Here is a 114,238-nt window from a genome sequence, read left to right on the forward strand (position 1 = left end):
GTCCGCGGCCATCAGCACCGGGTAGGTCAGCAGGCCCACCCGCACCGAGTGCTGCCCGGCGCCGCGGTCCTTGAACTGGGTCATCCGCGCGGCCTCGCCGAAGCCGCAGGTGCACTCGAGGATCCAGTTGAGAGCGCCGAGCTCGCCGGCCAGGTCGGACTGGACGAACAGCGAGTCCGGATCGATGCCCGCCGCGAGCAGCACCGCGAACTGCTCCCGGGTGAGCGCGCGCAGCCGCTGCGGCCGGTGCGGCGTCGTCATGGCGTGCAGGTCGGAAACGAAGAACAGGTCCGCCGGTTCGCGTTCGGCCGCCCACCGGCGCACGGCGCCGAGGTAGTTGCCGAGCTGCACGTGGCCGGACGGGGTGATCCCGGACAGGCGGGTCATGGTCGCTCCTGGTGTTCTGGTGGCTGCCACCGGGATCGACCTCGTGCGCTGCGCGGCCGCCCGGTCGGGCGGCCAATGATCTGCGTGTCAGTGCACGATGCTGCCGAGCCGCCCCCAGGCGGCCCACCACGTGTTCGACATTGCGCGCACGCCGCAATGTTACCGCTTGGTGATCGGCAGCAGTCAAGTGGAAGGGCTACCGTGAAAGAATGTTTGTAGTGCTGCTGCAATACACCGCGCCAGAATCGGATATCGACGCCCAACTGGTAGATCATTACGAATGGGTCACCCGGCATTACGACGCCGGTGACTTCATCGCGGCGGGCCACCGGCACCCGCGCACCGGGGGCGTGATCATCGCCCGGGCGATGCCTCGCGGCAGGCTGGACGCGATCCTCGCGACCGACCCGTTCGCGCTGCACAAACTGGCACGGTACGAGGTCATCGAGTTCCAGGCGCTGCGCACCGTCCCGGAGCTGGCGAAGTACGCCGACCCGCTGACCTCGGCTGCGCGCAGATAGCTCCGACCGTGTCCGCGAGCCGCGGCGGGCGCCGCGGTGAGATCATGTCGCGCTCTTTTTCTTCTTTGCCTCTTTTCGAGCCTTCTTTTGCGCTTTCTTGACCTCCTGGGCCTTGGCCTCGCGCAAAAGATCGCGAAGGACCACGATCGGGCAGCTCTTGCAGGGAGGTCGCGATCGACAGCATTTTTTCTTGACCTTTATGGTTCCTTTGCCCACGGTGGTTCTCTCGGTGTGCCGACGGGGGTTGGGCACAGGGTAGGCGAACCTAACCCGGAACGCGAACCTGATGTTGCTGCCGCCGGGGTGTTGCGCTCGGCACGCCGCGGTCGGTGCGGCGTCGCGTTGCACTACGCTGGACCGAGCCGCGCGTCGACTCGCGTGCCCCGCCACCGCGGGGTGCCGCACAACAGCTCCGCAGCAGCGGCGCAGTGGAGCCGCGGCTCGGTCCGGCTGCGGGATCACCGCACCCGAGACCTCGCGGGCCGCCCCGCCCCGGGAACCCGCAGGTGCCCCGCTCGCGGTGCCCGCACGTCGACGAACGCCGCGCCCACTTCCGCGCCGAGCCAGGAGTACCCGCGTGTCCGCCACGAGCGTTGTCGCCCCGATCCGCAGCGATCTCCGAAACGTCGCCATCGTCGCGCACGTCGACCACGGCAAGACCACCCTGGTGGATGCCATGCTGCGGCAGTCCGGGGCGTTCTCCGAACGCGCCGAGGTCGTCGACCGGGTGCTGGACTCCAACGACCTGGAGCGCGAGAAGGGCATCACCATCCTCGCCAAGAACACCGCGATCCGCCGCCAGACCGACGCCGGCCCGGTGACCATCAACGTGGTGGACACCCCCGGCCACGCCGACTTCGGCGGCGAGGTCGAGCGCGCGCTGTCCATGGTCGACGGCGTGCTGCTGCTGGTGGATGCCAGCGAGGGCCCGCTGCCGCAGACCCGGTTCGTGCTGCGCAAGACCCTGGCCGCCGGTCTGCCGGTGATCCTGGTCGTCAACAAGGTCGACCGGCCCGACGCCCGCTGCGCCGAGGTCGTCGAGGAGACCCACGACCTGCTGCTGGAACTGGCCAGCGAGCTCGACGGTGAGGTCGACCTCGACATGGAGGCCGTCCTGGACCTGCCGGTCGTCTACGCCTCGGCCCGCGCCGGCCGCGCCTCGCTGGCCCAGCCGGTCGACGGCGAGCTGCCCGCCGAAGAGGACCTCACCGCGCTGTTCGACGTGCTGCTCAAGCACGTGCCCGCCCCGGCCGCCGACGTCGACGCCCCGCTGCGCGCCCTGGTGACCAACCTGGACGCGTCGTCCTTCCTCGGCCGCATCGCGCTGTGCCGCATCCACTCCGGCACCCTCCGCAAAGGCCAGACCGTCGGGTGGTGCCGGGCCGACGGCACGGTCGAGAAGGTGCGGCTGACCGAGCTGCTCATCACCGAGAATCTGGACCGGGTGCCCTGCGCCGAGGCGGCTGCCGGCGACCTCGTCGCCATCGCCGGGATCCCGGAGATCACCATCGGCGACACCCTCGCCGACCCCGACGACCCGCGCCCGCTGCCCCGTATCACCGTCGACGACCCGGCGATCTCGATGACCATCGGCGTCAACACCTCGCCGCTGACCGGCCGCAACGGCGGCACCAAGCTCACCGCGCGGCTGGTGAAGAACCGGCTCGACGCCGAGCTGGTCGGCAACGTCAGCATGAAGGTGCTGCCCACCGAGAAGCCGGACGCGTGGGAGGTGCAGGGCCGCGGCGAGCTCGCGCTGGCGGTGTTGGTCGAGACGATGCGCCGGGAGGGCTTCGAGCTCACCGTCGGCAAGCCGCAGGTGGTCACCCGCACCATCGACGGCCAGCTGTGCGAGCCGTTCGAGCGGCTGACCATCGACGCACCCGAGGAGCACCTCGGCGCGGTCACCCAGCTGCTGGCCGCGCGCAAGGGCCGGATGGAGAGCATGGACGGGCACGGCACCGGCCGGATCAGGCTGGAGTATGTGGTGCCTGCCCGCGGCCTGATCGGGTTCCGCACCGAGTTCCTCACCGAGACCCGCGGCACCGGCATCGCCAACCACGTCTTCGAGGGCTACTTCCCGTGGGTCGGCGAGCTGCGCACCCGGCACACCGGGTCGCTGGTGGCCGACCGGGCCGGGACGGCCACCACGTACGCGCTGCTGCAGCTGGCCGACCGGGGCAGCTTCTTCGTGGAGCCGGGCGACGAGGTCTACGAGGGCATGGTGGTCGGGGAGAACCCGCGCGCCGAGGACCTCGACGTCAACATCACCAAGGAGAAGAAGCTCACCAACATGCGGTCCTCGACCGCGGACGAGCTGGAGCGGCTGGCCAAGCCGCGCACCCTCGCGTTGGAGGAGGCGCTGGAGTTCTGTGCCGCCGACGAGTGCGTCGAGGTCGGCCCGGAAGCGATCCGCATTCGCAAGGTGACCCTGGACGGCACGACGCGTGCCCGCGAGCGGGCCCGCGCGAAGGCCCGCGACAACGCGCGCTGACCACAGGTCGGCCGCGGCCTGCGGGTTCGGGCCGTGGCAGGGGCGCGATCGTTTCGGCAGCGGGGGTGCCGGGCGGCGCGCACACTGGGGTCGACCCCGGTGTCGATCATTTCGCGAACGACAGGAACCATGGAGGGCTCTCGCGCGTCTTCCGCACGTGCGATGGCGCCCCGGTGGCCGGGGTGGGTCGGGGGAAGCAGACGTGAGGGGAGGTTCGGCGTGTCCCAGGGTCGACGCCGCCCACTGGCTGCGGTCTCCCTGCTGGTGACGTCCGTCAGCGTGGTGGCGGCGTGCACGAACGCGCCACCGCCGCCGCTGGTGCCGCAGCACCCGACGCCGCCCCCGACGACCAGCGCGCCGCCGACGCAGCCGATGCCGGTGGAGGTCGTCGTCGGGGTCGACGAGCTCGAGGGCGGGTTCAACCCGCACACCCTGGCGGACCTGTCGCCGACGAGCTCGGCCCTGGCGAGCCTGATGCTGCCGTCGGTGTTCCGCCCGGCCGCCGACGGCAGCCTGCAGCTGGACACCACGCTGATGGAGTCCGCGGAGGTCGTGCCGGACGCGGAGAAGTTCACCGTCCGGTACCGGATCCGGCGCGAGGCCAGCTGGTCCGACGGAGCGCCGATCGCCGCCGAGGACTTCGTCTACCTGTGGGAGCAGCTGCGCTCGCAGCCCGGTGTGGCCGATCCCGCCGGGTACCAGCTGATCGACGACGTGGCGTCGCGGCAGGGCGGCAAGACCGTCGAGGTCACCTTCGCCAAGCCGTACCCCGGGTGGCAGACCCTGTTCACCAACCTGCTGCCCGCGCACCTGCTGCGGGACGCGCCCCGCGGGTGGGCGACCGTGCTGGACGAGGGCTATCCCGCCTCCGGCGGTCCGTTCGCGATCCGGCAGGTCGACCTCGACCGCGGCGAGATCATCCTGGAGCGCAACGACCGGTACTGGGGCCCGCCGGCCAAGTCCGACCGGATCGTGCTGCGCGCGGTGGACAAGGCCCGCCAGGTGGAGGCGCTGCGCAGCGGCGACAGCCACCTGGCCGTGTTCGGCGCGGACGCGGCGACCATGCGGTCGCTGCACGAGCTGGGCGACGCCGTGCAGCTGATCACCGTGCCGCGTCCGGCGACCATGCAGGTTCTGCTGCGGCCCGACAGCAGGGCGCTGGCCGATGTCACGGTGCGCAACGCGGTCCTCGCGGCCCTCGACCGGCAGGCGTTGATCGAGGCCGGGACCGGTGGCGGCCCCGCGGAGCAGCTGCAGGCGCACGCGCAGGTCCTCGCCCCGTCCGAACGCGGCTACACGCCGACCGAACCGGCCGGCGCGCTGCCCAGGCGCCCTGACCCCGCGCAGGTCGAGCGCCTTCTGGGGGAGGCCGGATACCAGCGCAGCGGGGGTGCGTGGGTGCGTGACGGGCGGCCGTTGAACCTGGTCATCGCCGCGCCGTTCGAGCACGAGTCGTACCTCAAGATCGCCGAGGCGGCGGCCCAGCAGCTGCGCGACCAGGGCATCCAGGCCACGGTGGTGACGCCCACCGGCGACCAGCTGTTCGGCGAGATGCTGGCGACCAGCCCGCGCACCGGGGAGTCCGGCGGGGCGGGTTCGGTGGACATGGCGATCGCACCGCGTCCGGCCGGGGGTGACCCGGCGGCGATGATGGCGTCCTCGTTCGGCTGCCCGGGCGTGGCGGCCGACAGCGAGCAGCCGTTCCCGTACAACGTGGCGGGGTTCTGCGACGAGCTGCTGCAGCCGACGATCGACGCGGCGATGACCGGGCAGGTGCCGTTCGCCGACGCGGCGGCCAACGTCGAGTCCGTGGTGTGGCGCGAGGCGATCGCGCTGCCGCTGTACCAGCAGGCCCAGGTGCTCGCGGTGCGCCGGGAGGTCACGGGCGTCCAGGCGGGCTTCGGCCTGTCGGGCCCGTTCTCGACGGCGGCGGACTGGGTCGGAACGCCCGCCGACAACGACGGCTACTGATCACCGCTCGGCGCCAGGACCGGGTCGGGCAACGGTGCCCTGCACTCCTGACTCGATCGGCTGATTGGTTCCGCAGGAGCAGTCCTTTCTGGGCGGGTGGCGTAGTGGCGACATCCGTTCGCGGCCTGATCTGATCGAACGTTCGGGCTCATGTCGCTACCGTGCGCACTGTGATCCAGGCCGCAGATTAGGCTGGACCGGTGACGCTGACGGCTCCACCTCGGTTGCTGCTGGTACACGCGCACCCCGATGACGAAACCCTCTGGACCGGCGGGACAATCGCCCGCTACGCCGCCCGCGGTGTCCAGGTCGTGGTGGTGACCTGCACCCTCGGTGAGGAAGGCGAGGTCATCCCGGAGAGCCTGCGCGGGCTCGCCTCCGACCAGGCCGACCAGCTGGGCGGCTACCGGGTCGGCGAGCTGCGCTCCGCCTGCACCGCCCTGCACGTGACCGACCACCGCTTCCTCGGAGGCATCGGCCGCTGGCGCGACTCCGGAATGCGGTGGGAGCGGCCCGGCCAGGCCGGTGCGCTGCCCGAGGCCCACCCGCGCGCCTTCGCCACCGGCGACCCGCAGGAGCAGACCGACGCGCTGGAGCAGGTGCTGCGCGAGGTGAAGCCGCAGGTCGTCGTCACCTACGCGGCCGACGGCGGCTATGGCCACCCCGACCACGTGCGCGCGCACGAGGTGACGGTCGCCGCGGTGGCGCGGGTGCCCGAGGTGCAGCGGCTGTTCTACGCGGTGCCGTCCCGCGACGTGGTCGTCAAGGGGCTGGACGCGCTGGCCGCAGCCGAGGGCATGCCGTTCGACCTGCCGGCACCGCACGAGCTGCCGTCCGTTCCGGACGAGACGATCACCACGGTCGTCGACGTGGCCGAGCACCTGCCCGCCAAGATCAGCGCCCTGCGCGCGCACGGCACGCAGGTCCGGGTGTGGCTGGACCAGTGGGACAACGGCGAGGGCGTCGCGGCGTACGCGCTGTCGAACGGGGTGGCGCAGCCGATCGTGACGACCGAGCACTACGTGCTGGCCACCGGTGACCCGCGAGGCTGCGAGTCGGATCTGTTCGGCGGGCTCGGGGGGAGCGGTACCGAACCGGTGGGGGACCGTTGACCGCACGCGACGGAGTCGTGTTCGGTTTCCTGCTGCTCGACGCCGTGCTGCTGGCACTGATCGAGCTGCTGTTCCTGCCGTCCTACATCGGCGCGGTGCAGTTCCCGATCACGGCTGCGGTGGCCGCGGTGACCACACCGCTGCTGGTCGCCGAGGCGGCCAGGATCTCGCCGCGACGGCGGGTCGCCGGAGCGCCGCTGGTGGTGTGGTTCGCGACGGTGTTCGTGGTCGGCATGTTCGGGCCGGGCGGCGACGTGGTGCTGCTGGGCAACGACTGGCGAACGCTGCTGCTGATCGGCGGCGGTGCGCTGCCCGGCGCGCTGATGTTGGGCATCGTGATGGGCAGGCGCGCCCGGTCCTGACCGCGCCGCGTCGGGTCGGCAGGCTGGGTACCCGGTGGCTGTGACGTAACCCGCACGCGGGCCGTTTACGGTGGTCACTCCGCGACGTAGCGTCAGCAACGCTCCCGTGCTGTGGGACCAGTTACGTGTCCAGGGTGAGTAGGAGAGATACTGTCAGCAGCCGCGTCAGGAGATTCCTGGGCGCGTGGAGGACAACGCTTCGAGCAGGAGAGCAACCGTGACCTACGTGATCGCCGAGCCCTGCGTGGACGTGCTCGACAAGGCATGCATCGAGGAGTGCCCTGTCGACTGCATCTACGAGGGCGGGCGGATGCTCTACATCCACCCCGATGAGTGCGTCGACTGCGGTGCCTGCGAGCCGGTCTGCCCGGTGGAGGCCATCTACTACGAAGACGACGTGCCGGAGGAGTGGGCCGCCTACACCAAGGCGAACGCGGACTTCTTCGAGGAGCTCGGGTCGCCGGGTGGCGCGGCGAAGGTGGGCAAGATCAACAAGGACGTCGAGCCCATCAAGAGCCTGCCGCCGCAGGGCGAATGAGTTCCGCTGCCGGCCCGGGCGCGGTGCCGTCCGGGCCCCGCGGCCCGCAGCTGCCGGACTTCCCGTGGGACTCGCTGGCGCAGCAGACCGCCCGGGCCAAGGCGCACCCGGACGGCATCGTCGACCTGTCCGTGGGGACACCGGTCGACCCGGTGCCGGAGAACCTGCGGCGCGCGTTGTCCGCGGTGGCCGACCGGCCGGGATACCCGGCCACGCACGGCACACCGGAACTGCGCGCCGCTGCGGTGTCGGCTCTGCAGCGCCGCTTCGGGGTCACCGGGGTGGAGCCGGACGCGGTGCTGCCCACGATCGGCTCGAAGGAACTCGTGGCGTGGTTGCCCACGTTGCTCGGTGTCCGGCCCGGGGACGTGGTGGCGATCCCGGAACTGGCGTACCCGACCTACGAGGTCGGCGCCAGGATCGCCGGGGCGGAGGTCGTCCGCCTGGCGCCGGGTGAGCTGCCCCCGGCCGGGACTGCGTTGTTGTGGTTGAACTCCCCGTCGAACCCGACCGGCCGGGTGCTGGACGCCTCGCAGCTGGCCGACGCGGTGCGGGCGGCGCGGGAGCTCGGCGCGGTGGTGGCCTCCGACGAGTGCTACCTCGCGCTGGGGTGGGACACCGAGCCAGTCTCGGTGCTGCACCCCTCGGTGTGCTCGGACTTCCGCGGGGTGCTGGCGGTGCACTCGCTGTCGAAGTCCTCGAACCTGGCCGGTTACCGCGCCGGGTTTGTCACCGGTGATCCGGAGCTGGTGCGGCGCCTGCTGGAGCTGCGCAAGCACGCCGGGATGATCGTCCCGCGGCCGGTGCAGGAGGCGATCACCGCCGCGCTGGACGACGACACGCACGTGTCCGCGCAGCGCGCGCGGTACGCGGAGCGGCGCGAGGTGCTGCGGCCCGCGCTGGAGGCGGCGGGCTTCCGCATCGAGCACTCGCAGGCCGGCCTGTACCTCTGGGCCACGCGCGGCGACGACGCGTGGCAGACCGTGGACTGGCTGGCCGAGCGCGGCATCCTGGTCGCGCCGGGCACCTTCTACGGCCCGGCGGGCGAGCGCCACGTGCGGATCGCGTTGACGGCGACCGACGAGCGGATCGCCGCGGCCGCGAAGCGGCTCGGCGAGTGACGTGGCGCGGGACCGGGCGCTCCGGTCCCGCGGTCAGATCGCGTCCGCTGCGGTGCGCACCGCGTCCCACGCCTCGCGCCAGGTGGCCCGGTGTTCGGCCCGGCGCGCCCGCTCTCGTTCGACGAGGCGTCCCGCCACGAAGGCAACCGTGGTGTCGACGTCGTCGCCGAGGTCGCGCAGCAGCTCGCGCACCCGTTGTTCGGCGACGCACGCGTCCTGGTGCTCGCCGAGCACGTCCTGGAACCGGCGGGTCGCTTTGATCAGCTGTCGCGCCGGTGTGCCGAGCGTCGGCTGAGCCAGCTCGGCGGTGTAGCGCAGCCGTTTGCCGCGGATGCGCAGCGCGTGTAGCTGTTCGTCGGCGGGGTCGTCGGGCAGTCTCCGCACGGCCTTGCGGAGCTTGCGGTACTGGCCGATCACCAAATCCCGCAACGCCCGCTCGGTGTCCACATCGGACTTCTCGGTGGGGGTTTGGGTGGCCTTGACGACCGCGCGCAGCAGCGCCAGGTAGCGATCGCTGTCCAGGGCGGAGAGCATCTCGACCCGCGCCGTGCCGTACTCGGCTTTCAGCCCGGTGACCAGCCGCGCCGCGGCGGCGCGTTCGTCCCCCGGGAGGTCGGCGGTCTCCTGCCGCAGCCGCGCCAGCAGGACGTCGAGGTCACGGACCGGGCCGAGCTCCCGCCCCAACCAGCCGAGTTCCGCGCGCAGCGGCTCGGACCAGCTGCGGTCCAGGAACGGGCGGGCGGACCGCAGCAGGGCGCGCATCCGCCGCACCGAGACGCGCATCTGGTGCAGTTCCTCGGGATCCTCCCCGAGCCGGGTCCCGGGGTCGTGGGCGATCAGGGTGCGCAGGTGCGTGTCCAGCCCGGCACGGACGTGCTCGGCGACGCAGGCCCGCTGGCCGGCCACCACGGGTTCGGCGGGCAGCCCGACGGCGCGGGCGAGATGCCGGTGCGGCGCGCTGCTGGCCATTACCCATGGTAAAACCGCCGCGCCCCGCTCCCGCCTCGTCCGATCTGGTGGCCAACGATCACTCGACCGGAATGACGGATGAAGGACACCCCCGACGTGGTCGAAGGTGCCCTTCCTATCGGGGCCTTCGGGGCCTGCGTCGACAATCCGAATATGGGCCCTGACCAGCACAAACAGTGCTGGAGAGTACCGACGTGTTCGGACAGCTTCCGACCCTCGGACGGCCTGGCGGACAGTGGGCAGGACCGCCGGGGTGGTGCCGTGACGAGTTTTTCAGCTCCGCTGATGCTGCGGTGATCGCTCACGCGGGTTCGGTCATGGCGGTGATGGTCGCGGACCTGGCGCACCACTCAAGCAAGCACAACAACAAAGATCAACACAAAACGTCCGCGAACTTGCCGGAACTGGCATCTTCGACACGGCGAAAGGCCGCGATATCCTTCGCGGTACCTGGAAGAGGTGGCAGGATCAGATGGAATAGAATACGGACATTCTCGGACGAGTAGGGCAAGTATCCAGTGAGAGACTCCCTGTTTGTGGGGCCTGGTGGGTTTCTCCAGCTCGAAACGACGTGGCAAGAGACCGGCGGCTTGCGGTTGATCGCCATCATTCCGCGGATGGGTAAGAAGTGACCGATACCCTGATCGTTCCCGATGAGCAGGAATTCTTGAACGAATTCGGCGAAGCCATCCAGGACTCCGTGGTACGCAGCTAGGGGGCCTTTTAGATAGTCGCAAGAAGGCAGCGCCTCCGGTGTTCCGAAGGCGTTGCCTTGTGGGTGCGGCCTGGTGGACGCCGATCAGTTGAGTTGCAACACGAGGTCCCGGTACGGCAAAGATATGACGGGAAGTCCTGTGACCTTGAGCTGCTGTTCGGTAGCTTCCAGGAGGACGGTTGCGGTGTCGGGGTCGGTGGCGTTGATTTCGGTTTCGATAAACATGCCGACATCGGTCACGGCATCGACAGTGACGGTGATGTCCGGCGAGGTCGGGTTCCGATAGGTCGTGCGGACCTTCTCCACCCGGGCGAGGAAGACCATACCCAGGTTGGTGAGGAACTGGTGGGCGGTCTCCGCGTCAGCGGCGTCACGTAGGATCAGGTTCGTTTCCTGCTTGGCGATGATGTCGGCGGCGCTGTGGGTGGTGGCGGTCGAAGCGGGCTTGTAGGTGATCTCCGCGAACCCGTCGCTCTGCCGTACTCGCAGGCACTCCACGGTCTGCAGGAAGTCAACATCGGGGCGGCTGTAATACGTATCAACCTCGACCATCGTGCTGGTTGCGTGGTAGTTCGCCTCGGTGAGCCGGGACCGGATCACCGGCTCGTCCGTGCTGGAGATCTGGCGTTTCCGCTCAACTTCGATCATGTCGTTATCGTCCCCTGTGGTTGACGGCTTCGTACACGCGGGCCAAGCTTTCCTTTCCGCAGCATCCTTGCAGGGTTTCCAGTGCCTGGGTGAGCGTGTCCACGTCGGTGAGCGGGATGCTGCGGAACAGCACAAGCTGTTTGGCATCGGGGAGCGGATTTGCTAGCCGCTTGGACAGGAACCGGTTGTAGTAGCGGCGTTCGGCTCGCCGGACGTCACCCGGCTGCGCGGGCATCAGTACCGTGGGTGGGTCGGTGGCTGCCTGCACGGAGTTCACGGCGAACGCGCTGAGCAGCTCGTCCAGCGTCAGGTAGGCGTAGGTCTCGTGTCCTTCGCGGATCCGCCAGGTTTCCCACACCCGTGTGCAGTCGGCTTCTCCGAGCTCGGCGGCCTCCAAGAAGGAGGTGAGGGCCACGTCAGTGATGTTGTCGAAAATGTCGCCGTCGATGGTGTGGTGATCGGCGTAGGGCTCACTCATCGCGCGCAGCATCGTCTTCTGCGTCGCGGTCAACCAGTCGGTACCGCTGAGGGTGTAGTGCACCCGCTTGTGACCGGTGCGGAAGTCGATCCAGTCGTGCGCGAAATGGCCTTCCAAAATGGGGGTAAAGCCCAGCGCTCCGGGCCTCCACGCGTGATCTCGGAAGGTGATGTAATGCCGCTGCACTTCGCGGAACACGCCCAGTGGTGCCGAAATGAAGGCGCATCGGGTGGTGTCGAGATGCGCCACGTCGATGAGGCCGAATGCGGTCAAGGGCCTGGCAGATCAGAAAGCCCTTTCTTCCCCGTGAGCGTTAGCGGCGAGATCGAGATACCCGGCGTTGGTCTTCTGATCGGTAGCGAACACAGGCTGTGTAACGTGGCTCAACTTCCCTCTCTCTCAAGATCTTTGACGCGGGTGGGGTGTTCGTGATCGCAATGCGGGTGGAACCCGGTGGCCGCGCCGGTCAGGGGGCACAGGGAGGACTGCGACACAGCCACCGGAATCTAGGCGGCGTTGGCGTGGAGGCGTGCGACTACGCAGGCGCGGCAGCCGACCACGCTGATGAGTCGTGCGTGGGTGGGTGCGTCGCTGCCGACGATGCGGGAGTCACACCACGTCCAGCCGTCGCGGTGCGGGCTGCGCTCGTGCGCTACGCGGTGGTGGCCAATCCAGATGTCGGCGGGTGGCGGGACCCGGAGCTGTTACTACGGTTTGTGTGAGGACTCCGGGCCCCGCCGTTGCCGCTCCAGCACTCCAACTGCGGTCCGGCCGTTTCGGGGGACGGGAGGACGAAACGATGGGGCCTTCGCGGCACGAACAAAGCTTGGCCCCAACAAAAAACAGGTAGGGGGAGAAATCCACCCCCCTACCTGATCGGACGAGCTTAGACGGTCAACCCGAGGCGCTTGGCAAGAATCCGGGCGTCCCTCTGGGCACCTCGGCTGCCATTTCTGACCAGGTCCCCAGCGATTCCCCGGGCCATCGGGTGATGCTTCATCGACTCTCCGCAGGTGTCAGTGGCACGCTGGAGAACTTGAAGCGTCGCAATGCGATCCTTGCGCTGGTGATAGCTACGCGCCATATCAAGCCAAAGCCTGGATCGCCGGTGAACAGAAGGGAGGGCGTCGATATCAGCGTCGAGGGTATGCGCCGACTTTCGCAGGTCGGTGTAGACGTTTACGCCGGTCACCTCGGCGTTTGCCGAACCGAACAATGTGGCCACATGAGCGTAGCCCGCAGGCATCCTCCGAGCCATGGCACCGGCTTGGTCGAGCGCGAAAAGCGCGTCGCCTTCCCGGCCTAGACGCGCTGCGGTGATGGCGCCATGAAGGTGCATCGCACCCCACAGGGCACGTGTTGTTTCGGTACCTTCGTTCAGTCGAGGTTCCAACAACGCCGCCGCTTCGGTCACCAGCCGGTAGGCGTCTTCTTCTCGCCCGGTCGCTCTCCGAACATTGCCGAGCACCCACGCGCCCAATGCCATCGACTCCGGCTCTCCGGCGTGCGCTGCAGCGTTCATTGCGCGGTCTGCGACCAACCACAAGAGCGGGGTGTCGGACACCCAGGCGAGGACCTGATGCGCGAGTGCGTATGCGCTCGTCAAGGTTGCGTAAGCGCTGCGGCGCGGTTTGCCGTCCAACGTTCGGGCCGCGCGCCGGGCATCCCGAATGATTCCGGGCAGCAACGCACCTGCCGCGCTGCGTGGTGTCGGACTGTTGTGCCAGAGATTCCAGGCATAGTCCGTTGACTGCTTCAGCGCGGCAACGTTCGGAGGTGCCGAGGTACCAGCGGTAAGCGGCATCTCTTCGATGGCCTCGCGTAGTGCCTCAACTGCCGGGTGTCCGGCGCGGCGGTTGAGGTCGACAGGCACGGAGGCGGAACCGGTGATCTCGGCGAGATCCCGCACTCCAAGCGCCTCAGCGAGGCGGACCAGAGTGGGAAGCCTCGGCGTTTGAATCTTCCCTTTCTCTACCTGCTTGAGCCAATCGGGTGACCGGCCAACCAGTCCGGCGACGACTGCCCTCGACTTGCCCGTCCGTTCTCGGATGACCTGGAGCCGTTCGCCGATCGACTTACCTGCGAGTTCATCAGCCTGCATCAGCCGTTCCTCGCCGCAAACCCCGCGCCCCCCGCAACGTCCTTCCCTACGCAGAGGGATGATCTGAGCGTATCTGCGGAGATGTCTCCGGTGACAGACCCACGAGGGATCGGTCACCGAAAGTAGCCAACGACCCGGTGTGCTGGCTCAACGTTCGGCGGTATTCGCGGCGTGGTTGGCATGCGAAAGTAGTGCGGTTGCTGCCGCTTATGCCGCATCGTGAATCCGACCGCGCGGTCGGTCGTTGGCGACGCCAGGGCCATTGAAACGGCGTCTCGGCACTGTGTCACTCGTTCGACAGCATGCACGCCCTCCGCCACACCTTCGCCTCCGTCATGCTCGCCGCCGGAGGGCACCATCCGAGAGCTGGCGGAATACCAAAAATCGCTAAAACTGCTGGTCAACCCATATGCTCCCAGATGGTGCCCCTTCATCCCGTCCTGTCGTCAGTCGTTGGCGTGGAGGGCGGCGTTGAGCTCCACCTTGCCGCCGGTACGTGGCGAGACCTCGATCGCGCCGGTCGTGGAGTTGCGGCGGAACAGCAGGCCGTCCGAGCCGGACAGTTCGCGCGCCTTGGTGATCGTGCCGTCCGGCAGCACCACCTTGGTGCCCGCCGTGACGTACAGCCCGGCCTCCACCACGCAGTCGTCACCCAGCGAGATGCCCACCCCGCCGTTGGCGCCGATCAGGCACCGCTCGCCGATGGAGATGACCTCCTTGCCGCCACCGGACAGGGTGCCCATGATCGAGCCGCCGCCGCCCACGTCGGAGCCGTCGCCCACGACGACGCCCGCGGAGATCCGGCCCTCCACCATCGAGGCGCCGAGCGTGCCGGCGTTGAAGTTGACGAAGCCCTCGTGCATCACGGTGGTGCCGCTGGCCAGGTGCGCGCCCAGCCGGACCCGGTCGGCGTCGCCGATGCGCACCCCGGACGGCACGACGTAGTCGACCATGCGCGGGAACTTGTCCACGCTGTAGACGGTCACCGGGCCGCGCGCCCGCAGCCGCAGCCGGGTCGCCTCGAAGCCCTCCACCGGGCACGGGCCGTGGTTGGTCCACACGACGTTGGCCAGCAGCCCGAAGATGCCGTCGAGGTTCTGGCCGTGCGGCCGGACCAGCCGGTGCGACAGCAGGTGCAGGCGCAGGTACACGTCGTGCGCGTCGACCGGCTCGTCGGCGAGCCGACCGATCTCGGTGCGTACCGCGACGACCTCGACCCCGCGGGCCTCGTCGCGCCCGAGCAGCGCGGCCCCGGCCTCGCCCAGGGACTCGGCCGCCTGCTCGGCGGACAGGCGCGTGGTGCCGGAGGTGCCGGGCTCGCCCAACCGAACGGTGGGGAACCAGGTGTCCAGCACCGTGCCGTCGTCGGTCACGGTGGCCAGGCCCACGCCGTGGGCGCCCGTGGTCTGCGGGTCGGGAGACTGTGCACTCATACCGGGAACCGTAATCCGCGCAGGTGACAGCCGCCCGCATGGGGTCGGCCGGACAGGTGTGACGTCGGTGCTCCCGCAGCGAAGGCGTCCGGGGTTGCGCCGACCCACGCGCAACGATCCGGATGCGCACATCTCAGCGTTCCACGAGGTGGCATCCTGTGGTGACCATCAGCACGGTGTTGCGGGCCGTGCCGAACTGGTAGACCGCGCCGTACTCGTCGTTGGCCGTGATCTCGTGGTCGCCGCTGCGGTCCACGATGATCTCGGGCTCGCCGAAGCCGTACTCGCCGGTGATGTGCCGGATGATCTCCACCGCCCGCAGCCAGTGCTCGTCGGGCAGGTTGCCCGGTGACTTCCACGACTCCAGCACCCAGCTCTCGGCGTCGGCGACGTCCGGGAACTCGGTGCACCCGGACCGGCTGACCGGGGCCGACATCGACCAGGACAGGGGGCCGAACTCGTGGTCGAGCCGGTCCCGCAGCCGCTGCTGCATCTGCCGGTAGCGGGCGCTGATCTCGGCCATGCCGGGGCGTTTCTGGAGCAGGATGCGCGGGTCTTCCACGGTGTCCCCCGTCAGGTTCCGATGGTGGCGCTGGACGTGATCTTCCTAGGAGATGATGCCGGAGATCATGTCACCGATGCCCAGCCCGTCGTCCTTGACCGCCCGGTCGGGGACCCCGGCCACGACGACGCTCATGTTGTACTGGCTGGTGCTGTTGGGCGCGAAGTAGCTGCCGTGGCCCTGGACGCCGTTGAGCGTGCGCCCGCCGACCGAGGCGTCCTTCGCGGACAGGCCGACCATGCCGTCCAGGTGGCTGGGGTCGCCGCCGAAGCGGCCCAGGTCAGCGACCCAGTCGTTCTCCGCCTCGATCCGGTAGGTGTGCCCGGCGGGCACGCGGAGGTCGCGCACGTCGTTGGTGCCCACGCCCGGCGACCCGGAGAACACCGCGTCGTCCACACCGTGGCCGTCCTGCTGCATCGCGTAGCCGGTGATCGTGGAGCCGTAGGAGTGGCCGATGGCGGTCAGGTGCAGGGCGGTGTCGCGCGAGGCGTTGATGCCCGCGCAAAAGCGGGCCAGCTTCCGGCCGCCCTCCTCGGCGGATGCCGAGGACACCACCGAGCGGTCCGGGTCGGCGATCTCGCGCCACAGCGGGAACTCGGTGCCCATCCAGGTGACGGTGGCGACCGTGCCGCCGTCGCCGTGCCGGTCGCTCTCGAACTGCGCCTGGCGGCGCAGCTGGTCCATCTGCGTGTCCGCGTGCAGCGCGCCGTCGACGGTGGTGTTGAAGCCCGGCGTGTACACCGCGACGTGGTCGGCGGTGTCCACGTCGCCCACCGCCACCGCGGCTTTCGCGCGTTCGCCGCCGGTGTCGAGCAGCAGGAGCTGCCGGTCGCCGCGGGCCAGGATCTTCTCGATGGCGTCGAGGGACCGGAGCCTGGCGTCGATGTCGGCCAATCGCTCCCGCTCGCCGCGCGTGGTGCCGTCGCCTTCCAGCTCGACCTTTCGCCGGTGCAGCGCCTTGCGCTCCTCCTCGATGCGGGCCCGGTTGGCCCGATCCCGGACCGCGGCCGGGATGCCGTCGCGGTTGCCCAGCCAGGCGGGCGGGTTGGCGGCCAGCTTGGCGCGCTCGGCGGGCGGCAGGGATCTCCACCACCTGGCGTTCTGGGCGGGGGTGCCGTCCTCGGGGATTGCGCCCGCGGCAGCGGTGGTGCGCACCGTCGCGGGCGCGATGGGGCCGCTTTCCGCCGCGACGAGCGCCTTGGCCAGGGCGGCGTCGGCGCGCTCGGCGTCGTCGAGGACGGCCTGGATCTCGGCGGCCAGTTCGTCGCGGACCCGCCGCCGCTGCTGGTGGACCTCGTGGTCGGCGGGGACGTCCCGCGAGGGTCGGACGTCGCGGATGGCGCCGTCCTCGGTGATCTCGAAGCCGTGGGCGCGCGCCCGGTGCTCGGCGGCGTCGAGTCGCCGCCGCACCCGCCGGACGTCCTCGGCGGCTCGGCCGACGGCGTCGCGCACCGCGGTCACCTCGTCGCCCAGCCGCTGGAGCTGCGCGCCGAGGGTGGCGTGGCGCTTCGCGGACTGCTCGGCCGCCGCCCCGTCCCACCCCTCGGGGTTGCGGGCGGCGCCGAACTCGTCATCGATCCCGGCGAGGTCGCTCCGACGCCTGCCGAGGGCGCGGAAGACCTCTTCGAGCGCCTCGGGCCTCCACCGGCGCACGTCGGCGATCGACACCATGCCGCAAACCCCTTTCCAGCACAGGGCTCCCGGGCGAGCGTCGTACCGGTGCAACACGGCCGCGAGTCCAGACCACCTGTTCGTGCGGCCGAATCAGCCGACCGAGGTGGCCGTGAGCTGGATGACGCCGCCCGCCAGTAGCGGAGCGGCGACCTCCGCGGCCGGCTCGGGCCGCACGATCAGCCCTGACCGCCCCTGGCGGACGCCAGCAGGTGGCAGCCGGTCCGGACGCTTATGATCGTGTTGACCGCGGTGCCGAAGTGCAGCTGGGCGCCGAAGCCGTCGCGGAGTTCGACCTTGTGGTCGGCAGGCCGGTCGACAATCACCTCGAGTTCGGTGAAGCCATACTCGCGGGTGACCTCGACGGCGATCTGCTGTGCCTGCGGCCACTGCGCGTCCGGGATGTTGCCCTCGTGGAGCCACAGGTCCAGGCTGTGCTTCTCCGCGCCGTCGATGCCGGGGAACTCGCTGCAGCCGGCTTCGCCGAAACCCCCTTCGTTGACCCACGGCGTTGGGAGACCGAGGTCGGCCGACAGCCGATCACGCAGCTTCTGCTGCATCTCCTCGTATCGCGCGGTGATCTCCTCCATGGACGGACGCTGCTGAAGGACGCTGAGCTGGTCTGACACGTTTCCCCCGTCGGACGGTCCGGTGCAGCCTGCGGCGAGCAGTGCGCAGAAGGCGAACACGATGAGCTTGTTCATGAGAACAGATCCTTGATCCTGGATCCGGTTTCCTTGACCTTGTCGACCGCGTCCGAACCGAAGTCCTTGGCCTTGTCGACCGCTCCCGCTCCCCAGTCGTGGACCTTGGAACCCAGCTCCTGGGTCTGGTGCGGTAGGTAGGAGAGCACGTCGCCGACGCCGTCGGTCTTGCCGGTCACGGCCTGCTCCGGGATACCTGCGACGACGACGGCCATGTTGTGCTGGCTCGTGGTGTCCGGGTTCAGGTAGTCGCTGTGCCCGGTGACCTCCGCGCCCTCCTTCGACTTCGCGGTCGACAGGTCCTTGAACCCCTCCATGTGCGACGGGTCGCCGCCGAAGCGCGCGAGGTCGGCGACCGCGTCGTTCTTCGCTTCCAGCCGGTACGCGTGGCCCTCGGGGACGTGCAGGTCCTCGATGTCGTTGGTGCCGACGCCGGGTGAGCCGTAGATGATCGCGTCGTCGACGCCGTGGTCGCCTTTCTGCAGGGCGTAGCCGGTGGTGGTGGAGCCGTAGGAGTGGCCGATCGCGGTGAGGTGCGGATCGGTGTCCCGGGATTCGTTGATGCCCTTGTAGAAGTCGTTGAGCTTGGCTCCACCCTTTTCGGCCGCATCCGCGCCGAGCACCGAGTGGTCGTCCTCAGCCAACTCGTCCCACTGCGGCGCCTCGTACCCGATCCACGTGACGGCGGCGACCTCGCCGTGCTTGCCGTGGCGGCGGAGCTCCTGCTCGGACTCGGTGACGAGTTCCTGCATCTTGTCGTCGTAGTTCTCGAGGCTGCCGTCGACCGTGGTGGTGAAGCCGGGGGTGAAGACCGAGACGTGGTCGGCGGTGTCCACGTTGCCGACGGCCACGGCGGCCTTGACCCGCTCACCGCTGGTGTCGAACAACATCAGCTGGCGCGGCGGGTTTTCCCGGGCGATGGTCTTCTCGATGGTGTCGATGGACCTGAGCTTGGCGTCGATCTCCTCGATCTTGTCCTTCTCGTCGTCGGTGACGCCGCCTTCCCGGAGCTGCTGCTTCTGCTCGGTGAGCTTCGCGCGTTCGTCGTCGATGTTGGCTCGGTTGATCTGGTCGCGGACTTCGGCGGGGATGCCGTCGCGGTTACCGAGCCAGCCGGGCGCGGTTTCCAGCAGTGCGGCGCGTTGTTCGTCGGACAGCGATTTCCACCACTCGGCGTTGGCCTTTGGGGTGTTCTCCTTGGGCTTCCCGGCGGAGGCGACGAGGGCCTGGATCTGGGTGGTGTTGGCGGCGTCGGCCAGGGTGCCGCCTTTGCCGGGCTGGATTGTGTCCTGGTTGGCGGCGGTGAGGGCCTTGGCGAGTTCGGCGTCGGTGCGTTCTGCCTCGTCGAGGATTTTCTCGATGGTGTCGACGAGTTTGTCGCGGACCTGGATGCGTTTTTGTTTGACTGCCTCGAGCTGGTCTTCGGGGACGTCCTTGGGTGGGTTGACGTCCTTGATGCCGCCTTCTTCGGTGATCTGGAAGCCGTGGGCTCGTGCTTCGTGTTCGGCCTGGGTGAGTTGTTGCTTGATCTTGGTGACGTCGTCGGCGGCTGCGGCGACGGCGACGCGCACGGTGGCGACCTCGGCGACGAGGGTGCGCATGTCGGCGAGCAGCTTCGTGTGCTGCTGGGCGGCGCTGTCGGCGGCTTTCCCGGTCCAGCCGTCGGGGTTCTTGGCGCCGTCGAGTTCGTCCTGCAGGCTGATCAGGTCATCGCGGCGCTTGCCGAGCTCCCGGTGCACCGCGTCGAGACCCTCGGGCTTCCAGCGTCGGACATCGGCTAACGACACCATGTGCTTCCCCTTACTTCCCGGGCCACGGGGTGACTCGCTTGCATTGCCGGGCACACGGCCCGAGGGCTATCCCTTCGCGGACTGCAGCAGGTGGCACCCGGTGTGCACCCGCATGATCGTGTTGGTGGACGTGGCGAAGTCCAGATCTGCGCCGAACGAGTCGTGCAGCACGATGTTGTGTTCGCCGGGCCGGTCGAGGATCACTTCGGGGGCGCCGAAGCCGTACTCGCCAGCGACCTCGGTAGCGATCCGCTGCGCCTGGGGCCACTGGCTGTCCGGGATGTTCCCGTGGTACGTCCAGATGTTGAGGGAGTGCTTTTCCGCCCCCGGGACGTCAGGCGCCTCCTTGCAGCCCGACGAGCCGGACTCTCCGTCATCGACCCACGCAGTGGTGAGGCCGAGGTCCGCGGACAGCCGGTCGCGCAGCTTCTGCTGCATCTGCTCGTAGCGCGCGGTGACTTCTTCCATGGAAGGTCGCTGCTGGAGGGTCTGGGCGTCCACTTCTTCCCCGTCGTCGAGTGGGTCTCCTGGTTGGTCGGCGCAGCCGACCGCGAGCAGTGCGCAGAGCGCGAGCAGGACGAGTTTTCTCATGAGAAGAGGTCCTTGGCCTTGTCGATTGCGGCCGAACCGAGGTCCTCGACCGTGGACTCCACCTCGGAGCCGACGTCCTTGACGCCTTCCTTGACCGTGGACACCGTGTCCTCGCCGAAGACCTTGGACGCGATGTCGCTGCCGACGTCCACGGACTTCGACAGCACGTCCGCTCCGGTGTCGTAGATCTGCGTTCCGGTCTTGAAAACCGGGTCCAGGTACGGCGAAACCATGTCGCCGACACCCTCGCTGTTGCCCTGCACCGTCTTCTCCGGGTGTCCGGCGATGACGGCGGCCAGGTTGTGCTGGCTCGTCGAGTCGTCGGTGAGGTATTTGGTGTGCCCGGTCACCTCGCCGCCGACCTTCGACTTCTCGGTGGACAGGTCGGTGAATCCGTCCATGTGGGACGGGTCCTTGCCGAACCGGCTGAAGTCGGCCACCGGGTCCCACGCGGCCTCCATCCGGTAGGTGTGCCCTTCCGGGACATGGAGGTCCTTGACGTTGTCGGTGCCGACGCCGGGTGAGCCGAAGACGATCGCGTCATCCACACCATGCCCACCCTTCTGCAGGGCGTAACCGGTGGTGGTGGAGCCGTAGGAATGGCCGATCGCGGTGAGGTGCGGATCGCTGCCCCGGGACTCGTTGATGCCGGCGAGGAAGCTGTTGAGCTTCTCCCCGCCGATCCGGGCGGACTGGGAGCTGACCACCGAGTCGCGTTCGCTGCCCGCCAGGTCGAGGAGTTCGCCGCTCACCTGCGGTGCTTCGTACCCGATCCAGGTCACCGCGGCGACGCTGGGATCCTCACCGGCCAGTTTCAGCTGCTCCTTCGATTTCGCGACGAGCTTCTGCATGTCGTCGTCGTAGCCCTTGAGGCTGCCGTCGACCGTGCTGGTGAGGCCCGGGGTGAACACGGCCACGTGCTTCGCGGTGTCCACGTTGCCGACGGCCACGGCGGCCTTGAGACGTTCGCCACTGCTGTCGAGGACCAGCAGCTGCCGGTCGCCCCTCGCGAGGGTCTCCTCGATCGCGGTCAGGGAGGCGAGCTTCGCGTCGATCTTCTTCAGCTCGCGCTGCTCGTCGTCGGTGACGCCGCCTTCCCGGAGCTGCTGCTTCTGCTCGGTGAGCTTCGCGCGTTCGTCGTCGATGTTGGCTCGGTTGATCTGGTCGCGGACTTCGGCGGGGATGCCGTCGCGGTTACCGAGCCAGCCGGGCGCGGTTTCCAGCAGTGCGGCGCGTTGTTCGTCGGACAGCGATTTCCACCACTCGGCGTTGGCCTTTGGGGTGTTCTCCTTGGGCTTCCCGGCGGAGGCGACGAGGGCCTGGATCTGGGTGGTGTTGGCGGCGTCGGCCAGGGTGCCGCCTTTGCCGGGCTGGATTGTGTCCTGGTTGGCGGCGGTGAGGGCCTTGGCGAGTTCGGCGTCGGTGCGTTCTGCCTCGTCGAGGATTTTCTCGATGGTGTCGACGAGTTTGTCGCGGACCTGGATGCGTTTTTGTTTGACTGCCTCGAGCTGGTCTTCGGGGACGTCCTTGGGTGGGTTGACGTCCTTGATGCCGCCTTCTTCGGTGATCTGGAAGCCGTGGGCTCGTGCTTCGTGTTCGGCCTGGGTGAGTTGTTGCTTGATCTTGGTGACGTCGTCGGCGGCTGCGGCGACGGCGACGCGCACGGTGGCGACCTCGGCGACGAGGGTGCGCATGTCGGCGAGCAGCTTCGTGTGCTGCTGGGCGGCGCTGTCGGCGGCTTTCCCGGTCCAGCCGTCGGGGTTCTTGGCGCCGTCGAGTTCGTCCTGCAGGCTGATCAGGTCATCGCGGCGCTTGCCGAGCTCCCGGTGCACCGCGTCGAGACCCTCGGGCTTCCAGCGTCGGACATCGGCGAAGGACACCATGCGGCTGCCTACCCTCCAACCGATGCGCCGACCTGGCTGATGTTCTGCGCGCCGGCCTGGTCGGTGCGCTGGTACTCGTCGGCGGTGGCGGTCAGCGAGTTGCCGTGCTCGGTCGCGGCCTGACTCCACTTCCGGACCGACTGGTCCCAGCTCTGCGCGACCTGCTTGGCCGCGCCCTCCGACCGGCCGCCCGGCATGGCCGTGGCGATGTCGGTGGTGGGCTGCCCCAGCTTGACCTGACCGGCCTGCTCCCCGGCCGACTTGGCGCTTGCCCCGGCCTTGCGCAGCGCGTCCGGGTTCGCGGTGTAACTCATGCCCACCTCCAGCAACAATGACCCCAGTGGCGGAAGCCTAGCGCGACGATCATCGGTTCAGATGGTCTTTCGGCCGATCCGGTTCCCGCGCGGACGCGGATTCTCGACGGGCCCCGTCGAGCCGCCGCTGCGCTGGCCGCCGGGTAGCCTGCCGGACGTGACCGCGTCGTTGGATCTCACCGCTGACCCCGTCGAACTCACCGCCGCGCTGGTGGACATCCCCAGCGTTTCGGGCGAGGAGAAAGCCATCGCCGACGCAGTGGAGCAGGCGTTGCGCGCGCAGGCCCCGCACCTGGAGGTGGTGCGCAACGGCGAGGCGGTGCTGGCCCGCACGAACCTGGGGCGCGGTTCCCGGGTGGTGCTGGCCGGGCACTTGGACACGGTGCCGATCAACGACAACCTGCCGCTGCGGCGCACCGGCTCGGGCGACGACGAGGTGCTGCACGGCTGCGGTGCGGTTGACATGAAGGGCGGGGACGCGGTGATGCTGCACCTCGCCGCGCAGCTGCGTGCACCGCGCCACGATCTGACCCTGGTGTTCTACGACTGCGAGGAGGTCGAGGCCGAGCGCAACGGGCTGAACCGCATCGAGCGGGAGCTGCCGGAGTGGCTGGCCGGCGACCTGGCCGTGGTGTGCGAGCCGTCCAACGCCGCGATCGAGGCGGGTTGCCAGGGCACCATGCGCGTGGAGGTGCGCACCACCGGCGAGCGTGCGCACACCGCGCGGGCGTGGATGGGGTCGAACGCGATCCATGCGGCGCACCCGGTGCTGCAGCGGTTGGCCGAGTACACGCCGCGCGAGCCGGTGATCGACGGCCTGCAGTTCCGGGAGGGCCTGCAGGCGGTGCGGATCTCCGGGGGAGTCGCGGGCAACGTGGTGCCCGACGAGTGCGTGGTGACGGTCAACCACCGCTTCGCGCCGGACCGGACGCTGGCGGAGGCCGAGGCGCACCTGCGTGAGGTCTTCGACGGGTTTGAGGTCACGGTGGTCGACGGCGCACCGGCGGCCCTGCCGGGGCTGTCCGCACCGGCCGCGGCGGAACTGGTCGAGGCGTCCGGCGCGGCACCGGTGGCGAAGCTGGGCTGGACGGACGTGGCCCGCTTCGCGGCCCGCGGCCTGCCCGCGGTGAACTTCGGCCCAGGTTCCCCCACCCTGGCGCACACCAAGCAGGAGCACGTGGCGGCGGCGGAGATCCGCCGCTGCGCGGACGTGCTGACCCGCTTCCTCAGCTGACCCGCGCTGGGTGCAGGCACCCTGACCACGTGCCCGTCACCCGCGTCGCGGGATCAGGCGATGCCGAGGACCGTGTCGTCCGTGCTCTCCGAGCGGGACGGCTCCTGGTCGCGTTGCTGCGGCAGCTGCGCCTGCCGCTCCGCTTCGGTGAGCTTCTCGGCGGCCTGCGGCCGCTCGGCGGCGAGCTCGGCCTGCCGCGCCGGCTCGGCGAGCTCCGCTGCCTCCGGCTCGGTGGGCTCCGCCGTTTCCGGCTCGGTGGCACGGGGTGTCTTCGTCGCCTCGCCGCGGTGGACGGTGTCGACGAACTGCAGCAGCTCCACCGGGAACGGCAGCACCAGCGTCGAGTTTTTCTCCGCGGCCACCTCCACGACCGTTTCCAGCAGGCGCAGCTGCAGCGCGGCCGGGGTGTCGGACATGACGCGCGCCGCGTCGGCGAGCTTGCGGGACGCCCGGAACTCCCCGTCCGCCGAGATGACCCGCGAACGCCGCTCACGTTCGGCCTCGGCCTGGCGGGCGATCGAGCGCTTCATCGACTCCGGCAGCGAAACGTCCTTGATCTCCACCCGGTCGATGTGCACGCCCCAGCCCAGCGCCGGGCTGTCGATCATCAGCTCCAGGCCCTGGTTCAGCCGTTCCCGGTTGGACAGCAGGTCGTCCAGGTCGCTCTTGCCGATGATCGAGCGCAGCGAGGTCTGCGCGACCTGCCCGACGGCGAACAGGTAGTCCTCGACGTTGACGATGGCGCGGGCCGGGTCCTCGACCCTGAAGTAGACCACCGCGTCCACCCGGACGGTCACGTTGTCGCGGGTGATGCCCTCCTGCGCGGGCACCGGCATCGTGACGATCTGCAGGTTGACCTTCCGCATCCGGTCCACGAGCGGGACGATTATGGTCAGGCCGGGGCCGCGGGTGGCGCTCTGCAGCCGTCCGAGGCGGAACACCACGCCGCGTTCGTACTGCTTGATGACCTTGACTCCGGCCGCGACGTAGAGGATGCCGAGCACGAGGATTCCGATCAGCAGGTCGATGAGCATGGCTGGCTCCCGGGCTCGAGTGGGATCGTGCCCGGCGACCCCGGGGTCCGCCCGCCTGCGTAGATCGCCTGCGGATCTGCGTGGTGTGCGCGGCCGGCGTCGCCGGCGGCACTCGATCTTCTCTTCGTATCGTACGCCGCTGCTCGCCCCCGTGAATCCCTCGTGAACAGGCATTTCCCGGCTCGCCCCGGGTGCGGGGGTGCGCCGCGGACGCAGCGGGGCTGCGTACTCTCGACGCCATGACGATCGAAGGCCCGTGGGGCGAACCGAACGGAGCGGAGAAACCCCAGGAGAAGCAACGCGGACCCGTCGTGCTGCGCCGGTCCCGGTTGAGCGAGCCGACCACCACCGACCAGCGGCTGCTGGACTCCCGCGGCCCCTCGGACTGGGTGCACACCGACCCGTGGCGGGTGCTGCGCATCCAGGCGGAGTTCGTGGAGGGCTTCGGGGCCCTGGCCGAGGTGCCGCGCGCGGTGACCGTGTTCGGCTCGGCGCGCACCCCCCGCGACCACCCGGAGTACGCCGTGGGCGTGCAGCTGGGGGCGGCGCTGGCCGGGATCGGCTGTGCGGTGATCACCGGCGGCGGGCCGGGCGCGATGGAGGCGGTCAACCGCGGGGCGTCCGAGGCGGGCGGGCTGTCGATCGGCCTGGGCATCGAGCTGCCCTTCGAGCAGGGCCTGAACCCGTGGGTGGACCTCGGCGTCAACTTCCGGTACTTCTTCGTCCGCAAGACGATGTTCATCAAGTACGCGCAGGCGTTCGTCTGCCTGCCGGGCGGCTTCGGCACCATGGACGAGCTGTTCGAGTCGCTGACCCTGGTGCAGACCAAGAAGGTCACGAAGTTCCCGGTGGTGCTGTTCGGCCGGTCCTACTGGCAGGGCCTGTACGACTGGATCCGTGACAGCATGCACGGGACCGGCAAGATCGGGGAGAAGGACCTGGCCCTGCTGCACCTCACCGACGACGTCGATGACGCGATCCGGATCGTGCAGGAGGCGTACGAGGCTTGGGAGGCCACCCATTGAGCACCGCTGAACCCGACGGCGACATCTCGGTCTGCGTTTTCTGCGCGTCGGGACCGGTGCCGCAGCAGCACCTCGACCTGGCGGCCGAGGTCGGCACCAAGATCGCCAAGCGCGGGTGGACGCTGGTCTCCGGCGGCGGCCGGGTGTCGATGATGGGCGAGGTGGCGCGGGCGGCGCGGGCCGCGGGCGGGCGCACCATCGGCGTCATCCCGCGCGCCCTGGTGGACCGCGAGGTGGCCGACACCGATGCCGACGAACTGCTGGTCGTGGACACGATGCGAGAGCGCAAGGGGCTGATGGACGCGCACGCCACGGCGTTTTTGACGCTGCCCGGCGGCATCGGCACCTGCGAGGAGCTGTTCGAGATCTGGACGGCCCGCTACATCGGCATGCACACCAAACCCGTCGTGCTGCTCGATCCGGACGGGCACTACCGGGGCCTGCTGGACTGGTTGCGCGGGCTGGTGGACAGCGGTTTCGCCAAGCAGCACTCGCTGGACGTGCTGCACGTCACCGACGACGTCGACACCGCCCTCGACGCGTGCCTGTAGCTGCCATGCCAGGATCTCCAGCCGTGCGACTGCGGTTCCGCGACAAGGACGTCCCCCAGGACCGTCCGCTGGTGATGGCCATCGTCAACCGAACCCGCGACTCGTTCTTCGACCGCGGGCGGACCTTCGAGGTGGACGCGGCCACGGCCGCGGTGGACCGGGCGGTGGCCGACGGCGCCGACATCGTCGACATCGGCGGGGTCCGCGCCGGGGCGCAGGGCGAGGTGGTGGACGCCGCCGAGGAGATCCGCCGGGTGGTGCCCTTCGTCTCCGCGATCCGCGAGCGCCACCCAAACCTGGTGATCAGCGTCGACACCTGGCGGCACGAGGTGGCCCGGCCGGTCTGTGAGGCGGGTGCGGACCTGCTCAACGACACCTGGGCGGGGGCGGACCCGAAGCTGGCCGAGGTGGCCGCCGAGTTCGGGGTGGGCGTGGTGTGCTCGCACACCGGCGGGTTGCCGCCGCGCACCGATCCGTACCGGGTGCGCTACGCCGACGTGGTCGCCGAGGTGACCGCGGAGCTCGTCGCACGGGCCGAGCGGATGGTGGAGCTCGGGGTGCCCGCGCAGGGCGTGCTGATCGACCCGACGCACGACTTCGGCAAGAACACCTGGCACGGGTTGGCGCTGCTGCGCCGCATCGGGGAACTGGTGGACACCGGCTGGCCGGTGCTGATGGCCCTGTCGAACAAGGACTTCATCGGCGAGACCCTGGACGTCCCGGTTGACCAGCGGCTGGAGGGCACGCTGGCGGCGACCGCCATCGCGGCCTGGGGCGGGGCCCGGGTGTTCCGGGCGCACCACGTGGTGGAGACCCGCCGGGTGGTGGAGATGGTCGCGGCGATCGCCGGAACGCATCCCCCGGCCCACGTGCGCCGGGCCCTGGCGTGAGCATCCGCGCGGACCGCCGCGGCACTGCTCCGGGCGAGATGGCGTCTCCGGAAAGGGCGGTCCGCCGGTCTCCCCGGCAGTCGGCGTTCCCTGTGGCGAACGCGCTCGGGGCAGGGTGCGGCACCCCGCACAGGTGTGGTCAGGGTTTGCCGACGGCCTGGCCGAGCAGCTGGGTGAGTGTCGGGACCGGCACGTCCGGGCGGACCGCGGTGAGCACCGGCACCAGGCGCAACCAGCGGGAGGTGATCCGCGGGGCGCTGGGTGGGGTGCGGCCCAGCTCGTCGACGAGCTCCTCCAGCCGCCACTGCGCCTCGTCACGCTCCAGGCTCCGGTCCGGGTGCCCGGTCGATCACGTCCACCAGCGCCGCGAGGGAGGAGCGGAGCTGGTGGAGCGCGTCGGGGCGGGGGCGTAGGTCGTGGCGGCGTCGAGTCGCGCGGTGCCGGTGGTCGCTTCGGGGGCGTCGTGGTCGGGCACGGCAAACGGCTCCTGATTGCTCGCGCGGCACATCCGACTCCGCAGTGTGGTGGGGAACCGGGCCGGATAAGGTCCTTCCGGGATCTGCCACCCGAACGGATCAGCCACGGACCGGGCTGTGATCGACATCATTGCGGGTCCGGATCGCGACAGGACCAAGGTCCTCTTGCGTGGCGGCGGTGACAGTGGTCGCGAATATCCGTAGAGTGCCTACCTGTGAAGGCTGATGCGCTACGTGGCCACTTGGACGCCCTGCTGCTCGCGACGCTCGACGGCAGGGCTTTGCATGGGTACGCGATCATCGAGGCTCTGCAGGAACGCAGCGGTGGTGCTCTCGATCTCCCCACCGGCACGGTCTACCCGGCGCTTCGCAGGCTCGAACGGGCCGGGTACGTGCACAGCACCTGGAGCACGGTCGGCGGCCGCCAGCGCCGGACCTACCGCCTGACCCACGCGGGCGTGCAGACGCTGCAGGCCGAGCGGCGGGCCTGGCGGGAGTTCACCACGGCGATCGAGGGCGTGCTGGAGGCCGCGCCGGCCAAGACCTGACCACGGCCGCGGGTGTCGGCGCGGCGTGCCACGATGGATGACCGTGGCTAGTGCGCTCATCTACCTGCTCGTGGTGCTGGCGGTCGCCGCGGTCGTCTTCCTGCTCGCCTCGCTGGTCTTCGGCCGCGGGGAGCAGCTGGCCCCGCTGCCGCCCGGCTCCACCCCGACCAGGCTGCCCCCGGCCGACATCGAGGGGGCGGACGTGCGCGCGTTGCGGTTCCAGCAGGTCCTGCGCGGCTACAAGGCATCGGAGGTGGACTGGGCGCTGGAACGCCTCGCCGGGCAGCTCGACGAACTGCACGGGCGCATCGCCGTGCTCGAGCGGCAGCTCGACGTGGCCGGGCAGCAGTTGCAGAAAGCCCGCGCGGAGCGCGAGGACTGACGCCATGCCCCCGGTCGAGCTGCGGTTGAGCGTCCCGGTCGAGGCGACGCCAGAGGTCGTGTGGGCCGCCGCGACCGACTGGGAGCGGCAGGGTGAGTGGATGCTGGGCACCGAGGTGCATCAGGTCAGCGGCACCGGCGGCCCGGGCACCCGGCTGGTGGCGGTCACCGGGCTCGGCGGCATCGGGATCGTGGACCGCATGGAGGTGGTGGCGTGGCAGCCGCCGCACCGCTGCCGGGTCCGCCACCTCGGCAAGCCGCTCGTCGGCGACGGCGGGTTCGAGGTGGTGCGGTGCGGCAACGCCGCGTCGATGTTCGTGTGGTGGGAGCGGCTGGAGCTGCCGCCCGGCGGTGGACTGGTGTGGCCGGTGGTGCGGCCCGCGTTCGCCTGGGGGATGCGGCGGTCGCTGGCCGCGTTCGCGGCGTTCTGCCGCGGCGGAGAAGGAGTGCGGTGAACGAGACCGGTGCCGCGGTGCTGGGTGCGGACGGTCGGGCGCGCTGCCCGTGGGGCGCGGGTCCGGCGGACTACACGGAGTACCACGACAGCGAGTGGGGCGTGCCGCTGCACGGGGAGCGGGAGCTGTTCGAGCGGATCACCCTCGAGTCGTTCCAGTCGGGTCTGTCGTGGTTGACGATCCTGCGCAAGCGCGCGGCGTTCCGCCGGGCGTTCGCGGACTTCGAGCCCGCGAAGGTGGCCGCCTTCGACGACGGCGACCGGGAGCGGCTGCTGGCCGACGCCGAAATCGTTCGCAACCGCGCCAAGATCGACGCCGCGATCCGCAACGCCGGTGCGGTCCTGGAGTTGGACCAACCGCTGGACGAACTGTTGTGGTCGTTCGCCCCGCAGCGCCGCCGACAGCGGCCCAGGACGCTTGCCGAGGTGCCCGCGACGACCCCGGAGTCCACGGCAATGGCCAAGGAGCTCAAGCGCCGCGGTTTCGTGTTCGTCGGCCCGACCACCTGCTACGCCCTCATGCAGGCCACCGGCATGGTCGACGACCACCTCGCCACCTGCTGGCGAGCCGCGGACCGCGCCTGAAACAGCGGTCCGCGGCGGCGGATCAGCGGCCGGTGAAGTTCGGGTCGCGCTTCTCGACGAAGGCCGCCACCGCCTCCCGGTGGTCGGCGGTGGCGCCCGCCTCGGCCTGTGCGCCCGCCTCCACGGCCAGCGCCTCGGCCAGGCCCTCGGCCGCTGCCGCCAGCATGGTCTCCTTGATCCGCGCGTAGGCGCTGGTCGGCCCGGCGGCCATCCGGGTGGCCAGCTCGGTGGCCGCGGCCACCGCCTCCCCGGCGTCCACCACGCGGTTGACCATGCCGATCCGCAGCGCCTCCTCGGCGCCGACCGGCTCGGCCAGCAGCAGCATCTCCATCGCGCGGCCGTAGCCGATCAGCCGCGGCAGCGTCCACGACGCGCCGGAATCGGCGGACAGCCCCACGTTGGCGAAGGCCATCAGGAACTTCGCGTTCGCCGAGGCGATCCGCAGGTCGCAGGCGTAGGCCAGCGACGCGCCCGCGCCCGCGGCGGTGCCGTTGACCGCGGCGATCACCGGCTTCGGCATGCTCGTCACCGCGCGGATGATCGGGTTGTAGTGCTCGTCCACGGTCTTCAGCGGCGCCGGGTCGCCGGCGTCGAGCAGCGCGATGTGCTCCTTGAGGTCCTGCCCGGCACAGAACGCCCTGCCCGCGCCGGTGATCACCAGGGCCCGCACCGCGTCGTCGGCCGCCGCGTCGCGCAGCGCCGCGATCAGCGCCTGCTTCAGTTCGACGTTGAGCGAGTTGAACGAGTCCGGCCGGTTCAACGTGAGCAGCCGCACACCGGCGGTGTCCTGGGTCAGCAGTACGTCGGTCACTTCGCGCTCCTTGCCTTGGCGGACGTCGGATCGCCGACGCCGGGGTTTTCCATAGTGGACTTTCCGCGGGCGGGTCGAGTCCCGGGTGGACACCCGTTGTGGCTGGTAGCCGGGGCCGCGGTGAACCGCTGCGGGATCGTGCCCGCACCGCGGGGCCCGGATCGGCCGGGCGGGGGCCTGCCGACCGCGCCGGGAGGCGCCGCCGAGCGCCCGCACGAAGGCCGAGTCTGCCAGCCGCCGAGGGCATTCGACCAGCGCACGGGCGACACGAGTTGATCGGTTCGGTTTCGTCCCCGCCTCGGGATGGGGGAGAATGGGAGTGGACCCGAGCTGGTTGTGGCGACCAGCGGGGGAAGAGTTCACGGAGGGAGCACGCTATGGCGGCCATGAAGCCCCGGACCGGTGACGGTCCCCTCGAGGTGACAAAGGAGGGTCGCGGCATCGTGATGCGCGTCCCGCTTGAGGGTGGTGGGCGGCTCGTCGTCGAAATGTCGGTCGAGGAGGCCAAGAACCTGGGCGACGCCCTGGAGTCGGCCACCGGCTGAGGCCGCCAGCAGGCGAACGGGGGGAGCACCGGCGGCCAGGCTTGCTTCCCGCGCGGTGCCCCCTCCGCCGAGGCGACAACTCAATCACGCCGACGACGAGTGGTGAGCAGTCTTCGTCGAGCCCCGGTGTCGAGCCGATGCCGGGGCCGTCGTCGCAGCCCGATGATCACCCGGGCCGCCCGGCGCACCACACCGCCCCCCGCCGCCCCGCGCGATCGGCCCGGCGGGCGGTGCGGCGAGCGCGGCCGGTCCCAGCCGCAGGAAGGTCCTTTTCGTGTCCGGTGCCCCAGTGTTCCGATCCGCCCAGCCGACCCGCGACGCGGATCCGGCACTGCCCGTGATCCCGACGTCACTGGTCGAAGTGGACGTCGTGCAGCAGTGGCGGGACGGCGTACCCGGCGCGGTCGCCGTCGCCGACGGCGAGTCGGGCCCGGAGCTGGCCCCTGCGGCCGAACAGTTCGATGTGGACGTCGCGGTGCTGCAGGCCGTGGGGGCTTCGGCCGGCGCCGGCGACGTCCGCTCGGTGCCGCTGCCCGCGGGTGGGGTCGGCTGGGTCGTGGGTGTCGGATCGGGCGAGCCCGTGCGGTGGCGCAGCGCCGGGGCGGCGCTGGCGCGCGCGGTGCGCGAGCGGCTGGGCGAGGCCGTCGAGTCCGAGGAGGAGGTCGGCGACCTGGGTGAGGCCAGCGCCGACTACCTCCAGGTCCGGCTGCCCGACGGGGCCGACGGCGACGTCGTCTCGGCGTTGACGCTGGGGTTGGCGCTGGGCGGCTACCGGTTCCGGGTGACCGCCCAGCCGACTCCGCCCCGGCTGCGGAAGGTGCTGCTGGTGGCGCCGGAGGGCGCGGACGTGGCGGCGCTGGGCGAGCAGGTCCGGCGCACCCGCGAGCTGGCCGCGGCGACCGCGCTGGCCCGCGACCTCGCCAACGCGCCCTCCAACATCAAGGATCCCGCCTGGTTCACCGGTGTCGCCGCGGACCTGGCCGCCGGGGTGGACGGCCTCGACGCGGTGGTCCGCGACGAGAAGTGGCTGGCGGGCAACGGTTTCGGCGGCATCCTCGCGGTCGGCGGCGGCTCGTCGCGGCCGCCGCGGCTGCTGGAGCTGACCTACCGGCCCGGCGACGCGGCCGGACCGCATCTGGTGCTGGTGGGGAAGGGCATCACCTTCGACACCGGTGGGATCTCGCTCAAGCCCGCCGAGGGCATGCACCTGATGCGCACCGACATGTCCGGCGGCGCCGCGGTGATCGCCGCGCTGCTGTCGATCGCGCGGCTGCGGCTGCCGATCCGGGTCACCGGTCTGGTGCCCTCGGCGGAGAACCACGTGTCCGGCAGCGCCTACCGCCCCGGTGACGTGGTCCGCCACTACGGCGGCACGACCACCGAGGTCGGCAACACCGATGCCGAGGGGCGGATGGTGCTCGCGGACGCCATGGCCTACGCGGTGGACCGCCTGGAACCGGACCTGCTGGTGGACGTGGCCACGTTGACCGGTGCGATGAAGGTCGCACTCGGCCTGCGCACCGGCGCGTTGTTCGCCACGGACGACGCGCTCGCCGAGCAGATCCTCGGCGCGGGTGAGCGGGTCGGGGAGGCCTGGTGGCGGATGCCGCTGCTGGAGGACCACGCCGAGGACGTCAAGGGACAGCTCGCCGACGTCAGGCAGACCCCGCCGGGGCCGGGCGGCATCACCGCCGCGCTGTTCCTGCGGGAGTTCACCGGTGGCCTGCCGTGGGCGCACCTGGACATCGCCGGACCGGCCCGGGCGGACAAGGACTACGCGGAGGTGGTGGCGGGCGGCACCGGTTTCGCGGCCCGCAGCCTCGTGGAACTCGCCGCGACCCTGGCCCGGTAACCAGACACGCGACCCCGAGTTCGGCGGCGACCAGCCCGCGCACCGTATCGACCTCTTCGCTTCCAAACGCCAGCCGCGGCTCGAACCCGGCGTGTTCGGCCAGCCCCGCGAAGATCTGGCGCAGCCCGTAACCACGGCGGGTGGCGACGAAGTCGTCGTCGGCCAGTTCGGCGAGCCGCAGCCGACGGCGGCGGGCCAGCCGGTGCCGGGCGGGCAGCACCGCCACCAGCGTTTTCTGCCGGATCGCCGCGGTGTGCCAGCGCGAATCCTCATCGGGCAGCGGAGCAACCAGCCTCCGCGGCCGGGACGGTAACCTCGACGCTCGCCGGGCGCGCTGCCGACCGCTGGGGGCGCACGACGGTGTTGCTCACCAGCCTCGCGGTGACTGCGGCGGGACTGCTGGACGCCGTCGCCGTGTTGGTGGCGCCGATCAGGTGGCGTCGACGTCGAACGGCGGGCGTTCCCCAGGGGCCAGCGGGCGCTGCTGCGGCTTCGGCGTCGACGGCGGTGTCGTCGGCCGGTAACCGTTCCCGGTGATGCCGTCCAGCGGGTTCTCCCCGTCGAACAGGTGCCTGGTCACCGCGGTGCGCGGGTTGAAGTTGCGGATGCCGCGTAGGTCCTCCAGCGGTTTGCGCAGCTCGTCGAACTCTGGACCGAGCTCGGAGCGGAGCTGTTCGCGGGCGCCGGTCGCGTACTCGCGGATCTGCCGGATGGTCCGACCCAGCCACGCGGCGCCCTGCGGCAACCGCTCCGGTCCGAGGACGAACAGCCCCACCACGGCGAGCACGAGGATCTCCAGCCAGCCGACGCTATCGAACACCTCTCGACTACCTCCGGATCTCGCGGCTCGCGGACCGGCACCGCGTGAGCTGCTGCCAACGCCCCCAGAGTACCGACCGGGGAACACCGCCTGGAGAGGGAATGAGTACGGCCTTCAGCCACAGTTCGCCGCGCGTTCGGCAGCGCGGGTCACGTCAGCGTCACGTCGAGCACCAGCTCGCGGCCCTGCCGGACCACCGTCACCGGCACCCGCTCGCCGACCTGGTGCCGGTCGACGGCCACGATCAGCTCGTCGGCGCTACCCACCTTGCGCTCACCGACCCGGATGATCACGTCGCCCTCGGCGATGCCGGCCGCCGCGGCGGCGCTGCCGTCCTGCACGTTCTGCACCTGGGCGCCGTCGGCCAGCCCGTCGCTCACCGACTTGGCGTTGACCCCGAGGTTGGCGTGCTGGACGTGCCCGGTGCGGATGAGCTCCTGGGCGATGCGCCGCACGTCGTCGATGGGGATCGCGAAGCCCAGGCCGATCGAGCCGCCCTCGCCGCCGGCGCCGAGGGTGCGGATGGCGCTGTTGATGCCCACCACGGCCCCGTTGCCGTCGACCAGCGCGCCACCGGAGTTGCCGGGGTTGATCGCGGCGTCGGTCTGGATCGCGTCGATGACCGCGTTGGTGTCGGTGCCCTCACCGGCCAGCCGCACCGGCCGGTGCACCGAGCTGACGATGCCGGTGGTGACGGTGCCGGCCAGGCCCAGCGGTGAGCCGATGGCGATCACCTCGTCGCCGACGGCCAGGCTGTCGGAGTCGCCCAGCTGCGCCACCACGGGGTTGCGCACCTCGACCTTGAGCACCGCGAGGTCGGTCTTGACGTCGCGGCCGACGATGCGCGCCGGGGCCCGGGTGCCGTCGTGGAACACCGCCGCGATCTGCGCGTTCGGGGTGTCCGTGGCCATCGAGATCACGTGGTTGTTGGTGACCACGTAGCCGTTGCCGTCGATGACCACGCCGGAACCGCTGCCGCCCTGCGCGCCGACGCGGACCTCGACCGACACCACGGCCGGGACGACGCGCTGCGCCACGGCCGCCGTGGTGCCCTTCGGGCGCTCCAGCCCGGGCTCCACCTCGGCGAGCGTCACGTCCGGGTTGACCAGCGGGTTGCCCTCCTCGGCGGTGATCCGGCCGAGGAAACCGCCGACCACCCCGATCAGCAGCGCGACCGCGGCGAGCGTGGCCAGCGCCCGCGGGTGCACCCGGCGGCCGAACAGCACCTCGCGGGCGCTCAGCAGCGGTCCGGGCTGCTCCGCGTCGGTCTTGTCGGGCTGTTCCTCGGGCAGCGCGGGAGGTCCGATCACCGCGCCGGCCGCCGGGTCGCGCCACGGGTCGCGCTCGCCGGAGTTCCACAGCACCGGCTCCTCGGCCGGCTCCGGGGTCATCGGTGTCTCGCCGGGCGCGCGCTGCAGCGGTTCGCGGTTGTCCGGCGGTCGGCTGAACGCCTGGCTCAGCGCCTCGGGCGGCGGCGGGACCTGCTCGATGCCGCGCACCGGCAGGGTGCGCCGGTTCGGGTCGAAACTGCCGGTCACGCCGCGGGGGCGGCCGAACACCGCGGACTGCTCGGGGTGGACGGCGGGACGTCGCAGCGGGCGGGGGGCGAGCCGGTGCGGGCCGAGACCGTTGTCCGCCGGACGCGACGGCGCGGCGCCCACCGGCTGACCCGGTGCGGTGGGCGCACCGCGGGTGGTCGCGGTTGCGCCCTGCCACGGGTGCACCGGCCGGGAGGGCCGTCCGTCGGGACTGGGCTGGCCCGCGTCCCGGCGCCCTTCGGGATCCGGGCCCTGCGCGGGCGTTCCTGGCTGGTCGGTCATCGCTCCCCGGGCATGCGGTCGGACTTTCGTGGTCGAGTGGATCACACGGGTGCGCCACCCGCGTCACCGGCACCTGGGCCCACTGCCGGTGCGCCCATTCTGCCCGGACAGCGGTGAAGTCCGTGTGGGAGTGGACAGCAAAGGAGCGGGCCCCCGTGGTCGGGAGGCCCGCTCCCCTGCGCGGAAGTCTCAGTTCTGCGGGGCGTCGGCCGAGGTCGTCGGGGCCGGGGTGGTCGGGGACGGCACGGCGGCGACCAGCGAGGTCGGCGGGGCGGTCGTTGTCGGCTCGGGCGGCAGGGTGTCGCGCGCCGAAGCCGGGATCACGGCGTTGGGGAACGCTCCGCCGGGCAGCGGGACCGGCCCGGGGACGGGCTTGCCGTCCTCGTCCACCGGCAGGTTCATCAGCGCCAGCGCGCCCAGCACCAGGCCGGAGAACACGACACCGGCGCCCTGTTTGGTGCGGCGGCCCACGCGGCGCGCGGGCGGGCGCGCGATGTCACTGGCAAAAGGGGAGGCCGTCCCCAGGGGCTGCTGGTGGCCGCCGAGCGGCGTGCTGGAACCGAGGACGGCTCCGCCGCCGAACCGCTTCGCCTGGTCCGGCCGGGAGACGGTCACCAGCTGGCCGTCCTCGGTGAGTGCGAGGCCATCCGGTTGGCTGGGCAGCTCGGCGTGCGTGGGGATGGCTCGCAGGGCCTGCAGCAACTTCGGCGAGATCGACGGCGTCCCTGCCGCCCGCACCGCCGCGCGGGCCTGCCGCTGGGCTGCGGCGTCCGCGGTGCAGGCGGGGCAGCGGGCCAGGTGGGCGGCGGCGCGATCATGGGCGCTCGGGCTCAGCTCCCCGTCCACGAAGGCGACGATCGCGTCCAGTGCGAGGTGCTGCTCGGAAAGCCCCCACCCACGCAAAACCGTCATCCGTCATTCCTCCCGGGCGTGCTCGCGTCGAGCTTCCAAGGTGGCCTTCAGCATCTGCCGGCCGCGGTGAATCCTGCTCCGCACGGTACCCAGCTTCACGCCCAAGGTCGCGCCGATCTCCTCATACGAGAGCCCCTCGACGTCGCAGAGCACCACGGCCGCGCGGAACTCCGGCGGCAGCCTGTCCAACGCCGCCTGCAGATCGGGGTCCAGGTGGGTGTCGTGGAACACCTGCTCAGGGCTCGGGCCACCGCCGGGCAGCCGGTCGGTGTCCTCGGGCAGGCCCTCCATCCGCAGGCGGGACCTGCGGCGGGCCATGTCCAGGAACAGGTTGGTGGTGATCCGGTGCAGCCACCCCTCGAACGTGCCCGGCTTGTACGATGCCAGCGACCGGAAGACCCGGATGAACGTCTCCTGGGTCAGGTCCTCGGCGTCGTGCTGGTTGCCGGTCAGCCGGTACGCCAGCCGGTACACGCGGTCGGCGTGCTGCCGCACCACCTCGTCCCACGACGGCGGGGTCCAGGGGACCTCTACCGCGGCGGCGGGCGAGACGGTGGTGTGCTGGGCGCTGGGGGCCGCACTCATCGGCTGTGTTGCCATCGGGCGAAAAGCCACCTCCTGTGTGGTGTCATCACGTGCAACGGTCGCGCCGGCCCTGGTGTTCCCGGGGATCGTCGTGCATGAGACGCCGATGGGTGTCGGTTCTGACGCTCCTACTGTCGTCTTCCCTGGTGAGGGAGCGATGAAAGGCGTCTGAGAACCGCCTGAGAAGCTGCCGTGAGCTGGCTCGCACCGGGCGGCCCTCCGGAAACGGCCCTCTAACGATGTCGGTAACGCGGTCCCCGCCGCGCCGCGGCGCCGATAGCCTTTCACGTTGTGATACCCGAGATGCCGGTGGATGCCGGGCCCGTGGGTCGCGACGACTCGCGCCCCCGCGTGCCCGGCAACGACACTGAGCACGCGCCGGCCGGGGCGTCGCCGCTGCATGTGCTGCGGTTCCTCGCCGCGGCGCTGTGCGCGAAAGCGGTCGTCGAGGTCGGCACCGGCTCGGGGGAGAGCGCGTTGTGGTTGCTCCGGGGCATGGTGCCGGACGGGGTGCTGACCTCCATCGACGCCGACGCGGTGAGCCAGCGGGCAGCCCGTGCGGTGCTGCGGGAGGCGGGGGTGCCCACCGGGCGGACCCGGCTCATCGCGGGGCGGGCCACCGAGCTGCTGCCGCGCCTGACGGAGGGCGCCTACGACCTGATCTCGGTGGGCATCGCCACCACGGAGTACCCGAGGTACCTGGAGCTGGGGGTGCGCCTGCTGCGGCCCGGCGGCGTGATCGTGTTCGCGGGGGTGCAGCTGGCCAGTCCGGGGGCCCGCAGCGCGATGGCGCTTGCCCTGCGTGAGCTGGTTCGCGCGATCCAGGCGGACGAGAACCTGGTGCCGGTGACTCTGCCGACCGGCCCGGGCCTCCTCGCGGTCGCAAAGCGCGCCTGACCCCCACGATCCGCACCCAGGCACCCCACGAAGCCCGGGGCAGGCGCTCCAATTTCAGACAAATGTGGAGCCCCTCCCGCCGGAAGTCCGGGGGAGGGTGCCCTGCACCGTGGTCAGGGTGGAGAGACGTCGTGGTCAGGCTGGGGAGACGGAGAGGAGCTTCCCGGCGAGACCGCGGGCCCGGGTCGACAGTCGCTTGGCGATGTCGTTGAGCACCACCGCCGCGGGCGAGTCGGGCGCCTCCAGCACCAGCGGGGTCCCGTTGTCGCCGGCCTCGCGCAGGCGCGGGTCGAGTGGCACCTGCCCCAGCAGCGGCACCTCGGTGCCGATCGAGCGGGACAGCGACTCCGCCACCAGCTGGCCGCCACCGGAGCCGAAGACCTCCAGCCGCTGGCCATCCGGCAGCTCCATCCACGACATGTTCTCCACCACGCCCGCCAGTCGCTGCCGGGTCTGCAGGGCGATCGCTCCGGCGCGCTCGGCGACCTCGGCCGCCGCCTGCTGCGGGGTGGTCACCACCAGCAGCTCCGCGTTCGGGATCAGCTGGGCGGTGGACAGCGCGACGTCACCGGTGCCGGGCGGCAGGTCCAGCAACAGCACGTCCAGGTCGCCCCAGAACACGTCGGACAGGAACTGCTGCAGCGCCCGGTGCAGCATGGGGCCGCGCCAGACCACCGGGGTGTTGCCCGGGGTGAACATGCCGATGGAGATCACCTTCACGCCGTGCGACTGCGGCGGCATGATCATCTTCTCGACCTGGGTGGGCTTGCCGCCCGCGCCCAGCATGCGCGGCACCGAGTGGCCGTAGATGTCGGCGTCGACGACGCCGACCGCCAGGCCCCGCTGCGCCATCGCCGCGGCCAGGTTGACGGTGACGCTGGACTTGCCGACGCCGCCCTTGCCGGAGGCCACGCAGTACACCCGGGTCATCGAACCCGGCTCGGCGAAGGGGATGCGCGGTTCCTCGGCGTTGCCGCGCAGCTTCTTGCGCAGCGCGGTGCGCTGCTCGTCGCTCATCACGTCCAGCTCGACCCGCACCGAGCTGACGCCCTCCACCGCCGACACGGCGTCGGTGACCCGCTGCACGATCGTCTCCCGCATCGGGCAGCCGCGGACCGTCAGGTACACCTCGACCACCACGGCGCCGTCGGCGCCGACGGACACGCTTTTGACCATGTCCAGCTCGGTGATCGGTCGGCGGATCTCCGGGTCCTCGACCTTGCTGAGGGCCCGCCGGACGGCGTCCTCGGTGGGCGTGGACTGCGTACTGGTCACGGTTACCTCGGCTTGCTGTTGCGAACGGGGTGGGCGCGGGTGGGTCCCGCAGCCCAAGGCTCTCACACCACCGGAGTGGGCAAGTCCATGCTACGGACCGGTAGCCGAGCGCGAACAGTGCTGATGACCAGTGTTGTTCCCGGCGGGGCGGGTCCGTGGCGGGAGTTACCGCAGTGACCGATGGGGGCGCTGCGCAATCATCCGAACGCGTTCCGTAATATCAGTCCTCGTGGCCGAAACGGCTCTTCATCGATTACCGACTCGAACCGAACTGCTGGCGTACCGCAGTTTCCTGCGCGCGCATGCCCGGGTCACGCGCTGCCTGGAGAGCGACCTCATCGCCGAGCAGCGGCTCACGCTGGCCGCCTACGACGTGCTGGAAGCGCTGGCCGAGGCTCCGGGGCAGCGGCTCCGGATGACCGAGCTGGCCGACGTTGTCCTGCTGTCCCGTTCCGGGGTGACCCGCCTGGTCGACCGCCTGGAACGGCTCGGGCTGGTGCGGCGCGTCCGGGTGGACTCCGACGGGCGCGGTGTGCAGGCGGTGATCACCGAACGCGGCGAAAGCCGGCGGCGGATGGCGGCGGCGACGCACCGCAACGGAATCGCGCGGTATTTCGTGGCCGCGGCCAACGGCGAGCTGGAGGCGTTGATCCGCACCTGCGAGCGGTTGGCGGACGGGGGTGTGCCGTCCCCGCCGGGGCACCGTGCGCAAGCATGAGGACGTGCACAACTCGACGTCCCCCGCGCCCAGGCTGATCCGGGCGGTGGGCCTGGTGCGGTACGTGGACCGGCGGCTGCTGCTGGTCCGCGCCGACTACCAGGTCGCGTTCTATCTGCCCGGCGGCAAGATCGACCCTGGTGAGACCGAGGTCGAGGCCCTGCACCGGGAGGTACGGGAGGAGCTCGGCGTGGGGCTGCGTGGTGCCGACTTCCTGGGCCGCTACCTGGCGGACGCGGTCGGCCAGGGCGACGGGGTGCGGGTCGAGCTCGCCTGCTACGCGGGCGAGCTGGACGGCGAGCCGCGGCCTGCGGCGGAGATCGCCGAACTGGCCTGGCTGACCCGCGACGAGTACCTGGCCCACGAGGTGACGGCTCCGGCGATCGTCGCGCTCTTCGCCGACCTCACCGCGGCCTGACCGCCCGCACGACAGTTCCCGTCGCGGGCGTCACGCCTGGTCGTCGGGGGTGCGGGCCGCCCGGGAGCGGCGCCTCCCGGCCGCGCTGCGCAGGCCGGACAGTTCCTCGCGGAGCCGATCCAGCTCGCCGCGCAGGTAGTCGCGGGTGGCCACCTCGCCGATCGCCAGGCGCAGCGCGGCCAGTTCCCGTGCCAGGTAGTCGGTGTCGGCCTTGGTCTGCGCCGCGCGCGCCCGGTCCTCCTCCAACGAGACCCGGTCCCGGTCGTCCTGGCGGTTCTGCGCCAGCAGGATCAGCGGGGCCGCGTAGGACGCCTGGGTGGAGAACGCCAGGTTGAGCAGGATGAACGGGTACGGGTCCCACTGCAGGCCCACCGCGGACAGGTTTATCGCGATCCAGGTGATCACGAAGACCGTCATCCAGAACAGGAACTTGCCGGTGCCGATGAAACGGGCGATCCGCTCTGAGAGCTGCCCGAACAGCTCCGGGTCGAAGGTGAGCCGGAACCGGTGCGGCGGCCGGGGCTGGTCGAGTCGGCGGCGGGTCAGCAACTCGGGCATGGTCAGCGCGCCTCCCTGTGCGTCGGCTGGTTCGGCGACCCCGGCTCCGGTTCGGGCAGGCCACTTTCCCGCCAGTCCTCCGGTAGCAGGTGGTCGAGGACGTCGTCGACGGTGACCGCGCCGATGAGGTGCTCCTCGTCGTCCAGCACCGGCCCGCACACCAGGTTGTAGGCGGCGAAGTACCGCGTGACGTCGGCGAGCGACGCGGTTGGCGGCAGGCTGGCCAGGTCGGTGTCCAGCGCACCGGCGACCAAAGTGGACGGTGGTTCGCGGAGCAGCCGCTGGATGTGCACGCAGCCCAGGTAGCGGCCGGTCGGCGTGGCCGACGGTGGGCGGCAGACGAACACCAGGCTGGCCAGCGCCACCGGCAGGTCCGGGTTGCGCACCACGGCCAGCGCCTCGGCGATCGTCGCGTCCGGCCCCACCACGACCGGCTCCGGGGTCATCAGCCCGCCCGCGGTGTCGAAGGAGTACGCCAGCAGCCGCCTGACCGGCGCCGACTCCTCCGGGGCCATCAGGCCGAGCAGCCGGTCCTTGTCCACTTCGGACAGCTCGGCGAGCAGGTCGGCGGCGTCGTCGGGATTCATCGCCTCCAGCACGTCGGCCGCCCGCTCGTCGTCCAGGTACGCCAGCAGGTCCTTCTGGTCGTCCTCGGGCAGCTCTTCGACGACGTCGGCCAGCCGCTCGTCGTCCAGCGCCTCGGCGACCTCGTAGCGGCGCTTGGTCGGCAGCTCGTGCAGCGCGCTGGCGACGTCCACGGCGCGCATGGTGTCGAACAGGGCCAGCAGCTGCTGCACGCCCTGCGGCCGCCCGGTGACCTCAGCGAAACCGAGCCCGCTGACCTGGTCCCAGTCCAGCACCTGGGTGGGGCCGCGGCGGCCGAGCCGGCCGGTGCGCTCGCGGACGGCGAGCTTGGTCAGCTGCCAGTCGCGGGTGCGCATCTGCTCCATGGCGACGTCCACCAGGTCCGCGGGCGCGCCGGTCGCGTCGATGGTGACCCGGGCGTCCAGCAGTTGCCCGAGCACCAGCAGTTCGTTGGGGCGCTGGTGGAAGCGCCGCAGGTTCACCGACCCCGTCGCCAGCGTCACCGCGCTCGGCTCGATGCGGGTGACGCGCAGCATCGGCACGAAGATCCGTCGCCGGGTGGGCAGCTCGACGACGAGACCGAGCACGCGCGGCGGCTGCCGCCGGATGCTGAGCGCGGACACCACGTCGCGCACTCGGCCGATGGACTCGCCGTCCGGCCCGAACACCGCCAGACCGGCCATCCGGGCCGCGAAGACCCTGGTCGCCGCTGCCACGTCGATGAGGCTAAGGACTCCGGCCGCGCGCCGCCGCTCGAACGGCTGTGCCGCCGCGCACTCGCGACTTCGGCGGTGCGCGCGACCGTGGTAGACACGCAGCAGCCCAGCCCACCGGAGGAGGACAACGTGGACGGTCGGAGTGCCCGGCGCAGCTGCCTGGCGGTGCCCGGTTCCAGCGCGAAGATGATCGACAAGGCCCGTGGGCTGGCCGTCGACCAGTTCTTCCTGGACCTGGAGGACGCGGTGGCGCCGCTGGCCAAGGCCGAGGCGCGGGAACGGATCGTCGGCGCGCTCAACGAGGGCGGCTGGGACGGCAAGATCCGCTCGGTGCGGGTCAACGCGCTGGACACCGAGTGGACCTACCGGGACGTGGTGACCGTCGTGGAGGGTGCGGGCGCCGAACTCGACACCATCATCCTGCCCAAGGTCAGCAGCCCCGATCACGTGCGCTGGCTGGACCTGACGCTGACCCAGATCGAGCGGGCGGTGGGCCTGGAGGTCGGCCGGATCGGCATCGAACCGCAGATCGAGGACGCCCGCGGCCTGGTCGACATCGACGCCATCGCCACCGCCTCGCCGCGGGTGGCGGCGTTGGTGTACGGCCCCGCCGACTTCATGGCCTCGATCAACATGCGGTCGCTGGTGGTCGGCCACCAGCCCCCGGGCTACGACGTGGGCGATGCCTACCACTACGTGCTGATGCGCATCCTCACCGCGGCGCGGGCGGCCGGGGTGCAGGCCATCGACGGGCCGTACCTGCAGATCAGGGACGTCGAGGGGCTGCGCCGGGTCGGCGGCCGCACCGCGGCGCTGGGCTTCGATGGCAAGTGGGTGCTGCACCCGGCGCAGGTGGAGGCGGTCAACGAGCTGTTCTCGCCGCGCCAGGAGGACTACGACCACGCCGAGAACATCCTGGACGCCTACGCGTGGTACACCTCGGCGGCCGGGGGCAAACGCGGCGCCGCGATGCTCGGCGACGAGATGATCGACGAGGCGTCCCGCAAGATGGCGCTGGTGATCGCGGGCAAGGGCCGCGCTGCGGGCATGCGCCGCACCGACCGCTGGACCCCGCCGGAGGACTGACGCATGAAGGTGCGCCTGGGCGGTCCGCGCATGCCTTGCTGCATTGGGCGGAACAACCGCCGTTGCCGCTCACGCGTCGGCGCCCGCGCGGTAGGTTCGCCGATGATCGGCAGGTGTTGACCGTGAGGGGCGGGCTTTCCAGGTGGCCACCGCGGCAGGGGCGGAGAACGAGCAGGAACTGCGCTTGGCGCTGGCGATGCGCGGCGGCGCGAGCATGGCGGTGTGGATCGGCGGTGCGGTCGCCGAGGTCAACCGGCTGCGCGAGGCCGTCGCGGCCGGCGCCGAGCACCCGTGGGCGGCGCTGGCGAAGCTGGCCGGGTACGACTCCGTCGCCGTCGACGTGCTGGCCGGTGCGTCGGCCGGTGGCCTGAACGCCACGCTGCTGTCGGCGACGCTGGTCTACGGCATGCCCTTCGACCGGATGCGCCGCGTGTGGGTGCAGCTGGGCGACCTGGAGGCGATGGCCCGCCCGGTGCCGAAGTTCTGGCAGCCCAGCCCGCCTTCGCTGCTGGAGGGCGACCGGTACTTCCGCAGCCAGCTGGTGGACGTGATCACCGCCAACACGCCCGGTTCGGCCGAACACCCCGGCAACCGCGCGGACCTGCTGCTGACCGCGACCCTGCTGGACCCGATCGTGGAGCGGCACTTCGACGGCCGGTACGGGCCGATGCTGCAGGAGCGGCGCAACGCCTCGTTCCGGTTCCGGCACCAGGGTGTGGCCGGGGACCCGCTGTCGGACTTCGGCGCCGGTGAGCAGTTCGCCGACACCGTGCTGCGGCTCGCGCACGCGGCCCGCTCGACCTCGTCGTTCCCGTTCGCCTTCGAACCGGCGCAGGTCCGCTCCTCGCTCGGGGACCCGCCGCCGGGCGAGCCGAACATGGTGGGGCTGTTCTCCGAGACCGCCGCGTCGCCGCAGCTGCCGCCGTTCCGGGTGATCGACGGCGGCGTGCTGGACAACATCCCGGTGACCGCGGCGATCCGGTCGATCTCGGCGGCCCCGGCGGACCGCCCGACGCAGCGCTGGCTGCTGTACCTCAATCCCGACCCCGTCGTCTCGCACAGCCAGCGCCGTAGGCCGGGGCGCGCGGTGCCGGTGACCATCACCGCGCTGAAGGCGCGGTTCATGCAGGAGTCGCTGCTCGCCGACCTTGACGCGCTGGACCTGCACAACCGCGTCGTGGAGCGGACCGCGCTGCGCCGCCGGGCCCTGTTCGCCCCGCTGCACGCCGTGCCGGACGAGGAGCGCGAGGCGGCGCTGGCCCGGCAGGCTGCGGCGGTGGAACCCGATCACGCGGTGGTCCGAGCGGAGCTCGACGCCCAGGCGGTGCACCGGCTGCTCACCGAGCCGGCGGGTAGCGAGGACGGACGGCTGCTGCCGCCGGTGGTGGGCGATCCGCTGGCGGACTGGTCGGCGCAGGCGCGCACGCAGCTTGCGCAGCGGTTGTCGGCCGGACTCGGCCGGGAGGCCACCGGCCGGGTGTTCGACGACGCGCGGGCGCTGCTGACCGCCGTGCAGGAATGCCTCGGTTGGGCCTGGGACATCGAGCGCTGGGCGCCCGAGAGCCGGGAGATCGGCCGCTGCAAGTCGGTGCTGTACCGGCTGCGGACCTTCGCCGAGGTGCTGGAGGGGCACGCCGACCGGTACTGGATCAACGGGGCGAGGCTGGAGCCGATCGTCGAGGTCGCCGAGCTCGACGAGTGGGTGCAGCGGGTGCTCGTCCGCCGGACGCGCCTGCAGCACCACCTGCCCTCGCCGGTGCGGCCACTGCTGGGTGCCGTGCTGCGGGCGGTGGAGGACGGCGAGCGGTTCCAGCACGAGCTGGCGGAGTTCGCCGCCGAGCTGCTGTCCATAGTGGAGTCGTCCGGGGCGGACGCGGTGCCGGACGCCGTCGGCGTGGACGCGGTCGCCGAGGCACGCGCGGTGCTGCACCGGGTCGCGGACCGGCTCGCCGCGCTGGCGCCGCCCCGCGAGCGCCTCGACGAGCCGCAGCAGGTCGGCTACGCGCTGCTGGAGCGCACCGACCGGCGGGCCGACGTGCTGCGGCACCTGGTGGTGCTGACCGCGCCGCTGGACGTCGGGCGGGTGCCGGGCACCCGGATCAACCTGCTGCGGGTGGTCAGCGACGAGCAGAGCCCGCTGCCGTTCGCCGCGCTGCGTCGCGGCGCGGACGCTCCGCTGCGCATCGCCGACAAGATCCGCGGCCTGGACCTGGGCAACTTCGGCGCGTTCCTGTCTGCCCGGTGGCGGGCCAACGACTGGATGTGGGGCCGGTTGGACGCCGCGGCCGGGCTGGTGCGGCTGCTCACCGACCCCGCCCGGCTGGTGCGGCGGCACGCCAGTTCCGAGCAGCTGGGCGACCTGCTGCAGGCGCTCGTCAGCCGCCCCACGGCCGCCGAGCTGGGCGAGCTCGACGAGGCGCGGGCCAAGCAGTGGCGCGGCTTCCTGGCCGAGGTCTGGGCGCGGCACGCGGGGGAGGTGCGCGCCGAGCTGGACGCGCTGTTCGCCCGGCCCGAGGACGAGCACCCGCTGGTGGAGACCCGGGCGGTGCTCACCGAGCGTCTGCAGTGGACGATCGCGGCGACGGAGGTCCCGTTCGTCGGGACCGTGGCCACCGGCGCCGACCAGCAGGGTGGCGGCCACCCGCCGGTGCCCGACCCGACGGAACTGACCCGGCAGGTCGAGCGCTACGACGTCGGCCGGCAGCGGTTCGCCGACCTCGGCGAGCGACGGGCGCTGTCGATGGCGACGCGCTTCGGTCTGCTGGGGTTCCGCGCCGCGCGACCGTCGGGGCGCGGGGTGCTGCCGTGGCTGGAGCGCCGGGTGATGACGCTGGTGAAACCACTGCTGTTGGCGGTCGTGTACGCGCTGGCCGCACCGCGTCGGGCGGCGCTGCTGGGCTTCCTGGCGGCGAGCGCGGTGATGTTCACAACGACCGGGCTGGGCGAGTCGGTGCCGGGCATGCAGATCCTGTCGCGCGACGAGTACGAGTCCGCGCAGTCCTGGGGGGCGCACGCACCGCCGCCGGAAACCGATGTGGACATCAGCGAGGAGGTGGCGCCGTGGCGCCCGCAGTCGGAGCAGGGGGCGACGATGTTCGCGGTCACCCACTTTGGCTGGTCCGTCACGCCCGACGACTGGCTGGTGGTGGCGGACTTCTCGGGCACGCCCTTCGGCCCCGGGATGCTGATGGCGGTGCTGGGCACCGTGGTGTTCGCGGTCTGGACGAGCAGCCGGTTGGTGCACCGCCTCGGGCGCGGGCTGGCGCGCTGGCTGCCCGCGGTGTTCCTCGCTGCCGTGCTGCTCGCCGCCGAGTTCTGGCTGCTCAGCACCGGTTTCCGGCTCGGCCCGCTCGGGCTGGCGCTGGCGGCGGGCCTGCTCACCTGGTTCGCGACCGTGGCGTACCGGCCGGCGGCCCGCATCGGCGCGGCGGTCCTGACGGTGCTGGTGTTCCTCGGCGTGCTGTGGACGTTCGAGCCGAACGCCTGGACCGGTGGAGGCTGGATCGTCGTGGCGGTCGTCCTGTCGGCCTACGCCCACATGGTCCTGCTGGGCATGGTCGACGTCCTCCCGCCGCGCCCCGTGCGGGCTGCGACCTCCCGCGGCGGCGGCCGCCGGGTGGCGGCCGCGCGGAGGCGAACGCCGCCGCCGACCGAGATGATCTCCGGGTGACCCCAGCGGGGTAGCCTGAGTACAGAAGGGACATCCACGCAGGAATCGGGCTCTTCCGGTCCGGCCGGTCCCGTCATGGCAGCGAAGTCCACTGGAGGTGTCAGCGGTGTCCAATCCGTTCACCGGCTCCGGCCGGTCGACGCCGGGCACACCCAACCTGCCCACGCCGCCGAGCGGCTGGCCGATCGGCTCCTACAGCACGTACGAGGAGGCGCAGCGCGCCGTCGACCACCTCGCGGACAGCGACTTCCCGGTCCAGGAGGTGACCATCGTCGGCGTCGACCTGATGCTCGTCGAGCGGGTCACCGGTCGGCTCACCTGGGGGCGCGTGCTCGGCGGGGGCGCGGCCTCCGGGGCGTGGTTCGGCCTGTTCGTCGGCCTGATCCTGGGCATGTTCACCCCGCAGGGCAGCTGGCTCGGCCCGGTGCTGGTCGGCCTGGGCACCGGCATCGTGTTCGGCCTGGTGTTCGCCGCGGTCGGCTACGCCTCCACCCGCGGCCGCCGCGACTTCTCCTCGGCCAGCCAACTGGTCGCGGGCCGCTACGACGTGCTGGCCCAACCCCGCCACGCCGAACAGGGCAGGGATCTCCTCGCCAAACTGGCCATGCGCCCCCCGTCGACACCCCAGTGACCCGCCCCGTCCGCGGTGCCCGGGTTCGGTGCCAGCGGGGGCGTGGGAGGGGGTGTTGCGACGATCTTCGCAGTGCCTCGTGGCCTTTGGCGCAATCCGTTGATGTGGCTGTTCACCGACGTTCACGGGTTGGCAACAAGCCGACCGGCGCCCTTGCCTTAACTGATCCAGAAGCCTAACTTGCCAGCACCGGCTCACCGCCGGTGGTGGCAGGCGCCGAAGCTGGACACCCCAGTGGTTGGTCGCGCCTGCGACCATCACTCGGGAGGACGGATCGTGAGAGTTCGCCGCAGTCGTCGCGCGGCAGTGCTGAGCGCCTCGCTGGCGTGCGCGTCCGCATTGACCGCCTGCGCACCAGCCTCCGGTGGCAACACCGTGAACCTGTACTACGCGCCCGAGGAGAACCTGCAGAAGGTCGTCGACCGCTGCAACGCCGAATCGGGTGGGCGGTACCACATCGTGTACAACAAGCTGCCCCGTGACGCCGACGGGCAGCGCGAGCAGATGGTGCGCCGTCTGGCCGCCGGGGACGAGGGCATGGACATCCTCGGCCTGGACGTCACCTGGACGGGTGAATTCGCGGAGGCCCACTGGATCCGGGAGTGGACCGGCGCGGACAAGGCCGAAGTGGAGAACGGCACGCTGCGCGGCCCGCTCGAGACGGCCACGTGGCAGGGCAGGCTCTACGCGGCGCCCAAGAACACCAACGTGCAGCTGCTGTGGTACCGCAAGGACCTGGTGCCCGAGCCGCCGCAGACGTGGGACGAGATGATCTCGACGGCCCAGCGCCTCAAGCAGGAGGGCAAGCCGCACTGGATCTCGCTCACCGGCGCGCAGTACGAGGGCCTGTACGTGCACTTCAACACGCTGGTCGAGTCCGCGGGCGGGCAGATCGTCTCCGAGGACGGCCACCGCGCGGTCGTCGACGAGGGCGCCGTGCAGGCGCTGGAGGCGCTGCGCAAGCTCGGCACCGCGGGCGTCACGAGCGCGTCGATGAACAACGCCAAGGAGGACGACGCCCGGATGGAGTTCGAGACCGGGCAGTCGGCCTTCGAGCTGAACTGGCCGTTCGTCTACGCGTCGATGCAGGAGAACACGCCGGAGCTGGCCCGCAACGTCGGCTGGGCGCGGCTGCCGGGGATCCGGCCGGGGGTGCCGAGCAAGTCGACCATCGGCGGCTACAACCTCGCGGTCAGCAGCTACTCCACCAAGCCCGACCTCGCATTCGCCGCGGCGAAGTGCCTCCGCAACGCCGAAAGCCAGAAGTTCTCCGCGATCAACGACGGTGTGCCGCCCAGCATCGAGTCGGTGTACGCCGACCCGGCCATGGCCGAGGAGTACCCGATGCGGGACACCATCCTGGAGGCGTTGAAGGACCCCGGGGTGCGACCGGTGACGCCGGCCGCGCAGAACGTCTCGACCGTGCTGTCGAACATGCTTGCCCCCATCGCGGCGATCGATCCGCCGGCCACGGCCGAGCGGATGCGCACCGAAGTGCAGAACGCCCTGGACTCCAAGGGAGTGATGCCCTGATGGTCGCGACGAAGGAAGCCCTGCCGGTGGCGAAGGCGATCAGCGAGGGCAAGAAGGCCGAACGCAGGCTCGGCTGGCTGCTGTGCGCGCCCGCGGCCCTGGTGATGCTGGCCGTCACGGGCTGGCCGATCCTCTACGCGCTGTGGCTGTCGTTCCAGCGTTTCGACCTGAAGTACCCCGACCAGCGCGAGTTCATCGGGCTGGACAACTACGTCACCGTGCTGACCAACGGCTACTGGTGGACCGCGTTCTGGGTCACCGTGCTGGTCACCGTGGTGTCGGTGGCCATCGAGTTCGTCCTCGGCATGGGCCTGGCGCTGATCATGCACCGGGCGCTGGTCGGTCGCGGACTGGTCCGCACGGTCAGCCTGATCCCGTACGGCATCGTCACCGTCGTCGCGGCGTTCAGCTGGCGCTTCGCCTGGACCCCGGACACCGGTTACCTGGCCAACGCGATCACGCCCGACGGCGCACCGCTGACCGAGCACGCCAGCTCGCTGGCCATCGTCATCCTCGCCGAGATCTGGAAGACCACGCCGTTCATGGCGCTGCTGCTGATGGCCGGCCTGGCTCTGGTGCCCGACGACCTGCTCAGGGCAGCGGCGATGGACGGCGCCGGGGCGTGGCAGCGGTTCGTCAAGGTGATGCTGCCGGTGATGAAGCCGGCCATCCTGGTCGCCCTGCTGTTCCGCACCCTCGACGCGTTCCGCATCTTCGACAACATCGTGGTGCTCACCTCCGGCGCGCAGGACACCTCATCGGTGTCGGTGCTCGCCTACAACAACCTCATCAAGGGACTGAACCTGGGCATCGGCTCGACCATGTCGGTGCTGATCTTCGTCGCGGTCGCGCTCATCGCGTGGATCTTCGTCAAGCTCTTCGGCGCGGCCGCCCCGGGTAGCGACAACAAGGGGAGGCGCTGATGGCCGGCGTGGGCGGGGCGGTGACCCCCGCGCGGAAAGCCAGGTGGGCGGTGCTGGACATCATCGTCGTCGGGTACGCGCTGCTGCCGGTGCTGTGGATCCTGTCGCTGTCGTTCAAGACCCCGGACACGCTCGCCGACGGCAACCTCATCCCGCGCGAGTGGACCCTGGAGAACTACGCGGCGATCTTCAGCACCACCGAGTTCACCCGCGCGCTGCTGAACTCGATCGGCATCGCGCTGATCGCCACCGCGATCGCCGTGGTGCTGGGCACCATGGCCGCCTACGCGATCGCCCGGCTGGAGTTCCCCGGCAAGCGGCTGCTGGTCGGGGCGTCCCTGCTGATCGCGATGTTCCCGCAGGTGTCGTTGGTGTCCCCGCTGTTCGAGATGGAGCGCTCGCTGGGCCTGTTCGACACCTGGCCGGGGCTGATCCTGCCGTACATCACCTTCTCCCTGCCGCTGGCGATCTACACGCTGTCGGCGTTCTTCCGGGAGATCCCGTGGGAGCTGGAGAAGGCGGCCAAGATGGACGGCGCCACCCCGGGGCAGGCGTTCGCCAAGGTGATCGCGCCGCTGGCGGCGCCGGGCGTGTTCACCACCGCCATCCTGGTGTTCATCTTCTGCTGGAACGACTTCCTGTTCGCGATCTCGCTGACCTCGACCGAGAACTCGCGCACCGTGCCGGTGGCCCTGCAGTTCTTCACCGGTGACTCGCAGTTCGAGGACCCGACGGGGTCGATCTCCGCGGCCGCGGTGGTGATCACCGTGCCGATCATCGTGTTCGTGCTGTTCTTCCAGCGTCGCATCGTGTCCGGACTGACCTCCGGCGCAGTGAAGGGGTAACCGAAGTGGCCGAGATCGTGCTGGACAAGGTGACCAAGCGCTACCCGGACGGGGCGCTGGCGGTCAACGAGGTGAATCTGGAGATCGCGGACGGCGAGTTCGTGATCCTGGTCGGCCCCTCCGGCTGCGGCAAGTCCACCACGCTGAACATGATCGCCGGACTGGAGGACATCAGTTCCGGCGAGCTGCGCATCGGCGGGGAGCGGATGAACGAGCGCGCCCCCAAGGACCGCGACATCGCGATGGTGTTCCAGTCCTACGCGCTGTACCCGCACATGACGGTGTTCGAGAACATGGCGTTCCCGCTGCGGTTGGCCAAGGTCGATTCGACGACGGTCAAGCAGAAGGTCGAGGAGGCCGCCAAGATCCTCGACCTGAGCCAGCACCTGGACCGCAAGCCGGCGAACCTCTCCGGCGGACAGCGGCAGCGGGTGGCGATGGGGCGCGCGATCGTGCGCAACCCCAAGGCGTTCCTGATGGACGAGCCGCTGTCCAATTTGGATGCCAAGCTGCGGGTGCAGATGCGGACCTCGGTGTCGAAGCTGCAGAAGCGGCTGGGCACCACCACGGTCTACGTCACGCACGACCAGACCGAGGCGATGACCCTCGGCGACCGCGTGGTGGTGCTGCGCGGCGGCGTGGTGCAGCAGGTCGGCGCGCCGCAGCACCTCTACGAGCACCCGGCGAATCTGTTCGTGGCCGGTTTCATCGGCTCGCCGGCGATGAACTTCGTGCCGGTCGAGGTGGCCGAGGGCACGCTGCGCAGCGCGCTGGGCGACGTGCCGCTGAGCGACCGCGTCCGCCGCTGCCTGGAGTCCGCGGACGCCCCGCGGGAACTGGTGCTGGGCATCCGCCCCGAGCACTTCGAGGACGCGGCGCTGCTGGACGAGACGGTCCGCGACAGCGGCGCCACGTTCACCGGTGAGGTGGACGTGGTGGAGGAGATGGGCTCCGACAAGTACGTCTACTTCACCCTCCACGGCGGTCGGGCGAGCACGGCGGAGCTGGAGGAGCTGGCGGCCGACAGCGGCCGGGCCGAGGTGCCCACCGACGAGGGCCAGGTGGTCACCCGGCTGTCGGTGGAGTCCGCGGCCCGCGAAAGCGAGCAGCTGACCGTCTGGTTCGACCCGGACAAGATCCACCTGTTCGACCCGACCACCGGCAAGACCCTCACCTGACCCAGACGGGCGCAGGGCGGCTCCGACGGTCGGGGACGCCCTGCGCCCGTTCCCTGATACGGGAATCAGCGGGTGCCGAGCTCCTGGGTCCAGTAGTGGCCGTACTCGCTTTCCCCGTTCTCGGCGTGGCCCGCACCGAGTTCGGTGAACCTGCAGTTGAGGATGTTGTTGCGGTGCGGCGCGCTGCGCATCCAGCGTCGGAACGTCGCGTGCGCGGTTTTCTCGCCCGCCGCGATGTTCTCGCCGACCGCGGTGCTCGGGTAGCCGGCGGAGCGCGCCCGTTCCACCGGGTCGCGTCCGCCGCTGTCGACGTGCGCGAAGTAGTTGCGGTGCGCCATGTCCGCGCTGTGCTCGGCGGCGACCCGCCCCAGCGTGGCGTTCAGGCGCAGCCGCGGGCACCCGGCCTCGGTGCGCGCGGCGTTGGTGAGTTCGAGGATCTGCTGCTCTGGCGTTCTCGGCACCGCCGCCAGCGGCGGCGCGGAACCCAGCAGAGCCACCAGCGGGACGACCGTCCCGCCCAGTACCCGTCCTGGCAGCGACATCGGCGTAACCTCCCCGCGTCCGACGGTCGGGCTCAGGGTGGTTATAGCCGTGCGGGTACGCCGGAGCCCAGCGGTGTCGCCGGACCCGGCTACCGGGAAAGCCTGTGGATTCAGTCCGAAGTGGACAGCCGATCGGGTGTCAGAACTGGTTGGCGATGAGCACGAACAAGGTGACGATCCACCCCAGGATCAGCGCGACCAGCACGGTGAGCTTGTTGGTCATCAAGCGGGTCATGGCGGTGCCTCCCAACGTGAAGAACGAAGATCTGCAAGAGAATTCGCTCCACGATGTGGCCCGCGGTGCTCACGCCGGGCGTCAGCGCGCGACAGCGGCGCGCGGCGCGGCGGGAACCGCGTTCCACATCGCGCCGGGTTTTCGCTCCACCCAGACCGTGTGCCGGAACAGCTGCTCGGCGATCTCCCGGCGCGTCACGGGACTTCGGCGCACCGCGGCGGGGAGGAGCCGATGCCGGACACGCCCTTCGTGCTGCAGCAGCCGGTGCATGACAACCTCCTCACACGCTCGTGCCGCCGCGGAGAACCGCGCGGCGCTGACGGACCGTCGAGACGGCGTCCGGACGATCGCCGGACGCGAAGTGACCCCATGAGCAACATCGTCACCGGGGCCGGAAACGTTACAACGCGCGATCACAACCACTTGTTCCGCCGGAAGATCTTGAACAGCACCACGCAGGCACAGAACATCACCACCAGCGTCACCGGATAACCGAAGGCCCAGTGCGTTTCGGGCATCACGTCGAAGTTCATCCCGTAGATCCCGGCGATCATGGTCGGCGTCGAGATGATCGCGACCCAGGCGGAGATCTTGCGCATGTCGGTGTTCTGCTGGAGCGTGATCTTGGCCAGCGTCGCGTCCACCAGGGTGGTCAGCAGCTCGTCGAAGGAGCCCACCATTTCCGACACCTTCGCCAGGTGGTCCTCGACGTTGCGGAAGTAGGAGCGGACCTCCTCGGCGACCATCGGCGTGTAGCCCTCGGCCAGCCGCTGCAACGGCTTGGTCAGCGGCAGCACCGCCCGCCGCAGCTCCAGGACCTCCCGCTTCATCAGGTAGATCTGCTCGGCGTCGATCTTGGTGCGCGGTTCGAAGACCTCGGCCTCGATCTCGTCGATGTCGTCCTGGATGGCCTCGGTGACGTCGAGGTAGCTGTCCACCACGTGGTCGGCCACGCCGTGCAGCACCGCCGACGGCCCGAGCGCCAGCTGCTCCGGATCGGCCTCCAGCTGGCTGCGCACCTCCGCCAGGCTCGCGTGCTTGCCGTGCCGGACCGTGATGACGAAGTCGCGGCCGACGAACACCATCAGCTCGCCGGTGTCGACGATCTCGCTGGTGGCCGCGCGGGTCTCGGTCGCCACGTAGCGGACCGTCTTGAGCACCATGAACAGCGTGTTGTCGTAGCGCTCCAGCTTCGGCCGCTGGTGGGCGTGCACCGCGTCCTCGACGGCCAGCTCGTGCAGTCCGAAGGTCTCGGCGATGCCGTTGATCTGTTCCTCGGTCGGCTCGTGCAGGCCGATCCAGACGAAGCCGGACCCGCGCCGCCGCACCTCCTCGATGGCGTCCACGTGGTCCCACGCCCCCTCGAGGCGGTGCCCGTCGACGTAGATGGCGCAGTCGACCACGTAGTCGGACAGCGGTGCCGGGGTGCGGGTGGTCGGCTGCGGGGCGCGGTCGTTGCGGAAGCCGCGGGTGCGCAGGCCGAGGGAGGGCAGGTTGGGCACGACGACCTCCAGAATCCGGGCGCAGAGTCCCGGCGGGACCGGGTAGTGCCGGTCCGGCGGGACGCTGGCTGGTGGTGCGCTGGGCGAGTCGAGCGCTCGGGCTGTTCCGTGCGCTCTCCGCGCATCCCGGCCGGGTCCCGGGGAGGGCGGTGCCTGCCGCCTAGTGGCCGGCCTTCCCGGCGGGGATGCGGTTGGTACTGCACGGAAGAGCACTGTCGGCACTACTTCCCACGATCCCTCACCTCCTGAAGTCATCCGCCGCTGCGGTGGTCGGTCAGCCAACCGACAACGATACTCCGTCCGCGTGGTGGCGTGACAACGGCTCGCAACCAGTGTCCCGGCGTCGCGCGGAACGGGTGAATCGTTGGCCTCGATGGGGCACTTCGATCCGGCCTGGCGTGCAACCGCCGCCGGCCGTTCCCGGAACGTGGGAAGGGACGTCCGGTGGCATTCCGGACATCACTCGTTGCGGGGTAGGCAATCCCAGGCTCGCAGCGTCTCGGCCAGGCCCTCGGTCAACGCGCCCTCGCGTTCCAGTGTGGCGAAGGTCGCACTGTCGGCCCACATCGCATCGGCGGCGTCGTCACCTGCGAAAAGCTCAGTCCCGCTACTCCGGCAGGAGTAGTCCAGGATCTCGTAGGTGCCCTTCGGTGCGGGGCGCAGAACGCGCCCGACCAGCCGTCCGACGGTGACGGAGAGTCCCGTTTCCTCGCGAACCTCGCGCTGTACCGCCGAATGGTCGGTCTCCCCGTGCTCCACTCGGCCACCCGGGAGCGACCACTTGCCCCTCCCGGGTTCATTCGCGCGTTTGACCAGCAACAACCGGCCGCGCGGGTCGTGGACCACCGCGCCGACGCAGCGGATCACGGGATTCTCCGATACGATCATCACCACGGAGGGTAGTGGATCCGGGGCAGCCCGGAATCGACTGACCCAAGTGCGGTACAAAGCTGCCGTACAGCGGCAGAGTGCGGTACAACGGATCAGCAGGCGCCTGGGCTACTCAAGGGCATTTCGGACGGGGTGCGTCACAGTGAACATGAAGAAGATCTTCACGTGGGCCGGAGTTGCGTTTCTCCTGTTCTTCCTGTTTACCGCGCCGATTCAGGCCAGCGACGTCGTGAACGGGATCCTGGGCAGCCTCCGGGGAGCCGCTGAGGCCGTCATCACCTTCATGCAGAACCTCTTCACCCAGTAAAGCGCGAGCCGCGGGAGGCGGGTGCCGTGTTCGCTCCGAGGGACCCCGACGAGTACCTGCTGGACACCGAACGCCGGGTGATCCGCGTCAGAAGGCACTGGGCGGTCCTGGTGTGGGACCTCTTCGAGGCGGTCGGGCTGCTCGTCGGCCTGGTGCTCGTCTCCTACCTGGTGCCGCCGGGCAACGGCTGGTTGGTCCAGAACGTGCTCTGGTACGCGGGGCTGGCGGTCCTGGTGCGCTTCGCGTACCAGGTCCTGGACTGGTACGTGGAACGGATCGTCGTCACGGACAAGCGGTTCCTGATCACGTCCGGCATCTTCACCACCAACGTGGCGATGATGCCGATCACGAAGGTCACCGACCTGACGTTCGCGCGCACGCTGATGGGCCGGATCCTCGGCTACGGCACGCTCGTCGTCGAGTCGGCCGGTCAGATCCAGGCGCTGAACCGCATCGAGTACGTGCCGAGCCCGGACGAGGTCGAGGACGCGATCTCCGGGCTGGTGTTCGGTGACAAGAAGGGCCAGCAGCAGGACCGGTTCTCGATGCTCAAGGCCCGCCGCGCCGCGGTGGGCAAGCGCAAGGCCGCGAAGCTGTAGCAAGCCGCACCCGGTCCCCGGCCGGGTGCGGTTGGCTGGGTGCGTGCCGCTGGGACTCATCGGTCACACTGATCGGGTGCGAATCGACCTGCACACGCATTCCACCGAGTCCGACGGGACCGACACGCCGGCTGAGCTCGTCGCCACCGCCATCGCGGCGGGCCTGGACGTGATCGCGCTCACCGACCACGACACCACGGCTGGCTGGGCCGCTGCCGAACGCGCCGTGCGGACGCTGGCCGAACCCGGTCGGTTCCGTGTCGTGCCGGGTGCCGAGCTGTCCTGCTCATGCCCGGACGGCCGGGGTCGGACGATCACCGTGCACCTGCTGGCGTACCTGTTCGACCCGAACTCGGCGGCCCTGGTCCAGGAGCAGTCGCGGCTGCGGGCGGAGCGCCGCGAGCGGCTGTACCAGATGGCCCGGCACATGGCCGACGACGGCTTCCCGGTCGATCCGGACGAGATCATGGCCGGGTTGCCGCCGGACTCACCGGGTGGTCGACCGCACCTGGCGCGCGCCCTGGTCAAGGCCGGGACGGTGGCCAGCGTCGACGAGGCGTTCGCGAAGTACCTCGGCGGCTCGGGGCGCTACTACCTGCCGCGCACCGACACACCCGTGCATCGCGCCATCGAGATGATCGCCGAAGCGGGCGGTGCCACGGTGCTGGCGCATCCCTTCGCCACCGCGCGCGGTCCCGTGGTGACCGCCGACATCGTCGCCGAGCTGACCGAGCACGGCCTCGTCGGAATCGAGATCGACCATCCCGACCACGACGCCGCAACCCGCGCCCGGCTGCGCGGTCTGGCGGCGGAGCTGGACCTGGTCCCGACCGGCAGCAGCGACTACCACGGCACCAACAAGACCATCCGGATCGGCCAGGAGACCACCCCGCCCGACTCACTGGACCGGTTGGTCGAGAGGTGCAGCGGCAGCAAGGTCATCGGCTGAGCGGGGCCAGTCCCGTGGTAGTGGCGACACTGCGTACGGTGGTCACCGTGCAGGGGCAGCTCGGACTCGAAGGCATTCCCAGCAGGCTGGTGCGGGTCACCCCAGCCCGGCTCGGCACGTGGGCGCAATGCCCCCGGAAGTACCGGATGACCTACCTCGACCGGCCGACGCCGACGCGCGCCGGTGCCTGGGCGAACAGCACCCTGGGCGCGGTGGTGCACAACGCGCTGCGGGCGTACTTCGAGCTGAAGGCTGATCGGCGCAGTCCGGAGCGCGCCGCCGCGCTGGTCCGCGAGTACTGGAAGAACGACGGTTTCGCGAGCCCTGAGCAGGCCGCCGAGCACCGGCGCCGCGCGCAGGAGTGGGTCCGCGGGTACGTGGCGCAGCTGCCGCCCGGCACCGAGCCGCTGGCGGTCGAGCGGTGGGTGTCCGCGCCGGTGGGGTCGATCATCGCCGAGGGCCGTGTCGACCGGATCGACGACCGGCGCGGCGAGCTGGTGGTGGTCGACTACAAGACCGGACGACACGGGTTGCGGACCGACGACGCGCGGCTGTCGCTGGCGCTCGGCCTGTACGCGCTGGCGGTGCGCCGCACCATGCACCGGCCGTGTCGCCGGGTGGAGCTGCACCACCTGCCGACCGCCACGGTGGCCGGCTGGGACCACACCGCGGAGTCCCTCGCCGAACTGCAGGAACGCGCCGAGCGGTTGGCCGCGGAACTCCAGGAGGCGACCGAGGCGTTGGATGACGGGGCGGACGCTGACGCGCTGTTCCCGGTGCAGACCGGGAAGCACTGCTCGTGGTGCGACTTCCGGGCGCACTGCGCGGCGGGCCGGCAGGCTGCCCCGTCCCTATCCGCCTGGGCACTGCTGGGGGACTGACGAGCATGCAACCGACTCCGGAGGACGGCCCGATGGGCACACCGCCAGCAGCTTCGCCCCACCCGCCGCGCACCCGGCGGCTGCCGGAGGCGGGGGACCAACCGCGTCCCCAGTCGGGCGGGCGGCACGCGCTGCACCCGCCGAAGCCGCCAACCCGGATCGGCACCACGGCCCGCACCCTCACCGGTGCGCTGGCGGCGGGGTCGTTGGTGTTCGCGGTGGGGTTGGTCGTGGTCCAGTTCTGGACGATCAGCCTGGGCCAGCAGGGGCCCGGGGTGGCCGCGGTGATCTCCCAGCTGGTGACGGCGCTCGCGGCGGTCGCCCTGCAGACGGTGGCGGACCGGCGCCGCGACGCGGTCGGCGGTGCGGCGACCCTCGCCGCCTTCGCGCTCGTGATCGGGTCGCTGTGGTTCTGGTGGTGGTGAGGTCGGTTGTTCAGCGGAGCGCGACCAGGGTGTCGCCGCGCTGCTCCAGCACGACCGGCCCGACCGCGTTCAGCTCCACCGGGCCGGGGTAGCCCGCCCGGTCGACGGGGATGACGCGGTCCCGGTTGCCGGTGGCGGGATCGAGCACCGCCAGGCCGTCCGCGACGGGGACCAGCAGCCGGCCCGCGAACCTGATGGCCGGTCCCAGCGTGTCCGGTGCCGTCCACAGTGGAGTGAGCGTGGCCGGGTCGAGCGCGAGGGTGTCGGTCCCGGTGTGCCAGAAGATACGGTGGTCGCCGGTGGTGGTGGCCTCCACCCGCACGTTGGCCTGGGACTCGGGCGTGCCGGTGCGCACCGGGTAGCGGGCGACGGTTCTGCCGCTGGTGTCGTAGACGACGACCTCGCCGCGGTCCCGCAACACCACCGCGACCCGTTCGTCGGTCACCGCGACGACCGCGGCGGACGTGCTGCCCAGGCCGACGCTGAAGACCTCCTCGGGTTTCTCGTCGTCCTGCGGGTGCGCCTTGATGACCGTGATGCGGCCCAGCTCGCGCGGGCAGTCCTCCACGATCCCGACCCGCTCCTCGCCGACCGCGATCGAGGAGTAGGTGCAGCCCGGCCGCGTCATGTTGTTGTCCGGGTTCTTCACCGCGGGCGGCATGCCGAACTGCTGGGTCCGCACCAGGTCGGAGCGCCAGGACTCGAAGGACCGCCGACCGGTGGCGGTCACGTAGGTGCCGTCGGTCAGCAACCGGGTGCCGAACTCGGCGTCGGAGTTGCGCTGCGGCCCGCGCACCCCGGTCGTGCCGCGCAGCGAGGTGACCTCGCTGCAGTTGTGCGACTTGCGGTAGACGGCGATCGCCCGGTCCCACTCGGAGCCGATCGTGCACAGCGGGATGTCGCGGGCGTAGCGCCAGGCGGCCCGGCCGGTGAGCGGGTCGCGCCCGAGGACCTCCTGGCCCTGCCCGGTGACCACGGCCGGTCCGGCGACCACCGGGACCGGGGTGGCCGGGCTGGGGGCGCGCCAGATCTCGGTCAGGGCCGCCGGAACCCCGGTCGCCTCGGGCACGTCGGGCAGCGGGCGGGCCGCGGTCTGGGACACCGTGGCGCGCGCGTCGCTGTACCACCACAGCGCGGCGGCGCTAACGACCACGGCGACCAGGATCAACGCCACCGCGGCGAGGTCGGTTCTCGTGCGCCGTTCCGGCCGGACCACCGTCGCTGCTCCTCCTGCTCCGTCCCGCGTGAAGGTGCCCCGCGCCGCGACGTGCATCAGCGTTGGTGTGCAGGGCACCGCCGACCAAGTTACTGGGTGGGAGGTGCCGTGCACTCGTCACCTGATCAGTGCGCTCAGGCGCCTTCGGCGCTGCTGCGCGTGCTGCCCGGGTCCCCGGCGGCTTCGCCGGTGCCGGTGCCGCGCCGCCTGCGGCGCCGTCGGCGCGGGCGCTCGCCGGCGTCGGCCTCACCGCTCGCGGCGGACGCCTCCGGCTGCTGCACGCCGATCTCGACGCCGCCGCGGGTCCGGCGGCGCCGCCGTCGTCGCGCGGGCCGCGTCTCGGCGTCGCTGTCCTGACGGGCTCCGCTTTCCGCTTCGCCGCTGCGCTGGTCCGCGCCGCCGCGGGTGCGACGCCGCCTGCGGCGCCGTTTGGCCTCGTCGGCTTCTGGCTCGGCGTCGAGGCCGGGGCGGGTGCGCTTGGACAGCGGCAGGCGGCCGGTGGCGTCCTCCGGGATGTCCAGGTCGGTGAACAGGTGCGGCGAGGTGGAGTAGGTCTCCAGGGGCACCGGCTTGTCCAGGCCGAGGGTGTCGCTGATCAGTTTCCAGCGGGGTTCGTCGTCCCAGTCGACGAGGGTGATCGCGACGCCCTCGCGCCCGGCGCGGCCGGTGCGGCCGATGCGGTGCACGTAGGTCTTCTCGTCGTCCGGGCACTGCAGGTTGATCACGTGGGTCACGCCGGCGACGTCGATGCCGCGGGCGGCGACGTCGGTGGCGACCAGAATGTCGATCTTTCCGGAGCGGAACGCGCGCAGCGCCTTCTCGCGGGCGCCCTGGCCGAGGTCGCCGTGCACCGCGCCGGCGGCGAAGCCGCGCTCGGTGAGCTCGTCGGCGAGCTTCTGGGCCTGGCGCTTGGTCCGGCTGAAGATCATCGTCAGGCCGCGGTTGTTGGCCTGCAGAGCCCTGGCGATCAGCTCGGTCTTGTCCATCGCGTGCGCCCGGTAGATGAGCTGCCGGGTGCGTTCGTGGACCGCGCTCTCGTCGGCCTGCTCGGCCCGGATGTGCGTGGGCCGGGTCATGAAGGTGCGGGCCAGGGTGAGGACCGGGCCCGGCATGGTGGCCGAGAACAGCATGGTCTGCCGCTGCTCGGGCACCATCCGCAGGATGCGTTCGATGTCGGGCAGGAAGCCCAGGTCGAGCATCTCGTCGGCCTCGTCGAGAACCAGGCCGCGGATCTTGCCGAGGACCAGCTGGCGCTGCTCGGCGAGGTCCAGCAGGCGGCCCGGGGTGCCGATGACCACGTCGACGCCGTTGCGCAGCGCGGCGATCTGCTCCTCGTAGGGGCGACCGCCGTAGACGGCGACGGTGCGCACGCCCAGGTGCCTGCCGGCGTCGGCGAGGTCGCGGGTGACCTGCAGGCACAGCTCGCGGGTCGGCACCACGACCAGGGCCTGCGGGGTGCCGTCGCCGGGCACCTGCAGCCGGTGCAGCAGCGGAACACCGAAGCCGAGGGTCTTGCCGGTGCCGGTGCGGGCCTGGCCGATGAGGTCCTCACCGCGCATCGCCAGCGGCAGGGTCAGCTCCTGGATGGCGAAGGTGTGCTCGATGCCGGCTTCGCGCAGCGCCCGGACGATCTCCGGGCGGACGTCGAGCTCGGCGAAGGTCGGGGAGTCCGAGTTCGCCGTGGGTCCGGCGTGCAGCGGAGCGGCCGTGCCGGGTGCGGGGGCGCCGGTCTCGCTGTGCTCCAGCTGCCGGTCGTGCGCTGTGTCGGGGCTGCCGCCCCCGGTCTGGTCTTCGCGGCCGTCAGGGGCCTGGCTGTTGGTGAACGTCAGAATGATCGCCTCTCTCGGTACCTGCGCGCCTGCGTCCCGCGTCGGGCCGATCCGTGGCGACGTCCTCCCGGCACCGCGGCCCGCTGATCGCGGCCGCTCGCTGTGCTCGTGGTCACCGACGTAATGTGCGCGCCTGTTGTTCGCTCAGCGGTGTTTGATCCGCTGCGGTTCGTTGTCCGGCGTCGCGTGCACCCATGCCGACGAGCGGTTCGCCCTGGCCGCGTTCGCGCCGGCAGTGGTTCGGGGCCGTCCCGCTCGGGCGTGCCCCGCCCGGATCGCGACGTTCGGGGAGCCAGCCCCGCGCTGCTCGCCGCCGATCGTTGGACCAGGTGGCGATCGCGCGCCGGACGCCGATGCTCCTCCGACGCCCGAGGATACCTGTTCGCCGCCCGTTCCCGCCGTGGTGCGTACGACTCGGGTGCGCCGCCGGTTAGGCTCGCAGCCATGAGTGAGGCTGACCAGCGCGCCGTGGTGCCCGAGGAAAGTGACGAGCGTTACGAGGAAGGCGTGATCGATCTGCTCGCCGCGCTCGCCTACGGGGAGCTGTCGGCGTTCGACCGCCTCGCCGAGGACGCCCGCAGCGCGCCGACGCTGTCTGGGCGCGCCGCGCTGGCCAGCATGGCCGCCGCCGAGATCGGCCACTACCGGCTGCTGGAGGAGCACCTCGCCGAGCGCGGGGTGGCCGTCGACGAGGCGATGCAGCCGTTCGCGGCGCCGTTCGACGCGTTCAACGCCTCCACCGCCCCGCACTCGTGGCTGGAGTCGCTGGTCAAGGCGTACGTGGGCGACGGGCTGGCGGCGGACTTCTACCGCGAGGTGGCGGAGTGGCTGGACCCCACCACGCGGGAGCTGGTGCTGACCGTGCTGGCCGACACCGGCCACTCGGCGTTCGCCGAGCGCGAGGTGCAGGCGGCGTGCGAGGCGGACCGCACGCTGCGCGACAAGTTGACCCTGTGGGGGCGACGGCTGCTGGGCGAGGCGATGACCCAGGCGCAGCGGGTGGTGGCCGAGCGCGACGCGCTCGCGGAGCTGATCATCAAGGGGTCGGGCGACCTCACCGGGGTGGGGGCGATGTTCCGCCGCCTGCAGAACAACCACACGAAGCGGATGGCCCGCCTGGGCCTGGGCTGAGCCGGGAACAACCGGCTGCCCGGGTCGGTTTGACGCAGAGGTGGGAGGGCCTGGGATAGCCTGACCGCATCCCAACGGATTCGAGTGCCAACGGAGGTTCGGCGTGGAGGTCAAGATCGGCGTCGTGGACAGCCCGCGCGAGCTCACGGTCGCCAGCGGACAGTCCCCCGAGCAGGTCGAGTCGCTGGTCGCCGACGCGCTGAAGAACGCTGACGGCGTGCTGGCGCTGACCGACGAGAAGGGGCGCCGCTTCATCGTGCCGTCCGCCAAGGTGGCCTACGTCGAAATCGGCCCGGTGGAGGCGCCGCGGGTCGGTTTCGGTATCAGCTGACCCGGTTCCGGCTCCAGGGGCACCCGCGGCACGGGTGCCCCTTTTCGCTCATCCCAGCGCGGTCGGGACCGGGAACGGCGGGTGACCGGTGCCGGTGATCCGGTAGCGGCCCCACGGGTCCGGGTCGGACAGGGTGCCGACCGCCTCGCCGTCCGGGGTGCGCAGCAGCACGTCCTGGCGGTGCCGGGCGGCGAGCTCGTCGACCGACTCGTGCGCGGCGACCCGCCCGTACCAGTGAAAGCGGCCGTCGATGGGCTGGAAGTGTCCGCGCAGCACCACCCGCACCGCGATCTCGCGGTCCCCGGCCCGCATCGTCGCCGGCCCCCGGTAGTCGTCCTCGTCGTGGTCATGCATCGTCGGCGTCCTCCTCGGCGTCGTCGGGGACGGAGATCACGCGCAGTCCCTCGTCGCCGATCTCCAGCGGTTCGTCGGGGTCGATCACCAGTCCCGCGGAGCGCAGCACGCCGTCGATGGCGTACCAGATGATCTGCGCCAGGTAGTCGGTGAGGTCGCCGCGGCTCATCGACTGGCGCTCCAGCCACCAGTCGCCGCTGGCCTGCACCATGCCGACCAGCCCGTGGCTCCACGGCTCGACGCCGCCGGAGTCCAGGCCCAGCGCCCGCAGGTACTCGCCGAGGATGCGGGACAGCGAGTTGGCGATCACGGTCTTCTCCGCCGACACCGGGTCGGAGCGCACCGGACGGTCGGCGAAGGTGCGCTGCACCACGAAGCGGTACAGCTCCGGGTACTGCTCGATGGTGCCGAGGTAGGCGTCGAGCAGGCGGCGGATGCGCTGGTTGGGGCTGCCGCCCTGGTGGAACAGCGGGCGCAGCCGCTGCATCAGCAGTTCGGTGCCCCATTCGCCGACCGCCACGTAGAGGTCGCTTTTGTCGCTGAAGTGCCGGTAGAGCACGGGTTTGCTGACCCCGGCCTCGGCGGCGATCTCGTCCATGCCGACGTCGGCGCCGTGCTTGCCGATGGCCCGGACGGCGGCTGCGACGAACTCGGCGCGCCGGGCCTCGCGGTGTTCGCGCCACCGTTCGCGGCGCGCGTCACCGCGTCCTGGGCCGGGCGGGACAGCCTTGACAGGTCGGGAGGAGTGGCTCACCCTACCCACGGTAACTGTTACTTGAAGTAACACGCAATGCCGAGGGTGGGAGGGTGATCTACGGATGAGCAGGGCCCTGCAGGTCAACGACCGGGAGAAGACGGCCACGCGGCTGCTGAACTCGTCCGCCCGCAACAGCTACGACCCCGAGGTCGACATCGACTGGACGGCCCCGCTGGCCGAGGACAAGCCCTACATCCCGTTCCGGCGCAGCTCGCTGTATGGCACGCACCTGTGGGACCGGCTCAGCCACGAGCAGCGCATCGAACTCACCAAGCACGAGTTCGCCAGCATCGCCTCCAACGGCGTGTGGTTCGAGGTGCTGCTGATGCAGATGCTGCTCAAGGAGTTCTACAACTGCGACCCGCGCACCGCCCACGCCCAGTACGCGCTGACCGAGATCGGCGACGAGTGTCGGCACTCCACGATGTTCGCCAAGGCCGTGGACCGGGTCGGTGCGCCGGCGTACGGGCCGCTCCCGCTGCTGCACCTCGGCGGCCGGGTGCTGCCCGCCGTGCTGCGCGGACCGTCGGCGTACGCCTCGATCCTCGTCGCGGAGGAGATCCTGGACCGCTTCCAGCGGGACCAGATGCACGACGAAAACGTGCAGCCGCTGGTGCGGATGGTCAACCGGATCCACGTCCTGGAGGAGGCGCGGCACGTGACCTTCGCCCGCGAGGAGGTGGTGCGGCGGATGGCCGAGTGCGGCGCCGCGGAGCGGGCCTACCACCAGTACTGCACCGCGCTGGTGGCGTACTGCATCTGCCTCAGCCTGATCAACCCGCACGTGTATCAGGCCGTCGGCCTGCGGCCGCGCGAGGCGTTCCGCGTCGCGTGGGCCAACCCGAACTTCCAGGACACCCTGCACTGGTGCGGCGAGAAGATCATGGCCTTCCTGGAGGAGGTCGGGCTGGTCGGCAGGCCCGGCATGCGCTGGTGGAAGAAGGCACACCTCATCCGCTGACGGGAGCGGGCCGAGGAGGTCTCGTGCGCGTCGCCCGGTGACCGCCGGCGCGGCCCCACCGCACGTCAGGGGGTCTGGAGCGGGAAGCCCGCCAGGCCCTTCCAGGCGAGGGTGGAGATGAGGCTGACGGCTTCGTCCTGGGAGATCGTGTCCCTGGTGTCCAGCCAGTAGCGAGCCGTCACCTGGCTAAGGCCGACCAGGCCGACCGCGAGCAGGCGGGCGCGCTCGGCGTCCAGCCCGGCGTCCGCGGTCACCGCCTCGGTGATCGCGTCGATGCAGTCCGACAGCGCGGTCTCCACGGCCTTCTCCACCGCCGGTTCGCCGCGCAGGTCCGACTCGAAGACCAGCCGGAACGCCTGGCCCTCGCTGGCGACGAACTCATACAGGGCGCCGGTCGCCGCCCGCACCCGCTGCTTGTTGTCCGTGGTGGACGCGATGGCCTCCCGCACGCGGCGCACCAGTTCGTTGCCGTGCGTCTCCAGCAACGCGAGGTAGAGCTCCAGCTTGCCCGGGAAGTGCTGGTAGAGGACCGGCTTGCTGACCCCGGCGCGCTCGGCGATGTCGTCCATCGCGGCGGCGTGGTAGCCGTTGTGTACAAAGACGTGCTGGGCCGCTTCGAGCAACTGCGCCCGGCGCGCGTCGCGCGGCAACCGTACGCCTCGGCTCGGCTGCGCGGTCTCGGTCATCCTCGCCTCCACCCGTCCTTCCCTCGCGCTCGGCGGCCCTCAGCTCTCCCGGGGTGCCCTGAACTCTACTCGCCGGTAGAGCGGGGGAGCGCAATCCGGGCGGCGCCGAACGCGCCATGCTGGTACTCGTGACGACCACATCGCCTGCCCGTGCAGTACTCCGACGGGAGCTGACGAGGGTGCCGCTGGTGGCCGACGGCGTGCCGCCGGTCGACCTCACCGCGAAGCCCCCACCCGGTCGACACGTCGAGCTGCCCACCCGCTTCGGACCCGTGCGGCTGCACCTGCGCGAGACGCCCGGTCCGGACCCGCTGGCCCCCACCGCGGTGCACCTGCACGGGCTGGCCGGGTCGTCCACGAACTGGACGGACCTGTCCCGGCTGCTCGCGGGCCGGATGCGCAGCATCGCGCTCGACCTGCCGGGCTTCGGCCACTCCGAGCCGCCGCCGGCGTTCGACTTCAGCCGGGTCGGCAACGCGCACGTGGTGATCCGGCTGCTGGAGTCGCTCGACGGGCCGGTGCACCTGTCCGGGAACTCGTTCGGCGCCGCAGTGGCCATCGAGGTCGCGGCGACCCGCCCGGATCTGGTCGACGCGCTGACGCTGATCTCCCCGGCCATGCCCGACCTGCGGCTGGACCCGCGGCGGCTGTCCGACCCGCGGCTGGCGCTGGCCGCGCTGCCGCTGGTCGGCGCCCGTGCCCGGCGGCAGCTCGCCGCGGTGACGCCCGCGCAGCGGGCCGAGCAGCTGATGCGGTTGTGCTTCGCCGATCCGGCCGTGGTGCCGCCGCACCGGCTGGCCGAGGCGGCGGCGGAGTTCGAGGAGCGCGCCCGGCTGCCGTGGGCGGGGCCGTCGCTGGGGCGCACCACGGTGGAGCTGCTGCGGTCCTGGCTGGTGCCGCCCGCCCGGTCGCTGTGGCGGCGGTTGCCGGAGATCACCGCGCCTACCCTGGTCGTGTGGGGCAGCGACGATCGGGTGGTCACGGTCCGAAAGGGGCCCCGCACCGCGGCGCTCATCCCGCGCGGTCGGCTCCTCGTGTTGCCACGAACGGGGCATGTCGCGCAGATGGAGCGCCCCCGGGTGGTTGCCCGCGCGATGCTCGCCCTCCAGCAGGCCGATTCCTGGTAAGGACCGGACTCCGCCATATCACATGATCTTCGCGTTTCGGTCACGCGGAGTGGCCGGTGTGGTCCAAGGTGCGAAATCGCCTGTGGCAGGCTAGGAGCGTGACGCGTCCGCCGCACCGATCTCGTGCCTCCGTATCTGACCACCGACCAGCGCGGCGGACCACTGCCCGAGTGGGAGCCGACCGGCGCCGGGGCGAACCGCTGGTCGCCTCCTGGAACCCGGTGGCGGCCCCGGCCGACCCCGATCCGGAACTCGACGGCGAAGCGGACGACGAACCCGGCCGCCCGCGCCGCGCGGGGGTGCTGTCCCGCTACGGCTGGCGGATCTACGCGGTGCCACTGCTGATCGTGGTCACCGCGCTCGCGGTGTTCCAGACGGTCCGCCCGTCCGGCAGCGGCAGGGTCCCGGCGCAGCCGGACCAGCCGCTGGCCGCCCAGGACCCCGAGCAGCCGATCGTCACCGAGGCACCGCCCGGGCAGACCTACGACCCGAGGTTGTTCTCCGCCGACCTGCCCCCGGGCGGGCCGATCCCGGAGACGGGCGCGCGCACCTTCCGGGTGCTGCCCGGCACGTCCCCGGTGATCGGTTCCGGGCAGCTCTTCCGCTACAGCGTGGAGATCGAGGTCGGCGTGGAGATCGGCGACGCCAACGCCGAGTTCGGCAACCTGGTGCAGGCGACGCTGTCCGACCCGCGCAGCTGGACCAACCCGCAGGGCGGCGGCATCTCCCTGCAGCGGGTGGACGCCAGCGGACCGCGCCCGGACTTCCGGGTGATCCTGGTCAGCCAGGCGACCGCCCGGGAGGCATGCGACTACAGCAGCGGCGTGCCGTTCGACAGTTCGTGCCGCAAGGGCGACATGGTCTACATCAACGCGGCCCGCTGGGTGCGCGGCGCGGTGTCGTTCCAGGGCGACATCGGCAGCTACCGGCGCTACGCGATCAACCACGAGGTCGGCCACGTCTTCGGCAACAAGCACGTCGGCTGCCCGAGCCAGGGCGGCCTGGCGCCGGTGATGATGCAGCAGACCTTCAGCGTGTCCAACAACGAGCTGCACGAGCTGAACGAGATCGCCGACCAGGGCACCAACATCCCCGCGGACGGCTTCGTCTGCAAGTACAACCCCTGGCCCTTCCCCACCGCCGGCGGCGGCTCCTGACCGATCCCGGATCGTGGGAGTCATTTGGGTTGCGGAAGCCTTTCGGGGAGTCTTGCGTTGCAGATTCCGTGAGGCCCCGTCCGGCGGGTGCCCCGGGGACGCCTGAGGTGCTGCTGCGCACGCTCGCGCGCAGCCGGTACCGACCATGGAGGAGGAGCTGGGAATGTCCGGCGCAACGTCGCTGCCGCCGCTGGTCGAACCGGCGGCGGAGCTGACCAAGGAAGAGGTCGCGCGCTACAGCCGCCACCTGATCATCCCGGACGTCGGGATGGAGGGTCAGAAGCGGCTGAAGAACGCCAAGGTGCTGGTGGTCGGCGCTGGTGGGCTCGGCAGCCCGGCGCTGCTGTACCTGGCGGCGGCCGGTGTCGGCACGCTCGGCATCGTGGAGTTCGACCAGGTCGACGAGTCCAACCTGCACCGGCAGGTCATCCACGGCCAGTCCGACCTCGGGCGGCCCAAGGCGGAGTCGGCGCGCGACTCGATCGCCGAGGTGAACCCGTTCGTCAAGGTGGTCCTGCACCAGACGCACCTGAGCTCGGCGAACGCGCTCGACATCTTCCGCGACTACGACCTCATCCTGGACGGCACCGACAACTTCGCCACCCGCTACCTGGTCAACGACGCGGCGGTGCTGCTGGGTAAGCCCTACGTGTGGGGCTCGATCTTCCGGTTCGAGGGCCAGGCCAGCGTGTTCTGGGACCAGTACGGCCCCAACTACCGCGACCTGTACCCGGAGCCGCCGCCGCCCGGCATGGTGCCGTCGTGCGCCGAGGGCGGGGTACTGGGCGTGCTGTGCGCGTCGATCGGCTCGATCATGGTCAACGAGGCCATCAAGCTGATCACCGGCATCGGGGAGACCCTGCTGGGCCGCCTGATGATCTACGACGCGCTGGAGATGACCTACCGCACGGTCAAGATCCGCAAGGACCCGAACGCCAAGCCGATCACCGAGCTGATCGACTACGAGGCGTTCTGCGGCGTGGTCTCCGACGAGGCGCAGCAGGCCGCGGCGAACAGCACGATCACCCCGCGCGAGCTCAAGGACATGTTCGACCGGGGCGAGAAGTTCGAGCTGATCGACGTCCGCGAGCCGCACGAGTACGAGATCGTCCGCATCGAGGGCTCCAAGCTCATCCCGAAGGACCGCATCCTGTCCGGGGAGGCCCTCGCGGAGCTGCCGCAGGACCGCAAGATCGTGTTGCACTGCAAGTCCGGCGGCCGGTCGGCGGAGGCGCTGGCGGCGCTGCACCGGGCCGGGTTCGCCGACGCGGTGCACGTGGGCGGTGGCGTCCTGGCTTGGGCCAACGAGGTCGACCCGAGCCTGCCGACGTACTGAGGGCTCGTCCGGCGTTGCGGGGCGCTCCCGGCCCGGTCCGGGGCGCCCCGCACGTCGCTTCCGAAAGTGGCGTTCGGAGTGGCTGCTGGGGATTCGGCGATCACCGAGGTAGCGTCTGGCCCGTGAGTCCTACGCCCGAGCCGCCACCGCCGCACGTGCGCGCGGCATTCGGTGCGCGCGTCGAAGACCCCGAGCCGCTGGTGGGCGTGACCGCCTGGCGGTGCGGGGACATCGTGCTCAAGCCCGCCGCGAACGCCGCGGAGGCCGCGTGGGTGGCGCAGACACTGGACCTGCTGGAGCCCGACGAGGTCCGGGTGTCGCGTCCGGTGCGGTCCACCGACGGGCGCTGGGTGGTGTCCGGGTGGTCGGCCAGCCGCAACCTCGCCGGCCGGGCCGAGCCGCGGCACGACGACGTGGTGGCCATGTCGCTGCGGCTGCACTCCGCGAGCCGGTTCCTCGCCCGGCCCCGGTTCCTGGGCGCGCGGCAGGACATCTACGCGCTGGCCGACCGGATGGCCTGGGGCGAGGAGGAGTACGTGCTGCCGCAGGAGAAGGGCGGCCGGCTCTACGACGTGCTCGCCGGGTCGCGCCGCGAGGTCGAGTTGCGGTCTCAGGTGGTGCACGGCGACCTGTTCGGCAACGTGCTGTTCACCGAGGACGCTCCGCCGGGCATCATCGACTTCAACCCGTACTGGCGGCCCGCGGAGTGGGCGGCCGCGGTCGTCGTGATCGACGCGCTGGCGTGGGGCGGCGCGGACCCGGCGATCGTGGAGCGCTGGTCGCACCTGGCCGACTGGCCGCAGGCGCTGCTGCGCGCCCTGCTGTTCCGGCTCGCGGTGCACGCGCTGCACCCGCGCTCGACGGACCAGTCGCTGACCGGGTTGGAACGCGCGTCCCAGATGGTCCTCGAGGTCCTCTGACTGTCAGCTGTCACACGTCCGTGTCCGATCCGGGCTGGTGGCTGTGTGACGATGGGCCCGTGCAGGACGTGCTGAGCGGTTTCACGGTGGGTGTGACGGCGGAGCGTAAGGCCGACGAGATCGGTGCCTTGTTCGCCCGCCGGGGTGCGCGGGTGCTGTTCGGCGCGGCGATGCACACGGTGCCGCTGCCCGAGGACGGCGAACTGGCCGCCGCGACCGAGCAGGTTCTCGCCGCGCCGGTCGACTTCGTTGTCGCGGTGACCGGCGTCGGGTTCCGCGGCTGGATCGAGGCGGCGGGGCACAACGGCGTCGGTGACCGGCTGGTCGCGCACCTGCGCGGGGCCGAGGTGCTGGCGCGCGGGGCCAAGGCGCGCGGCGCGGTCCGCGGAGCCGGGTTGGTGGACGCGTGGACGTCGCCCACCGAGGAGTCCGGCGAGGTGCTGGCGCACCTGCTGGAGCACGACCTCGCCGGGAAGCGTGTCGTGCTGCAGGTGCATGGGGATCCGATGCTGTCGTTCCGGGAGGCGCTGCGCGCGGCCGGTGCCGAGGTGGTGCCGGTGACGGTCTACCGGTGGACGGACCCGGTGGACCTCGCCGCGCTGGACCGGCTGATCGACGCGGTGCTGGGCGGCGAGGTGCACGCCCTGCCGTTCACCAGCGCCCCGGCGGCGACCAACTTCCTGGCGCGCGCGGACCGGACGGGCCGTGGCGAGCGGCTACGGGAGGTGCTGCGGGACGACGTCCTCGTCGCCTGCGTCGGCCCGGTCACGGCGGCGCCGATCGCGGCGGCGGGCATCCCCCACGTGATCCCCGAGCGGTCCCGCACGGCCTCCCTCGTCCGCCTCGTCACGGACGAACTTCCCCAACGCGCGCCCGCCTAGGCCGCGACCTCCCGCACGCCCCACCTCGCGTACCCGAGCCCGCCGGGGTAGTACCCGGAAGACGACCCCAATCCCAAGCCCGCCGAAATCTGGACCTTCCACGCCCAGGCTGGCTCCCAGGTTTGCCGGACGTTGGGGGTTTGGCGCTGGGGTGGTGGTCGGGATGGGTCAGGTTCCCCAGCGGTAGCGGCGCATGTTGATGCGGGCTCCGTCGGCCAGGACGCCTTCGGCTCGCAGGAGTTCCAGCTGGCGGTGGCGGAGGTGGTCGGCGACCGTGCCGGTGGAGCGCACCACCCGGTGCCACGGCAGGTCTGCGCTGTCCTCCGCGAGGATGCGGCCGACCAGCCGCGCCGATCGCAGGCCCGCGAGTTCGGCGACGTCGCCGTAGGACAGCACCGATCCCGGCGGGATCGACGCCACGACGGCCCGCACCTGCTCCACGGTCTCCTCGTCCACGCGCCGAAAGTACCGCAGCGCTCCGGTGCCGGGGCGGACCTCGACCGGACCGCGCGACCCGGACGCCCCGCGCGGCGGGCGATTCCGGCGGAAATCGCGTCGATTCCCGCCGGAATCGCCCAGCGGTACCCGGTCGTGCGCGTCACGGCACGGCAACGCGGCGTGAGCCCGACAACGGGGCGTCAGCTCTGGAAACCGGCGACGATCCTGGTGAAGTCCCACGGCTGCTGGTCGATACCGCCGCAGGCGTCCGGGGCGCCGTCGCACGGGCGGTCGCGGTTGACCGACCAGAACGTGAAGCGGCCCAGGCCCTTCTCCTTGGCGTAGTCGGCCATCTTCTGGAACGCCGCCTGGTCCACGATCTCCCCGGTGTCGGTCCTGCCGTTCATCGAGGAGATCCCGGCGTGCGCGTACGCTTCCGCGTCGCCGTAGCCGAAGGCGCTCTTGAGCACCTCCTTCAGCCCCTCCGTGGCGGAGATGGTGTCGGCGACCATGTCCGATCCGCCGAAGTTGAACGGCATCTGCGTCCACACGTCCACGTCGGCGCCGATCTCGGCGGCCCGGTTGATCATCCGTTTGCCCGTGTCGTTCGGGCCGCTGGGCAGCGTCCCGAAGGTGACCACGGTGCGCAGACCGGGGTTGTTCTGCTTGACGATCTTCAGCGCCTCCAACACCCGGTCCTGCGAGGCCGGGTTCTCGAACTCGCTGGCCTCGATGTCAATGTCGATGGCCGTGAACCCGTAGGCGTCGATCACCTTCTGGTAGGCGCCGGCCAGTGACTGCGCGTCCTGGCAGACCTCGCCGAGCTTGTTGCCCGACCAGCCGCCGATGGACGGGATCACGTCGCCGCCTCCGCCGCGAATCTCGTCGACGGTGGCCCTGTCGGAGCCGTCCAGCGGGCGGGTGCCGTCCCAGGCAGGGTTGCAGGTGCCGTCGGAGAGGATGAACGCCAGGGTGAAGTCCTTGATGCCGGTCGCGCTCATCACCTCGCCGGGCCTGGGCGGGTTGCCCCACCCGTTGTAGAGGTAGGGCGAGGCGGCGACGGGGGATTCCGCCGCGGCGGGAGCTTCGGCGCTGAGGGCGGGCACCGCGCCGATGGCCAGGGTACCGGCGACCGCGGCGCAGGCAAGCAGGCTCATGCGGACCTTGCTCACGTTTCCTCCTTCGGGGGTAGGCGCGCGCATTCGAGCAGGTCACGGGCCGGGGGAGCCCGTGGTGACCAGCACCCTGCCAGAGGACGAAATTGGTTTGGACCACTATAAGGTGCCGTTAAGATCCGGTTGAGCGGCCGATAGCGGCGAGCCCTGCGCGATCGTGTCGGCAGCGCGTGGTTCCATCGGGGACGTGCCATCCCCGACCGCGCCCGTCCTCGTGCGCCGCGCCGAACCCGATCGGCGGCGCCGGACCTGGGACGCAGCCGGAGAGCGCGTGCTGGCGCACCGCGGCGGCTTCCTGCGGGTCCTCGGTGGACCCGGCACCGGCAAGAGCACGCTGATCGCCGAGCTCGCCGCCGACCGCATCCGCAATCGCGGTGCCTCTCCGGAAAACGTCCTGGTCCTTACCGCGAGCCGGCGCGCGGCGGCGTGGATGCGCACCGAAATCACCCGGCTGCTCACCGGAACCTCAGCGGATCTGCGCACCGCGCCCGAGCCGCTGGTGCGCACCGTCCACTCCTACGCCTTCGCCGTGCTGCGGTTGCAGGCGGTTCGCGACCAGTTGCCCCCGCCGCAGCTGCTCAACGGCCCCGACCAGGACGCGCTGGTGCGCGACCTGCTGGAAGGTGACGTCGAGGAAGGGGCCGACTACTGGCCGGAGCAGTTGCGCCCGGCGCTGACCGTGCCCGGCTTCGCCGAAGAGCTGCGGGACCTGATGCTCCGCGCCGCGGAGCGCGGTGTGGGGCCCGAGCGGCTGATCAACCTGGGCCGTCGGTACGACCGTCCGGAGTGGATCGCCGCGGGCCGGTTCGCCCGGCAGTACGAGCAGGTGACGCTGCTGCGCGGCGCGGGCGGCGCGCAGGCCCCGGCGCTCGACGCCGCCGAGCTGGTCGGCGCGGCGCTGCTGGCCTTCGACAGCGATCCGCACCTGCTCGACGCCGAGCAGAACCGGGTGCGCCACCTGCTGGTCGACGACGCGCAGCACCTGGATCCGCAGCAGTACTGGCTGGTCCGGCGGCTGGGCGACACGGCCGCCGAGTTCGTGCTGGCCGGTGATCCCGACCAGGCGGTGTACTCGTTCCGCGGGGCCGACCCGCGCTGCCTGCTGGACTCCGATCCGGACGGTTCGCGGACCGAGGTGCTCACCGTGGACCACCGGATGTCCAAGGCGGTCCGGGAGGCGGTGCAGCGGTTGGCGGCGCGGTTGCCCGGTGCGGGACCGCAGCGCGAGCTGGTCGAGTCCGATGCCGGACGCGGCGGCTCCGTCCAGGTGCGGCTGCTGGCCACCGAGGCGCAGGAGGCGTCGTGGGTGGCCGACCAGCTCCGGCGCGCCCACCTGCTGGACGAGATCCCCTGGTCGGACATGGCCGTGGTGGTGCGGTCGACCGAGCTGTCGCTGCCCGTGCTGCGCCGCGCGCTGCTCGCCGCGGGCGTGCCGATCGCGGTGCCGGTGGACGACGTGCCGCTGGCGCAGCGCACCGCGGTCCGTCCACTGTTGACACTGCTGCGCTGCGCCGCGCGGCCGGAGGCGCTGGACGCCGAGGCGGCCGCGGAGCTCCTCGCGTCGCCGCTGGGTGGCGCGGACCCGCTCGCCCTGCGTCGGCTCCGCCGCGGGCTGCGCCGCCTGGAGCTCGCGGCGGGTGGCAGCCGCTCCAGCGGCGAACTGCTGGTGGAGGTGCTCCGCGACGGCGACCGCCTCGCCGCGCTGGAGGACGCCGCGGCCGAACCCGCCCGGCGGCTCGCGGCGCTGCTGCGCACGGCCGCCGACTCCGTCGCCGCCGGGCACACCGTCGAGGAGACCCTGTGGCGGGTGTGGAAGGCCAGCGGCCTGGAGAAGCGCTGGCTGGCGCTGTCCGAACGTGGCGGCGTGACCGGGGCGCAGGCCGACCGGGACCTGGACGCCGTGGTGTCGCTGTTCGACGCTGCCGCGCAGTACGTGGACCGGTTGCCGGGCGCGGACGCGGCGGGGTTCGCCGACTACCTGACCAGCCAGCACATCGCGGGCAGTTCGCTGGCGCCCACCGCGCCGCGGGACAACGCCGTGTCGGTGCTCACCGCGCACGCCGCCAGCGGCCAGGAGTGGGAGGTCGTGGCGATTCCCGGGGTGCAGGAGGGCGTCTGGCCGGACCTGCGGCTGCGCGGTTCGCTGCTCGGCGTGGAGCGGCTGGTGGACGTGCTCTCCGGGGTGGACCCGGCCGACCGGGTGTCGGCGACGGCGCCGCTGCTGGCCGAGGAGCGGCGGCTGCTGCTGGTGGCGGCCAGCCGCGCGCGCCGCATCCTGCTCGTCAGCGCGGTGCGCGGCGAGGACCAGCAGCCGTCGCGGTTCCTCGATGAGCTGGAGGGCGTGGTCAGCGACCCGGACGCGATGGAGCGGCCGATCGCCCGCCCGGAGCGCGGGCTGGCGCTGGCCGACCTGGTCGGCGAGCTGCGCCAGGTGGTGTGCGACGCGCAGGCCGATCCGCAGCGGCGGCAGCGGGCCGCGGTGCAGCTGGCGCGGCTGGCGGCGGCCGGGGTGCCGGGCGCGCACCCGGACACCTGGTACGGGCTGCCGGAAAGCTCCACCTCGGCGCCGCTGGTCACCAGTGACGAGCCGGTCCGCGTCTCTCCATCCACTGTGGACATCCTGGCGAGGTGCCCGCTGCGCTGGCTGGTCGAGCGGCACGGCGGGCAGGACACCGCCCAACTCGCCTCGATCACCGGCACGCTGGTGCACGCCCTCGTGCAGGTCGCCGCCGACGGCGCGGACCAGGAACAGCTGCGCCGGGCGCTCGACGACGCCTGGGAGTCGGTCGACGCCGGGGCGCCGTGGTTCTCCCGCCGCGAGCGCAGGCGCGTGGAGCAGATGCTGGACGCCTTCATCGTCTGGCTGGTGCAGTCGCGCGCCGAGCTGACGCAGGTCGGTGTCGAAAAGGACCTCGACCTCACGATCCCGGCGCGGCCGGGCGGCCCGTGGCTGCGGCTGCGCGGCCGGGTCGACCGCCTGGAGGCTGACGCCGAGGGCCGTCCCGTCGTGGTCGACGTCAAGACGGGCAAGACCCCGGTCAGCAAGGGCGACGCCGAGGAGCACCCGCAGCTGGCGGTCTACCAGCTTGCCGCGGCCCTCGGCGCCTTCCACGGCGGTGACCGCGTGGCACCGGGCGGGGCGCGGCTGCTCTACGTCGCCAGGTCCGACCGCAGGGGCGCGGCCACCGAACGCGTCCAGCCGGCGCTGGACGGCGACCGGATCCAGGCGTGGCTCGACGTGGTGCACTCCGCGGCCGCGGCCAGCCTCGGCCCGGCCTACGTGGCCAACGAGAACGCGGACTGTCCCCGCTGCCCGGCCCGTATCTGCTGCCCGGTGCACCCTGCGGGGAGGCAGGTCGTGCAGTGATCAGTCCGCAGCGGATCGCGCACGCGCTCGGCCTGCACCCGCCCACGCCGGAGCAGGCCGCGGTCATCGCGGCCCCGGCCGAACCCGCGCTGGTGGTCGCCGGTGCGGGTGCGGGCAAGACGGAGACGATGGCCGCCCGCGTGGTGTGGCTGGTCGCCAACCAGCTGGTGACGCCGGAACGCGTCCTGGGCCTGACCTTCACCCGCAAGGCGGCCCGGCAGCTCGCCGACCGGGTCCGCGCCCGGCTGCGCAGGCTTGCCGGGTCGGGCCTGCTCGACGAGGCCGACCCGAGCGGCCGGTTGCGCTCCGCGGTGCTCACCGAGGAACCCACGGTCCTGACCTACCACGCCTACGCCGGTCGGCTCGTCGGCGAGCACGGCCTGCGTATCCCCGTGGAACCCGGGGCCCGGCTGCTGACCGAGACGGCGGCCTGGCAGCTGGCGCACCGGGTGGTGTCCACCTGGACCGAGGACCTGGACACCGACAAGGTTCCGTCCACGGTGACCGGTTACCTGCTGGCGCTGGCCGGGGAACTGGCCGAGCACCTGGTCAGCCCGGACGACGTGCGGGAGCACGCCGAGCGGCTGTGCCGCGCCATCGAGGCCGCGCCGCCGGCCAAGCGGCAGAAGGCGGCGCTGCCGCAGGGCCTGCAGAAGATCATCGCGGCGCAGCGGTTGCGGGTGGCGCTGCTGCCGTTGGTCGAGGAGTACGCCCAGCGCAAGCGGCGCGAAGGGGCGATGGACTTCGCCGACCAGATGTCCCTGGCCGCCCGGCTGGCCAGCGAGCACCCCGAGGTCGTCGCGGGGGAGCGGGAGCGCTACGGCGCGGTGCTGCTCGACGAGTACCAGGACACCGGCCACGCGCAGCGGGTGCTGCTGCGATCGCTGTTCGGGCAGGGCCGGCCGCTGCCGGTGACCGCGGTCGGTGACCCGGCGCAGGCCATCTACGGGTGGCGCGGTGCCAGCGCGGCGAACCTCCCGCGCTTCACCACCGACTTCCCGCGCGTCGAGGACGCACGCCGGGTGCCCGCGCGCCGGTACGGGCTGCTGACCAGCTTCCGCAACCCGCCCGAGGTGCTGCACCTGGCCAACGCCGTCTCCGAACCGCTGCGCCGCACCGGTCTGGAGGTCGAGCAGCTGCGCGCCCGCGACGGCGCCGGGCCCGGCGACATCCGGCTGGCGCTGACCGAGCACGTCCGGCAGGAACGCGACTGGGTCGCCGACCAGATGGCCGCCCAGTGGCACGCGGCGCTCGACGAGACCGGCCGCCCGCCGACCGCCGCGGTGCTGGTGCGCCGCCGCGCCGACATGGCCGACATCGCCGCCGCGCTGCGGGATCGCGGGCTGCCCGTGGAGGTCGTGGGTCTGGGCGGGCTGCTCGACGAGGCCGAGGTGCGGGACCTGGTGAGCGCTCTGCGGGTGCTGGTCGATCCGCTGGCCGGGACGGCCGCGATGCGTCTGCTGACCGGGTCCCGTTGGCGGCTCGGCGCCGCCGACCTCGCCGCGCTGTGGGACCGCGCCCGGGAACTCGGCGCGCGAGTTTTCGGCGTATCCGACACCGCGAATCCGTCCGCCGTGGTCACCGCGGCCCTGCCCGGCGAGCACGCCGAGCAGGCCGGACTCGTCGACGCGCTCGATGACCCCGGTGACCCGCACCGCTACTCGGCGGCCGGGTACCAGCGCATCCGGCGGCTGGGTGGCGAACTCGCCGCGCTGCGCCGCCGGCTCGACCAGCCACTGCCGGAACTCGTTGCGGACGTCGAGCGCACCCTGCTGCTGGACATCGAGAGCATGGCCCGGCCGCACGGGGCCGGACGCATCCACCTCGACGCCTTCGCCGACGTCGTCACCGAGTTCGCCACCGCGAGCCCGTCCGCGACGCTGCCGGCGCTGCTGGACTACCTCGACGCCGCCGAACGCGCCGAGGACGGGCTGGAACCCGGCGAGGTCGAGGTGGCCGAGGACCGCGTCCAGGTGCTCACCGTGCACGCGGCCAAGGGGCTGGAGTGGCAGGTCGTCGCGCTGCCGCACCTGGTCGAGGACGTGTTCCCGGGCAGGCGCAAGAGCGGCAGCTGGCTCAGCTCGGTCACCGAGCTGCCCGCCGAGCTGCGCGGCGACGCCCCCGACCTGCCCCGGCTGGACCTCGACCGGCTCACCGGGATGGACCGCAAGGAGCTCACCGAGGCGCTCGGCCGGCACGACGAGGAGTTCGAGGAGCGGCGGATCGCCGAGGAGCGGCGGCTGCTGTACGTCGCGGTGACCCGCTCGGAGCGCGCGCTGTTGGTGTCCGGGCACTGGTGGGCGGAGACCGGCGAACGGCCGAAGGGGCCGTCGGAGTTCCTGCGGCAGCTGGCCGGGATGCTGCGCGAGTCCGGGGCCGGGGTGGTGGATCTGTGGGCACCGGAACCCGCCGAGGACGCGAAGAACCCGCTGGCGGAGGCGGTGCGCTGCGCCGAGTGGCCGGTCGACCCGCTCGGGCCGCGCCGGACGGCGGTGGCCGAGGGGGCCGAGCTGGTCCGGGCTGCTCTGTCCCAAGTGGACGAACTGGAGTGGGAGGACGACGAGGACGGCTGGGCGCGGGACGTGGACGTGCTGCTCGCCGAGCGTGCCGCGGCGGCGCAGCGCCGCGAACGGGTGCGGTTGCCGGAGCACCTGTCGGTCAGCCAGCTCGTGGAACTCGCCGGCGACCCCGACGCGCTCGCCCGGCGGCTGCGTCGCCCGCTGCCGTTCCCGCCGAACCCGATGACCCGCCGCGGCACCGCCTTCCATGCCTGGCTGGAGCACCGGTTCACCTCCACCGCCCTGCTGGACCTGGACGAACTACCCGGCGCCGCCGACGAATCCGCCCCGGTCCACGACGATCTCGCCGAGCTGCAGCAGGCGTTCCTCGCCGGGGCGTGGGCCGACCGCACCCCGTACCGGGTCGAGGTGCCCTTCGAGACGCAGGTGGAGGGCCTGGTGCTGCGCGGCCGGATGGACGCGGTGTACGCCGACGACGACGGCGGCTGGACCGTCGTGGACTGGAAGACCGGTGCGGTGCCCGGCGGCGAGAAGATCCCCGCCCTGTCGGTTCAGTTGGCGGTCTACCGGCTGGCCTGGGCGGAGCTGTCCGGCACCCCGCTGGAGAAGGTGCGGGCGGCGTTCCACTACGTCCGCCACAACCACACCCTGCGCCCGGCGGACCTGCTCGATGCCGAGGGGCTCCGCGCCCTCATCACCTCGATCCCCAAGGTCTGCTGAGCGGGCAAGGTCCTTTCGGTCTCCGGGGACTCCGGCCACCGCTCATCCTTGGGGCGCCTGGAAATTCCTCGTTACACGTTCGGGTGGCGGAGCTTGAGCTCGCGGTGCGCGGCGGACGACGATGCCCGCGATGAACACCGACTGGAAGCTCACGACACCGCCGGAATCCGAAGTGCACGTGGACACCGACGTGCTCGCCATGCGCGCCCCGCTGGTGCGGGTGCACCGCGACGACGAAGGCACCTGGTCCTTCGACGGTCCGGGTCAGGCACCGCGGCCGTCGAAGAAGACGGTGCTCAGCGCGGTGGTCGGGGCGTGGCCGCACGTCGCCGCGCTGTCCGACCTGGACCGCGGCGGCGCCGTCGTGTGGTCCTGGAAGCACCACGGCTGGGCCAGCGAGTTCGCGTGCCGGTGCGGCAACTGCGAGCAGCCCGTGGCCACCGACATCGACCGCGGCAGCTGGCCGTCCGACCTGCAGCCGCACATCATCGTCAACGTCGAGCAGGCCGCGCTGTCCGGCCAGGTGTCGCTGACCGACATGATCTCCACCCCGGGCGGCATCGCCCTCCTCGGCCCCGGCGACCACCGGCGCACCGCCGATGTGATGACCCCGGTCGCGCTGGCCAACGTGATCCGCCGCTGGCCGCACACCATGCAGGCGCTGCGCGCCCTCAAGGAAGGCCGGGGCATGCGCTGGAACCCGGAGAACCTCAGCTGGCACGAGTACGTGGTGTCCTGATCGGGACGTCCCGGATCGTTCGGCACCGAGGCGTGAGACGACCCGGTGCGCTTCAGGCGTTCTCGGTGAGCTTCGGGTCGTTCTCGAGGACCTTGGAGTAGAGGACCTCCAGGAGCCAGCGGCCGAACATCGAGGAGCCGAACTCCGCCGTGCGGTCCTCCGGGTGCAGCACCACCTCGGCCGGACCTTCCAGACCCGCGTTGACCACGCCCACGCCGTAGTAGTCGAGTTCCAGCATCGGCCACGGCCGGTACGGGTTGTTCGGCGGCAGCACCACGACGCACGGCGCGAGCGTCAGCAACGTCCCGCAGGCCCGCAGCGCGTGCCTGGTGTGCGACACCGGCACCAGGATGCCGAGCAGGTCGACCGCCGCCACCGGCACGTGGTCGTGCAGGCTCGGTTCCGACCAGGACCGGATCCACGACGGGTTGAGCTCGGGCGCCCACCCGTGGTGGATGCGCCACCGGTGGACGTCGTGCCGGATGCGCGCCACGGCCGCGAACCGCGCGCCGAGAACCTCCACGTCCGGGATCAACTGGCCGTCCCACCCGAGTGCGTCGGCCGCGTGCTGGAGCTGCTGCACCGGTGCATGGTAAGGCCCGGGGGCCCGTCGCTGGGAGCGGGTTTTCCGGCCTGCAGGAGAACTCGCGGCGAACACCGGTGCCGCGGTCACACCGGCCGTGTGCGAAGGAGTTACTGTCGGCGCCGTGAGCGGTTCAGCAGTCGGGGAGCACGGGGCATGATGCGGCGCGGTCCGAGGAAGTTGTCGCACCCCTTCGGCCGGGGGCGCGTCGACGAGGAGGAGCTGTCCAACCGTCCCGATTTCGCGCTCGTCGGCGTGATCCGGATGCCAGGCACCGTGATCAGCCCGGTGCGCTCGATCATCAAGCGGATCATCGGCGCCCTGCTGGCGCTGACCGCGGCGGTGTTCATCGTCTACGCGGGGCGGGACGGCTACCGCGACACCGCCGGTGGCGAACTGGACCTGCTCGACGCCTTCTACTACGCGACGGTGTCGCTGTCCACCACCGGCTACGGCGACATCACCCCGGTGAGCCCGCACGCCCGCTTGGTGAACGTGCTGATCATCACCCCGCTGCGGGTGCTGTTCCTGATCGTGCTGGTCGGTACCACACTGGAGGTGCTCACTGAGCGCTCCAGGCAGGCGTTCAGGATCCAACGCTGGAGGTCGAAGGTGCGCGACCACGTGGTCGTCATCGGATACGGAACCAAGGGCCGGTCGGCGGTCACCTCGTTGCTCGGCGACGGCGCGGACGCGGGCCGCATCGTGGTCGTCGACACCGACCAGCGCGCACTGGAGGCCGCGTCCGCGCAGGGTTTGGTCACCGTCAACGGCTCCGGCACGCGCTCCGACGTGTTGCGGGTCGCGGGCGTGCCGCGAGCGCGGGCGATCGTGGTGGCGCCGGCCCGCGACGACACCGCGGTGCTGGTCACCCTGACCGCGCGGGAACTGGCGCCGAAGGCGCAGATCGTGGCCGCCGTGCGGGAGGCCGAGAACGTGCACCTGCTGCGGCAGTCCGGGGCGGACTCGGTGGTGGTCTCCAGCGAGACGGCGGGCCGGTTGCTCGGTATGGCCACCTCGACGCCGTCGGTGGTGGAGATGTTCGAGGACCTGCTGACCCCGGACGTGGGGCTGGCGATCGCCGAGCGGGAGGTGGAGCCGCAGGAGGTGGGCGGTTCGCCGCGGCACCTGTCGGACATCGTGCTCGGTGTCGTCCGCGAGGGGAAGCTGTACCGGGTGGACGCGCCGGAGGCCGACGCGATCGAGTCCGGCGACCGGCTGCTCTATGTGAAGAAGGTGACCCCGGCCGAACCCTGAACCGTCGGCGCTCTCCCGGATATCTGGGAATATCGACGGCGTGGGTAGGCGACGAGGTTCGGCATCGGTGCTGCCGATCCTGCTTGTCCTGGGTGTCCTGGGCGTGGTGGTGGCCGTGCTCGCGGTGTGGCCGCTGCTGGCCGCGAGGGGAGAAAGGCGGACCGCGTTGCGCCCGGCGACGGCCACCGTCGTCGAGTCGCGGCCCTGCGGTGCGCGGTCGGCCCGCGACCTGGTGTCGGTGGAGATCGACGGCGTGGTGCGGCAGGCCCCGTTCGACGGCTGCGGGCACACCCGCGGCCAGAAGCTGGCGGTCCAGGTGCCCGCCGACGCGGGCGCCGACCTCGTGGTCCGCCCGGCGGGGGCGTCGGACTCCGAACTGGACGACCTGGCACAGCGGGCGTACTGGGTGCTGCTGACCCTGGCCGCGGTGGCGGGCGGCTGCTACGGCGTGATGCTGCACCGCCGCGCGTGACGCGCGGTCAGTCGACGTCGGACGGCGCGGCCAGCCAGGTGTTGCACTGGGTGACCTCGTTCTTCTGGAAACCCTGCTGCACCCAGGCGTAGTTGGTCTCCATGCTGCCGTGGTCGCGGACCCCGGTGTTCTCGTCGCCGCGCGCGGCGGAGTCCTCCAGGGCGGGGAAGATGTAGTCGTTGCTGACGCCGCCGTTCTGCAGCGCCGCCAGCGTCATCCCCTCGAAGCACGTGGCCTGCAGCTCCGAGCGCCGGGTCAGCTCCAGGCCCGCCTCGGTGGTGCTGCCGCCCGCCTCGTACTGCGCGTCGCCGTAGGCGCTGCTGATGCCGGTCATGCCCTGCAGCGCGTGGCCGAACTCGTGCGCGAACTGGCCGAGGTACACGCCGGCCTCGGACACCTGCTCCACCTCGGCGTAGTACCGCGCGGTCATGTAGATCGTGTGGTTGCCCGGGCAGTACATGGCGGTCTGGTTCCACCGCCTGGTGCCGCAGGGGCTTTCCACGTCGTCGGCGGTGGTGACGACGTTCGGGGTCTCCACCGGCAGGCCCGCCGATTCCAGCGCCGGGGTCCACGCGGCCATCAGGCACGGCAGCGCCGCCTGGTAGAAGGCGTCCTGCGAGGCCACGTCGGTGTCGAAGGCAGGCAGGTCGCAGGGGGTGTTCACCGCCCCGTTGCCGGGCACGTTGATGGGGTGGTCGCCCAGTGCTGACACGGGCCGCGGCCCGGTGTCCGAGCTGTCGCCGGTGCTGGTGTCCTCGCTGCTGGAGAGCTCGCTGGACGTGGTCGAGCCGGACTCCGCCGAGGAGGTGTCGGCGCTGCTGGTCGCGTGGTCCGCCGCGCTGTGCTGCGCGGAGCTGACGGCCACCGCGCCGATCGTGCCCACGCCGATGAGGGCGACGCCGACCAGGACCAACGTGATCACCAGGCCGCTGCCGCCCTGGCGTTGCGGCGGCGGGACCGGCGCGAACCGGGGCGGCGGCATCGGTTGCGGCGGCTGCATCGGCGGCACCGGGGCGAGCCGCATCGTCGTCTGCTGCGGCAGCGGCCGGGCGGCCGGCGGCGGCGCGACCGGGCGCGTCGGCGGGTGCGGGCGCGGCGGGCGGGTCTGCGGCGGTTGGGGGCCGCGCGGCGCTGGGCCCGGCGGGTGCGGGCGTGGGCCGTGGTTGTGCTGCGGTGGCCAGGGCTGCCGTGGCGGCTGCGGGCCGCGCGGTGGCGGTGGCCAGTGCGTCATGCGGCTCCCCCCGCGATGAGTCCGGTGTGGACGGTTGGGTCCGGGGCGGAACGCGGCCACCAATCCGTCATGTTCGGCGACCACTCCCGTTGATCATGCCCGTTGCGGTCCGCAGCTTAGCCGCGGGCCGCTATGGTTCGGGCCGTGTTGACCAAACGGGGCCTCGCGTGGGCGGTGACCGGGCTGCTCCTGGGCGTGCCCGGGGCGGCAGTGGCGCAGGAACAACCGGTGGACACGCTGCCGGGCGCGGTCTCCAGCGCGGTGCGGATGAAGCTGGAGCGCGACGGTCGGCTCTCGATCACCGAGCAGATCACCGTTCCCGCTGGTCGAACCGTCGAACGCACCGTGCCGCTGCGCCAACCCGCCGGCGACGGGGCGGAACGCGTCTACACCGTCTCGGACGCCGCCGTGGACGGCAGCGGCAGCGTCCGGGTCGACGCCGAGAACCTGCACGTCACGCTGCATCCGGGTGTGTCGACCCTGCGCTACGCCGTGCGCGGGGCGGTGGCCGATGCCGGTGAGCTGCAGGAAGTGCGCTGGCAGGTGTCGGGTGGCTGGAACGTGCCGGTGGACCGGGTCGAGATCACCTCCCTGCTCAGCCCGCAGATCCCGCGGGAGATCCAGTGCCTGGCCGGTCCGGTCGGCAGCACCGACCGCTGCGCCCGGTTCGAGCTCACCCACACCCAGGCCGTGCACGCGCTCGCCTATGGGCTGGCCCCGGGCGAGCGCATGGACTTCACGTTCAGGATCCCGGCGGGCACCGTCCCGGCGAACGCGGTCACCGAACAGCACTTCGGCCTCGCCCGGGCCTTCGCGCTGACACCGGTCACCGGCGCCGGGCTCGCGGGCATCGGGCTGCTGCTGGTCGGCGGCATCGGTCTGCTCTGGTACGCGCGCGGCCGGGACGCGCGCGCCTTCGCCGCGGACGCCGGGCACGTCGAGGTGCTCATGATCGACGAGCGGGGTGCCGTCACGTTCGCCTCCCCGGACGGCGTGCTGCCCGGCCAGCTCGGCACCGTTGTCGACGAGCGGGTCGACCCCGTGGACGTGACCGCCACCGTCCTGGACCTGGCTGTCCGCAACTACCTGTGGATCGAGGAACTACCCGGCGGCGACTGGCGGTTCGTCCGGCTCAACCCGGCCGACGACTCGCTGCGCCCGTTCGAGCGGGCCGTCTACGACCTGGTGCTCGGCGACACCGGGGAGGTGCGGCTGTCCGACCTCGGGCGGCTGGATTTGTCCCGCGTCCGGGAGGCGCTGTACGCCGAGGTCGTGGCGAAGGACTGGTTCGCTCGCCAGCCTGGCTCCGAGCGGAACCTGTTCTGGTGGCTGGGCGTCGGCATCGCCCTCGGCGGCGCGGTGCTGACCGCGGTGCTGGCCCTGACCAGCTCGCTCGGCCTGCTCGGGATCGGGGTGCTGCTCGGCGGTGTCGTCGCGGCGTTCGGCGCCCGCCTGGTGCCCGCCCGTACCCGGCGTGGCAGCGCGCTGGTGGTCCAGGTGCGGGGACTGCGGCGCTACCTGCACGACGTCTCGGCGGACTCGCTGCCCGCGGCGGACCGCGAGACGGTGTTCTCCCGCTCCCTGCCCTACGCCGTGGTGCTCGGCGAAACGGAGCGCTGGCTGGCGGAGTTCGCCGGGCTCGACCCGGCGGCCGACGGCACGCCCGGCCTGTACTGGTACGGCACCCCGGGCGAGACCGCGGATCTGCGCTCGTTCCAGCGGAATTTCCCGCACCTCGTCGCCAAGCTCAACGAAACCTTCGCCCGCTGACCGCGTTTCGTGACCGGACGCCTCCGCTGAGCGACGAAAACCGTTGTGATGCGGCTGAACGGGTGATGTACGCGGCCTGTCGGCCCGATTCGAAATCCGTTCCGAACGCCGCTGTGCCAGGCTAAGGTGTTCGCAGTTCCTGGGGGTGTCCACAGGGTCCAGAAGGGATCTGGGATGACAAGCGCAGACAGAGCTGGCTTCGCTGGGGTGGCCGAGGGCGTCAAGGCCGTGGCAGCGCAGACGCAGTGGATCAATCAGCAGGTCAGCTCGGGCCAGTTGGCCCTGAAGCCCGAATCCGCGGAAGCAGCCGCCAAGGTCTGCGAAAACGAGATCCGGGAACTGCAGCAGCTCGTGCGGCGAGCGGACCTGATCACGCGGGTCAGCGGGCTCGGCAACTACCCCAACGGGCAGCAGCTGGCGCAGCGCTTCGTCGACAAGGCGACCCTGAAGGGCGTCGGAGCGGTCGACCTGATCCGCCAGATGCAGGACGAGTTGCGAAAGATGGCGGACGCCTACCGCGCTGCGGCCAAGGACTACCGCGCGATCGACGAACAGCACGCCCAAGACATTCAGCGAGGTTTGAAGTGAGCCTGTTTTCCCGGTCCCTGGTCGCTGGAACCACCGGTCTGGTGCTGGTCGGGCTGGCCGCGTGCACGGGTGGGTCGAGCAGCGGCACCGGCGGTACCAGCACCGGCATGGATTCCCCGACGTCGCAGGCCGGGCGTTCCGGGCTGGCGGACTTCGACGTGTGCAACTTCTTCACCCCCGAGGACCTCGCGGCCCTCGGCGTGCACGGGCCGGGCGAACCGGACAACACACTCGAATCCGAGCCCGGCTGCAACTACCGGGGCGACGTCAAGGACGTCACGCTGTACAAGGCCCCGGACACCACGTTCGACGCCTACAGCCGCAGGAACTTCGGCGAGCTGAGGCAGTACGAGATCGGCGGCCGGAAGGCGGCCAACGGTGTGACGGCCGGGTCGGAGGGGCAGGGCATCTGCTCCACCTTCCTCGAGGCCGGTGGCGGCACGGTCGTCATCACGGTCACCGGTCTGATGCGCGACTCGGTCGCGGACCCGTGCGGCGAAGCGGAGCGGGCGGCGCGGCAGGTCGAACCGAGACTTCCTGAGTGACCAGGAGCTAGGGGGAGTCATGGGAGGATTCACGGACTGGGTCGGGGATCGGATCAACGACGCCGGCAGGGCGATCCACGACGCGGGTGCCCCGGTCCTCGGTTACGACACCTACGCCCAGCAGGAGGCCCAGCAGCGGGCGGAGCAGGCGACCGATGCCGGCCAGCGCGAGCGCAACATACTGGAGCAGCGCAACCGGGCGCTCCAGGACGACGTGGTCGGCTACGACGACCCGGCGATCTCGCAGAACGTGAACTGGTCCGGCTACAGCCACGAGGAGATCTACAACACCAACCAGAACTCGATCAACGAGGGCGAGGTCGCCAGGAGCGGCCAGGCGTGGGTGGAACTGGGCAAGGCGCTGCACGGGCGCGGCAGGGAGTTCAGCCGCGGACTCAACAACGCCATCAGCGACGGCTGGACGGGTGACGCGGCCGAGGCCGCCAAGAGCCTCGCGGACCCGGTGCAGGTGTGGATGGAGCGCAGCGGTGCGGCGTTCGAGGTCACCGGCAACAACCTGAAGAAGGCCGGGTCGGCCGCAGGGCAGGTGAAGCAGGCCGTGCCCGAGCCCGAGGGGCACAGCTGGGGGCGGACCGCGGTCGCGACCATCGCGACCGGGCCGTTCGGCGCTGGTGCCGACGCCCTGGCGCAGATGAACGAGCGCAAGGAGGCCGAGCGGGCCGCGCAGGAGACCATGGCGCGGGTGTACAGCCCGACGCTCGCCGACGTGGACGCGCAGATGCCGGCGTTCCAGGCACCGCAGGGCCACACCGTCTGCCCGCCGCCGATTCCGCCGCCGCCCCCGACCGAATGGAGGCCGCCGCACATCGGTGACGACCGGGGCACCGGTGACCAGAACGGCGGTGACGACCGGCAGCGCGGTACCGACGACCGGTCCTCCGACGGCCGCGACACCACCCGCGACTCCGACGACGCGGGGCGTGACGGCCGGGACCGGGACGGCTCCGGCCGGGACCGGGACGGCTCCGGTCGAGACCGGGACGGGACCGGCGACGGCTCCGGCCGGGACCGGGACGGGACCGGCGACGGCTCCGGCCGCGACCGCACGATCCCGTCCGGGACGACCAGCCAGTCGACCGGCCAGCCCGGTGGGTCCGGAATCGGGGTGCCCGGTGGGGTCGGTGCCGGTCTCGGTGCGGGCGGAGGCGGCGGTGTCGGCGGCGGCATGGCCGGTTTCGGCGCGGGCGCTGTCGGCGGTCTCGGGCGCGGCGTCGGTGCCGGTGGCCTGGCCGCCGGTGGGCGGGCTGGTGTCGGTGGTCTCGGCGCGGGCGCCGGGGCGGGAGCCGGGGCCGTGGGTGCCGCCGCCCGGGGCGCCGGTGCCGGTCGCGGGATGATGGGCGGCATGGGCGGTGCCGGGCGCCGCGGCCAGGGCGGGGAGGACGAGGAGCACGAGCGCCCGTCCTGGCTGGAGGAGCAGGACGACGTCTGGCTGAACGACATGCCCAGGACGGCCCCGCCGGTCCTCGGCGAGTGAGGGGGAGGACTGCGGTGGGCGTGGTGGCTCGCTGGCAACTCGTGCCGGTGCACCTGGACATCGTCCTGAAGTACCTGCAGATCGACGACCTGACGATGCCGCTGGACGTCCGGTCGTACGCGCGCACCACCGAGCAGCTCGGGCTGATGGCCAGGGCGGAGACCGAGCGGATGATCGCTGCGGGGATCATCGTCAACGACGAGGTCCACCCGCAGCTCGCCGCGGCGCTGCGGCTGCTGGCCCGGCCCTACCTGTGGGTGGACTCGCTGTGGTTCCCGCAGGCCGGGGACGACCACTGCTGGCGCGCGCTGGCGGCGCTGACCGAGGGCAACCGGGTGGTCCTGGGCGTGCAGACGCCCAGCGAGGACCCGAAGCACGGCGGAATGCTGACCGTCGAGGTGCACGAGAACGTTTCGCTGCCGCAGGTGCTGCTGCCCACGTTGCCGCCGGCGCCGCCGGGCAACCGCGGCCCGGTGCGGGTGCCCGCGAGCTCGTTCCGCACCCAGGAGGTCGACGAGGACGAGGAGATCGACATCCTGCAGTCGGCGACGCCGAGGCGCGGCAGCAGCGGGGACCGGGAGTACGAGCGGTACCAGGCGATCGGCCGGGCCCCGCACGTCCGGGTCGGCCAGATCGCGGCCAACCTGCGCGACCAGTACGGCCGCACCCGGCGCACCCAGCCGATCAAGTGGTTCGACAACGTCCAACCGGACGGCCGCTATCTCGACCACAACGTGCGCGGCACCAGCGGCGAACAGCTCTACATGCTCACCCCGGCGGACGCGCGCCTGCTCGGGGCGGAGATCGACGCGCTGGTGGCCCAGGTCCGCTGAACCTGGGCCACTCCCGCCCCGCCGAGCACGTTCGGTTGTGACGACACGCTGGAGAGTGGTGAAGGGGGCACGCGCAGGTTGACTCGACGCACGTAGGCTGCATGGCATGGTCGAACCCCAGCTGCATCGCGTCACTCTGCCCAACGGGCTGCGCGTGGTGCTGGCACCGGACTCGGCAGCGGGCCAAGCATCGTCAGGGCGGGCCCCTGTGGTCGGTGTCAGCGTGCACTACGACGTCGGCTTCCGCTCCGAACCGGAAGGGCGCACCGGATTCGCGCACCTGTTCGAGCATCTGATGTTCCAGGGCAGCGAAAGTCTGGAGAAACTCGCGCACTTCCGGCACGTGCAGGGCTCCGGCGGCACCTTCAACGGTTCGACACACCAGGACTACACGGACTACTACCAGGTCCTGCCGTCAGCGGCGCTCGAGCGCGCGCTGTTCCTCGAAGCCGACCGGATGCGCGCGCCGAAGATCACCGAGGAGAACCTGCGTAACCAGGTGGACGTGGTCAAGGAGGAGATCCGGCTCAACGTCCTCAACCGCCCCTACGGCGGGTTCCCCTGGATCCTGCTGCCGCCGGTGCTGTACTCGACCTTCGCCAACGCCCACAACGGCTACGGCGACTTCACCGACCTGGAACAGGCGACCATCGACGACTGCGCCGCGTTCTTCGACACCTACTACGCGCCCGGCAACGCGGTGCTCACGGTGACCGGCGACATCGACGTCGAGCGCACCGTCGAGTTGGTCCACAAGCACTTCGGCGACGTCCCGGCGCGGGAGGTCCCGCAGCGCCCGTCGTTCGCCGAGCCGTTCCCGGCCGGTGAGCTGCGCGGCAGCCACGTCGACCGGCACGCCCCGCTGCCCGCGGTGGCGCTGGGTTACCGGCTGCCCGACCCGGTCGGCGAGCTGGACGCCTACCTGGCGAACGTGGTGCTGGCGGCGATCCTCTCCGACGGCGACGCATCCCGGCTGCAGCAACGGATGGTGCACAAGGAATCGCTCGTGGTGGACGTGCACACCGGGTGCGGTCTGATGGGCGCTCCGCTGGACGCCCGCGACCCCGACACCTTCACGGTCACCGCGATCCACACCCCCGAGGTCGGGGTGGACCGGGTGATCGGCGCGGTCGACGAGGAGCTGGAGAAGCTGGCGGCGGACGGCCCGAGCGCCGACGAGCTGGCCCGGGTCACCGCCCGCTGGGCGGCGAGCCTGTACCGGGAGCACGACCGGGTGGTCTCCCGGACCCTCGACCTGGGCAGCGCCGAGCTGCTGCACGGCCGCGCGGAGCTGATCTCCGAGCTGCCCGAGCGGATCGGCCAGGTCAGCGCCGAGGACGTGGCGGCCGCGGCGAAGGCGCTGCGGGCGGACGCGCGCGCGGTGCTGGAGATCCACCCCGCAGGTGACGACAAGAACGGAGGTGCGGCATGACCCGCGCAACGCACCGCAGCGCCGAGGAGATCGGCCGCACCGAACGAGGCCCACGCCCGCTCCCGCCGCTGGGCGACCCCCGCACCGGCCGCCCCCCGGCCACAGTGGACACCGTGTTGGACAACGGCCTGCGGGTGATCGCCGCCCGGCACGGCGTGGTGCCGATGGTGGAGCTGCGCCTGCGGATTCCGTTCGCCGGGGAGGATTTGAAGCACCCGGCGCGCGCGGAGGTGCTGGCCGAAACCCTGTTGACCGGCACCGAGCGGCGTAACCGGGTCCAGGTGGACACCGACCTGGCCGCGGTGGGCGGTGACCTGAACGCCGCGGTCGACCCCGAGCGGCTGAGCATCACCGGCGACGCGCTGGCCAGCGGCCTGGACACGCTGCTGGAGGTGCTGGCGGACGCGCTGACCGGCGCGGTCTACCGCGACGAGGAGGTCGCCGGGGAACGCGCCCGGTTGGTGGAGCGGATCACCGTCGCGCGGTCCCAACCGCGGGTGATCGCGCGTGAGGAGCTGCAGCGGCACCGCTACGGCGACCACCCGTTCGTCCGCGAGGTGCCGCAGGCCGAGGACGTCGCCCAGGTCACCGCGGCGGAGGTCCGCGCGCTGCACCGGGAGGCGGTGCTGCCGCGCGGCTCGGTGCTGGTGCTGGTCGGCGACATCGACCCGGACCAGGCGGTGGCCTCGGTGGCCCGGACCCTGTCCGGGTGGCAGTCCGCGGACAGCGCGCGCGAACTGCCGGCCCTGCCCCCGGTGCGCGGCGGTGACGTGCGGCTGGTGCACCGGCCCGGCGCGGTGCAGTCGCAGCTGCGGTTCTCCGCGCAGGCCCTCCCGCGCACCGATCCGCGGTACCCGGCGGCGCAGATCGCGAACCTGGTCTTCGGTGGTTACTTCTCCTCGCGCCTGGTGGAGAACATCCGCGAGGACAAGGGCTACACCTACGGCGCCCACTCGTTGTTCGAGTTCACCCCCGGCAACGGCACGGTGCTGGTCGACGCGGACACGGCCAGTGAGGTCACCGCCGCGGCGCTGTTGGAGACGCGGTACGAGCTGGCCCGGTTGGCGCTGGTGCCGCCCACCACCGCGGAGGTCGAGTCGGCCCGGCAGTACGCCATCGGCAGCCTGCTCACCTCCACCGCCTCGCAGTCCGGCATGGCGTCCACGCTCGTCGCGCTGGCCGCGGCCGGGCTCGACCAGAGCTGGCTGGTCGCGCACCCGGAGCGGCTGCGCGAGGTGACTGTGGAGCAGGTGGCCGAGGCGGCGAAGCTGTTCGCGCCCACCGCGTTCACCGGTGTGGTGGTCGGCGACGCCGACAAGCTCGCCGACCAGCTGCGCCTGCTCGGCGGTGTGGAGCTGCCATGACGTGCTCAGGCGGTGAGGCGGGCGAATGACTTCCGACGTGTGCGCCGGTTCCGATTTCCAGCTGGACTCGGCACCACTGCTCTCAAGGTCTACTGTGGACAGAAGGGAGTGGTTACGGGACGCCCCGGACGGCGGCGCGACGCTGTGGGCCACGGGACGGGTTCTGCTCGTGGACGCCAAGGGCCGCACCCCGATCGACGCGAACGCGCGGTTGGTCATGCACCCGGCCACCGACTTCGGTGAGCGCCCGGCGCCCGGCGCCGTGCTGCTCGGCGCGGAGGACGACGTCAGCTACTGGGCCCTGCGCACCGAACACGACGGTGCACAGGACGGCTGGCTGGACCTGCGCACCGGCGGTGGCCTGCTGAACGACACCGACGCGGGGCTGTTCACCTGCGCGGTCGGGCTGCTCGGCTGGCACGACAACGCGCGGTACTGCGCGGTGTGCGGTGCGGCGACGACCCGGGTGCGCGCCGGGTGGGCGCGCCGCTGCACCGGCTGCGACCGGGAGGAGTACCCGCGGACCGACCCGGCGGTGATCTGCCTGGTACACGACGGCGCGGACCACGTGCTGCTGGCGCGCCAGCCGATCTGGCCGAAGGGCCGGTTCTCCGTGCTGGCCGGATTCGTCGAGGTCGGCGAGTCCCTGGAAGCGTGCGTGCGGCGCGAGGTGGCCGAGGAGGTCGGCGTCCAGGTCCGCGACATCCGCTACCTGGGCAGCCAGCCGTGGCCGTTCCCGCGGTCGCTGATGCTCGGCTTCGCCGCGGTGGCGGACCGCTCCGCACCGCTGGTCCCGGCGGACGGCGAGATCGAGGAAGCCCGCTGGGTGCACCGCGACACGGTCCTGGCGGCCCTACGGTCCGACGGCGGCGAGATCGAAGGGCTCCGCCTACCTCCGGGCGTCTCCATCGCCTACCGCATGATTCGCGGCTGGGCCACCTGGCAGGGTTGATCGACCGCGGCCGGTCGGGACCCGTTGCCGACCGGCCGCCTCCGGTTCGAGCGCATCACTGCTCGGTGCGTTTGACACGCGGGTTGGGGTGTGCGCCCGATCGGGGGAGGGCGTCTGCGAAGATGCCGGGCATGACCGATCAGCCGCGACTCCTGGAAGGTTTGGATCCGGAGCAGCGGCAGGCGGTCATCGCACCACGCGGCCCGGTGTGCGTGCTCGCGGGCGCGGGCACCGGGAAGACCCGCACGATCACCCACCGCATCGCCTACCTCGTACAACGCGGTCTGGTCGCACCGCAGCAGGTGCTCGCGGTGACGTTCACCGCCCGGGCGGCGGGGGAGATGCGCACCCGGCTGCGGGCCCTCGGCGCGGCCGGGGTGCAGGCGCAGACCTTCCACGCGGCGGCGTTCCGGCAGTTGCGCTACTTCTGGCCGCGCGTGCACGAAACCCGGATGTGGCAGCTCATCGACAACAAGTTCCGGCTGGTCATGCGCGCCGCGAACAAGGTCGGGCTGGCCACGGAGAAGGAGGACGTGCGCGACCTGGCCGGGGAGATCGAGTGGGCCAAGGCCACCCTCGTCGGCCCCGAGCAGTACCCGGCGGCCGCGGCTGCCGCGGGCCGGGAGGTCCCGGTGGCGCCGGAGCAGCTCAGCAAGGTCTTCGCCGCCTACGAGCAGCTGAAGAACCAGGCGCAGGCGCTGGACTTCGACGACCTGCTGCTGCACATCGCGGCGATCCTGGAGGATCGGCCCGAGATCGCCGAGGAGTTCCGCAGCCGCTACCGGTCGTTCGTCGTTGACGAGTACCAGGACGTCAACCCGCTGCAGCAGCGGGTGCTCGACGCGTGGCTCGGCAACCGCGACGACATCACCGTGGTCGGCGACGCCAACCAGACCATCTACTCGTTCGCCGGCGCCTCCCCGCGTTGGCTGATCGGGTTCCCGCGCCGCTTCCCGGACGCCACCGTGGTGCGGCTGGAACGCGACTACCGCTCCACGCCACAGGTGGTGGGCCTGGCCAACCAGGTCATCGGCGCCGCGCGGGAACGCCCGGCGGGGACGCGCCTGCGGCTGGTGGGGCAGCGCCCGGACGGTCCGCGCCCGGACTTCGCCGAGTACGACGACGAGACCGCGGAGGCCGAGGCGGTCGCCCGCCGGATCGCGAAGCTGGCCGGGCAGGGCGTTCCGCTGTCGGAGATCGCGGTGTTGTTCCGGGTCAACGCGCAGTCGGAGGTCTACGAGAAGGCGTTGGCCGACGCGGAGATCCCGTACCAGGTGCGCGGTGGCGAGCGGTTCTTCGCGCGTGCCGAGGTGCGGCAGGCGATGACGGCGCTGCGCACCGCGGCCGCGCGTGGCGAGGCGGCCGAGGACCTACCCGCGGCGGTTCGCGCCGTCCTCGGTGAGATCGGGTTGACCGACGAGCCCCCGGCGGGTGGTGCCGCGCGGGAGCGCTGGGAGTCCCTGATCGCGCTGGTGGAACTGGCCGAGGAACTGGCCGCCGCGGTGCCGGACGCGGACCTGTCGCGCTATGTGGCGGAGCTGGACGCGCGCGCCGAATCGCAGCATCCGCCGACCGTGGAAGGGGTGACCCTCGCCTCGCTGCACGCCGCGAAGGGCCTCGAATGGGACGCGGTGTTCCTGGTCGGTCTGGTCGAGGGCACGCTGCCGATCCAGCACGCGGACACCGACGCGGCGGTGGAGGAGGAGCGGCGGCTGCTCTACGTGGGTGTGACGCGCGCTCGCGAACACCTGTTCCTGTCCTGGGCGCTGGCCCGCGGCGAGGGCGGCCGCCGGTACCGCAGGCGCAGCCGCTTCCTGTACAACCTGGTGCCCGACGAGCACCCCGCTGCGCTGCCGACCAAGGCCAGGCAGCGCGAACTGCTGGATCGCGTCGCGAAGAAGCCCGCCAGGCCGCGGTGCCGGGTGTGTGGCACCGCGCTGACGAGCACGATGGACATCAAGCTCGGCCGTTGTGGCGACTGTCCGTCCGATGTGGACGAAGACCTGCTGTCGCAGCTGAAGGCGTGGCGCAGCGAACGCGCCCGGCAGCTGAAGGTGCCCGCCTACGTGGTGTTCACCGACGCGACGCTGACCGCGATCGCCGAGCAGCGGCCGACCGACGAGCGGGCGCTGGTGACGATCTCCGGCATCGGCGCGTCGAAGCTGGCGAAGTTCGGCTCCGACGTGCTCGCGCTGATCCAGGGCGAGCGCCGCGGCGCGCGCTGAAACCGCAGGTGGCGGGCGTTTTTCAGGCGATCGAGCGGAAACTTTGAAAAATACGTTGCGGTCGGCACGGCGGTGCCAATAATCTGCAGGAGCGCGAGCCGTGGTCGGTCCTGACCCGGCCTCGAACCCGGAAGGAGGTGGCGAGGTGTCCACGATTCTGATGATGTGCAGCACCCCGAGCCGCCTCGTGGCCGGGGCTGTCGCGCTGTTCCGTGCTGCTGTCGCGCCAATCCATGTCACCGAGCCGGATGCCGGCTATGGCCGAGAGCTCAAGCCGCGCTGGTTCCGCGCGTTCCAGACCCTGGGCGAACCACGCCGGTCCGCACGTTGGCAAGTCCTTGATCCACTGATGTAGGGACGCCTCAGGCTTCTCGTAGGCCGCGGACCATTCGGGTCCGCGGCCTATTCGTCGTTCCCGGCGTTCCCTCCACAACCACCACAACCTGTCGCCCATCGAACACAGGAGGAAACTGCATGTTGACCGCGAGTGTCCCGATATCCAGCTCGGGCTCCGACCTCTCGCCGGGAACGGACACCGTGGCGGGACTGCTCGACCACACCCTGACGCTGGAGAGCGGCCGGCTGCCCTGCCACCGCGACCCGGACCTGTGGTTCGCCGAGAACCCGCGGGATCTGGAGCAGGCGAAGTCGCTGTGCGCGGACTGCCCGATCAAGGCCGAATGCCTGGCCGGCGCCCTGTCCCGCGGCGAGCCCTGGGGAGTCTGGGGCGGCGAGATCTTCGAGCGCGGGGTGGTGGTGGCCCGCAAGCGGCCCCGCGGTCGCCCCCGCAAGCACCCGGTGCCCACCGAAGCACCGGCTGCCCAGACCAGCACACGACGAAGCCAGGAGCAGGCGGCATGAACAGCACCACCACGACGACCGATCCGCTCTTCGACCCCCGACCGACCACCGAGGTACGCATGATCACGCCCGAGGAACTGTTCCGATTACGCAATGACGAACTGCTGGCGGAAGCGGACCGACAACGCCTGGTCCGTCGGTTCGCCGCCGGACGCTGGTGGCGGCGGCTGGCCGACTACGCGAGTCGGCGAGCCGAACGCGCGTACGCTCGTGCCTCGTGACGGGACATTCGCACGACAACATCGACTGGGACGCGCACCTGCAGCGCCTGCGGGACGCCGACGAGTTCACCGCACCGGAGATCGCCGAGCTCGTCGGCACGCTGCTGCGGCCGACCGACCGCACCGTCCTCGAGATCGGTGCCGGGGCGGGCGGTACGGCCGCCGCTTTCGCGTCGGCGCTGGCGGAAACGGGTGGTTCGGTGACCATCGTGGACGCCGCACCGCAACTGCTGGCCGCGGCGCGCAGCCGCGCCGAGCAGGTCTGCGACCGGGTCGCGGTCCGCGCGGTCGAAGCCGACGCGGCGGACGATTCGCTGCTCGACGCCGTGGGTGCGCAGGCGGACCTGGTCTACGCCGCGTTCGTTGTGCACCACCTGCCCGACCAGTTGGCCGCACTGCGCCGGTTGGCCAAGCTGGTGCGGCCCGGGGGACGCCTGGCGATCGTGGAGTTCGGCCTGCAGACCAGGGTGCTGCCCGCCGACATCGGCCTCGGCGAGCCCGGACTGGAAGCCAGGCTGATCGCGGCCCGCGAGGAGTGGTTCCAGCAGATGCGGGCCGGGATGGAGGGCGCGGTGCGGCTGCCGGTCGGCTGGCCCACCGCGCTGTCGCAGGCCGGACTCGTCGACGTGCACTCCTGGAGCTACCTGGTGGACCGCCCGGCACCGCTGGACGACCTCGGCCGCGCGGCGGTGTTGCGCCGACTGCAACTGCTGCGCCGGGACGCCGAAACCCGAGTCGCACCAGGGGACATCGAGGTGCTGGACCAACTCCTCGACGAGTCCGGCGAGCACTGCGCCGCCCACCGCGACGACGTGTACTACCTGACCGCCAACACGGTCCACGTCGGCACCCGCCCGCAGGACGGGTAGCCGGGCCGCCCGTCGATCACTCGGCGAAGCCGGGCTGCCAGCGGGTGATGATGTCGCGCGCTCCCACCTCGGCGTCGAGCTGGCACAGGATGCCGGTGGCGCCGAGCGTCACCCGGTGGATCAGCAGGTAGTCCGGCGGCAGGTTCAGCGACCTGCCGGTCCGGAAGTCCGGGCTGCGCAGGTCGCCCACCCGTTCCGCCTGCTGCTGCAACCAGCGGCGGGTGAAGTGGAAGGTCTCGACCCGCACGGGGTCCACGAACGGTGCCAGGTAGGCCAGCACGTCCTCGGCGCGCAGGTTCACCTCGGGCTGCACGAACCGCTCCGCCCGCAGCAGCTCCAGCAGCTCCGCGGGCCGGTCCTCCAACGCCAGCCGCAGCATGCGGCCGAGGGTCGCGGGCAGCCCGTGCGGCAGCCGCGAGACCGCTCCGAAGTCGATGACGGCCAGCCGGCCGTCCGGCAGCAGCATGAAGTTGCCCGGGTGCGGGTCCGCGTGCAGCAGTCCCACCCGCGCCGGTGCCGAGTAGTGGAACTCGGCGAGCCGCTGACCGGCCCGGTTGCGCTCCTCGCGCTCCCCGTTCGCGATGATCCGCGAGTACGGCGTACCGGTGACCCACTCCGTGACGACGACCTTCGGTGAGCTGGCCACCACGGCTGGCACCAGCACGTCTTCGTCACCGCGGAACTCCCTGGCGAACGCCCGTTGGTTGTCGGCCTCGGTGCGGTAGTCCAGCTCCTCGACCATCCGATCCTGCAGCTCCGCCAGCAGCGGCTTGACCTCGGCACCCGGCGCCAACGACTGGAACAGGCGGGAGAGCCGCATCAGCTGGCGCAGGTCGGACCGCAGCGCCTCGTCCGCACCCGGGTACTGCACCTTGACCGCGACCTCGCGCCCGTCGTGCCAGGTCGCCCGGTGCACCTGGCCGATGCTCGCCGCCGCGGCCGGGGTGTCGTCGAACTCGGCGAAGCGCTTGCGCCAGCCGCTTCCGAGCTGCTCGTCCAGCACCCGGTGCACGCTGCTGCTGGGCATCGGCGGGGCCGCCGACTGCAGCTTGGTCAGGGCCTCCCGGTACGGGCCGGCCAACTCGTCGGGGACAGCGGCCTCGAACACGCTCAACGCCTGGCCGAACTTCATCGCGCCGCCCTTGAGCTGCCCCAGCACCGCGAACAGCTGTTCCGCGGTCCGGGCCGAGACCTCGGCGTTGATCTCCGCCGCGTCCTGCCCGGTGAGCCGCTTTCCCCACCCGGCGGCCAGCCGGCCTGCGACACCGAGCGGCAGACTGGCGAGCTTGACGGTGCGGTGTGCTGCCCGGCGGGGAATGTCGGCCACGAATTCTCCTTGGTGCGGGAAAACCCTCTCGACGTCCGAATTCCTCTTCGAAATCGCGGAACCCAGGACACATGCTAGAGCTTTCCGGCGACACCATGGGCCGTGATCGACGACGTTGCACCACTGGCCGCATTCGGCATTGAGCCGAACCAGGGGACGGGGCGGTCACCGCTGCCGACAGGCGCGCGAGTAACCCCCTGGCGCTCCGACCTCGGCCGGAGCGGTGTTCGAACGCTCGGGCGAAGGCGCTGCCGGGTGGGCGGCTCGGCGGCAGCCCACCCTGGCCCGGTGGTCACGCCTTGCCGAGGATGCGGGTCATCTTGGTGCCACAGACCGGGCAGGTGCCCTTGGCCATGCGGCGACCGTTGGTTTCCGAGACCTCACCGGAAAAGTCGCGCTTCGCCCGGCACTTCACGCAGTAGCCGTTGTACGTGTCGGCCACGGCTCCCCTCCTTCGTGTCGTGGCCCAGCCTTCGCCGCTGGGTCGCCTCCGGCCCGTCCTCCGGGCGGCTGGGGGAACGGTACATGCGGGCCAATGGACATGCATGCATAAAGAGCATCGCACGTTCAACTCAATGGAGTAATACCCCCGATGATCACCGCCGGTGTTCGTTGCGGGAGAACTCACACGGGGATCCGTTTGTCGGGCGCACTCGCTAAGGTCCACTTTCGTGGCTGAACCCCAGGTCGAGGTCCGCCGCAGCAAGCGCCGCCGACAGACGGTGAGCGCCTACCGCGACGGCGACAAGATCGTGGTGTTGCTTCCGGCTCGGATGAGCCGGGCGGAGGAAAAGCGCTGGGTGGCGGACATGTTGAGCCGGTTGCAGCGCAGCGAGACGCGGCGTCGGTCGCCGGCCCGGGAATCCGACGAGGCGCTGACGCGCCGCTGCCACGAGCTGTCGGCGAAGTACCTCGGCGGCCGGGCGGAGCCGCGCAGCGTCCGGTGGGTGCCCCCAATGCGTACGCGGTGGGCGTCCTGCACGCCCAGCGACGCGACCATTCGGGTGAGCGAGCGCCTCCGAGATGTACCCGGATGGGTGCTGGATTATGTGCTCGTCCACGAACTGGCGCACCTGCTGGTGCCCGGCCACGGCCCCGACTTCTGGAAGTGGGTGCGACGTTACCCGAAGACCGAGCGCGCCATCGGCTACCTGGAGGGCGTCTCCGCCGCCGCCCACCTCGGGCTCAGCCTCGACGACGACACGACCCAGCGGGTCGCGCCCGCGCGGTGACGAGCACCCGCGAGGTGCTCGTCGTCAGCTCTCGTCGTCGCGCTGGGACGAACCGCCCTCGGACTCGTCGTCGGACTCCGCGGAGTCGTCGGCCTCGGCGCGCCGGAGCGCGGCGATCGGGTCGTCCAGCTCCGCCGGGGCCGCGCCCCACCGGTCCGCGAAGTCCAGTGGCTCGTCGAGGTCGGAGCTGTCCGGCAGGAAGTCGGGGTGGTCCCACACCCGGTCCCGGCTGTCGATGCCGTGCCGCTGGGTCATCAGCCGCCACAGGTTCGCCGCGTCCCGCATCCGCCGCGGCCGCAACTCCAGGCCGATGAGCGTGGCGAAGGTCTGCTCGGCCGGGCCGCCGCTGGCGCGCCGCCGCCGGACCATCTCGCTGAGCGCGTTCGCCCCCGGCAGCCGGTCGCCCACGGCGTCCGCGACGACCACGTCGACCCAGCCCTCGACCAGCGCGAGCAGCGTCTCCAGGCGGGTGAGCGCCGCCTGTTGCTCCGGGGTGGTCTTCGGTTCGAGCATCCCGGAGCCCATCAGGTCCTGCATCGAGCTCGGGTTGGTCGGATCAATCTTGCTGGCCAGGTCCTCGAGCGCGCTGGTGTCGATGCGGATGCCGCGCGCGTACTCCTCGACGGTCGCCAGCAGCCGCTGGCCCAGCCACGGGACGTGGCGGAACAGCCGGTGGTGCGCGGCCTCCCGCGCGGCGAGGAACACGGTGGCCTCGCTGATCGGCCGGTCCAGGCCGTCGACGAAGCGCTCGATGTTGGCCGGCAGCAGCGCGGCGGTGCCCTGCGGCCCCAGCGGCAGCCCGATGTCGGTGGAGGTCAGCACCTCACCGCCGAGCTGGGCCAGACCGTTGCCGAGTTGCGAGCCGAAGGTCATCCCGCCCATCTGGCCGAGCATGGACAGCAGCGGCCCGGCGGCCTGCTTGGCCTCCTCCGGCAGCGCCTCCAGCCACGCGCTGGACATCCGCTTCGCGACCGGGTCGCACAGCTGCTGCCAGGTGGGCAGCGTCTTTTCCACCCAGTCGACCGACGACCAGGTCTGCACCGCGCGCACCCCGGTGGGCAGTGCCGTGGTGGGGTCGAGCCACAGCTCGGCGAGCCGCACCGCGTCCTCGATCGCCCGGACCTGCTCCTGGCTGGGGCGCTCGGTGCGCTTGGTGTTGTGCAGCTGCTGCACCGCGAGCTGCTTGGCGAGGTCGTAGTTCACCGGCCCGGTGCTGCTGCCGGAGTGGCTGAGCGCCTGGCCCAGCTGCGTCAGCATCTGCCCGAGCTGGCTGATGTCGAAGTTCGGCATGCCGCCCGGTCCGATGCCGCCGAAACCGAAACCCATGTCCCCGGGGTTTCCGGCGCCACCCTCAGAGCGGCCTTGCGACGAGTCGCCCTTGTCAGGGTCGTCGGGGTCCTGCGGGCCGAACCCGAACGGCAAGTTGGTCATAGCTCCACCGTACGCGGCCCGAGCAGGTCGTTTGAACCGTCCTGGAACTCGTCCTGCGCTCCACCGCCGCGCAGCCACGCATCGTGTCCGCGGACGTGAACACCGCACACATCGCCGACAGCGAACACGTACGCTGTCGCCTCGTGAACCGCCGCACGTGGACGCTGCTGACAAGTGTCGCCCTGGTCGTCATCTTCGGTCTGCTCGGTGCGTTCGTCCGGGTGCCGTACGTGGCGCTCGGGCCGGGGCCCACCTTCGACACCCTCGGCGTCAACGGGGACGTCCCGGTGATCAGCATCGAGGGGCAGCAGACCTTCCCGACCGGCGGGCACCTGAACATGACCACGGTGTCGGTGACCGACCACCTGTCGCTGTTCGGCGCCATGGGGTTGTGGGCCAGCGGCCGGTACGCGCTGGCGCCGCGCGAGCTGTACTTCCCGCCGGACAAGAGCGAGCAGCAGATCGAGCAGGAGAACGCCGAGGCGTTCACCGACTCGCAGACCACGGCGGAGACGGCCGCCCTGCGCTACCTGGGCTACCCGATGAAGGTGCTGGCCGGGGAGGTGGTCAAGGGCAGCCCGGCGGACGGCGTGCTGGCCCCCGGCGACCACCTGCTGGCGGCCAACGGCAGGCCGATCACCGATGCACCGTCGGTGCGCGCCGCGCTGGCCGGCACCCGGCCCGGCGACCGGGTGGAGATCCGGTTCCGGCACGCCGACCAGCCGGAGCGGGTGGCCACCGTGCAGCTGGCGCAGAACCCCCACGGCGACCAGCAGGGCTTCCTGGGCGTGGCGCCGGTGGAGCAACCGGACGTCAACTTCGACATCAAGATCAGCCTGGCCGACGTGGGCGGCCCGTCGGCGGGGTTGATGTTCGCTTTGGCGATCATCGACAAGCTGACGCCGGGCGAGCTCAACGGCGGGCAGTTCGTGGCGGGCACCGGGGAGATCGACCCGGCCGGCAGGGTGGGCCCGATCGGCGGCATCCCGTTCAAGATGGTGAAGGCCCACGAGGCGGGGGCGAGGATCTTCCTCGTCCCGGCGGACAACTGCGCCGAGGCGAAGGCGCAGGCGCCGGACGGGCTCGAACTGGTCCGCGTCGCAACGCTCGACGACGCGATGAAGTCACTGGACGCGATCCGCGCCGGCCAGGTCCCGCCGAGCTGCTGACCTCGACCGGGGCACCCCGCGCCGGCTGCCGCCGGTGCTGGGCACACCCCTCGGGCTGGTCACTCCGCGAAGGTGGCGCGCAGGGCGGCCAGCAGGTTCGGCGCCAGCCGCGGGTCCTGGATCACCTCGCCGCCTTCCGCGCCTTCGGCGCGCAGGCGCATCACGCAGGCTTCGCCGCCGTCCCGCAGCACCGCCGCCACCAGGCGCGCCTCCCGGCGCTCCGGGTGCTCGGCCGCCACCCGGCGGGCCTCGTCCGCGTCGCCGGGCAGCTCCGCCTCCGCCTCCGGCGGCAGCACCACGATCTCCTGCACGAGCGCGCAGCCGGAGACCTGGTCGGGCCACGCGATGCGGCCGAGCGCCTCGGCGAGGTCCTCCGCCGGCAGCGACTCCTGCGCGATCGGGGTCAGCGGCGAGTCCGGGTCGAGCTGGTCGGCCAGGCCGGGTTCGGCGGCCAGCAGCTGGCGGGTGGGCACGAGCGCGAACACCTGGGTCGGCTGGTCCCAGCCGGCGGCGCCGACGAACTCCTCGATCTCGCGGGCGGCTGACGGCAGGGCCGCGGCGAGGTCCTCGGGGGTCTGCGGTGGCATGCCGCCCATGGTCGCACCGCCGGTCCCCGGAACCCCGGCCGCGTCGATGACCTGCGAAGGTTGTCGTTTTCATCCATTTCGCGAACGCCCTTCCAGGAACTTTCGGGCAGGGTCGTAGAGTTGAACATCACGGGGGCGGCCGCGGGTCGTACCCCAGCCCTGCTGACCGTCACCAGGAGCGTGCGTCGTGGCCATGCGGCCCCCGGTAGGAATGCCGAAACTGTCCCGGCGGAGCCGGGTCCTGCTGATCCTGGGCGGCATCGTGCTGGTCGCCCTGATCGCCGGATCGCGACTGCTGGGTACCTACGTGGACTGGCTGTGGTACGGCGAGGTCGGCTACCGGCAGGTCTTCACCACCCAGCTGCTGTCCCGCACCGGCCTGGGCGTGGCCGCGGCGGTCTTCCTGGGTGCCGTGCTCGCGCTGAACCTGTGGCTGGCCTACCGCAACCGGCCGGTGTTCGTGCCGGTCAGCGGTCCGGACGACCCGCTGGCCCGGTACCGGACGGTGATCACCGAGCGGTCCCGGTTGTTCGGGCTGGGCGTGCCGATCGTGGTCGGACTGATCGGCGGCCTGGCCGCGCAGGCCGACTGGCAGACGCTGCAGCTGTTTCTGCACAGCGTGCCGTTCGGGCAGGTCGACCCCGAGTTCGGCAACGACATCAGCTTCTACACCTTTGAACTGCCGTTCTGGCGCTTCCTGCTGTCGTGGGGCTTCATCGCGGTCACGGTGTCGTTCGTCGGCTCGCTGATCACCCACTACATCTTCGGCGGCATCCGGCTGGCCGGCCGCTCCGGTCAGCTGTCCATGCCCGCGCGCATCCAGCTGGCCGTGCTGGCCGGGCTGTTCGTGCTGCTCAAGGCGGTCGACTACTTCCTGGACCGCTACGATCTGCTGCTGTCCTCGCGCAACCCGCTGTTCACCGGTGCCAGCTACACCGACCTGAACGCGGTGATGCCCGCGAAGCTGATCCTGATGTGCATCGCGGTGTTCTGCGCGCTGGCGTTCTTCGCGGTGATCTTCCTGCGCAACCTGCAGATCCCGGCGCTGGCCACGGTGCTGCTGGTGCTGTCCAGCGTGGTCGTCGGGGCGGTCTGGCCCGCGCTGCTGGAGCAGTTCTCGGTCCGCCCGAACGCCAACCAGCGGGAGGCGCAGTCCATCGAGCGGAACCTGGCGGCGACCAAGGCGGCGTTCGGCATCGGGGACAACCGCGTCCAGGTCATCGACTACCCGGGCCGGACCCAGCTGCAGCCCAGCGAGGTCGCCGCCGACCAGGGCACCATCCCCAACATCCGGCTGCTCGACCCGAACGTGCTGGCCCCGACGTTCACCCAGCTGACCCAGCAGTACAACTTCTACGGCTTCGCCGACAAGCTCGACGTCGACCGCTACCGCGACGCCAACGGGGAGCTGCAGGACTACCTGGTCGCGCTGCGCGAGATCAACACCGACCGGCTGGCGGTGAACCAGCAGAACTGGATCAACCGGCACACCGTCTACACGCACGGCAACGGGTTCGTCGCCGCTCCGGCGGACCGCGTCGACTCCACCTTCAAGGAGGGCGCCACCCAGGGTGGCTACCCGGTCTTCCAGATCAGCGACGTGGCCAACAACGGCCAGGGCGCGATCCCGGTCGAGCAGCCGCGCGTGTACTACGGCGAGCTGGTGGGCCGTAACGACTACGCGATCGTCGGCGGCAACCCGGGTGAGCCGCCGCGCGAGTACGACACGGACACGCAGCAGTACACCTACACCGGCAAGGGCGGCGTCCCGGTGGGCAGCCTGTTCCACCGGTTGGTGTTCGGCGCCTACTACGGTGAGCGGAACTTCCTGTTCAGCGGCGCCATCGGCACCGATTCGAAGATCATCTACGAGCGTAATCCGCGGGACCGGGTGCAGAAGGTCGCGCCGTGGCTGAAACTCGACGGCGACCCGTATCCGGCGGTGGTGGACGGCCGCATCAAGTGGATCGTCGACGGCTACACGACGCTGAACAACTACCCGTACTCGCAGCTGACCGAGCTGGGCGAGGCCACCAACGACACGCTCACCGGCGTCGAACGGCAGCCCAACCAGAAGATCAACTACATCCGCAACTCGGTCAAGGCCACCGTGGACGCCTACGACGGGACGGTCGACCTCTACGCGGTCGACCAGAACGACCCGGTGCTCAAGGCATGGGAAGGCGTCTTCCCGGGCGTGGTCAAGCCGGCCAGCGAGATCAGCCCGCAGCTGCGCGAGCACTTCCGCTACCCGGAGGACATCTTCAAGGTGCAGCGCAAGCTGCTCACCCAGTACCACGTGGACAACCCGGGTGACTTCTTCTCCAACCAGACGTTCTGGGAGGTGCCGTCCGACCCCACCAGCCGCGGTGCCGTGGCCAGCGGTGAGGGCCAGCAGCCGCCGTACTACCTGCTGGCCCAGATCGAGGGCCAGGACAAGCCGCAGTTCCAGCTGACCAGCGCGCTCACCGCGCTGCGGCGGCAGAACCTCGCGGCCTGGGTGTCGGCGTCCTCCGACCCGGAGGACTACGGCAAGCTCACCGTGCTGCGGTTGCCGACCAACACCCAGACCCCGGGCCCCAATCAGGTGCAGAACCAGATGGAGTCCACCCCGGAGGTCACCGAGAACCGCACCCTGTTCAACAACCCGAACGTGACGGCGATCTTCGGCAACCTGCTGACGCTGCCGGTCGCGGGCGGCCTGCTCTACGTCGAACCGATCTACATCCAGCGCAACGAGGCCGAGGCGTACCCGCAGCTCGCCCGGGTGCTGGTGTCCTTCGGCGGGAAGGTCGGCTTCTCCGAGACCCTCGCCGGGGCGCTGGAGGAGGTCTTCGGCTCCGGGGCCGGGCAGTCCACCGGGCAGATCCCGGACCAGCAGCTGCCGCCGGCGACGCAGGGCCAGCAGCCCCCGCCGGGGGTGAACACGCCGGTCAGCCCCCAGCTGAACCAGGCGGTGACCGACATCCGAACCGCTCTGGACCGCATCCGGCAGGCCCAGCAGTCCGGCAACTTCGCCGACCTCGGCGCGGCCTACCAGCAGCTCGACGACGCGGTGCGGCGCTTCGAGCAGGCGCAAAGCAACGGCGGCTGACCAGGCCGTGGCAGAACCGGGGCGGGACCGTGCGAGCGGCCCCGCCCCGGTCGCGTTCCGGGCCCTCCATTCGAGTGCACAATGACGCTCGTCACTTTTTCTGGCAGGCGATTTGCACTAGACTCCGTCGGCCCGTTAAAGTTAAGGACACACGACGCGGGGTGGAGCAGCTCGGTAGCTCGCTGGGCTCATAACCCAGAGGTCGCAGGTTCGAATCCTGTCCCCGCTACGATTGACAGGAAAGGGTTCCGGCGTTCGCCGGGGCCCTTTCCTTTTTCCTTTCTTACGGGTTTCCAGGTTTGCCTGTACCTGGAAGACCTGGGTGTGGATCCGTGCGGTGCGGTGGCTTGCGTCGGCTCCGCGGTTCGCGTGGTGGTCCGGCCTGCTCGCGGACCAGCGCTTTCGCTTCGCTCCCGCGGGTCGTTCGCGCTGCGGGACCCCATTGCTTCGCGGTGTTGCGTTTGTGCTGGTGGGGAGGGGTCCGGAGGAGTTGGGGGACCCCCTTGTTCGTCGGTTTCGGCGGGGGTGTAGTGTTGGAGGCACAACAGAACGCGACTGGTTTCCAGTCGCTGGCGCGGGGTGGAGCAGCTCGGTAGCTCGCTGGGCTCATAACCCAGAGGTCGCAGGTTCGAATCCTGTCCCCGCTACTGACCGAAACGGGTCCCTGGTTCGCCAGGGACCCGTTTCGCTTCGTCGGGGTTCTCCGCCGCTCGCTCGGGGCTCGGCTCAGCCGAGGCCGGACGCCCACTTGCGGGCGCAGGCCGGCGAGCAGACCCGACCCTCGCCCCGGACCACTCCTGCCGGGCGCATCGCTCGGCCGCAGACCATGCAGGAGTCGGTCTCGCCGTCGCGCGGGCGGGGCACCAGGGACCTGGCCCGTTCGGCAACCTTGTTGGTCACCTTCGTCCTGCTCTCGTTGACCTTGGTACGCAACCAACTGCGATGCACGTGCCCGCACCTCCTGAATCGGCCGCCTGGGTGGCCGCCAACTGGGCGGCCATGAGCAGAGTGCGTGTGACCTGCTGTAGTTGGTCAACTCCAGAACGTGATAGCACCTCTTTGCGCGCCGAAGAACCCCCATCCAGGGGAACCGCGGGCATGTCGGTTGCAATCCGTGCCCGTCCTGGACCGATGCCGTGTGCGGCGCGTGTTCGGCGCCGCCGCCGGGGCAGTCGTCCGGCGCTCGCGCCAATGGCGCAACCGTTCGTCCACTTGGACCAGTCCACTGCAACCACAGTGGACAGAACTGGGGACCATTGTGGACAGCGCTGCGGTCGCGTGGCACCGTGGTGGTGTGACCGAGCTGAATGCGACATCCGCTGCCCTGTTGGGCCTACTGCACGAAGGTCCGAAGACCGGTGGCCAGCTGGTTGCGGCTGCCACCGAGCGCTTCGGAGGGTTCTTCAGCGTGACCCGCAGCCAGGTTTACCGTGAGCTGCCCGCGCTGACCGATGCCGGCCTGCTTCGCCTGGGCAAGCAGGGGCCGCGCTCCAGCCAGCAGTACGCGATCACCGCGGCCGGCAAGCGCGCCTTCAAGTCCTGGTTGAACACCGAACCGGGGCCGGACAACGTCCGCAGCCCGCTGATCCTGCGGCTGGTGTACTCGGGCTCGCTGACGCCCAAGCAGCGCGCCGCGCTGGTGGAGTCCGCCCGCGCCCAGTACGCGGTGCGGCTGGACGAGGCCAAAAACGCCGCGAAGGCCGCCAGCGACCCCTACGAGAAGGCCGCTGCCGACTTCACCGTGGCCTACAACCGGGCGATCATCAAGCTGCTGGATTCGATTCCGGACTGACTCCGCGAACGCCAAACGGGCCGTCCTGGTGGGCGGCCCGTCCGCGGAGGGTACCCTGAGCACTGTGAATCCCGACGTCGCCGCTGCGCTCAAAGAACTGTCCAACACCCTCGAGGGCATCGAGAGCGTGATGGACCTGGACGCTCTGCGCGCGAATATCGCGGAGCTGGAGGCCGAGGCTGCCAAGCCCGACCTCTGGGACGACGTCGAACACGCGCAGCGGGTCAGCAGTCAGCTCGTGCACCGGCAGGCCGAACTACGCAAGATCACCGAGCTGCGGCAGCGGCTCGAGGACCTCGAGGTGCTCTACGAGCTCAGCGAGGACGAGGGCGACGCCGCCGGGCTCGCCGAGGCCGACCAGGAGCGCGACCGCCTGCGCAAGGACCTCGAGGCCCTCGAGGTGCGCACCCTGCTGTCCGGCGAGTACGACGAGCGCGAGGCGATGGTGACCATCCGCGCCGAGGCCGGTGGCGTCGACGCGGCCGACTTCGCCGAGATGCTGATGCGGATGTACCTGCGCTGGGCGGAGCGGCACTCCTACCCGGTCGAGGTCTACGACACGTCCTACGCCGAGGAGGCGGGGCTGAAGTCGGCGACCTTCCGGGTCAACGCCCCCTACGCCTACGGCACCCTGTCCGTCGAGCAGGGCACCCACCGCCTGGTGCGCATCTCGCCGTTCGACAACCAGGGACGGCGCCAGACGTCCTTCGCGGGCGTCGAGGTGCTGCCGGTCGTGGAGGAGACCGACCACGTCGAGATCTCGGAGAAGGACATCCGGGTTGACGTCTTTCGGTCCTCGGGCCCCGGCGGCCAGAGCGTGAACACCACCGACTCCGCGGTCCGCATCACGCACCTGCCGACCGGCATCGTGGTGTCGTGCCAGAACGAGAAGTCGCAGCTGCAGAACAAGGCCGCCGCGATGCGCGTGCTCCAGTCCAAGCTGCTGGCCCGCAAGAGGGAGGAGGAGCGCGCCGAGCTGGACGCGCTCAAGGACAGCGGGTCCAGCTGGGGCAACCAGATGCGCTCCTACGTGCTGCACCCGTACCAGATGGTCAAGGACCTGCGCACCGAGTACGAGGTCGGCAACCCCGACGCGGTGCTCGACGGCGACATCGACGGCTTCCTCGAGGCCGGCATCCGGTGGCGCCGCCAGCAGCAGCACAGCGCGGCCTGACCAGCACGGTCCGTGGCCTGCGAAGTCGCAGGTGATCAGCGGTGCTCCCGCCGGTCCGGGTGAGCGAAGTCCCCCTAACGGTCGCGGGTAAACTCACGCCCCGTGATCCGCCTAGAGCACGTGTCCAAGACGTACAAGACGTCGACCCGGCCCGCTCTCGATGATGTGTCGGTCAACATCGACAAGGGCGAGTTCGTGTTCCTGATCGGCCCCTCCGGGTCGGGCAAGTCGACGTTCATGCGGTTGCTGCTGCGCGAGGACGTGCCCACCCGCGGGCGGGTCTTTGTCGCCGACTGGAACGTCGCCAAGCTGCCGCGGCGCCGCGTCCCCCGGCTGCGCCAGCGCATCGGCTGCGTGTTCCAGGACTTCCGGCTGCTGAACAACAAGACCGTCGCGGAGAACGTGGCGTTCGCGCTGGAAGTGATCGGCAAACCCCGCAACGACATCCGGCGGGTGGTGCCGCAGGTGTTGCAGCTGGTCGGTCTGGACAGCAAGGCCGACCGGATGCCGCACGAGCTCTCCGGTGGTGAGCAGCAGCGCGTGGCCATCGCCCGGGCGTTCGTCAACCGGCCGCTGGTGCTGCTGTGCGACGAGCCGACCGGGAACCTGGACCCCGACACCAGCCAGGACATCATGCTGCTACTGGAGCGCATCAACCGCACCGGCACCACGGTCGTCATGGCCACCCACGACCACTCCATCGTCGACTCGATGCGGCGGCGTGTCGTCGAACTCAGCCTCGGGCGGGTCATCCGCGACGACGCCCGCGGCGTCTACGGCGTCGGCCGCTGACCGCGCCCGAGCACCCCGAGGACAACACCCCGACCCGGCAGGAAAGCTGACACAAGATGCGCGCGAGCTTCGTATTCAGCGAGGTCGTCAACGGCCTTCGGCGCAACGTGACGATGACCATCGCGATGATCCTGACCACCGCCATCTCGGTCGGCCTGCTCGGCGGTGGTCTCCTGGTGGTCCGCCTGATCGACAAGATGCAGGAGACCTACCAGGACCGCGTCGAGGTCGTGGTGTTCATGACCGACGACGTCAGCGCCAACGACGACGACTGCACCCAGCAGCCGTGCGCCAAGATCAAGGCCGACCTCAAACGCATCCCCGGGGTCGAGTCGGTGACGTTCGAGAACCGCCAGCAGGCGTTCGAGAACTTCAACAAGGTGTTCGAGTCGCAGCCGGAGCTGCGTGACGTCGCCCGCGCCGAGGCGATGCCCGCCTCGCTGCGCGTCAAACTGTCCGACCAGGAGCAGTTCCCGGCGATCCAGCAGCAGTTCACCGGCCGTCCCGGAGTGGACAGCGTGGTCGACCAGGCCGAGTACCTCAACCGACTGTTCGACGTGCTCAACGGCATCCGCAACGCGACGTTCTCGGTCGCGCTGGTGCAGGCGCTGGCGGCCCTGCTGCTGATCTCCAACACCATCCAGCTGTCCGCGTTCACCCGGCGCACCGAGACCGGCATCATGCGCCTGGTCGGCGCCACCCGCTGGTACACGCAGCTGCCGTTCCTGCTGGAGGCGGTGGTCTCCGGCCTGATCGGCGCGATCCTGGCCATCATCGGGCTGCTGATCGCCAAGGCCACGTTCATCGACCGGGTCATGTCGCCGGTGTTCGGCACCGGCATCATCCCCAACGTCGAGTGGGGCGACATCGCGCTGGTCTCGCCGGTCCTGCTGCTGGTCGCCGCGGCCGTGTCGGCGGTCACCGGCTACGTGACGCTGCGCCTGTACGTGCGGCTGTAGCCGCCGAAACTCGCGTGACTCGGCGGTTAAGGTTGTTCGTATGGTGAAGGAACGTGGCCGCAAGCTCATCGCGCAGAACCGCAGGGCGCGGCACGACTGGTCGGTGCTGGACACCTACGAGACCGGGATCGTGCTGACCGGGACGGAGGTCAAGAGCCTGCGGCAGGGCAAGGCACAGCTGGCCGATGGTTTCGCCACGGTGGACGACGGCGAGGTGTGGCTGCGCAACGTCCACATCCCCGAGTACACCGAGGGGACGTGGACCAACCACGAGCCGCGCCGGTCCCGCAAGCTCCTGCTGCACAAGCACGAGATCCGCCGCCTCATCGGCAAGATCAAGGAGAGCGGGCTGAGCCTGATTCCCATGTCGATGTACTTCTCCGACGGCAGGGCCAAGGTCGAACTGGCCCTGGCCCGCGGTAAGAAGGCGTACGACAAGAGGCAGGACATGGCCCGCCGCGACGCCCAGCGGGAGATGCAGCGCGCCATCGGCCGGGCCCGCAAGGGCGTGCGGTAGGTGCCGCGCAGCGACGCCGACGTCCCGGCGTGGCTCGCCGAGCTGGGCGTGCCCGGGCTGGTCGACCTCCACACGCACTTCCTGCCGGGGCGGGTGTCACGCAAGGTGTGGGCGTACTTCGACCAGGCCGGCACGCACCACGGCACCGAGTGGCCGATCCACTACCGGCACGCCGAGACCACCCGGCTGACCATCCTTCGCGACATGCGCGCTGTGCTGGACGACACGTCGGCCCGGCTGCTCAATGTGCGTTCGTGATCAATTCGGGGATGGGGGAGTAATAGCGGGGCGGTGACGCGTTATCCTGGTGTACACCGGTTCGACAGGCGGACCGGAAGGCAGGTTGGATCCCAGGGGGTGAACGGTTTCGACTTCGTGAGTTGATCCGAGGGAAGCGTGCCGGTGCAGGCGAGAGACCACCGTCAAGCGTCGTCGCAAACAAATAAGCGCCGACAAGAGTCAGCGCGGGTACGTCCTCGCCGCCTGAGCGAGGAGCGACCCTGTCGGACCGGGAGCGCCTCCGACCCGGAATCCGGCATCAGCTAGGAGGCTCCACTGCCAGGTCCGGTCGCGGGACCTGGTGGGACACCGAACAGCGACTGGGCTCGTCACACCGGCTGGTTCGCGAGACCGGTGGAGCCGAGTAGAGGCATAGCGGACTGCGCACGGAGAAGCCTCGGCGAGGCCGCGAAGGACCCGGGTTCGATTCCCGGCACCTCCACCAAATTAGTCATTGCACGAACACCTTCCTTCGAGGCCCTGGCTGGCGCGTTGTCGCTGGTCAGGGCCTTGTTCGTGACTGCTGCTGTGTCGTGGTCGGTGCTGGGTTGGGGGATGCGGTACCTGGGGATGATGGTGCTGGCGCTGGTGATCTTGACTTCGGCGATGAGGGTTTCGATCAGGGCTTTGCGGGTCTGGTCGCTGCCGGAGTCGATGACCCTGGTGATGTGATCGGCGATCTTGACGAGCATGGCCGCTTCGGGGACGGTGGGCTCGGCGTCGAGAGCGGCGGCGAGTTCCTCACGGCGGGCGTGCAGTTGCTTGCTAGGGGCGCGCAGCTCGGCGAGGCGTTGGCCGACCAACTCCTCATCGAGGGTGCCGTTTTCGAACGCGGTGAGGTAGCGGTCGATCTTGCCGTTGGTCTCCGTGATCTTGGCCTCCACCGAGGCGAGTTCGGCTTGCTGGGTGTCGTGCCCGGCGCGGTGTTGCCGCTGGGCTTCGGCCACGGCGTCGGCGATGAGCGTGTGGTGGTCGCGGTAGAAGCTCGCGAGTGCGTCGAGCACGGCTTGCTCGACGGCGTCGGCGTTGATGCGGTGCCCGTCGCATTTGGTGGTGTCGTAGCGGGAGCGGGTGAAGCAGGTGTAGTAGCGGTAGACCTTGTTCTTGCCGGTGGCGCGGGTGCCGATCATGGCTTTGCCGCATTTCGGGCAGCGCATGAGTCCGGTGAGCTGGTAGTCGGAGCCGTTGGCGCGTCGGTGGGCGTGGTCCTCGCCGCGTTCGGCGAGCAGGCGTTGTGCTTCTTCGAAGGTCTCGGTGTCGATCAGGGGTGTGTGGCAGTCGTTCACGGTGATCTCCCGGAAGGACAGTTCGCCGATGTAGATCCGGTTCGAGAGGACTCGCAGGACTTGGTAGGCGGACCAGGTGCCGCCGGTGGTGGTGCGGTGACCTCGCTCGTTGAGCACCCGGGCGACGACCTTGGAGCCCAACCGGTCGTAGGTGTACAGCCGGAAGATCAACCGCACGATCGGTGACTCGTCGGTGTGGGGCACGAGCCGGTGGGTGTCGTGGGCGACGGTGTAGCCGAAGGGACGGCGACCGCCTTTCCACAGCCCTTTGGCGGCTTTGCGTTCCATGCCGTTGATCACGCGGTCGATGATGGTGTCGCGTTCGAACTGGGCGAACATGCCCAGCATCTGCACCAGCATCCGGCCCATCGGCGTGGAGGTGTCGAACGGTTCCGTGGCGGAGCGGAACACCACGCCGCACTGGTCGAGTTCGTCGAGCAGGGTCACCATGTCCCGCAGGTTCCGGGAGAACCGGTCCACTCGGTAGACCAGCAGCACATCGATCAACCCCGCTCGCGCGGCGGCCAGTGCCCGTTGCAGGTCATCCCGCTCGGTGGTCGCGCCCGAGGCGTCGTCGGAAAACCGCATGGCCACATGCCAACCGGGCTGAGACTCCACATAGGACTTCAACCGTTCGTCTTGCGCCTCGATGGAGTAGGGCTGGTGTTCGTCGTCGGTGGAACGCCGCATGTAGACCACGACCCGTACCGTGTCGAGATCATCCAGCGTCATCGCCGCGTTTTTGGTGCGTCGCGCGGTGCTCGATCGCCCCATGAAAAGACTCCCTCAGTGTTCCTTTTCGATGGCCGATCCGGGCCATTTCTTGCTGGCCCGGATCGGCCGTGAACAAAACTGTTTTTCTGGTGAAAAGAGCCGACTAAGAACCGACTAACACCGCAGGTCACAGCAGGTATCGCGCATGGTTGCATTATCCCTCGTCGTGGTCATCTTGGGAAGGTGATATGTCTGGTTTTAGGCGGCTTTTTCGTCGTCGGTCGGGGTCTCTTCCTGTTGTATCCATTCATTGACAAAGCGGCGAGTGTGATGACCGCGCGGCGGTATTCTTCGGCGGTCATCGGCTCGGTCTCGATCCGTTCCACCGTAACGTCGGCGCGGCCTGGCCTGCGGCGAAGCGGCACGACATTGCTGTCCGCATCACCTGCGCTGTCGGTGTGATCGGGGCGGTTTTCGGGGTTGTGGGGGCACATAGGGCACCTCCGGGTGCCCGCGAGCCCGCATCGTGGGCGGGAGTTCGCGGGCGCTGGTCGGCAGCAAGGGGTAACCGTCGACGCAGCGGGCACACGCCAGCCGGATCACCCGAACCCCGTGCCGTGTCAGGCTTTCCAGGGGTGCGGGCACGCGCCATGACGCGCGCTGTGGTGGCTGGCGGTTCCAGGCTGAACAAGGCCGGTGGGCTTCGACTCCCCGACTGCACTTCGGGCACCCGTCGGGGCCAGCGATCACCGGCCGGAGTTGTGGGCTCTCACCGCCCACGATCAGCGAGACCACCGGCGAGACCGGGGCGAGACTGCGGGTCTCGTCTCGTTTTTCCGGTCTCGGTGTCTCGATCATGGTCTCGGCTGTGGTCTCGCGCGGGGCGAGACACGGGGCGGGTCGACCAGAGAGCACAGACGACCGTGTCGCGTTGTCAAGGAGTCAGGCGGGACGCCGCCACCGCTGCCACGGTTGCCGCGTGGGCGTCCTATGGCTGGTGGTGTCCTCGTCGAGATCGGGGTCGGTGAGCACGATGTCGCCGACGTCGAGCCCGCGCCGGTTGGCCTCGCGCATCTCGTCGGTGACGCCGTCGAGGTAGGCGCCCTCGTCGTCATCGTCATCGTCGAGCGGTGACGGCGGGCGTGTGGCCAACTCGGCGAGCACCCTGGGAGTGCCGTCGTCCGTGGTGCCGCCGATCACGGTGGGCAGCTCGCCCAATCGCACCCGCCGGGCTTGCTCGGGCACGGCGGTGACCACGGACCACACCTCGCCCGCCGGGCCGTCTAGGTGG

The 114,238-nt window shown here is 71.1% G+C and carries 109 protein-coding genes, 2 tRNA genes, 1 other RNA gene and 2 pseudogenes (2 of these 114 running past the window's edge); 71 read left to right on the plus strand and 43 right to left on the minus strand.

Features of this window, described 5'->3' with window-relative positions:
- On the minus strand, positions 1-387 hold the beginning of the coding sequence (gene trpS, locus IEY17_RS02175; RefSeq protein WP_188984812.1) for a tryptophan--tRNA ligase. Its footprint begins 579 nt before the window's first position; 387 of the gene's 966 nt are visible here — the first part of the coding sequence; its start codon is at positions 385-387; the stop codon falls past the left edge of the window.
- Positions 388-596: 209 nt separating this feature from the next.
- Here trpS and IEY17_RS02180 point away from each other — a divergent pair, with 209 nt between their 5' ends.
- The 7 genes from IEY17_RS02180 (at position 597) to dapC (ending at position 8,506) form a co-directional block, all read left to right on the plus strand.
- Positions 597-908 (plus strand): YciI family protein, encoded by a 312-nt coding sequence (locus IEY17_RS02180; RefSeq protein WP_188984813.1) that lies wholly within the window; start codon positions 597-599, stop codon positions 906-908.
- Positions 909-1,485: 577 nt separating this feature from the next.
- On the plus strand, positions 1,486-3,402 hold the full coding sequence (gene typA, locus IEY17_RS02185; RefSeq protein ID WP_188984815.1) for a translational GTPase TypA: 1,917 nt from the start codon (positions 1,486-1,488) through the stop codon (positions 3,400-3,402).
- A 219-nt stretch (positions 3,403-3,621) separates the two neighbouring features.
- Positions 3,622-5,373, plus strand: coding sequence for an ABC transporter family substrate-binding protein (locus tag IEY17_RS02190; RefSeq protein ID WP_229679758.1), 1,752 nt, complete (start codon positions 3,622-3,624; stop codon positions 5,371-5,373).
- 200 nt (positions 5,374-5,573) lie between these two features.
- Positions 5,574-6,485 (plus strand): N-acetyl-1-D-myo-inositol-2-amino-2-deoxy-alpha-D-glucopyranoside deacetylase, encoded by a 912-nt coding sequence (gene mshB, locus IEY17_RS02195; protein ID WP_188984819.1) that lies wholly within the window; start codon positions 5,574-5,576, stop codon positions 6,483-6,485.
- Positions 6,482-6,847, plus strand: a complete 366-nt coding sequence (locus IEY17_RS02200; protein WP_188984821.1) for a hypothetical protein — start codon at positions 6,482-6,484, stop codon at positions 6,845-6,847. The genes mshB and IEY17_RS02200 overlap by 4 nt, the downstream gene beginning before the upstream one ends.
- 217 nt (positions 6,848-7,064) lie before the next feature.
- Positions 7,065-7,385 (plus strand): ferredoxin, encoded by a 321-nt coding sequence (gene fdxA / locus IEY17_RS02205; protein WP_188984823.1) that lies wholly within the window; start codon positions 7,065-7,067, stop codon positions 7,383-7,385.
- A complete protein-coding gene (gene dapC / locus IEY17_RS02210; protein ID WP_188984825.1) occupies positions 7,382-8,506 on the plus strand; it encodes a succinyldiaminopimelate transaminase in 1,125 nt (374 codons plus the stop codon). The genes fdxA and dapC overlap by 4 nt, the downstream gene beginning before the upstream one ends.
- Positions 8,507-8,539: 33 nt before the next feature.
- Here dapC and IEY17_RS02215 read toward each other — a convergent pair whose 3' ends face one another.
- The 12 genes from IEY17_RS02215 to IEY17_RS02270 form a co-directional block, all read right to left on the minus strand.
- The gene (locus tag IEY17_RS02215; RefSeq protein ID WP_188984827.1) at positions 8,540-9,475 is read right to left on the minus strand and encodes a CHAD domain-containing protein; all 936 of its coding nucleotides are present in this window, start codon (positions 9,473-9,475) and stop codon (positions 8,540-8,542) included.
- Positions 9,476-10,274: 799 nt separating this feature from the next.
- Entirely contained in the window at positions 10,275-10,838 is a 564-nt protein-coding gene (gene cyaB / locus IEY17_RS02220) for a class IV adenylate cyclase (protein WP_188984829.1), read from the minus strand.
- A gap of 4 nt (positions 10,839-10,842) precedes the next feature.
- A complete protein-coding gene (locus IEY17_RS02225; protein ID WP_188984831.1) occupies positions 10,843-11,589 on the minus strand; it encodes a hypothetical protein in 747 nt (248 codons plus the stop codon).
- 613 nt (positions 11,590-12,202) lie between these two features.
- Positions 12,203-13,417 (minus strand): helix-turn-helix domain-containing protein, encoded by a 1,215-nt coding sequence (locus tag IEY17_RS02230; protein ID WP_188984833.1) that lies wholly within the window; start codon positions 13,415-13,417, stop codon positions 12,203-12,205.
- A 446-nt stretch (positions 13,418-13,863) separates the two neighbouring features.
- On the minus strand, positions 13,864-14,850 hold the full coding sequence (gene dapD, locus IEY17_RS02235) for a 2,3,4,5-tetrahydropyridine-2,6-dicarboxylate N-succinyltransferase (RefSeq protein WP_188984835.1): 987 nt from the start codon (positions 14,848-14,850) through the stop codon (positions 13,864-13,866).
- Positions 14,851-14,983: 133 nt separating this feature from the next.
- The gene (locus IEY17_RS02240; protein ID WP_188985332.1) at positions 14,984-15,427 is read right to left on the minus strand and encodes an LppA family lipoprotein; all 444 of its coding nucleotides are present in this window, start codon (positions 15,425-15,427) and stop codon (positions 14,984-14,986) included.
- Positions 15,428-15,457: 30 nt separating this feature from the next.
- Positions 15,458-17,083 carry an alpha/beta hydrolase gene (locus IEY17_RS02245; protein WP_188984837.1) on the minus strand — a complete coding sequence of 542 codons (1,626 nt, stop codon included), beginning with the start codon at positions 17,081-17,083 and terminating at the stop codon, positions 15,458-15,460.
- A gap of 179 nt (positions 17,084-17,262) precedes the next feature.
- Complete coding sequence (locus tag IEY17_RS02250) at positions 17,263-17,787, minus strand: LppA family lipoprotein (protein WP_188984839.1); 525 nt, start codon at positions 17,785-17,787, stop codon at positions 17,263-17,265.
- Positions 17,784-19,577, minus strand: a complete 1,794-nt coding sequence (locus tag IEY17_RS02255) for an alpha/beta hydrolase (protein ID WP_188984841.1) — start codon at positions 19,575-19,577, stop codon at positions 17,784-17,786. The genes IEY17_RS02250 and IEY17_RS02255 overlap by 4 nt, the downstream gene beginning before the upstream one ends.
- A 66-nt stretch (positions 19,578-19,643) precedes the next feature.
- Positions 19,644-20,168: an LppA family lipoprotein gene (locus tag IEY17_RS02260; RefSeq protein ID WP_188984843.1), complete on the minus strand. Its 525-nt coding sequence runs from the start codon at positions 20,166-20,168 to the stop codon at positions 19,644-19,646.
- On the minus strand, positions 20,165-22,051 hold the full coding sequence (locus tag IEY17_RS02265) for an alpha/beta hydrolase (RefSeq protein ID WP_188984845.1): 1,887 nt from the start codon (positions 22,049-22,051) through the stop codon (positions 20,165-20,167). The genes IEY17_RS02260 and IEY17_RS02265 overlap by 4 nt, the downstream gene beginning before the upstream one ends.
- 8 nt (positions 22,052-22,059) lie before the next feature.
- On the minus strand, positions 22,060-22,365 hold the full coding sequence (locus IEY17_RS02270) for a hypothetical protein (protein WP_188984847.1): 306 nt from the start codon (positions 22,363-22,365) through the stop codon (positions 22,060-22,062).
- 157 nt (positions 22,366-22,522) lie between these two features.
- Between IEY17_RS02270 and dapE the strand changes: the two genes are divergently transcribed.
- Entirely contained in the window at positions 22,523-23,599 is a 1,077-nt protein-coding gene (dapE, locus tag IEY17_RS02275) for a succinyl-diaminopimelate desuccinylase (protein ID WP_188984849.1), read from the plus strand.
- 53 nt (positions 23,600-23,652) lie between these two features.
- Here dapE and IEY17_RS02280 read toward each other — a convergent pair whose 3' ends face one another.
- Complete coding sequence (locus IEY17_RS02280; protein WP_188984851.1) at positions 23,653-24,633, minus strand: slipin family protein; 981 nt, start codon at positions 24,631-24,633, stop codon at positions 23,653-23,655.
- Positions 24,634-24,872: 239 nt separating this feature from the next.
- On the opposite strand from IEY17_RS02280, the gene IEY17_RS02285 reads away from it, so the two are divergent.
- From IEY17_RS02285 to IEY17_RS02315, 7 genes are all read left to right on the plus strand, one after another.
- Positions 24,873-25,658, plus strand: coding sequence for an LOG family protein (locus tag IEY17_RS02285; protein WP_188984853.1), 786 nt, complete (start codon positions 24,873-24,875; stop codon positions 25,656-25,658).
- Positions 25,655-26,209, plus strand: a complete 555-nt coding sequence (locus IEY17_RS02290; protein ID WP_229679760.1) for an LOG family protein — start codon at positions 25,655-25,657, stop codon at positions 26,207-26,209. Before IEY17_RS02285 ends, IEY17_RS02290 begins: the two co-directional genes overlap by 4 nt.
- Before the next feature lie 5 nt (positions 26,210-26,214).
- Positions 26,215-27,099 carry a dihydropteroate synthase gene (gene folP / locus IEY17_RS02295; protein WP_188984855.1) on the plus strand — a complete coding sequence of 295 codons (885 nt, stop codon included), beginning with the start codon at positions 26,215-26,217 and terminating at the stop codon, positions 27,097-27,099.
- 691 nt (positions 27,100-27,790) lie between these two features.
- The gene (locus tag IEY17_RS02300) at positions 27,791-28,123 is read left to right on the plus strand and encodes a PadR family transcriptional regulator (protein WP_188984857.1); all 333 of its coding nucleotides are present in this window, start codon (positions 27,791-27,793) and stop codon (positions 28,121-28,123) included.
- Positions 28,124-28,166: 43 nt separating this feature from the next.
- Positions 28,167-28,505, plus strand: a complete 339-nt coding sequence (locus IEY17_RS02305) for a DivIVA domain-containing protein (protein ID WP_188984859.1) — start codon at positions 28,167-28,169, stop codon at positions 28,503-28,505.
- A gap of 4 nt (positions 28,506-28,509) precedes the next feature.
- Complete coding sequence (locus IEY17_RS02310; protein WP_188984861.1) at positions 28,510-28,959, plus strand: SRPBCC family protein; 450 nt, start codon at positions 28,510-28,512, stop codon at positions 28,957-28,959.
- Positions 28,956-29,543 carry a DNA-3-methyladenine glycosylase I gene (locus IEY17_RS02315; RefSeq protein ID WP_308423934.1) on the plus strand — a complete coding sequence of 196 codons (588 nt, stop codon included), beginning with the start codon at positions 28,956-28,958 and terminating at the stop codon, positions 29,541-29,543. Before IEY17_RS02310 ends, IEY17_RS02315 begins: the two co-directional genes overlap by 4 nt.
- A gap of 22 nt (positions 29,544-29,565) precedes the next feature.
- Here IEY17_RS02315 and IEY17_RS02320 read toward each other — a convergent pair whose 3' ends face one another.
- Positions 29,566-30,354 carry an enoyl-CoA hydratase-related protein gene (locus tag IEY17_RS02320; protein ID WP_188984863.1) on the minus strand — a complete coding sequence of 263 codons (789 nt, stop codon included), beginning with the start codon at positions 30,352-30,354 and terminating at the stop codon, positions 29,566-29,568.
- A gap of 377 nt (positions 30,355-30,731) precedes the next feature.
- Between IEY17_RS02320 and IEY17_RS02325 the strand changes: the two genes are divergently transcribed.
- Both IEY17_RS02325 and IEY17_RS02330 read left to right on the plus strand, forming a co-directional pair.
- Positions 30,732-30,899: a DUF3117 domain-containing protein gene (locus IEY17_RS02325; protein ID WP_009949794.1), complete on the plus strand. Its 168-nt coding sequence runs from the start codon at positions 30,732-30,734 to the stop codon at positions 30,897-30,899.
- Positions 30,900-31,236: 337 nt separating this feature from the next.
- Positions 31,237-32,751: a leucyl aminopeptidase gene (locus IEY17_RS02330; protein WP_188985340.1), complete on the plus strand. Its 1,515-nt coding sequence runs from the start codon at positions 31,237-31,239 to the stop codon at positions 32,749-32,751.
- A gap of 13 nt (positions 32,752-32,764) precedes the next feature.
- Here the strand turns inward: IEY17_RS02330 and IEY17_RS25725 are convergent.
- The 5 genes and pseudogenes from IEY17_RS25725 to sigE all read right to left on the minus strand — a co-directional run.
- Positions 32,765-33,043, minus strand: a pseudogene (locus tag IEY17_RS25725) (LysR substrate-binding domain-containing protein); the annotation flags it as partial.
- A gap of 138 nt (positions 33,044-33,181) precedes the next feature.
- Complete coding sequence (gene tatB, locus IEY17_RS02340; RefSeq protein ID WP_188984865.1) at positions 33,182-33,571, minus strand: Sec-independent protein translocase protein TatB; 390 nt, start codon at positions 33,569-33,571, stop codon at positions 33,182-33,184.
- Positions 33,572-33,720: 149 nt separating this feature from the next.
- Positions 33,721-35,391, minus strand: coding sequence for a S1C family serine protease (locus IEY17_RS02345; RefSeq protein WP_229679762.1), 1,671 nt, complete (start codon positions 35,389-35,391; stop codon positions 33,721-33,723).
- Between the two features lie 189 nt (positions 35,392-35,580).
- Positions 35,581-36,303: a zf-HC2 domain-containing protein gene (locus IEY17_RS02350; protein WP_188984868.1), complete on the minus strand. Its 723-nt coding sequence runs from the start codon at positions 36,301-36,303 to the stop codon at positions 35,581-35,583.
- A gap of 3 nt (positions 36,304-36,306) precedes the next feature.
- A complete protein-coding gene (gene sigE, locus IEY17_RS02355; protein ID WP_188985344.1) occupies positions 36,307-36,888 on the minus strand; it encodes an RNA polymerase sigma factor SigE in 582 nt (193 codons plus the stop codon).
- Positions 36,889-37,191: 303 nt separating this feature from the next.
- Here sigE and IEY17_RS02360 point away from each other — a divergent pair, with 303 nt between their 5' ends.
- Positions 37,192-37,785: an O-methyltransferase gene (locus tag IEY17_RS02360; protein ID WP_188984870.1), complete on the plus strand. Its 594-nt coding sequence runs from the start codon at positions 37,192-37,194 to the stop codon at positions 37,783-37,785.
- A 135-nt stretch (positions 37,786-37,920) separates the two neighbouring features.
- Here IEY17_RS02360 and IEY17_RS02365 read toward each other — a convergent pair whose 3' ends face one another.
- A complete protein-coding gene (locus tag IEY17_RS02365; protein WP_188984872.1) occupies positions 37,921-39,060 on the minus strand; it encodes an Mrp/NBP35 family ATP-binding protein in 1,140 nt (379 codons plus the stop codon).
- 229 nt (positions 39,061-39,289) lie between these two features.
- On the opposite strand from IEY17_RS02365, the gene IEY17_RS02370 reads away from it, so the two are divergent.
- On the plus strand, positions 39,290-39,778 hold the full coding sequence (locus IEY17_RS02370; RefSeq protein ID WP_188984873.1) for a MarR family winged helix-turn-helix transcriptional regulator: 489 nt from the start codon (positions 39,290-39,292) through the stop codon (positions 39,776-39,778).
- On the plus strand, positions 39,765-40,196 hold the full coding sequence (locus IEY17_RS02375) for an NUDIX hydrolase (protein WP_229679764.1): 432 nt from the start codon (positions 39,765-39,767) through the stop codon (positions 40,194-40,196). The genes IEY17_RS02370 and IEY17_RS02375 overlap by 14 nt, the downstream gene beginning before the upstream one ends.
- A gap of 30 nt (positions 40,197-40,226) precedes the next feature.
- On the opposite strand, the gene IEY17_RS02380 is transcribed toward IEY17_RS02375, so the two are convergent.
- On the minus strand, positions 40,227-40,754 hold the full coding sequence (locus IEY17_RS02380; protein WP_188984877.1) for a DUF1003 domain-containing protein: 528 nt from the start codon (positions 40,752-40,754) through the stop codon (positions 40,227-40,229).
- 2 nt (positions 40,755-40,756) lie between these two features.
- Complete coding sequence (locus IEY17_RS02385) at positions 40,757-42,055, minus strand: magnesium transporter MgtE N-terminal domain-containing protein (protein ID WP_188984879.1); 1,299 nt, start codon at positions 42,053-42,055, stop codon at positions 40,757-40,759.
- Positions 42,056-42,184: 129 nt separating this feature from the next.
- Here IEY17_RS02385 and IEY17_RS02390 point away from each other — a divergent pair, with 129 nt between their 5' ends.
- From IEY17_RS02390 to IEY17_RS02420, 7 genes are all read left to right on the plus strand, one after another.
- Positions 42,185-43,141 carry an HpcH/HpaI aldolase/citrate lyase family protein gene (locus IEY17_RS02390; RefSeq protein ID WP_188984881.1) on the plus strand — a complete coding sequence of 319 codons (957 nt, stop codon included), beginning with the start codon at positions 42,185-42,187 and terminating at the stop codon, positions 43,139-43,141.
- A gap of 142 nt (positions 43,142-43,283) precedes the next feature.
- Positions 43,284-46,811 carry a patatin-like protein gene (locus IEY17_RS02395; RefSeq protein ID WP_188984884.1) on the plus strand — a complete coding sequence of 1,176 codons (3,528 nt, stop codon included), beginning with the start codon at positions 43,284-43,286 and terminating at the stop codon, positions 46,809-46,811.
- A 106-nt stretch (positions 46,812-46,917) separates the two neighbouring features.
- Positions 46,918-47,442 carry a YflT domain-containing protein gene (locus IEY17_RS02400; protein ID WP_188984886.1) on the plus strand — a complete coding sequence of 175 codons (525 nt, stop codon included), beginning with the start codon at positions 46,918-46,920 and terminating at the stop codon, positions 47,440-47,442.
- A 276-nt stretch (positions 47,443-47,718) separates the two neighbouring features.
- The gene (locus IEY17_RS02405; RefSeq protein ID WP_373289829.1) at positions 47,719-48,975 is read left to right on the plus strand and encodes an ABC transporter substrate-binding protein; all 1,257 of its coding nucleotides are present in this window, start codon (positions 47,719-47,721) and stop codon (positions 48,973-48,975) included.
- Positions 48,975-49,898 carry a carbohydrate ABC transporter permease gene (locus tag IEY17_RS02410; protein WP_188984888.1) on the plus strand — a complete coding sequence of 308 codons (924 nt, stop codon included), beginning with the start codon at positions 48,975-48,977 and terminating at the stop codon, positions 49,896-49,898. Before IEY17_RS02405 ends, IEY17_RS02410 begins: the two co-directional genes overlap by 1 nt.
- On the plus strand, positions 49,898-50,743 hold the full coding sequence (locus tag IEY17_RS02415) for a carbohydrate ABC transporter permease (protein ID WP_188984890.1): 846 nt from the start codon (positions 49,898-49,900) through the stop codon (positions 50,741-50,743). The genes IEY17_RS02410 and IEY17_RS02415 overlap by 1 nt, the downstream gene beginning before the upstream one ends.
- A gap of 5 nt (positions 50,744-50,748) precedes the next feature.
- A complete protein-coding gene (locus IEY17_RS02420) occupies positions 50,749-51,921 on the plus strand; it encodes an ABC transporter ATP-binding protein (protein WP_188984892.1) in 1,173 nt (390 codons plus the stop codon).
- Positions 51,922-51,986: 65 nt separating this feature from the next.
- Here the strand turns inward: IEY17_RS02420 and IEY17_RS02425 are convergent, their stop codons facing one another.
- From IEY17_RS02425 to IEY17_RS02440, 4 genes are all read right to left on the minus strand, one after another.
- Entirely contained in the window at positions 51,987-52,463 is a 477-nt protein-coding gene (locus IEY17_RS02425; protein ID WP_188984894.1) for a CAP domain-containing protein, read from the minus strand.
- Positions 52,464-52,779: 316 nt separating this feature from the next.
- Entirely contained in the window at positions 52,780-52,968 is a 189-nt protein-coding gene (locus IEY17_RS02430) for a hypothetical protein (protein ID WP_188984896.1), read from the minus strand.
- A 143-nt stretch (positions 52,969-53,111) separates the two neighbouring features.
- The gene (gene corA, locus IEY17_RS02435) at positions 53,112-54,200 is read right to left on the minus strand and encodes a magnesium/cobalt transporter CorA (protein ID WP_188984898.1); all 1,089 of its coding nucleotides are present in this window, start codon (positions 54,198-54,200) and stop codon (positions 53,112-53,114) included.
- A 459-nt stretch (positions 54,201-54,659) separates the two neighbouring features.
- A complete protein-coding gene (locus tag IEY17_RS02440) occupies positions 54,660-55,088 on the minus strand; it encodes an NUDIX domain-containing protein (protein WP_188984900.1) in 429 nt (142 codons plus the stop codon).
- A gap of 145 nt (positions 55,089-55,233) precedes the next feature.
- On the opposite strand from IEY17_RS02440, the gene IEY17_RS02445 reads away from it, so the two are divergent.
- The 5 genes from IEY17_RS02445 to IEY17_RS02465 all read left to right on the plus strand — a co-directional run bounded on the left by IEY17_RS02445 (position 55,234) and on the right by IEY17_RS02465 (position 58,252).
- The gene (locus IEY17_RS02445; RefSeq protein WP_188984902.1) at positions 55,234-55,398 is read left to right on the plus strand and encodes a cytochrome c family protein; all 165 of its coding nucleotides are present in this window, start codon (positions 55,234-55,236) and stop codon (positions 55,396-55,398) included.
- A 26-nt stretch (positions 55,399-55,424) separates the two neighbouring features.
- Complete coding sequence (locus tag IEY17_RS02450; protein WP_188984904.1) at positions 55,425-55,997, plus strand: PH domain-containing protein; 573 nt, start codon at positions 55,425-55,427, stop codon at positions 55,995-55,997.
- A gap of 76 nt (positions 55,998-56,073) precedes the next feature.
- Positions 56,074-56,946, plus strand: coding sequence for a PHP domain-containing protein (locus IEY17_RS02455; RefSeq protein WP_188984906.1), 873 nt, complete (start codon positions 56,074-56,076; stop codon positions 56,944-56,946).
- A 47-nt stretch (positions 56,947-56,993) separates the two neighbouring features.
- Positions 56,994-57,827, plus strand: coding sequence for a RecB family exonuclease (locus tag IEY17_RS02460; protein ID WP_188985348.1), 834 nt, complete (start codon positions 56,994-56,996; stop codon positions 57,825-57,827).
- Positions 57,828-57,832: 5 nt separating this feature from the next.
- Complete coding sequence (locus IEY17_RS02465) at positions 57,833-58,252, plus strand: hypothetical protein (protein WP_229679765.1); 420 nt, start codon at positions 57,833-57,835, stop codon at positions 58,250-58,252.
- A 10-nt stretch (positions 58,253-58,262) separates the two neighbouring features.
- Here IEY17_RS02465 and IEY17_RS02470 read toward each other — a convergent pair whose 3' ends face one another.
- Together IEY17_RS02470 and IEY17_RS02475 are read right to left on the minus strand one after the other, a co-directional pair.
- The gene (locus tag IEY17_RS02470; RefSeq protein WP_229679766.1) at positions 58,263-59,468 is read right to left on the minus strand and encodes an Rv3212 family protein; all 1,206 of its coding nucleotides are present in this window, start codon (positions 59,466-59,468) and stop codon (positions 58,263-58,265) included.
- Between the two features lie 134 nt (positions 59,469-59,602).
- Complete coding sequence (locus IEY17_RS02475; RefSeq protein ID WP_229679806.1) at positions 59,603-61,165, minus strand: DEAD/DEAH box helicase; 1,563 nt, start codon at positions 61,163-61,165, stop codon at positions 59,603-59,605.
- A 576-nt stretch (positions 61,166-61,741) separates the two neighbouring features.
- On the opposite strand from IEY17_RS02475, the gene IEY17_RS02480 reads away from it, so the two are divergent.
- Both IEY17_RS02480 and IEY17_RS02485 read left to right on the plus strand, forming a co-directional pair.
- Entirely contained in the window at positions 61,742-62,428 is a 687-nt protein-coding gene (locus IEY17_RS02480) for a ferritin-like fold-containing protein (RefSeq protein ID WP_188984910.1), read from the plus strand.
- A 103-nt stretch (positions 62,429-62,531) separates the two neighbouring features.
- Positions 62,532-62,759 carry a DUF3107 domain-containing protein gene (locus tag IEY17_RS02485; RefSeq protein WP_188984912.1) on the plus strand — a complete coding sequence of 76 codons (228 nt, stop codon included), beginning with the start codon at positions 62,532-62,534 and terminating at the stop codon, positions 62,757-62,759.
- Positions 62,760-62,807: 48 nt separating this feature from the next.
- On the opposite strand, the gene IEY17_RS02490 is transcribed toward IEY17_RS02485, so the two are convergent.
- Both IEY17_RS02490 and IEY17_RS02495 read right to left on the minus strand, forming a co-directional pair.
- Positions 62,808-63,113: a DUF4873 domain-containing protein gene (locus tag IEY17_RS02490; RefSeq protein WP_188984915.1), complete on the minus strand. Its 306-nt coding sequence runs from the start codon at positions 63,111-63,113 to the stop codon at positions 62,808-62,810.
- Positions 63,106-63,867 carry a TetR/AcrR family transcriptional regulator gene (locus tag IEY17_RS02495; RefSeq protein ID WP_188984917.1) on the minus strand — a complete coding sequence of 254 codons (762 nt, stop codon included), beginning with the start codon at positions 63,865-63,867 and terminating at the stop codon, positions 63,106-63,108. Before IEY17_RS02495 ends, IEY17_RS02490 begins: the two co-directional genes overlap by 8 nt.
- Positions 63,868-63,931: 64 nt before the next feature.
- Here IEY17_RS02495 and IEY17_RS02500 point away from each other — a divergent pair, with 64 nt between their 5' ends.
- On the plus strand, positions 63,932-64,831 hold the full coding sequence (locus tag IEY17_RS02500) for an AurF N-oxygenase family protein (protein ID WP_188984919.1): 900 nt from the start codon (positions 63,932-63,934) through the stop codon (positions 64,829-64,831).
- 65 nt (positions 64,832-64,896) lie between these two features.
- On the opposite strand, the gene IEY17_RS02505 is transcribed toward IEY17_RS02500, so the two are convergent.
- Positions 64,897-65,517 (minus strand): TetR/AcrR family transcriptional regulator, encoded by a 621-nt coding sequence (locus tag IEY17_RS02505; RefSeq protein ID WP_188984921.1) that lies wholly within the window; start codon positions 65,515-65,517, stop codon positions 64,897-64,899.
- Between the two features lie 179 nt (positions 65,518-65,696).
- On the opposite strand from IEY17_RS02505, the gene IEY17_RS02510 reads away from it, so the two are divergent.
- From IEY17_RS02510 to IEY17_RS02530, 5 genes are all read left to right on the plus strand, one after another.
- Positions 65,697-66,644: an alpha/beta fold hydrolase gene (locus IEY17_RS02510; protein ID WP_229679767.1), complete on the plus strand. Its 948-nt coding sequence runs from the start codon at positions 65,697-65,699 to the stop codon at positions 66,642-66,644.
- A gap of 170 nt (positions 66,645-66,814) precedes the next feature.
- Complete coding sequence (locus tag IEY17_RS02515) at positions 66,815-67,801, plus strand: DUF3152 domain-containing protein (RefSeq protein ID WP_229679768.1); 987 nt, start codon at positions 66,815-66,817, stop codon at positions 67,799-67,801.
- A gap of 163 nt (positions 67,802-67,964) precedes the next feature.
- Positions 67,965-69,137, plus strand: a complete 1,173-nt coding sequence (gene moeZ, locus IEY17_RS02520; RefSeq protein WP_188984928.1) for an adenylyltransferase/sulfurtransferase MoeZ — start codon at positions 67,965-67,967, stop codon at positions 69,135-69,137.
- A gap of 122 nt (positions 69,138-69,259) precedes the next feature.
- Positions 69,260-70,057 carry a TIGR02569 family protein gene (locus IEY17_RS02525; RefSeq protein WP_188984930.1) on the plus strand — a complete coding sequence of 266 codons (798 nt, stop codon included), beginning with the start codon at positions 69,260-69,262 and terminating at the stop codon, positions 70,055-70,057.
- 59 nt (positions 70,058-70,116) lie between these two features.
- Positions 70,117-70,938, plus strand: a complete 822-nt coding sequence (locus IEY17_RS02530; protein WP_188984931.1) for a uroporphyrinogen-III synthase — start codon at positions 70,117-70,119, stop codon at positions 70,936-70,938.
- Positions 70,939-71,106: 168 nt separating this feature from the next.
- Here the strand turns inward: IEY17_RS02530 and IEY17_RS02535 are convergent, their stop codons facing one another.
- Positions 71,107-71,394 carry an MGMT family protein gene (locus IEY17_RS02535; RefSeq protein ID WP_188984932.1) on the minus strand — a complete coding sequence of 96 codons (288 nt, stop codon included), beginning with the start codon at positions 71,392-71,394 and terminating at the stop codon, positions 71,107-71,109.
- Between the two features lie 182 nt (positions 71,395-71,576).
- Entirely contained in the window at positions 71,577-72,578 is a 1,002-nt protein-coding gene (locus IEY17_RS02540; protein WP_373289830.1) for a chitinase, read from the minus strand.
- Between the two features lie 160 nt (positions 72,579-72,738).
- Here IEY17_RS02540 and IEY17_RS02545 point away from each other — a divergent pair, with 160 nt between their 5' ends.
- The 3 genes from IEY17_RS02545 (at position 72,739) to IEY17_RS02555 (ending at position 79,896) form a co-directional block, all read left to right on the plus strand.
- Positions 72,739-75,918 carry an ATP-dependent helicase gene (locus tag IEY17_RS02545; protein ID WP_188984934.1) on the plus strand — a complete coding sequence of 1,060 codons (3,180 nt, stop codon included), beginning with the start codon at positions 72,739-72,741 and terminating at the stop codon, positions 75,916-75,918.
- Positions 75,915-79,157: an ATP-dependent helicase gene (locus IEY17_RS02550; RefSeq protein ID WP_188984935.1), complete on the plus strand. Its 3,243-nt coding sequence runs from the start codon at positions 75,915-75,917 to the stop codon at positions 79,155-79,157. The genes IEY17_RS02545 and IEY17_RS02550 overlap by 4 nt, the downstream gene beginning before the upstream one ends.
- A 130-nt stretch (positions 79,158-79,287) precedes the next feature.
- Positions 79,288-79,896, plus strand: coding sequence for a hypothetical protein (locus tag IEY17_RS02555; RefSeq protein WP_229679769.1), 609 nt, complete (start codon positions 79,288-79,290; stop codon positions 79,894-79,896).
- A 52-nt stretch (positions 79,897-79,948) separates the two neighbouring features.
- Here IEY17_RS02555 and IEY17_RS02560 read toward each other — a convergent pair whose 3' ends face one another.
- Entirely contained in the window at positions 79,949-80,479 is a 531-nt protein-coding gene (locus IEY17_RS02560) for a hypothetical protein (protein WP_188984939.1), read from the minus strand.
- Between the two features lie 156 nt (positions 80,480-80,635).
- Here IEY17_RS02560 and IEY17_RS02565 point away from each other — a divergent pair, with 156 nt between their 5' ends.
- A complete protein-coding gene (locus IEY17_RS02565) occupies positions 80,636-81,736 on the plus strand; it encodes a potassium channel family protein (protein WP_188984941.1) in 1,101 nt (366 codons plus the stop codon).
- Positions 81,737-81,776: 40 nt separating this feature from the next.
- Complete coding sequence (locus tag IEY17_RS02570; RefSeq protein ID WP_188984943.1) at positions 81,777-82,208, plus strand: hypothetical protein; 432 nt, start codon at positions 81,777-81,779, stop codon at positions 82,206-82,208.
- 7 nt (positions 82,209-82,215) lie between these two features.
- Here IEY17_RS02570 and IEY17_RS02575 read toward each other — a convergent pair whose 3' ends face one another.
- Positions 82,216-83,439: a neutral zinc metallopeptidase gene (locus IEY17_RS02575; RefSeq protein WP_268240280.1), complete on the minus strand. Its 1,224-nt coding sequence runs from the start codon at positions 83,437-83,439 to the stop codon at positions 82,216-82,218.
- Between the two features lie 144 nt (positions 83,440-83,583).
- On the opposite strand from IEY17_RS02575, the gene IEY17_RS02580 reads away from it, so the two are divergent.
- From IEY17_RS02580 to IEY17_RS02640, 13 genes are all read left to right on the plus strand, one after another.
- Entirely contained in the window at positions 83,584-85,209 is a 1,626-nt protein-coding gene (locus IEY17_RS02580) for a DUF2207 domain-containing protein (RefSeq protein WP_229679770.1), read from the plus strand.
- A 207-nt stretch (positions 85,210-85,416) separates the two neighbouring features.
- Complete coding sequence (locus IEY17_RS02585) at positions 85,417-85,797, plus strand: hypothetical protein (RefSeq protein ID WP_229679771.1); 381 nt, start codon at positions 85,417-85,419, stop codon at positions 85,795-85,797.
- A complete protein-coding gene (locus IEY17_RS02590; protein WP_229679772.1) occupies positions 85,794-86,342 on the plus strand; it encodes a DUF3558 domain-containing protein in 549 nt (182 codons plus the stop codon). Before IEY17_RS02585 ends, IEY17_RS02590 begins: the two co-directional genes overlap by 4 nt.
- A gap of 19 nt (positions 86,343-86,361) precedes the next feature.
- On the plus strand, positions 86,362-87,837 hold the full coding sequence (locus tag IEY17_RS02595; protein ID WP_188984949.1) for a PPE domain-containing protein: 1,476 nt from the start codon (positions 86,362-86,364) through the stop codon (positions 87,835-87,837).
- Positions 87,838-87,851: 14 nt separating this feature from the next.
- Positions 87,852-88,670, plus strand: a complete 819-nt coding sequence (locus IEY17_RS02600; RefSeq protein WP_188984951.1) for an ESX secretion-associated protein EspG — start codon at positions 87,852-87,854, stop codon at positions 88,668-88,670.
- 106 nt (positions 88,671-88,776) lie between these two features.
- Positions 88,777-90,102 (plus strand): M16 family metallopeptidase, encoded by a 1,326-nt coding sequence (locus IEY17_RS02605; RefSeq protein ID WP_188984953.1) that lies wholly within the window; start codon positions 88,777-88,779, stop codon positions 90,100-90,102.
- The gene (locus IEY17_RS02610) at positions 90,099-91,466 is read left to right on the plus strand and encodes a M16 family metallopeptidase (RefSeq protein ID WP_188984955.1); all 1,368 of its coding nucleotides are present in this window, start codon (positions 90,099-90,101) and stop codon (positions 91,464-91,466) included. Before IEY17_RS02605 ends, IEY17_RS02610 begins: the two co-directional genes overlap by 4 nt.
- Positions 91,467-91,491: 25 nt before the next feature.
- Complete coding sequence (nudC, locus tag IEY17_RS02615) at positions 91,492-92,418, plus strand: NAD(+) diphosphatase (protein WP_188984957.1); 927 nt, start codon at positions 91,492-91,494, stop codon at positions 92,416-92,418.
- Between the two features lie 131 nt (positions 92,419-92,549).
- Positions 92,550-94,643 carry an ATP-dependent DNA helicase UvrD2 gene (locus IEY17_RS02620; RefSeq protein WP_188984959.1) on the plus strand — a complete coding sequence of 698 codons (2,094 nt, stop codon included), beginning with the start codon at positions 92,550-92,552 and terminating at the stop codon, positions 94,641-94,643.
- Positions 94,644-94,788: 145 nt separating this feature from the next.
- Positions 94,789-94,998 (plus strand): hypothetical protein, encoded by a 210-nt coding sequence (locus tag IEY17_RS02625; protein ID WP_188984961.1) that lies wholly within the window; start codon positions 94,789-94,791, stop codon positions 94,996-94,998.
- A 119-nt stretch (positions 94,999-95,117) separates the two neighbouring features.
- Positions 95,118-95,504: a WhiB family transcriptional regulator gene (locus IEY17_RS02630; protein WP_188984963.1), complete on the plus strand. Its 387-nt coding sequence runs from the start codon at positions 95,118-95,120 to the stop codon at positions 95,502-95,504.
- Positions 95,501-95,725 (plus strand): hypothetical protein, encoded by a 225-nt coding sequence (locus IEY17_RS02635; protein WP_188985384.1) that lies wholly within the window; start codon positions 95,501-95,503, stop codon positions 95,723-95,725. The genes IEY17_RS02630 and IEY17_RS02635 overlap by 4 nt, the downstream gene beginning before the upstream one ends.
- A complete protein-coding gene (locus IEY17_RS02640; RefSeq protein ID WP_188984965.1) occupies positions 95,722-96,594 on the plus strand; it encodes a class I SAM-dependent methyltransferase in 873 nt (290 codons plus the stop codon). Before IEY17_RS02635 ends, IEY17_RS02640 begins: the two co-directional genes overlap by 4 nt.
- Positions 96,595-96,610: 16 nt before the next feature.
- Here the strand turns inward: IEY17_RS02640 and IEY17_RS02645 are convergent, their stop codons facing one another.
- On the minus strand, positions 96,611-97,921 hold the full coding sequence (locus tag IEY17_RS02645) for an ABC1 kinase family protein (protein WP_188984967.1): 1,311 nt from the start codon (positions 97,919-97,921) through the stop codon (positions 96,611-96,613).
- Between the two features lie 292 nt (positions 97,922-98,213).
- Complete coding sequence (locus tag IEY17_RS02650; RefSeq protein ID WP_188984969.1) at positions 98,214-98,363, minus strand: DUF5679 domain-containing protein; 150 nt, start codon at positions 98,361-98,363, stop codon at positions 98,214-98,216.
- Positions 98,364-98,592: 229 nt separating this feature from the next.
- On the opposite strand from IEY17_RS02650, the gene IEY17_RS02655 reads away from it, so the two are divergent.
- Positions 98,593-99,153: a M48 metallopeptidase family protein gene (locus IEY17_RS02655; RefSeq protein ID WP_188984971.1), complete on the plus strand. Its 561-nt coding sequence runs from the start codon at positions 98,593-98,595 to the stop codon at positions 99,151-99,153.
- A gap of 24 nt (positions 99,154-99,177) precedes the next feature.
- On the opposite strand, the gene IEY17_RS02660 is transcribed toward IEY17_RS02655, so the two are convergent.
- On the minus strand, positions 99,178-100,584 hold the full coding sequence (locus tag IEY17_RS02660) for a zinc-dependent metalloprotease (RefSeq protein ID WP_188984973.1): 1,407 nt from the start codon (positions 100,582-100,584) through the stop codon (positions 99,178-99,180).
- Positions 100,585-100,727: 143 nt separating this feature from the next.
- On the opposite strand from IEY17_RS02660, the gene IEY17_RS02665 reads away from it, so the two are divergent.
- Positions 100,728-101,753: a YlbL family protein gene (locus tag IEY17_RS02665; RefSeq protein WP_188984974.1), complete on the plus strand. Its 1,026-nt coding sequence runs from the start codon at positions 100,728-100,730 to the stop codon at positions 101,751-101,753.
- A gap of 59 nt (positions 101,754-101,812) precedes the next feature.
- On the opposite strand, the gene IEY17_RS02670 is transcribed toward IEY17_RS02665, so the two are convergent.
- Positions 101,813-102,340: a PPA1309 family protein gene (locus IEY17_RS02670; protein ID WP_188984976.1), complete on the minus strand. Its 528-nt coding sequence runs from the start codon at positions 102,338-102,340 to the stop codon at positions 101,813-101,815.
- 211 nt (positions 102,341-102,551) lie between these two features.
- Between IEY17_RS02670 and IEY17_RS02675 the strand changes: the two genes are divergently transcribed.
- The 3 genes from IEY17_RS02675 to IEY17_RS02685 all read left to right on the plus strand — a co-directional run bounded on the left by IEY17_RS02675 (position 102,552) and on the right by IEY17_RS02685 (position 106,081).
- Positions 102,552-105,434, plus strand: a complete 2,883-nt coding sequence (locus IEY17_RS02675; RefSeq protein ID WP_229679808.1) for a UPF0182 family protein — start codon at positions 102,552-102,554, stop codon at positions 105,432-105,434.
- Between the two features lie 155 nt (positions 105,435-105,589).
- Positions 105,590-105,663 (plus strand) — tRNA-Met (locus IEY17_RS02680).
- A gap of 344 nt (positions 105,664-106,007) precedes the next feature.
- A tRNA-Met gene (locus IEY17_RS02685) sits at positions 106,008-106,081 on the plus strand.
- A 79-nt stretch (positions 106,082-106,160) separates the two neighbouring features.
- On the opposite strand, the gene IEY17_RS02690 is transcribed toward IEY17_RS02685, so the two are convergent.
- Positions 106,161-106,334, minus strand: a complete 174-nt coding sequence (locus IEY17_RS02690) for a hypothetical protein (RefSeq protein ID WP_229679773.1) — start codon at positions 106,332-106,334, stop codon at positions 106,161-106,163.
- 394 nt (positions 106,335-106,728) lie between these two features.
- On the opposite strand from IEY17_RS02690, the gene IEY17_RS02695 reads away from it, so the two are divergent.
- From IEY17_RS02695 to IEY17_RS25155, 8 genes are all read left to right on the plus strand, one after another.
- A complete protein-coding gene (locus tag IEY17_RS02695) occupies positions 106,729-107,226 on the plus strand; it encodes a PadR family transcriptional regulator (protein ID WP_188984980.1) in 498 nt (165 codons plus the stop codon).
- Positions 107,227-107,290: 64 nt separating this feature from the next.
- A complete protein-coding gene (gene prfB, locus IEY17_RS02700; protein WP_188984982.1) occupies positions 107,291-108,400 on the plus strand; it encodes a peptide chain release factor 2 in 1,110 nt (369 codons plus the stop codon).
- A gap of 102 nt (positions 108,401-108,502) precedes the next feature.
- Positions 108,503-109,192 (plus strand): cell division ATP-binding protein FtsE, encoded by a 690-nt coding sequence (ftsE, locus tag IEY17_RS02705; RefSeq protein ID WP_188984984.1) that lies wholly within the window; start codon positions 108,503-108,505, stop codon positions 109,190-109,192.
- 56 nt (positions 109,193-109,248) lie between these two features.
- A complete protein-coding gene (gene ftsX, locus IEY17_RS02710) occupies positions 109,249-110,151 on the plus strand; it encodes a permease-like cell division protein FtsX (protein ID WP_188984986.1) in 903 nt (300 codons plus the stop codon).
- Positions 110,152-110,191: 40 nt separating this feature from the next.
- On the plus strand, positions 110,192-110,668 hold the full coding sequence (gene smpB / locus IEY17_RS02715) for an SsrA-binding protein SmpB (protein WP_188984988.1): 477 nt from the start codon (positions 110,192-110,194) through the stop codon (positions 110,666-110,668).
- The gene (locus tag IEY17_RS02720; RefSeq protein WP_229679774.1) at positions 110,669-110,926 is read left to right on the plus strand and encodes a hypothetical protein; all 258 of its coding nucleotides are present in this window, start codon (positions 110,669-110,671) and stop codon (positions 110,924-110,926) included.
- A 95-nt stretch (positions 110,927-111,021) separates the two neighbouring features.
- Positions 111,022-111,392, plus strand: a transfer-messenger RNA (tmRNA) gene (gene ssrA / locus IEY17_RS02725).
- A 47-nt stretch (positions 111,393-111,439) separates the two neighbouring features.
- Positions 111,440-111,619, plus strand: coding sequence for a hypothetical protein (locus IEY17_RS25155; RefSeq protein ID WP_229679775.1), 180 nt, complete (start codon positions 111,440-111,442; stop codon positions 111,617-111,619).
- Positions 111,620-111,996: 377 nt separating this feature from the next.
- Here the strand turns inward: IEY17_RS25155 and IEY17_RS25160 are convergent.
- A pseudogene (locus tag IEY17_RS25160) lies at positions 111,997-113,007 on the minus strand (recombinase family protein); the annotation flags it as partial.
- Positions 113,008-113,889: 882 nt separating this feature from the next.
- Positions 113,890-114,238, minus strand: partial view of a replication-relaxation family protein gene (locus IEY17_RS02735; RefSeq protein WP_229679776.1) — the 3' portion only. The gene runs 722 nt beyond the window's last position; 349 of the gene's 1,071 nt are visible here — the last part of the coding sequence; its start codon lies beyond the right edge, outside the window; it ends in the stop codon at positions 113,890-113,892.

Source organism: Saccharopolyspora thermophila (assembly GCF_014646075.1).
Lineage (GTDB): Bacteria > Actinomycetota > Actinomycetes > Mycobacteriales > Pseudonocardiaceae > Saccharopolyspora > Saccharopolyspora thermophila.

Bases quoted from the DNA above. Each gene is read 5' to 3' on its own strand.
- nudC (WP_188984957.1), top strand. From the start codon at position 91,492: ATGACTTCCGACGTGTGCGCCGGTTCCGATTTCCAGCTGGACTCGGCA.
- IEY17_RS02255 (WP_188984841.1), bottom strand. From the start codon at position 19,577: ATGGTGTCGTTAGCCGATGTCCGACGCTGGAAGCCCGAGGGTCTCGAC.
- IEY17_RS02555 (WP_229679769.1), top strand. From the start codon at position 79,288: ATGAACACCGACTGGAAGCTCACGACACCGCCGGAATCCGAAGTGCAC.
- IEY17_RS02230 (WP_188984833.1), bottom strand. From the start codon at position 13,417: ATGCAGGCTGATGAACTCGCAGGTAAGTCGATCGGCGAACGGCTCCAG.
- folP (WP_188984855.1), top strand. From the start codon at position 26,215: ATGCCAGGATCTCCAGCCGTGCGACTGCGGTTCCGCGACAAGGACGTC.
- IEY17_RS02215 (WP_188984827.1), bottom strand. From the start codon at position 9,475: ATGGCCAGCAGCGCGCCGCACCGGCATCTCGCCCGCGCCGTCGGGCTG.
- IEY17_RS02465 (WP_229679765.1), top strand. From the start codon at position 57,833: ATGCAACCGACTCCGGAGGACGGCCCGATGGGCACACCGCCAGCAGCT.
- smpB (WP_188984988.1), top strand. From the start codon at position 110,192: ATGGTGAAGGAACGTGGCCGCAAGCTCATCGCGCAGAACCGCAGGGCG.
- dapD (WP_188984835.1), bottom strand. From the start codon at position 14,850: ATGAGTGCACAGTCTCCCGACCCGCAGACCACGGGCGCCCACGGCGTG.
- IEY17_RS02280 (WP_188984851.1), bottom strand. From the start codon at position 24,633: ATGCTCATCGACCTGCTGATCGGAATCCTCGTGCTCGGCATCCTCTAC.
- IEY17_RS02635 (WP_188985384.1), top strand. From the start codon at position 95,501: ATGAACAGCACCACCACGACGACCGATCCGCTCTTCGACCCCCGACCG.
- IEY17_RS02480 (WP_188984910.1), top strand. From the start codon at position 61,742: ATGAGTGAGGCTGACCAGCGCGCCGTGGTGCCCGAGGAAAGTGACGAG.
- IEY17_RS02325 (WP_009949794.1), top strand. From the start codon at position 30,732: ATGGCGGCCATGAAGCCCCGGACCGGTGACGGTCCCCTCGAGGTGACA.
- IEY17_RS02670 (WP_188984976.1), bottom strand. From the start codon at position 102,340: ATGCCACCGCAGACCCCCGAGGACCTCGCCGCGGCCCTGCCGTCAGCC.
- IEY17_RS02605 (WP_188984953.1), top strand. From the start codon at position 88,777: ATGGTCGAACCCCAGCTGCATCGCGTCACTCTGCCCAACGGGCTGCGC.
- IEY17_RS02415 (WP_188984890.1), top strand. From the start codon at position 49,898: ATGGCCGGCGTGGGCGGGGCGGTGACCCCCGCGCGGAAAGCCAGGTGG.
- IEY17_RS02575 (WP_268240280.1), bottom strand. From the start codon at position 83,439: ATGACGCACTGGCCACCGCCACCGCGCGGCCCGCAGCCGCCACGGCAG.
- IEY17_RS02620 (WP_188984959.1), top strand. From the start codon at position 92,550: ATGACCGATCAGCCGCGACTCCTGGAAGGTTTGGATCCGGAGCAGCGG.
- IEY17_RS02260 (WP_188984843.1), bottom strand. From the start codon at position 20,168: ATGAGAAAACTCGTCCTGCTCGCGCTCTGCGCACTGCTCGCGGTCGGC.
- IEY17_RS02180 (WP_188984813.1), top strand. From the start codon at position 597: ATGTTTGTAGTGCTGCTGCAATACACCGCGCCAGAATCGGATATCGAC.
- IEY17_RS02345 (WP_229679762.1), bottom strand. From the start codon at position 35,391: ATGACCGACCAGCCAGGAACGCCCGCGCAGGGCCCGGATCCCGAAGGG.
- moeZ (WP_188984928.1), top strand. From the start codon at position 67,965: ATGTCCGGCGCAACGTCGCTGCCGCCGCTGGTCGAACCGGCGGCGGAG.
- IEY17_RS02500 (WP_188984919.1), top strand. From the start codon at position 63,932: ATGAGCAGGGCCCTGCAGGTCAACGACCGGGAGAAGACGGCCACGCGG.
- dapC (WP_188984825.1), top strand. From the start codon at position 7,382: ATGAGTTCCGCTGCCGGCCCGGGCGCGGTGCCGTCCGGGCCCCGCGGC.
- IEY17_RS02540 (WP_373289830.1), bottom strand. From the start codon at position 72,578: ATGCGCGCGCCTACCCCCGAAGGAGGAAACGTGAGCAAGGTCCGCATG.
- IEY17_RS02660 (WP_188984973.1), bottom strand. From the start codon at position 100,584: ATGACCAACTTGCCGTTCGGGTTCGGCCCGCAGGACCCCGACGACCCT.
- IEY17_RS02425 (WP_188984894.1), bottom strand. From the start codon at position 52,463: ATGTCGCTGCCAGGACGGGTACTGGGCGGGACGGTCGTCCCGCTGGTG.
- IEY17_RS02630 (WP_188984963.1), top strand. From the start codon at position 95,118: ATGTTGACCGCGAGTGTCCCGATATCCAGCTCGGGCTCCGACCTCTCG.
- IEY17_RS02490 (WP_188984915.1), bottom strand. From the start codon at position 63,113: ATGCATGACCACGACGAGGACGACTACCGGGGGCCGGCGACGATGCGG.
- IEY17_RS02410 (WP_188984888.1), top strand. From the start codon at position 48,975: ATGGTCGCGACGAAGGAAGCCCTGCCGGTGGCGAAGGCGATCAGCGAG.
- IEY17_RS02430 (WP_188984896.1), bottom strand. From the start codon at position 52,968: ATGCACCGGCTGCTGCAGCACGAAGGGCGTGTCCGGCATCGGCTCCTC.
- sigE (WP_188985344.1), bottom strand. From the start codon at position 36,888: ATGAGTGCGGCCCCCAGCGCCCAGCACACCACCGTCTCGCCCGCCGCC.
- IEY17_RS02285 (WP_188984853.1), top strand. From the start codon at position 24,873: ATGACGATCGAAGGCCCGTGGGGCGAACCGAACGGAGCGGAGAAACCC.
- IEY17_RS02675 (WP_229679808.1), top strand. From the start codon at position 102,552: ATGCCGAAACTGTCCCGGCGGAGCCGGGTCCTGCTGATCCTGGGCGGC.
- IEY17_RS02610 (WP_188984955.1), top strand. From the start codon at position 90,099: ATGACCCGCGCAACGCACCGCAGCGCCGAGGAGATCGGCCGCACCGAA.
- IEY17_RS02505 (WP_188984921.1), bottom strand. From the start codon at position 65,517: ATGACCGAGACCGCGCAGCCGAGCCGAGGCGTACGGTTGCCGCGCGAC.
- IEY17_RS02595 (WP_188984949.1), top strand. From the start codon at position 86,362: ATGGGAGGATTCACGGACTGGGTCGGGGATCGGATCAACGACGCCGGC.
- IEY17_RS02565 (WP_188984941.1), top strand. From the start codon at position 80,636: ATGATGCGGCGCGGTCCGAGGAAGTTGTCGCACCCCTTCGGCCGGGGG.
- IEY17_RS02380 (WP_188984877.1), bottom strand. From the start codon at position 40,754: ATGCCCGAGTTGCTGACCCGCCGCCGACTCGACCAGCCCCGGCCGCCG.
- cyaB (WP_188984829.1), bottom strand. From the start codon at position 10,838: ATGATCGAAGTTGAGCGGAAACGCCAGATCTCCAGCACGGACGAGCCG.
- IEY17_RS02250 (WP_188984839.1), bottom strand. From the start codon at position 17,787: ATGAACAAGCTCATCGTGTTCGCCTTCTGCGCACTGCTCGCCGCAGGC.
- ftsX (WP_188984986.1), top strand. From the start codon at position 109,249: ATGCGCGCGAGCTTCGTATTCAGCGAGGTCGTCAACGGCCTTCGGCGC.
- IEY17_RS02310 (WP_188984861.1), top strand. From the start codon at position 28,510: ATGCCCCCGGTCGAGCTGCGGTTGAGCGTCCCGGTCGAGGCGACGCCA.
- IEY17_RS02350 (WP_188984868.1), bottom strand. From the start codon at position 36,303: ATGACGGTTTTGCGTGGGTGGGGGCTTTCCGAGCAGCACCTCGCACTG.
- IEY17_RS02265 (WP_188984845.1), bottom strand. From the start codon at position 22,051: ATGGTGTCCTTCGCCGATGTCCGACGCTGGAAGCCCGAGGGTCTCGAC.
- IEY17_RS02440 (WP_188984900.1), bottom strand. From the start codon at position 55,088: ATGATCGTATCGGAGAATCCCGTGATCCGCTGCGTCGGCGCGGTGGTC.
- IEY17_RS02270 (WP_188984847.1), bottom strand. From the start codon at position 22,365: ATGAGTTACACCGCGAACCCGGACGCGCTGCGCAAGGCCGGGGCAAGC.
- IEY17_RS02245 (WP_188984837.1), bottom strand. From the start codon at position 17,083: ATGGTGTCGATCGCCGACGTGCGCCGGTGGAGGCCCGAGGCGCTCGAA.
- IEY17_RS02360 (WP_188984870.1), top strand. From the start codon at position 37,192: ATGCCGGTGGATGCCGGGCCCGTGGGTCGCGACGACTCGCGCCCCCGC.